Genomic DNA, 108504 nt, shown 5'->3' with positions numbered 1-108504 from the left:
CGTCGACCACCACGACCGCGACCTCCACCTCACCCTCCGCGCCACCGGGGACGCGCCGGCCACCTTCACGGTCCGGCCGCTCGGATACGTGGACGAGGCCGACCTCGCCGACTGGACCCGCACGGTCACGGTCAAGCCGGGGCGGACCCGTACCGTCGTGCACTCCGCCGCCGACGCGCACGGCTGGTACGACCTGGAGGTCACCGGCCCGGACGGCTTCCGCCGCCGGCTCATGGGCCACATCGAGAACGGCCGGGCGAGCGTCTCCGGCTGAGCCGTGCCCACGGGTGAGCGGGCGGAGGGCCGGGCCCGGAGTCCGGCCTTCCGCCCACCTGTGTGAGGATCGACACGAAAGGGGCAAATGATCTCCCCGGGCTGCCAGAGTTGGCCCCACACAGGTCATGCGTTCTTCTCCACGGGCCGTTCCCGCTGAAGATCACGAACCACCCAGGGAGCACGTCCTTTGGCAGCCATCGCCCGGTGGTGCATCCGGCACCGCCTCGTCGCCGTTCTCCTGTGGCTCTTCGTTCTTGCCGGGGCCGGGACGGCGGCCGCCTTCGCGGGCAGTGCCTACTCCCACGACTACGAGGTCCCCGGCACCGAGTCGGGCCGGGCGACCGCCCTGCTGGAACGGGGTTTCCAGGGCCTCGGCGGCGACACCGACACCATCGTCTGGCACACCGACCGGGGCAGCGTCCGCGCCGACGCCGTCGCCCAGCACGTGTCCGGCATGCTCGACCGCGTCGCCGCGCTCCCCGGCGTCGCGGAGGTGACCTCCCCCTACGGGCCCGACGCGGGCCCCGGCCGGATCAGCGAGGACGGGCGCACCGCGTACGCCACCGTCACCTTCCACGCCCAGGCCGACGACATCCCCGCCGCCCAGGCCCAGGCCCTCGTCTCCACGGCACAGGCCGCCCGCGCCGACGGGCTCCAGGTCGAACTCGGCGGCAGCGCCGTGGCCCTCACCGAAGCCCCCGGGGGGCACATCGCCGAAGCCGTCGGCGTCGCCGTCGCGGCCGTCGTCCTGCTCCTCGCCTTCGGCTCCCTCGCCGCCGCCGCGCTGCCCATCGCCACCGCCCTCGTCAGCGTCGGCATCGCCGCCTCCGGCATCGCGCTCCTCGGCCACGTCATGACCGTCGCCGACTTCGCCCCCATGCTCGGCATGCTCGTCGGCCTCGGCGTCGGCATCGACTACGCCCTCTTCATCGTCACCCGGCACCGCAGGGGCCTCAAACGCGGTCTGTCCGTGGCGGAGGCCGCCGAGACCGCCGTCGCCACCACCGGCCGCGCCGTCGTCTTCGCCGGGGCCACCGTCTGCATCGCCCTGCTCGGCATGCTGATCCTGCGGCTCGGTTTCCTCGACGGCGTCGCCCTCGCGGCCTCCCTGACCGTCGCCCTCACCGTCGCCGCCTCCGTCACCCTGCTCCCCGCCCTCCTCTCCTTCACCGGCATGCGCGCCCTCTCCCGGCGCGAGCGGCGCGCCCTCGACGAGCACGGTCCGCAGCCCGAACTCCCGACCGGCTTCGCCGCCCGCTGGTCCGCCTTCGTCGAGCGCCACCCCAAGGTCCTCGGCGCCGTCGCCCTGGCCGTCATGGGCGTCCTCGCGCTGCCCACCCTCTCGCTCCACCTCGGCACCTCCGACCAGGGCAACAACCCCGCCGCCTCCACCACACGCAAGGCGTACGACCTGCTCGCCGAAGGCTTCGGGCCGGGCGTCAACGGGCCGCTCACCCTCGTCGCCGGTCTCGACGGCGCCGACGACCGGGTCGCCCTCGACCAGCTCCCCGCCGCCCTCACCGCCACCCGGGGGGTCGCGTCGGTCTCCCCGGTCACGTACAACGGCCCCGGCGACACCGCCGTCCTCACCGTGGTCCCCGACTCCCCGCCGCAGTCGCAGGCCACCAGCGACCTGGTCGACCGGCTCCGCCAGGACGTGCTCCCCACGGCCGGGGCCGGCACCTCCCTGGAGGTGCACGTCGGCGGCCTCACCGCCTCCTACGACGACTTCGCCGAGCTCATCGTCGGCAAGCTGCCCCTCTTCGTCGGCGCCGTCGTCGCCCTCGGCTGCCTCCTCCTCCTGCTGGCCTTCCGCTCGATCGGCATCCCGCTCAAGGCCGCCGCCATGAACGTGGCCGCCGTCGCCGCCGCCTTCGGCATCGTCGTCGCGATCTTCCAGTGGGGCTGGGGGAGCGAGGCCCTGGGCCTCGGCAGCGCCGGGCCGATCGAACCGTTCCTGCCCGTGATCATGGTCAGTGTCCTGTTCGGCCTCTCCATGGACTACCAGGTCTTCCTGGTCAGCCGGATGTACGAGGAGTGGCTGGAGACCGGTGACAACCGGCGGGCGGTCCGGGTCGGCCTCGCCGAGACCAGCCGGGTGATCAACTCCGCCGCGGTCATCATGATCGCGGTCTTCCTCGCCTTCGTCCTCTCCGGGGACCGGGTGATCGCCATGTTCGGCATCGCGCTCGCGGCGGCCGTCGCCCTCGACGCCTTCGTCCTGCGGACCCTGCTCGTCCCGGCGCTCATGCACCTGCTCGGCGGCGCCAACTGGTGGCTGCCCCGCGGGCTCGACCGCGTCCTGCCCCGGATCAGCATCGAACCTCCCGAGTGCCGGGCCGCCGGCGGCGCGCGTGCGAAGATCGCCACGCAGCGCACGACGGTCCCGACGACGGAGGAGAAAGACGATGTTCGCGATATCGCTGGGTGACGACGGCGCCGAACTCAGGCCGCTGGAGCCCTGGCAGGCCGAGGAGTTCCTCGCCCACGTGGACCGGGGCCGCGAGTTCGTCGGACGGCACATCGTCCTCCCCGACGTGGTGCACGACCTCGACTCCGCCCGCGCCTTCCTCCGCTCGTACGCCGAGAAGGCCGCCGCCGACACCGGACGGATCTACGGCATCTGGGCCGACGGCACCCTCGTCGGAGGCGTCCTCTTCCGCACCATGGACGTCGCGGGCGGCACCGCCGAGGCCGGCTGCTGGCTGGAGCCCTCCGCCGCCGGCCGGGGCCTCGTCACCCGGGCCTGCCGGGTCATCATCGACTGGGCCGTGGAGCAGCGCGGCATCCACCGCGTCGAGTGGCTCGCCTCCGCCGAGAACGGCGCCAGCATCGCCGTCGCCCGCCGCCTCGGCATGACCAAGGAGGGCGTCCTGCGCGAGAAGTACCCGCACCGCGGCACCCGCGCCGACACCGAGGTCTGGGCCGTCCTCGCCCCCGAATGGCGCGCCGCGCGGACGGCGGGGGCCTGAGCCCGGAGGCGTACGGGCAGCCGCGGCGGGCGTACGGGCGCACCCGTGCGGGTCCGCTCCCCGGTCCTGAGGCCCCCGGGTCCGCCGTCTAAGGCACCCCCCGGCTCCGCCTAAGGCCCCCCGTGCCCGCCGGATGCGGCACTCTCCCGATGTGCCGGTGCCCCCTGGGACAGGAGAGTGGTGGCGTCGCCCCGAGCGACACCACCACCGGAACCAGGGAGCACCCGATGTACGCCTACGAACTGCACCGCACCCGGCACGCCGAGCTCGTCCGGGAAGCCGCCGCCCAGCGGCTCGCCCACGAGGCCGCCGCCGCCACGCGCGGGGGCCGGCGCCTCTTCGGCCGGCGGCCCGGAGGCCACGGGCCCGGAGGGCGGGTGAGCGACGGCGACCGTGCCCGCTTCACCCGGGCCGCGTGACCCGTATGAGGGAGGAAGCGGGCGGCTGTGCGATGCTCGGCGCCGTGGAGACCAGGTCCGTCAGCCCCGTCTTCGTCGGCCGCGCCGGCGAACTCACCGCCCTCACCGAGGCGCTGTCCCGCGCGACCGCGGGAGAGCCCCAGGCGCTGCTCGTCGCCGGCGAGGCGGGCGTCGGCAAGACCCGCCTCATCGAGGAGTTCCTCGGCACGGCCCGCGACCGCGGCGCGGTCGTCGCCGTCGGCGGCTGCGTCGAACTCGGCGCCGACGGCCTCCCCTTCGCCCCCTTCTCCACCGCCCTGCGCGCGCTCCGCCGCCGGCTCCCCGACGAACTCACCGCCGCCGCCGACGGCCAGGAGGGCGAACTCGCCCGGCTGCTCCCCGAACTCGGCGACCCCGGCGGCCACGAACCCTCCGACGAGGACTCCACCGCCCGCCTCTTCGAGCTGACCGTACGGCTCCTGGAACGGCTCGCCACCGACCGCACCCTGGTGCTCGTCCTGGAGGACCTCCACTGGGCCGACGCCTCCACCCGGCACCTGCTCACCTACCTCCTGCGCACCCTCCACCGCGGCCGTGTCGTCGTCGTCGCCAGCTACCGCGCCGACGACATCCACCGCCGCCACCCGCTGCGCCCCCTCCTCGCCGAACTCGACCGGCTCCGCACCCTCCGCCGCATCGAACTCGCCCGTTTCACCCGCGCCGAGGTGCACCGCCAGCTCACCGGCATCCTCGCCGCCGAACCCGACCCCGCCCTCGTCGACGAGGTCTACGACCGCTCCGACGGCAACGCCTTCTTCGTCGAGGAACTCGTCGTCTCCCACACGTCCGGCTGCGCCCCGGGACAGCTCAGCGACTCCCTGCGCGACCTCCTGCTCGTCCGGGTCGAGATGCTCCCCGAGGACGCCCAGCGGGTCGTCAGGATCGTCGCGGAGGGCGGCTCCACCGTCGAACACGGGCTGATCGCCGCCGTCGCCGGACTCACCGAGGACACGCTCATCGAGGCCCTGCGGGCCGCCGTCGGCGCCAACATCCTCCAGCCCGTCCCCGACGGCGACGGCTACCGCTTCCGCCACTCCCTCGTCCGCGAGGCCGTCAGCGACGACCTCCTGCCCGGGGAACGCTCCCGCCTCAACCGCCGCTACGCCGAAGCCCTGGAGGCCGACCCCGCGCTCGTCCGCGCCGACGAACGGGCCACCCGCCTCGCCACGTACTGGTACCACGCCCACGACCCCGCCAAGGCGCTCCCGGCCGTCCTCCGGGCCGCCGTCGAGACCCGCAAGCGCCACGCCTACGCCGAACAGCTCCGGCTCCTCGAACGCGCCATGGAACTCTGGGACGAGGTCCCCGGCGAGGTGCGCGCCTCCCTGCGGCCCGTGGACTGCGCCGACTCCTACCCGCCCCTCGCCCGCTGCGCGCAGGACCCCGACGCCCGCGACCCCGCGACCGCGCCCCTGCGCCACCTCGACCTGTTCGCGGAGGCCGCCGTCGCCGCCCGGCTCAGCGGGCAGCGCGAACGCGCCCTGAAGATCGGCCGGACCGCGCTGCGGCTCCTGGAGAGCGGGGAGGAGCACGACCCGCTGCGCGCCGCCTGGTTCTGGACCGAGCGGGCCCGCCTCCAGTCCAACCTCGGCCGGGGCGACGGCGCCGAGGAGATCGCCCGCGCCCAGCACCTCGTCAAGGGCCTGCCGCCGTCCGCCGTCCACGCCGTCGTCCTCGTCGCCGCCGCCGGCTGGGGCATGCTCCGCGCCCCCGGCCCCGAGGCCCTCGCCGCCGCCGAACGGGCCGTCGAGTACGCCCGGCTCGTCCGCGCCGAGGCCATCGAACTCAGCGCCCGCCTCACCCTCGGCACCATCCGGGTCGCGGCCGGCGACCGCGAGGCCGGACTCGCCGAGATGGAGGAGGTCCGGGCCCGCACCACCCGGCTCGGCCACTTCCAGGAGGCCGCCCGCGCCCACATCAACATCAGCTCCGCCCTGGAGGGCCTCGGCCGCTCACGCGAGGCCGTCGGCGTCGCCGACGCGGGCATCGAACTCGCCCGCTCGCGCGGCCTCGTGGACAGCGCCGCCTGGATCCGCGGCAACAAGGCCGAGTCCCTGTTCTCCCTCGGCCACTGGGACGAGGCCCGCACCGAGTCGGAGCTCCTCCTCTCCTCGGCCACCAGCTCCAAGCCCCGCGGCTCCGCCCTCCTCAGCCTCGCGCAGCTGGCCGCCGCCCGTGGCGAGGCCCCCACCGCCGCCGCCCGGCTCGCCGAGGCCCGCGCCGTCCTCGGCACCCGGGACCCCATCCCGCAGTACACCGTGCGGGTGGCCCAGGTCGCGATCGCCGTCGCCGCCGCCGAGGGACGCCTCGCGGACGTACGCGCCGAACTCGCCGCCGCGGCCGAGACGGGCTTCCCGCCCGGCAGCCACCACTACGGCTGGCCGCTCGTCCTCACCGCCGTCGTCGCCGAGGCCGACAGCCGGGGGCTGCCCGCCGCCGAGGAGGGCCGCGCGGAGGCGCTCGCCACCGTCCGCCGCTGCGTCCGGGCCCTCGCCACCCCCGCACCCGTCTGGGCGGCCCACGCGCAACGGGTCTCCGAGGAACTCGCCCGCGCCGAGGGCCGCGAGTCGGCCGCCCGCTGGGCCGAGGTCGTCGCCGCCTTCACCCCCCTCGAACGCCCCCACCAGCTCGCCCGCTCCCGCCACCGCCTCGCCGACGCCCTGCTCGCCGAGGGGGGACGCCGCGAGGAGGCCGCCGCCCTGCTGCGGGAGGCCCACGCCACCGCCGTGGCGCTCGGCGCCCGCCCGTTCCGCGAGGACATCGAACTCCTCGCGGCCCGGGCCCGCCTCACCCTGGTCACCGAGCAGCGGCCCGCGGCCCCGGCCGGGACCGGAGAGGACGCCTTCGGTCTCACCCCGCGCGAGCGGGAGGTCCTGCGCCTGGTCGCCGCCGGACGCACCAACCGCCAGATCGCCCAGGAACTCTTCATCTCACCCAAGACGGCCAGCGTCCACGTCTCCCACATCCTCGCCAAGCTCGGCGTCGGCGGCCGGGGCGAGGCGGCCGCCCTCGTCCACCGGCTCCACCTCATCGACGCCCGCCCCTGACACCCGTCTCGTCACCCGGCCCGAGGCCAGGTCCATCGGCCCGCGCGCCGGATCCGCGCCCTCCACGCCCTCCCGGGTCGGCGCCGGCCGCCGCTGCTCGTCCTCCGCGCGCTCGCGCCCCGGCGCGAACACTCCTGGCCGAACACGGCCACCACCCCTCAGCCGACCTCCAGGCGGAGGATCCTGTCGTCACCCGGCTCCGGCGTGCCGCGGGTGTCGGTCTCGCTGGTGACCAGCCACAGCCGGCCGTCACCCCCGGCGAGCACCGTCCGCAGCCGCCCGTACTCGCCCGACAGGAACGCCCGGGGCCCGCCCGCGGCTCCCGCCCCCGCCACCGGGACCCGCCACAGCCGCTCGCCCCGCAGCCCCGCCATCCAGACCGCGCCCCGCGCGAACGCGATCCCGCTCGGCGAGGCCTCCGCCGTCGGCCACTGGGCGACCGGGTCGGTGAACCCCGCCCGCCCGGCCCGCCCCTCCACCTCGGGCCAGCCGTAGTTCCGCCCCGCCTCGATCCGGTTCAGCTCGTCCCACGTGTTCTGCCCGAACTCCGCCGCCCACAGCCGGCCCGCGTCGTCCCAGGCCAGCCCCTGCACGTTGCGGTGCCCGTACGAATAGACCACCGAGCCCGGGAAGGGGTTGCCGGGCGCGGGCCTCCCCTCCGGCGTCATCCGCAGGATCTTCCCGCCCAGCGAGTCCCGGTCCTGGGCGAGCCCCGTCTCACCCGTCTCACCCGTCCCCGCGTACAGCATCCCGTCCGGGCCGAACGCGATCCGCCCGCCGTTGTGCACCACGCCCTTGGGAATCCCGGTCAGCACCGGCTCGGGCGCGCCGAGCCGGTCCCCGGCCCCGCCCCCGTACCGCATGCGCACGACGCGGTTGTCCGAGGCCGCCGTCAGGTACGCGTACACCCAGCCGTCCCGCACCGCGAGCCCCATGAGCCCGCCCTCACCGCCCGGTACGACCCCCGGCACCTCGCCGAGCACCGTCTTCGCGCCCGTCCGGGCGTCGACCCGCGTCACGGTCCGCTCGTCACGCGAGGAGACGAGCAGATCGCCGCCGGGCAGCGCGGCGAGCCCCCACGGCGACCTGAGCCCCTCCGTGAGCGTGCCCGCCACCGTCACCCGGCCGGAGGGCCCCGGCGAGGAGCCGGAGGGCGCGGGGGAGGAGCCGGTGGCGGTCGCGGAGGACGAGGCGGCCGGCGGGGACGGTGGCGGCGCCGTGCCCGTCCCCGTGCCCCCACCGCCCGAGGAGCAGCCCGCCACCAGCACGAGGACGGCGGCGCCCCAGAGGGCCTTCACAACAGCAGGACGGCTCATGGCGCGGTCCCCTTCGACGAGTCGGGCGGCATCCCTGCTCCCTTGATACACCGCTCGTCCCCGGCCGGTTCCCGATCTGCGGCGCGCGCCGCTCTCAGTCCCAGGACCCCCGGGGCGGCGGCAGCGCGTCGATCTCCGCCAGGTCCCGGGCCGTCAGCCGCAGCCCGGCCGCACGCGCGTTCTCCACCGCCCACCGCTCCCGCTTGGTCCCCGGCACCGGCACCACGTGCGGCCCCTGGCCCAGCACCCAGGCGAGGGCGACCTGCGCCGGTGTGACGCCCTCCCCGTGCCGCGCGGCCACCCGCCGCAGCCCGGCCACCAGCGGCTGGTTCGCCGCCATCATCTCGGCGGTGAACCGGGGGTGGCGGGCCCGCGGGTCGTCCGGCTCGAAGCCGCCGCCCGGCGTCAGCGTCCCGGTCAGGAACCCGCTCCCCAGCGGCATCGCCGCGAGAAAGCCGACGCCGCGCGCCCCGCACCACGGCAGCAGCCGCTCCAGCGCCTCCGGTGACCACACCGACAGCTCCGCCTCCACGGCCGCCACCGGGAAGACCTGCTGCACCCGCTCCAGCTGCCGGATCGTTCCCTCGTACGGATCCGCCGTCCCACCGCGCCGCGCCGGCCGCGCGCCGACCGCGCACAGGCCCAGGGCCCGCACCTTGCCCGCCGCCACCAGCTCGGCCATGGCGCCCCAGGTCTCCTCGACGGGCACTTCCGGATCCGCCCGGTGCAGCTGATAGAGGTCGATCACATCGGTCTGCAGCCGCCGCAGCGACGCGTCGCAGGCCCGGCGCACGTACCCCGGGCGGCCGTTGGCCACCACATGCTGGTCACCGACCAGCAGCCCGCACTTCGTCGACACGAAGACGTCCGCCCGCCGCTCCTTCAACACCCGCCCCACCAGCAGCTCGTTGGTGAACGGCCCGTACATGTCGGCGGTGTCGAGCAGGGACACCCCGGCGTCGAGCGCCGCGTGCACGGTCCGCAGCGAGCGGTCCCCCCGCTGCTGCGACCGGCTGTACCCCCAGCTCATCGGCATGCACCCCAGGCCGACCGCCCCCACGTCGAGCGCCGTCGCCCCGATAGTCCTGCGCTCCACCTGCCGGTACCCCTCCCTGTGCCGTCCCCCAAACTAACCAATGCGGCACGGGATTCTTCGCATAGCCTCCCGGTCATGACATGCGAACCGACCACCGCCGACGTGTGGCTTCCGATTCCCGCGGACGAGATCGACGGGCTCCCCGAGCCGGGAGCGTCGGGACTGAACTACCGTTTCTGGGACGGCGGACCCGACTTCCCGGCCGACCCGGCGCACTGCGCCTTCTACGTCGTCCCCTACATGAAGGGGTCGGAGATCGCCGTCCGGCCGCTGGCCGCGATGACCTCGCTCCGGGCGGTGCAGACGCTTTCCGCGGGCATCGACCACGTCACCCCCGGCCTCGGCTCGCTGCCGCCCGGTGTCTCCCTGTGCAACGCCAAGGGGGTCCACGAGGCCAGTACGGCCGAGCTCACCCTCGCCCTGATCCTCGCCTCCCTGCGCGGCATCCCCGGTTTCGTCCGCGGCCAGGACGCCGAGGAGTGGCGGGCCGGCTTCTACCCGGCGCTCGCCGACAGGTCGGTCCTCGTCGTGGGGTACGGGTCGATCGGCGCGGCCATCGAGGACCGGCTCGCACCGTTCGAATGCGCCCGGGTGGTGCGCGTCGCGCGCTCGGCGCGCACCACCGCGCGCGGGGCGGTGCACCCGTTCACGGAGCTGCCCGCGCTGCTCCCCGAGGCCGATGTGGTCGTGCTCTCCACTCCGCTCACGCCCGGGACCCGGCACCTCGTGGACGCGGACTTCCTCTCCCGGATGAAGGACGGCGCCCTGCTGGTCAACGTGGCCCGCGGCCCGGTGGTGGACACGTCCGCCCTGCTCAAGGAGGTCGAGACGGGGCGGATCACGGCCGCGCTCGACGTCACCGACCCCGAGCCGCTGCCGGCCGGACACCCCCTGTGGCACGCGCCGGGCGTCCTGATCAGCCCCCATGTGGGAGGTTCCACCTCGGCGTTCATGCCGCGCGCCAAGCGGCTGATCGCCGGGCAGCTGCGACGGTTCACGGCGGGGGAGGAGCTGGCGAACGTCCTGCTGACGACCTGAGGTCCGGCGCGGGTCCCCGTCCTGCCTGTTCGGGGCCGCGCCGGGACCGTGCGCGCCCCCGGCGCGCGCCCCTCACAAGCCCCCAGTCAGTCACGCAGAGTGCTCTTGCCCTGTCCCTGAGTGACGGTCTGGTGTATCGTCCCGGAAAGGGGGGACTGCGTCGAGTACGAGCTGACGCCGGGGAGTGACGTGACGGGACATCAGATTCCGAGGGGGGCGACGGGTGACGTACGGCCGAGGGACCGACGGTCCGGCGCGGCGACGCCGCAGGCTGCGACCCTTCCACCACGCGCTGCCGGGCTCGCGCACACCGTGCCGGACCAGCCCGCCTCCCACCCCGGGGAACACCTCCCCGGTCCGCCGCCCTTCGCCGCCGGCCTCACCACCGGCACCGCGGCTCCCGCTCTCCCGCCCCCCGGACCGGCCGCCGGCGCGGCCCCAGGGGCAGACCCCGGGCGGGCACCGGAGCCGGGCACGGAACGCGGCTCCGGGGCACGCGCCGCAGGGGCCCCGCCCGTCCTCGGGGCGGCGCCTGCCCCCGGCCCCGGCGCGGCCCTCGTGCCGGTGCCCGGGCCGGCCCTGCGGCCGCCGCCCGTCGGCGCCGTACCCGAACCGGACGCACCCCGCGATGCCGGCGGCCACGCTCCCGGCACCGGCACAGGCACCGGCACCTCACCCGGTCCCGACGCGCCGCCGCGGGCCGGCGGCCACGCGCCCGGTGGTGGTGAGGAGCCGCCCGTGTACCCGCATCACCGGTCCGGCCGCGGCGCACGGGTGCCGGGGGCCCCGGTGAGCGCGCCCGGGGCGCTCGTCGGGCGCGGGGCGGCCGGTGGTGACCACGGCCCGGGCCGCCCGGCGCACGGCGACGCGGGAACCGCCCCGCCGGACCACACGCACCTTCCCCGGGGCGGCCACGCGCGCCCCGGACGCCCCCACCCCGGGCCGCCGCCCGCGCACTCCCGGTCCGGCCCGTGGCGCCCCCTGCCGGGCGCGGGGCACCCGGAGCCGGGCCGCCCGGTGAGGGGCGGGCTCGTCGCCCAGGTCACCCTCGGTCTCGTGTGCGCCGCCTACACCACCGGCGCCGCACTCGGCTGGGGCTCCCGCCGACTCGCCTACTTCATGGGCGACTTCGGCCTGAGCGCCGCCGCGCTCGCCGCCGCCGTCTCCTGCTTCCTCTACGCCCGCGGCCACCGGGGCGGCTCCCGCCCCGCCTGGCTCCTCTTCGCCTTCTCCTCCCTCATGGCCGCCTCCGGCAACGCCGTCTGGGGGTGGTACGAGGTCGTCCTCGGCCAGGAGGTCCCCGAGTCCTCCGTCGCCGACCTCTTCTTCCTCCTCTTCGCCCCACCCGCCATCGTGGGCCTCCTCGTCCTCGCCAAGAAGCCCGTCACCCGGGCCGGCTGGGTCTGCCTCGGGCTCGACGCCTGGCTCATCGGCGGCTCGCTGCTGACCCTCTCCTGGAGCCTCGCCCTCGCGCACACGGCCCACTTCCAGGGCGAGTCGGTGGCGCAGGCCGCGCTGTCCCTGGCGTACCCGCTGCTCGACATCGCCCTCGTCAGCATGGTCCTGGCCCTGCACTTCCGCCGCTCGCAGGCCAACCGCTCGGCGACCAACACGGCCATCGCGGCCCTCGCCCTGACCGTCCTGTGCGACGCGATGTTCACCTCGCCCCTGCTCCGCGAGAACTACGCCTCCGGCCAGCTGCTCGACGCCGGCTGGTTCGCCGGCTCCCTGCTGCTCGCCTACGCCCCCTGGGGCGTGCGCCGCCTCCCGGACGGCGGGGCCGCCGCGCGCGGCCAGCGGCTCCAGAGCCGGCCCGTCGCGGGCTCGCTCGCCGCCCTGACGCCGTACCTCGCCGCCGCCGTCTGCACCCTCGGCATCCTGTACAACGTGGTCGAAGGACGCCGGGTGGACCGCGTCGTCGTCCTCACCGGCTGCACGGTCGTGCTCGCCCTCGTCGTACGGCAGGGCATCATGCTCCTCGACAACGTCGCCCTCACCCAGGAACTGGCCCACAAGGAGAACCACTTCCGGTCCCTCGTGCAGGGCTCCAGCGACGTCATCATGATCGCCGCCCCGAGCGGCGTCCTCCGGTACGTCAGCCCCGCCGCCTCCGGGGTGTACGGGCGGGACGCCGAGGAACTCATCGGCACCGAACTCGCCGCGCTGATCCACCCCGAGGACCTCGGCGGCGTCGTCCACGAGGTGCGGCGCTTCCTCGCCGCCTCCCCGGCGGAGGAGCCCACCACCCGGATCGAGTGCCGCTTCCGCTCCGGCCGCGGCGACTGGCTCAACGTCGAGTCCACCGTCAACCGCCACTCGGGCGGCCTGATCTTCAACAGCCGGGACGTCACCGAACGCGTGCGCCTCCAGGCCCAGTTGCAGCACAACGCCGAGCACGACCCGCTCACCGACCTGCCCAACCGGGCCCTGTTCACCCGGCGGGTCCGGCAGGCGCTCGGCGGCCGCCGCTCCTCCGACCCCGGCACCGCCGTCCTCTTCATCGACCTCGACGGCTTCAAGGCGGTCAACGACCGTCTCGGCCACCAGGCCGGGGACGACCTCCTCGTGCAGGCCGCCCGCCGCCTCCAGGAGTCCGTACGGGCCGGGGACACCGCCGCCCGCCTCGGCGGCGACGAGTTCGCCGCCCTCATCCTCGGCGACGGCACCCGCGACCGGGACGCCCGCGAGAGCCAGGTCCACGAGATCGCCGACCGGCTCCGGCTCACCCTCTCCCAGCCGTACCGCGTCGGCGGCGGCGACGAGGTGCGGGTCGCCGCCTCCATCGGCGTGGCCTTCGCCGAGCCCGGCCTGAGCGCCGGGGACCTCCTGCGCAACGCCGACCTCGCCATGTACCGCGCCAAGGCCGGCGGCAAGGACCGCGTGGAGCTGTACCGGCCGCACATGCAGGCCGAGGTCGTCCGCAGGTCCGAACTGGCCGCCCGGCTGCGCACCGCGCTCGACGACGGCGAGTTCGCGCTGCTCCACCAGCCGGTCGTGGACCTCGCCACCGGCCGGATCGCCGCCGTCAGCGCCCAGGCGCGCTGGCGCTCCTCCCAGGGCATCCTCTTCACGCCCGCCGAGTACCTCCGGGTCACCGACGACGGTGCGCGCACCGCCGAGCTCGGCCGCTGGCTCCTGGAGGAGGCCGTGGAGCAGGCCGCCGAGCGGGCGGGAATCGGCCACCGTACGCCCGTCTCCATCCGGCTCTCCGCGAGCCGCCTCCTCGACCGCTCGCTGCCCCTGGGATCCGTCGAGTCCCTGCTCACCCGGCACGGGCTGCCCTCCGGTTCGCTGATCATCGAACTGGGCGACAGCGACCCCGGCGTCCCGCTCGACGAGCTGGAACAGCGGCTCGTCACCCTGCGCCGCCTCGGCGTGCGGATCGCGCTCGACGGATTCGGCAGCGGACATGTGGCGATCAACGCCCTCCGGAGGCTTCCCGTCGACATACTGAAACTGGACCGGGGCCTCGTCGAGGGCGTGGTCGAGTCCGCCCGGCTGCGCAAGATCACCGGCGGTGTGCTCCGCATCGCCCGCGACCTCGGGCTGCAGACCGTCGCCGAGGGCGTCGACGCGCCGGAGCAGGTCCTGGCCCTGCGGGCCATGGGCTGCACCCACGCCCAGGGCACGGCCTTCGCGGGCCCGCTGGACGAGTACCGGCTGCGCCGGGCGCTCGTCCGGGGCGAGTACCCACTGCCCGGAACGGTCACGGTTCCTGTCGGAAACCGTCCCCCGATCCGCTCAAATAATGAGACGCCTGTCCCACCCACTTGACAGTGACGAGGGCTGAGCGGGAGGGTCAGTGCCATGCGCACCCGAATTCTCGTACTTGGACAGCGCGTCGGCTGAGGCAGGCCCGGACGTAGGCCCGCCTGAAACGCACCCGACGCGCTCCCCTCGCTTGCCTCCCGGCACGAGGGGTTTTTTGTTGCACCGGCTCACGCCGAAGTCGACGCGAAACCCCGCAAAACACCTCGCACAAACCCTCTGCTTCGAGAAGAGATGCTGATGACCGAGCAGGCCACCGGGCACCATCCGCAGCCGCGGCCCCGTAGCGGCGGCCAGACCGCCTCCACCGTCGAGCACGTCACGGGTGCGCAGTCCCTCATCCGTTCTCTCGAGGAAGTGGGCGCCGACACCGTCTTCGGCATCCCCGGCGGCGCGATCCTCCCGGCCTACGACCCGATGATGGACTCGCAGCGGGTGCGCCACATCCTGGTCCGCCACGAGCAGGGCGCCGGCCACGCGGCCACCGGTTACGCCCAGGCCACCGGCAAGGTCGGCGTCTGCATGGCGACCTCCGGCCCCGGCGCGACCAACCTGGTCACGCCCATCGCCGACGCCCACATGGACTCCGTCCCGCTGGTGGCGATCACCGGCCAGGTCGCCTCCAAGGCCATCGGCACGGACGCCTTCCAGGAGGCGGACATCTGCGGCATCACCATGCCGATCACCAAGCACAACTTCCTGGTCACCAAGGCCGAGGACATCCCGCGGACCATCGCCGAGGCCTTCCACATCGCCTCCACCGGCCGCCCCGGCCCGGTCCTGGTCGACATCGCCAAGGACGCCCTCCAGGCGAAGACCACGTTCAGCTGGCCGCCGCAGACCGACCTGCCCGGCTACCGCCCGGTGACCAAGCCGCACGCCAAGCAGATCCGCGAGGCCGCCAAGCTGATCACCGCTGCCAAGCGGCCCGTTCTGTACGTCGGCGGCGGCGTGATCAAGTCCGGCGCCACCACCGAGCTGAAGGTCCTCGCCGAGCTCACCGGCGCCCCCGTCACCACCACCCTGATGGCCCTCGGCGCCTTCCCCGACAGCCACCCGCTGCACGTCGGCATGCCGGGCATGCACGGCGCGGTCACGGCCGTCACCGCGCTCCAGAAGGCCGACCTGATCGTCGCCCTCGGCGCCCGCTTCGACGACCGCGTCACCGGCAAGCTCGACAGCTTCGCCCCGTACGCCAAGATCGTCCACGCGGACATCGACCCTGCCGAGATCGGCAAGAACCGCGCCGCCGACGTCCCGATCGTCGGTGACGCCCGCGAGGTCATCGCCGACCTGGTCCAGGCCGTCCAGGCCGAGTACAGCGAGGGCAACAAGGGCGACTACACCGCCTGGTGGAGCGACCTCAACCGCTGGCGCGAGACGTACCCGCTCGGCTACGACCTGCCGGAGGACGGCAGCCTCTCCCCGCAGCAGGTCATCCAGCGCATCGGCAAGCTCGCCCCCGAGGGCACGATCTTCGCCGCCGGCGTCGGCCAGCACCAGATGTGGGCCGCCCACTTCATCGACTACGAGCAGCCCGCCACCTGGCTCAACTCCGGCGGCGCCGGAACCATGGGCTACGCGGTCCCCGCCGCCATGGGCGCCAAGGCCGGCATGCCCGAGCGCACGGTCTGGGCGATCGACGGCGACGGCTGCTTCCAGATGACCAATCAGGAGCTCACCACCTGCGCCCTGAACAACATCCCGATCAAGGTCGCCATCATCAACAACGGCGCCCTCGGGATGGTCCGCCAGTGGCAGACCCTCTTCTACAACCAGCGTTACTCCAACACCGTCCTGCACTCCGGCCCCGAGGACGTCAACCCCGAGGCCAAGGGCACCCGCGTCCCGGACTTCGTCAAGCTGTCCGAGGCCATGGGCTGTGTCGCCCTGCGCTGCGAGGACCCCGCCGACCTGGACAAGGTCATCGAAGAGGCCAACGCCATCAACGACCGTCCGGTCGTGATCGACTTCATCGTCCACGAGGACGCCCAGGTCTGGCCGATGGTCGCCGCCGGCACCTCGAACGACGAGGTCATGGCCGCCCGGGGCGTCCGCCCCGACTTCGGCGACGGCGAAGACGACTGACCCCGGCAGAGCGAGAAGGAAGAGACCCACCCATGTCCACCAAGCACACGCTCTCCGTCCTCGTCGAGAACACGCCCGGCATCCTCGCCCGGATCGCCGCCCTGTTCTCCCGTCGCGGCTTCAACATCGACTCGCTCGCCGTCGGCGTCACCGAGCACCCCGACATCTCCCGCATCACCATCGTGGTCAATGTCGCGGACCTGCCGCTCGAGCAGGTGACCAAGCAGCTCAACAAGCTGGTCAACGTCCTGAAGATCGTCGAACTCGAGCCCAGCGCCGCGATCCAGCGCGAGCTCGTCCTGGTGAAGGTCCGCGCCGACAACGAGACCCGCTCCCAGATCGTCGAGATCGTCCAGCTGTTCCGCGCCAAGACCGTGGACGTCTCGCCCGAGGCGGTCACCATCGAGGCCACCGGTTCGAGTGACAAGCTCGACGCGATGCTGAAGATGCTGGAGCAGTTCGGCATCAAGGAGCTCGTGCAGTCCGGCACGATCGCCATAGGGCGGGGCGCCCGGTCCATCACGGACCGGTCCCTGCGGGCCCTCGACCGCAGCGCCTGACCGTTCCGCCTGACGAGACCCGAAGACTTCCCTTCCCCCTCCCGCCGTACGGTGGGACGCAACACCAGCACACCAAGGAGAATCCCAGTGGCCGAGCTGTTCTACGACGACGACGCCGACCTGTCCATCATCCAGGGCCGCAAGGTCGCGGTGATCGGTTACGGCAGCCAGGGCCACGCCCACGCGCTGTCGCTCCGTGACTCGGGTGTCGACGTCCGCGTCGGTCTGCACGAGGGCTCCAAGTCCAAGGCCAAGGCCGAGGAGCAGGGCCTGCGCGTGGTCACCCCGGCCGAGGCCGCCGCCGAGGCCGACCTGATCATGATCCTGATCCCGGACCCGATCCAGGCCCAGGTCTACGAGGAGTCGATCGCCCCGAACCTGAAGGACGGCGACGCCCTCTTCTTCGCCCACGGCTTCAACGTCCGCTTCGGCTTCATCAAGCCCCCGGCCGGCGTCGACGTCGCCCTGGTCGCCCCGAAGGGCCCGGGCCACCTGGTCCGCCGCCAGTACGAGGAGGGCCGCGGCGTCCCCGCGATCGCCGCCGTCGAGCAGGACGCCACCGGCAACGCCTTCGCGCTGGCCCTGTCGTACGCCAAGGCGATCGGCGGCACCCGCGCCGGCGTCATCAAGACGACCTTCACCGAGGAGACCGAGACCGACCTCTTCGGCGAGCAGGCCGTCCTCTGCGGTGGTGCCAGCGCCCTGGTGAAGGCCGGCTTCGAGACCCTCGTCGAGGCGGGCTACCAGCCCGAGATCGCGTACTTCGAGTGCCTGCACGAGCTGAAGCTCATCGTGGACCTCATGTACGAGGGCGGCCTGGAGAAGATGCGCTGGTCCGTCTCCGAGACCGCCGAGTGGGGCGACTACATCACCGGCCCGCGCGTCATCACCGACGCCACCAAGGCCGAGATGAAGAAGGTCCTCGCGGAGATCCAGGACGGCACCTTCGCCAAGAACTGGATGGACGAGTACCACGGCGGTCTGAAGAAGTACAACGAGTACAAGACCCAGGACGAGAAGCACCTCCTGGAGACCACCGGCAAGGAGCTGCGCAAGCTCATGAGCTGGGTGAACGACGAGGAGGCGTAAGCCTTCCGGGTGGGGGCCGGACACACCGTCCGGCCCCCACCCGCATGCTTGGACACCCCGTCCAACCACGGACGGGTGATCCTTCCACGGAGGCGTACGAGCGGCGCCGACGCACCACTACACTGCTCAACAAGATACGCGTCAGGCCCACAGCGTCGTGCGCTTTCACGCGGCAAGCCCCTCCACCGCCTGCGGCCGTCGGGACGGCCGTCACCCCCGGAGCGCCGGCGCGCACGGGAGGGATCCCCAGACCTGTGAGGACTCACGTGAGCTCGAAACCCGTCGTACTCATCGCTGAAGAGCTGTCGCCCGCCACCGTCGACGCGCTGGGCCCGGACTTCGAGATCCGGCACTGCAACGGTGCGGACCGCGCCGAGCTGCTGCCCGCCATCGCCGACGTGGACGCGATCCTGATCCGCTCCGCGACCAAGGTCGACGCCGAGGCCATCGCCGCCGCGAACAAGCTGCGCGTCGTCGCCCGCGCGGGCGTCGGTCTGGACAACGTCGACGTGTCCGCCGCCACCAAGGCCGGCGTGATGGTCGTGAACGCCCCGACCTCCAACATCGTCACCGCCGCCGAGCTCGCGTGCGGTCTGCTCGTCGCCACCGCGCGCAACATCCCGCAGGCCAACACCGCGCTGAAGAACGGCGAGTGGAAGCGCTCGAAGTACACCGGCGTCGAGCTGAGCGAGAAGACCCTCGGCGTCGTCGGCCTCGGCCGCATCGGCGTGCTGGTCGCCCAGCGCATGTCCGCGTTCGGCATGAAGATCGTCGCGTACGACCCCTACGTGCAGCCGGCCCGCGCCGCCCAGATGGGGGTGAAGCTGCTGGCCCTGGACGAGCTCCTGGAGGTCGCCGACTTCATCACCGTCCACCTGCCGAAGACCCCGGAGACCCTCGGTCTCATCGGTGACGAGGCACTGCGCAAGGTCAAGCCGTCCGTCCGCATCGTCAACGCCGCCCGCGGCGGGATCGTGGACGAGGCCGCGCTCTACTCGGCCATCAAGGAGGGCCGGGTCGCCGGCGCGGGCCTCGACGTGTACGCGAAGGAGCCCTGCACGGACTCCCCGCTGTTCGAGCTCGACCAGGTGGTCTGCACCCCGCACCTCGGCGCCTCCACCGACGAGGCCCAGGAGAAGGCCGGCATCGCCGTCGCCCGCTCGGTGCGCCTGGCGCTCGCGGGCGAGCTGGTCCCGGACGCGGTCAACGTCCAGGGCGGTGTCATCGCCGAGGACGTGAAGCCCGGGCTGCCGCTGGCCGAGAAGCTCGGCCGGATCTTCACCGCCCTCGCGGGCGAGGTCGCGGCCCGGCTCGACGTCGAGGTCTACGGCGAGATCACCCAGCACGACGTCAAGGTGCTCGAACTCTCCGCGCTCAAGGGCGTGTTCGAGGACGTGGTCGACGAGACCGTCTCGTACGTCAACGCCCCGCTGTTCGCGCAGGAGCGCGGCGTCGAGGTCCGTCTGACGACCAGCTCGGAGTCCCCCGACCACCGCAACATGGTCACCGTGCGCGGCACGCTCGCCGGCGGCGAGGAGGTCGCGGTCTCCGGCACCCTGGCCGGCCCCAAGCACCTCCAGAAGATCGTCGCGATCGGTGACTACGACGTCGACCTGGCGCTCGCCGACCACATGGCCGTGCTGCGCTACGAGGACCGCCCGGGTGTCGTCGGCACCGTCGGCCGCATCCTCGGCGAGGCCGGTCTCAACATCGCCGGCATGCAGGTCTCCCGTACGGAGGAGGGCGGCGAGGCGCTCGTCGTCCTCACCGTGGACGACACGGTCCCGGCGGCGGTGCTCTCCGAGATCGCCGCGGAGATCGGCGCCACCTCGGCCCGCTCGGTCAACCTGACCTGACCTCCGCCCGTCCCGTACCCGGTGGGCCGGACATCCCTCGTACCGAGGATGTCCGGCCGCCGGGTACGGCGCTGTCCGGGCCCGGACGCGTACGCCGTCCGCTCGGCGCGTGCCGGCGGTGACCGTGGGGGCCTGGTGGCGGACGGTCCGTCAGAGCCGCGCCGCCTTCAGTGCCATGTGCAGCAGCAGCCGGTCCTCGCCGGCGTCCAGGTCGAGGCCGGTGAGCTGTTCGACGCGGGAGAGGCGGTAGTAGAGGGTCTGGCGGTGGATGCCGAGGGCACTCGCCGTGCGGCCCGCCTGGCCCGCGTGGTCGAGGAACACCTCGGCGGTGCGGGCCAGTTCGGCGTGCGCCGGGGCGAGCAGGGTGCGGACCGCCGGGTCGGGCCCGGCCGCGGGGAGGGCGGTGAGCATCCGGTACGGGCCGATGGCGGCCCACTCCGCGAGCGGGCCCAGGTGCGGCTGGGCGGTCGCGGCGCGGGCGGCCGAGGCGGCCTCGCGCCAGGACACGTCGAGCTCCGAGAGCCCGCGCCGGGGCGGGGCGATGCCGGCGACGCCCCCGCCGGCCGTACCGCGCAGCCGTCCGGCCGCGGCCGTGGCGGGCGCCAGGTTGTCGGCGGACCGCAGCCGCACGAGCACGGCGAGCGCACGGGCCGCACCGCCCCCGGGCGCGGTGGTCCCCGGGGCGTACGGGCCGGCATCCCCGCCGTAGGGGCCGCCGCCGGTTCCGGTCGCCGCGCCCGGGGAGCGGGCACCCGTCGCACGCGGGCCCCGGGCCGGGCCCGCCGGGGGAGTCCACGGCACCGTGCACAGGGCGGCCGCGCCCGGCACCGTACGGGGGGACGGGGAGTCCTCGCCCGCCCAGGGGGCCACGCACAGCAGGGCGTGCAGACCCTCCGCGTCCGGGCCCAGCGCGGTCCGCAGGGCGCCGAGCGCCATGTCGTACTGCCAGCCGCGCTCCGCCGTCAGCGCGGCCCGCAGCTCGCGCGAGAGGTCGGCCCCGGCGCGCTCCTCGTCGGCGAGCAGCTCGCCGATCCGGGCGGCCACGTCCATCGCCGCGCTCAGCTGCGCGTGCGAGGGGCCGGGCTCGGCGTCGAGCAGCCAGACGTAGCCGAGGACGACCCCCCGGTGGCGTACGGGCAGACAGACGCGGCCCCGGAAGACACCCGCGTCCGGCGCGGCCGGGATGCGGACCGGGCCGGTCGCCCGGGTGATGCCGAAGCCCTCGAACCAGGCGCGGACGGCCGGGGTGGACTTCCGGGTCAGGATCGACCGGGTGCGGACGGGGTCCATGGCGCTGTCGTCGTCGCTGTCGTGGGCCCCGAAGGCGATCAGGCCGAAATCGCGGTTCTCCAGGGTCGCGGGGGCGCCCAGCAGCGCCGAGATCTCGTCCACCAGCTCCTGGTAATCGCCCTTCACGGGCCCATTCTCGCACCCGGCACGGCCTCTTTCAGACAGATGTCTGAGAGCCGGGCCACGGATGCGTGACAGGTGTAGATGGCGGACGATCGGAGCGATCCTTAGGTTTCACGGTGGTTACCCGTGCTGTTCCCGGTTCGTTCCCTTGATCCGGGTACGGCCCCGCTTCGATTTCCGCCCTCTGGAGGTGCCCCGTGCTGGGTCCCGTGATCCTCGCCGCGTCGCGCAGCGACAAGATGCGCCGTTTCGTGTCGGCCGCGCCCGGGACCAAGCAGGTCGTGGCACGCTTCATCGCCGGCGAGACGGTCGACGACGTCGTCCCGATCGTGCGGGACCTGAGCGAGCGCGGTCTGGAGGTCACCCTCGACGTCGTCGGTGAGGACATCACGGCCGTCGAGCAGTCCTACGCCGCCCGCGACGCCTACCTGGAGCTGATCGGCCGGCTGGGGGAGCTGGGCCTCGGCGAGCGCGCCGAGATGTCCGTCAAGCTGTCGATGTTCGGGCAGTCGCTGGAGAACGGCCACGAGCTGGCGCTCGCCAACGTCCGGCCGGTCGTCGAGGCCGCCGCGGAGATCGGCACCACCGTCACCCTGGACGCCGAGGACCACACCACCCTCGACTCGATGTTCGCCATCCACGAGGAGCTGCGGAAGGACTTCCCGCAGACCGGCTGCGTCATCCAGGCGTACCTCTTCCGCACCGAGGAGGACGCCCGGCGCCTGGCCGCGAACGGCTCCCGCGTGCGGATCGTGAAGGGCGCCTACAAGGAGCCCGCCTCCGTCGCCCTCCAGGACAAGGCGGAGATCGACAAGGCCTACGTGCGGATCATGAAGATCCTGATGGAGGGCGAGGGCTACCCGATGATCGGGTCCCACGACCCCCGCCTCGTCTCCATCGGCCAGGAGCTGGCCCGCCGCGCCGGGCGCAAGCCGGACGAGTACGAGTTCCAGATGCTGTACGGCATCCGGACCGAGGAGCAGAACCGGCTCGCCGCCGAGGGGCACCGCATGCGGGTCTACACCGCCTACGGCACCGACTGGTACGGATACTTCATGCGCCGCCTGGCGGAGAAGCCGGCCAACCTCCTCTTCTTCGTCCGCTCCATCCTCACCAAGGGCTGAGCCCCCACCCTCCGAAGGAGTATCGAGACTCATGGACGCTGTGACCCAGGTCCCCACTCCGGTCAACGAGCCGGTGCACGGCTACGCCCCCGGTTCGCCCGAGCGCGCCCGCCTGGAGGCCAAGCTCAAGGAGCTGGCCGACAACCCGCGCGAGCTGCCGATGACCATCGGCGGCGTCAAGCGCATGGGCGGCGGTGACGAGTTCAAGGTCGTGCAGCCGCACAACCACAAGTCCGTCATCGGCACCTTCCGCGCCGCCACGCAGGCGGACGCCCAGGACGCCATCGACGCCGCCCTGGCCGCCGCCCCGGCCTGGCGCGCCATGTCCTTCGACGACCGCGCCGCGATCATCCTGCGCGCCGCCGAGCTGCTCGCCGGCCCGTGGCGCGAGACGCTGGCCGCCTCCACCATGCTCGGCCAGTCGAAGACCGCCCAGCAGGCCGAGATCGACACCCCGTGCGAGCTCGTCGACTTCTGGCGCTTCAACGTGGCCTACGCCCGCCAGATCCTGGCCGAGCAGCCGCCGGCCAACTCCCCGGGCGTGTGGAACCGGCTCGACCACCGCCCGCTGGAGGGCTTCGTCTACGCGATCACGCCGTTCAACTTCACGGCCATCGCGGGCAACCTGCCCACCGCCCCCGCCCTCATGGGCAACGTGGTGGTCTGGAAGCCGTCCCCGACGCAGACCCACTCCGCCGTGCTCCTCATGGAGCTCCTGGAGGAGGCCGGCCTGCCGAAGGGCGTCATCAACCTGGTGACCGGCGACGGCATCGCCGTCTCCGAGGTGGCCCTGAACCACCGCGACCTCGCCGGCATCCACTTCACCGGCTCGACCAAGACCTTCCAGCACCTGTGGAAGACGGTCGGCAACAACATCGAGAAGTACCGCTCGTACCCGCGGATCGTCGGCGAGACCGGCGGCAAGGACTTCGTCGTCGCGCACCCCAGCGCCGACCGCGCCGTGCTGAAGACGGCGCTGACCCGCGGCTCCTTCGAGTTCCAGGGCCAGAAGTGTTCCGCGTCCTCGCGGGCGTACATCCCGGCCTCGATCTGGAACGACGGGTTCAAGGAGGAGTTCGCGGCCGAGGTCGACGGCATCAAGATGGGTGACGTCACCGATCTGTCGAACTTCATCGGCGCCGTGATCGACGAGCGCTCCTTCGCCAAGAACAAGGCCGCGATCGACCGCGCCCAGGCCGACCCGAGCTGCACGATCGTCGCGGGCGGCACCTACGACGACTCGGAGGGCTGGTTCGTCCGCCCGACCGTCATCGAGTGCACCGACCCGGAGAACGAGGTCTTCAAGGCCGAGTACTTCGGCCCGATCCTCGCGGTGCACGTGTACGACGACAGCTCCCCCGAGAAGTACGACGAGATGCTGACCCAGATGGAGTCGGTCTCGGACTACGCGCTCACCGGTGCGGTCATCTCCAACGACCGCGCGGCGGCCGCGTACACGATGGAGAAGCTCCGCTTCGCCGCGGGCAACTTCTACATCAACGACAAGTCGACCGGCGCCGTCGTCGGCCAGCAGCCCTTCGGCGGCGGCCGGGCCTCCGGCACCAACGACAAGGCCGGCGCCCCGCAGAACCTGATGCGCTGGACGCTGACCCGCGCCATCAAGGAGACGCTGGTCCCGCCGACCGAGTACGGCTACCCGCACATGGGCTGACGCCCGCCGGCCGCGTGAGCGGCCCCTGACCACCGCCCCCCTCCTGGACCCCCAAACCAGGACGGGGGCGGTTCTCGTGCGGTGGGCTTACGCTGCTGGGAGGGGGCCGGCGCGGCGAGGAGGAACGGCATGCCTGGTTCGACGACTCTCGGTCCCGGGCACGGGGTCGACGCGATCGACCATCCGGACGCGCAGCGGCTGGCGTCCGTGATGCGGGAGCTGTACGGCCTGCTTACCTCGACGGGGCCGGACAGGATGACGGACGCGCAGGTCGCGGCGGTGAGCGGCGGCGTCGCACAGGACCGTGCGGAGTTCACGGCCTGGGTGGAGCGCGTGGTCGGCCGGCTGGAGGAGGCTACGGCCTGACGACCCGGCGCTCCAGGAAATCGTCGATCAGTCCGGCGATCAGCGGTGCGTGGGTCTCCAGGGCGAAGTGGCCGGTGGGCACGAGGTGGATCTCCGCGTCGGGGAGGTCGCGGCGGAAGGCCTCGGCGCCGGCCGGGACGAAGACCTCGTCGCCCTCGCCCCAGACGGCGAGGAGCGGCACCCGGGAGGTCCGGAAGTACTCGTGGAAGGCCGGGTACAGCGCGAAGTTGGAGCCGTAGTCGGCGATCAGGTCGAGCTGGACGGCGTCCTGGCCCTCGCGGGCCATGAGGGCCGCGTCGTGGTGCCAGGCGTCGGGGCTGAGCAGCTCGCGGTACGCGTCGGGGACGCCGGTCTCGTACTGCCACCGGATCCCTTCGAGGGAGCGGATGGCCCGGACGGGCGCCTCGGTTTCGGGCGTGCGGTCGGCGAGGAGCGCGAGGACCGGCGCCCAGGCCTCCGCGCCGAGCCCCTCCTCGTACGCGTTGCCGTTCTGGGTGACGATCGCCGTGACCCGCTCGGGGTGGGCGAGGGCGAGACGCAGGCCGATGGGCGCGCCGTAGTCCTGGACGTACAGCGCGAACCGGTCCAGCCCCAGGGCCTCGGTGAACTCGGACGTCAGGGCGGCCAGCTCGGCGAAGGTGTACGGGAACGCGTCGGCGGCGGGTGCGTCGCTCCGGCCGAAGCCCAGGTGGTCCGGGGCGATCAGCCGGTAGCGGTGGGCGAGCCGGGGGATCAGGTCGCGGAACATGTGCGAGCTGGTGGGGAAGCCGTGCAGGAGCAGCAGGACGGGGCCGTCCGCCGGTCCGGCCTCGCGGTAGTGGAGCGCGTGGCCCCGGACGGTGACGGTGCGGTGGCGCGTGGGCAGGACGGACGTCACGACTAACCCCTCAAGGCTTGTTCGGTGGTTGCAGGTTGATTCGATCAGGTGCGTCTCTAACCTGTCAACGCGTGGTGAGTGGTTAATTCGGGAGTTAATTCGGGAGGGGTGAGGGTGCTGTGTGGAAGGGTGGCCGCATGACCGTGACGACCGCGCCCACCCACGAGCTCGGGGCGGCCCGGCTCGCCGCCGTCCGCGCGCTGCTCGACACCGCCTTCGACGGCGACTTCTCCGACGACGACTGGGACCACACCCTGGGCGGCGTCCACGCCTGGATCGAGGACGAGCACGGCCTCGCCGCGCACGGCGCCGTCGTCCAGCGGCGCGCGCTGCACCGCGGACGCTCGTACCGCGTCGGTTACGTCGAAGGGGTCGCCGTCCGGGCCGACCGCAGGCGGCAGGGGCTCGGCGGGGCCGTGATGGACGCCCTGGAGCGGGTGATCGACGGGGCGTACGTCTTCGGGGCGCTGGGCGCCTCCGACGACGGCGCCGCGCTCTACCGGGCGCGCGGCTGGCAGGTCTGGCCGGGCCCTCTCGAAGCCCTCGGCCCGGCCGGCGTCGTCCGTCTCGCCGAGGAGGAGGGCTTCGTCTTCCTCCGCCCCGCCGGGGCCCGCCCCCTGCCCGACGCGGCCGCCCCCTTGATCTTCGACTGGCGGGACGGCGACGTGATGTGAGGGCGGACCCGGGCGCGCCGGCGGCCCGCGATCACCTCGCGGCGGTACGCCCAGCGCCGGGCGGCGAACTCGGCGGCGGGCCCGAACTCCTCCTCGGGTTCCGTGCCGGTCCCGGCGAGGGGAGGAACGCAACCTGGGCAGCCGTGCCGCAGGCGGCCGTCCGGGGGTGCACCGGCCCCGCGCCGCCGCGCCGTCTCAGATAGTAGGAAGTCCGAGTAATTGTGGAGACAGATGCGGGACCCTGCCCTAGCTTTGTAGGAGCCGAACGTCTCGCTTCATCAAGCGAATGGCGGCCGAGAGCGCGACGCCCTGCGCAGGCAACCCCTGCGGCGGCGCTCCCCGCCCCTGACGGCACCCTCGATCACCCCTGATCTCCTGCTCCGCGGAGCCGGATCACCACTGATCTCAAGGAGTCGATCCCTCATGGCCGCTCAGACCGCCCGCCGCGTCCGCCACTCCGCCGCCCGCACCAGTGACGAGGCCCGCCAGAACGCCGCCGCCGCCCTCCAGCGCGCCCTCGACCGCCGCGACAACGGCGGCTCCTCCGGTCGCTGATCCCGCGCCGTCCCCCGGATCGCGCAGCCCGTCCGCACGCACGCCGACCGTTGGGCGTTCGTCCACATGGTGGACGAGGCGTGTCAGACGATGGGACGAAGAGTAGGGTGCCGACATGTCTCACAGCATCGATCTCGCAGTCATTCCCGGCGACGGCATCGGCCAGGAGGTCGTGGCCCAGGGCCTCAAGGTCCTCGCTGCCGTGCTTCCCCAGGACGTGAAGCTGGAGACGCGGGAGTACGACTTCGGCGCCAAGCGCTACCACGCCACCGGTGAGACCCTCACCGACGCCGACCTCGACTCCCTCAAGCGGCACGACGCCATCCTGCTCGGCGCGATCGGCGACCCGTCGGTCCCCTCCGGAGTCCTGGAGCGGGGCTTCCTCCTGAAGCTCCGCTTCGCCTTCGACCACCACGTGAACCTGCGTCCCTCGAAGCTGCTCCCCGGCGTCGCGACCCCGCTCGCCGGCCAGCCCGAGATCGACTTCGTCGTGGTCCGGGAGGGCACCGAGGGCCCGTACACGGGCAACGGCGGCACCATCCGCAAGGGCACCCCCCACGAGGTCGCCACCGAGGTCTCGGTCAACACCGCCTTCGGGGTGGAGCGCGTGGTCCGCGACGCCTTCGCCCGCGCCCAGGCCCGCCCGCGCAAGAAGCTGACGCTGGTCCACAAGAACAACGTGCTGACCTTCGCCGGTCACCTGTGGACGAGCGTCTTCGAGAAGGTCGCCCGGGAGTACCCCGAGGTGACCACCGACTACCTGCACGTCGACGCCGCGACGATCTTCCTCGTCGCCGATCCGGCCCGCTTCGACGTGATCGTCACCGACAACCTCTTCGGCGACATCATCACCGACCTCGCCGCGGCCGTCTCCGGCGGCATCGGCGTCGCCGCCTCGGGCAACATCAACCCGAGCGGTGAGTACCCGTCCATGTTCGAGCCGGTCCACGGTTCCGCCCCGGACATCGCGGGTCAGGGCAAGGCCGACCCCACGGCCACCGTCCTCTCCGTGGCCCTGCTCCTGCGCCACCTCGGCCACGAGGCCGAGGCCGCCCGGATCGAGCAGGCCGTCGCCGCCGACCTCACCGAGCGTGGGGACACCGTTCGCACCACGGACGAGATCGGCGACGCGCTCGCCGCGCGAGTAGCGAGCTGACCCGCGCGCCACTGACACCTCTCAGCAGCCGCCGGGTCGCACACGCACCCGGCGGCTGTTTCCTGTGCGGTCGCGGGGTGCCACCATCGAACCCCGGACCGCGTTCACCCGTTTTCGCGCACCGGCACCCACGAGCGATAATCGAACGTGGGGCCGCGGAATGAGGGAAAGCTCGGACGTCCTAGGAGTACTCCTGGCAGTACCCGCCTAGCGGCGTGAGCGCGGTCCGTCACACACAACCGGTGAAGGACACGCACTCATGACGACGATCGAGCTCAAGCCCTCCTCCAGCCCGCTGTCCGACGCGGAGCGGGAGGCGATCCTGGCCAATCCGGGATTCGGCCGCCACTTCACCGACCACATGGTCACCATCCGGTGGACCGAGGGCCGGGGCTGGCACGACGGCCAGCTCGTCCCGTACGGCCCGCTCTCCCTCGACCCCGCCACGAACGTCCTGCACTACGCGCAGGAGATCTTCGAGGGCCTGAAGGCCTACCGCCGCCCCGACGGCACGGTCGCCAGCTTCCGCCCCGACGCCAACGCCCGCCGCTTCCAGGCCTCCGCCCGCCGCCTGGCCATGCCGGAGCTTCCGGTCGAGACCTTCGTCGCGGCCTGCGACGCGCTGGTCCAGCAGGACAAGGCGTGGGTTCCGGCGCACGGCGGCGAGGCCTCGCTCTACCTGCGCCCGTTCATGATCGCCACCGAGGTCGGGCTCGGCGTCCGCCCCGCCAACGAGTACCTCTTCGTCGTCATCGCCTCCCCGGCCGGCCCGTACTTCCCCGGCGGCGTGAAGCCCGTCTCCATCTGGCTCTCGGAGAACCGCGTCCGCGCCGTCCCCGGCGGCGTCGGCGACGCCAAGACCGGCGGCAACTACGCGGCCTCCCTGCTCGCGCAGGCCGAGGCGGCGGCGAAGGGCTGTGACCAGGTCGCCTACCTCGACGCGGTCGAGCACAAGTGGGTCGAGGAGCTCGGCGGCATGAACCTGTACTTCGTGTACGGGAACAAGATCGTCACGCCCGCCCTGACCGGTTCGCTCCTCGCCGGCATCACCCGCGACTCGCTGCTCTCCCTCGCGGCGGACCTCGGGTACGAGGCCGAGGAGGGGCGCGTCTCCATCGACCAGTGGCAGGCCGACACCGCGAACGGCACCCTCACCGAGGTCTTCGCCTGCGGCACCGCCGCCGTCATCACCCCGGTCGGTACGGTCAAGGCCGAGCGGGGCGAGTGGCAGCACTCGGGCGGCGAGCCCGGTGAGGTCACCATGAAGCTGCGCCAGGCGCTCCTGTCCATCCAGACCGGCGCGTCCGAGGACGTCCACGGCTGGATGCACCAGCTCGGCTAGGGTCTTTCTTTCGGATCAGGCCGGATCAGGGAGCGGCGTCTGGTGCGTGCGTTCGCAAGGCGGAGGAGGGAGTCCATGCGGTGGGGGTACCTCCCGTGCCCGGAGGGCTACGGGGGAATCGGCGACCGACGACAACGCGGCGAGCGGGCGTGCCAGGCGACGCGAGCCCGGCAAGATCCGAAAGACAGGCCCTAGGGGGTGTCCGGAAAGTCATGGGAGCCAGAGCCGCAGGCAGGCGAGGGTGACCATGGCCTGGAAGTGGACGGCTCGCTTGTCGTAGCGGGTGGCCAGGGCTCGGTTTTGCTTGAGCCGGCTGAAGCAGCGCTCGACCACGTTGCGCCGCCGGTAGGCGGCTCGGTCCAGGCGGCAGCGAGTCTCGCCGCGGCGGATGCGTCCGTTGACCTGGTCGATCCGCTCCGGGATGGTGCAGGCGATGCCTCGTCGCCGCAGGTAGGCGCGGATCTTGCGGGCCGAGTAGCCCTTGTCCGCGACCACGCGCCGGGGCCGGGTCCGGGGCCTTCCCGGCCCCGGCCGGGCGATGCGGATCCGGTCCATGACCGGCTCGAACTGGGTGCAGTCGTTGACGTTGCCGCCGGTCAGGGTGAAGGCGAGGGGCCGGCCCTGGCCGTCGCAGGCGAGGTGGATCTTGCTGGTCAGCCCGCCGCGCGACCGGCCGAGCGCATCCCCTTCCCAGGTCCCCCTTTTCGGGCCCCGGCCGCGTGCTGGTGGGCCCGCACCGTGGTTGAGTCGACGCAGACGATGCTCCAGTCGACCTCGCCGACGGCGTCGGAATGCTGCTGGACATGCGCCAGCAGCCGGTCCCAGGTGCCGTCCGCGGACCAGTGCCGGAAGCGTTCGTAGACCGTCTTCCACGGCCCGTAGCGTTCGGGCAGGTCACGCCAGGCAGCCCCGGTGGACAGCTTCCACAGGATCCCGTTGACCACCTGCCGCCGGTCCCGCACGGGCCGGCCCATCCGGCCCGGCGCCAGCAACGGGGCGATCAACGCCCACGACTCATCGGTTAGTTCATGTCGACGCACCACGAACGGAGCAACGAGCGATCGACTTTACGGACACGACCTAGGACTCCCGGGGTCCGTCAGGACCCCGCTCCGTCGCGCGCCACGGGGACGGCCCCGGGGGCGGCCTCCGGTCGCCCCTCCCGTCCCCGGGCCGTGAGCGTTCCACCGGCGGGCGCGTGCCCGTCCGCGAGCGCGTCCTCCTGCTGGGGCGGGTTCTCGCCCGCGTGCCCGTGCCCGTGCCCGTCCGCGAGCGCGTCCCCCGCGGCGGTCCGGCCCGGCGTGAGGATCGCGTACAGCGCCCCGCCCACCGCCCCCGACAGGACGAAGCTGCAGTCGATCCCGCCCGTCAGGGCGAGCAGCGGCCCCTCGTACAGGGGGGTCGACACCGCAGCGAGGCCCACTCCGGCGCCGATCGCCCAGGAGGCCGTGGCGCGCGGGTGCCAGCCCGCCGAGAACCAGTACCGGCCGCCGCGCGCCCGCCGGTTGTGGACCTGGAGCGCCTCCGGGTCGTACGTCCCCGCGCACCGGACGTGCCCGATCAGGGTGATCACCGCCCACGGGGTGCCGATCGCCGTGAGGAGCAGGACGAAGGAGGTCATCGCCGTCTGCGCGTCCGAGGTGAAGTGGCCGAGGAAGACGAAGGCGGTCGCCACCCCGGCCACCACGAGCGTCGCCCGCGCCCGGGTCGCCCTCGGCAGGATGGCGTCCAGATCCAGGCCCATGGAGTACAGCATCAGGCCGGCGTTGCCGACGGACCCGGCCGTGGCCGCGAGCAGCAGCGGTACGAGGTACCAGGCGGGGGACGCGGCGACCAGCGGCCCCGCGTAGTCCAGGCCGCCGCGCGCCGCGAGCGCCGTGAACGTACCGAACAGCTGGGGGACCAGCAGGCCCGCGAGCAGCCCGAGACAGGTGGCGCCGAGGACGGCGCGCCCGCTGTGCCGGGCCGGTGAGACGTAGCGCGTGTAGTCACCGAGCAGGGTGATGAAGGCGACCGGGCCGCTGAGGCCGGCGGCCACCGCGGAGAGCAGCCAGGTCGGCCAGAACGAGCCCAGCAGGTACGGGGTGTCCGGCACCGGCCCGGTCGTGAAGTCCCCGGCGTACGCGGCGAGTCCGAGGGCCAGGAGCAGGGTCATCCCGACGGCGAGCGCCTTGCTCAGGCGGAGCAGCAGCCGGTACCCGTACACCGCGGCGACCGCCGTGCCGGCGGCGAGCAGGGCGTAGGCCACCGCGTGCGTGACACCGCCCGTGGGCAGGCCGGCGAGCCGGGCGAGCGTCCCGACCATGACGTCGCCGCCGATCCACAGGGTCAGGGCCGTGTAGCCGAGCGAGAGCAGCAGGCCGACCACCGATCCGACGAGCCGCCCGCGCACGCCGAAGAAGGCGCCGGAGGAGGTGGACAGGTTGGTGGCGGTGCGCAGGGAGATCAGGGCGAGCGGTGCGGTGACCGCCACGCCGGCGAGCGTCCCGGCGATCACCGAGGTGACCGAGGCCCACAGGCCCAGGCCGAAGGAGACCGGGAGCCAGCCGAAGACGATCACCCCCAGGCAGAGGTTGGACCCGAGGAGGAGCGACACCAGATCCCGGGGGCCGCTGGTGCGTTCGGCCTCGGGGACGGTGTCGACTCCGCGCTGTTCTATCGGCATGGGGGCTCCCTGTGTCGGGGCGGTGCGTACCGGATTTTGAGCGCTGCTCAATGTGCCGCTCAATGTGACCCACGCCTGTTGCCGCCGTCAATGCTTGGAACCGGGCGTCTCAGCATTTAGAGTGTCGCTCAAACAGGAGGTGTTACGGACGTGCGACTGACCCCCACGGAACGCGACCGGCTGCTGCTCTTCGGCGCCGCCGAGCTCGCCAGGGCCCGCCGGGCCCGCGGCCTGAGGCTCAATGTCCCCGAGGCGACCGCGCTCATCGCGGACACCGTCTGCGAGGCGGCCCGCGACGGCAAGCGACTCGCCGAGGCCATCCAGGCGGCCCGCTCCGTCCTCGGTCCCGAGGACGTCCTGCCCGGCGTCGCCGACGTGGTCACCGAGGTCCACGTGGAGGCCGTCTTCGACGACGGCTCCCGCCTCGCGGTCGTCACCGACCCGATCGGCGGGGGAGGCCTCGGCGACGGGGCACCCGGCGCGCTGCTCCCCGGCCCCGAGCGCCCCGAGGCCGAGCCCGCCGTCACGCTGACCGTACGGAACACCGCGACCGTCCCCGTCAGCGTCACCTCCCACTTCCACTTCTTCGAGGCCAACCCGCGCCTCGACTTCGACCGGGCCGCCGCCTACGGCATGCGGCTCGCGATCCCGGCCGGCGCCTCCTTCCGCTTCGACCCGGGCGGCGAGGCCGAGGTCGGACTCCGGCCCATCGGCGGCGCCCGCGTCGCCATCGGCTTCGCGGGCCTGGTCGACGGCCCGCTGGACGCGCCCGGCGCCAAGGAAGAGGCCCTCCGCCGCGCGGCGGCCTGCGGCTACCTGGGGACCGGATCCCCGAAGGAGGAGGACTGATGGACCCCTACGAGTACGCCTCCGTGCACGGCCCCCGCGCCGGCGACCGCGTCGTCCTCGGCGACTCCGGCCTCGTCGTCCGGGTCGAGTCCGACTCCCAGAAGCCCGGTGAGGAGTTCCTCGCCGGCTTCGGCAAGACCGCCCGCGACGGCCTCCACCTGAAGGCCGCCGCCGTCCGCGACACCTGCGACGTCGTCATCAGCAACGTCCTGCTCATGGACGCCGTCCAGGGCATCCGCAAGGTGTCCATCGGCATCCGCGAGGGCCGCATCCACGCCATCGGCCGGGCCGGCAATCCCGACACCCTCGACGGCGTCGACGTCGTCGTCGGCACCGGCACCTCCATCGTCTCCGGCGAGGGCCTCATCGCCACCGCCGGAGCCGTCGACACCCACGTCCACCTGCTCTCCCCGCGGATCATGGAGGCCTCGCTCGCCAGCGGCGTCACCACGATCATCGGCCAGGAGTTCGGCCCCGTCTGGGGCGTCGGCGTCAACTCCCCCTGGGCCCTGCGCCACGCCTTCAACGCCTTCGACGCCTGGCCCGTCAACATCGGCTTCCTCGCCCGCGGCTCCTCCTCCGACCCCGCCCCCCTCGTGGAGGCCCTCGCCGAGGGCGGCGCCTCCGGCTTCAAGGTCCACGAGGACATGGGCGCCCACACCCGCGCGCTCGACACCGCGCTGCGGGTCGCCGAGGAGCACGACGTCCAGGTCGCCCTGCACTCGGACGGCCTCAACGAGTGCCTGTCGGTCGAGGACACCCTGCGCGTCCTGGACGGCCGCACCATCCACGCCTTCCACATCGAGGGCTGCGGCGGCGGACACGTGCCGAACGTCCTCAAGATGGCGGGCGTCCCCAACGTCATCGGCTCCTCCACCAACCCGACGCTGCCCTTCGGCCGCGACGCGGTCGCCGAGCACTACGGGATGATCGTCTCCGTCCACGACCTCAAGACCGACCTGCCCGGCGACGCCGCCATGGCCCGCGACCGTATCCGGGCCGGCACGATGGGCGCGGAGGACGTCCTGCACGACCTCGGCGCGATCGGCATCACGTCGTCGGACGCGCAGGGCATGGGAAGGGCCGGCGAGACCGTACGCCGGACCTTCGCCATGGCCGGGAAGATGAAGGCCGAGCTCGGCCCGATGGAGGGCGACGGCGCGCACGACGACAACGCGCGCGTGCTCCGCTACCTCGCCAAGCTCACCATCAACCCGGCGATCGCCCACGGCCTCGCCCACGAGATCGGCTCCGTCGAGATCGGCAAGCTCGCCGACATCGTGCTGTGGCGGCCCGAGTTCTTCGGCGCCAAACCGCAGCTCGTGCTGAAGGCCGGCTTCCCGGCGTGGGGGGTCGTGGGCGATCCGAACGCCGCCACCGACACCTGCGAACCGCTCGTCCTCGGGCCCCTGTTCGGCGGCCACGGCGCGACGGCCGCCGACCTCTCCGTCGCCTTCGTCGCCCAGGCCGCCGTCGACCTCGGCGCCGACCGCATGCCGACCCGCCGCCGCCGCGTGGCCGTGCGCGGCACCCGCGGCATCGGCCCGGCCGACCTGCTCCTGAACTCCCGCATCGGCGACGTCCAGGTCGACGACCGCACCGGTCTCGTCTCCCTCGACGGCTCCCCGATCCGCTCCGAGGCGGCCGAGTCCGTCTCCCTCAACCGCCTCTACTTCCTCTGAGCCCGCTAGGACCCGTGACCATGACGTACCGCATGCCCGCCGAGTGGACCCCGCACGAGCGGACCTGGATGGCCTGGCCCAGCCCCAACCCCACCTTCACCGGGGACGACGAGCTGGCCGAGGCGCGCGCCGCCTGGGCCTCCGTCGCCCGGGCCGTACGCCGCTTCGAACCGGTGACCATGGTGGTCGCCCCCGGCGACGGCGAGTCGGCACGCGCCCTCCTGGGCCCGGACGTGGAGCTGCTGGAGCGCGAACTCGACGACGCCTGGATGCGCGACATCGGCCCCACCTTCGTCACCGACGGCAGCGAACTCGCCGCCGTGGACTGGGTGTTCAACGGCTGGGGCGCCCAGGACTGGGCCCGCTGGGAGCACGACTCCAAGATCGCCCGGCATGTGGCGGACGCGGCCGGCGTCCCCGTCCTGACCTCCCCGCTCGTCAACGAGGGCGGCGCCATCCACGTCGACGGCGAGGGCACCGTCCTCCTCACCGACACCGTCCAGCTGGGCTCCGGCCGCAACCCCGAGTGGACCCGCGAGCAGGTCGAGGCCGAGATCCACGCCAAGCTCGGCACCACCAAGGCGATCTGGCTCCCGCACGGTCTCACCGGCGACTACGGCCTCTACGGCACCCAGGGCCACGTCGACATCGTCGCCGCCTTCGCCCGCCCCGGCACGGTCCTCGTCCACAGCCAGCAGAACCCGAACCACCCCGACTACGAGCGCTCCCGGATGTACGTGAACATCCTGCGCGCCCAGACCGACGCCCAGGGCCGCCCCCTGGAGGTCGTCGAGGTGCCCGCCCCCACCGTCCTGAAGGACGAGGAGGGCGACTGGGTCGACTACTCCTACATCAATCACTACCTCTGCAACGGCGGCGTCGTCCTCTGCGCCTTCGACGACCCGCACGACGAGCTCGCCGCGGAGATCTTCCGCCGCCTCTTCCCCGAGCGCGAGGTCGTCCTCGTCGACGCCCGCCCGATCTTCGCGGGCGGGGGAGGCATCCACTGCATCACGCAGCAGCAGCCGCGGGTCTGACCGCTACCTGCCTGTCCAGCGCTTTCACCTGCGAGTATGTGCGCGCGGGGTAGCGGGTCTTTGCGGGAGTTAGTGGGAGCGAGCGGGACTTTCCCATGATCGTCTCCCATTTGTCTCCCACTACTCCCACAGGTGCTGCAGTGGCGACAGGGGAGCGAAGTACCGAAGCCGGAGCCGCGCACCTTGGGGGTGGAAAATGCGGCTCCGGCTTCGGCATGTTGTCCAACGAATGCGTCGCGCCGAAGCGCGCGGTGGGGTTCACTCGTCGGTGTGGTTACCCGCCACGGCTTGACGGGTAACCGGGCGGGGTCGCCTCATGCTCGCGAGCGGGGACAGGCGAGTTCGGGGCGACCCCGATCGGCTACCCAGGACCTGAACCTGGACGCCGAACTCTCCCTCTTCAGTTACGCGAGGCGTTGGCTATCGGCCAAGAGAGGCTGGATATATCTAGCCGCCACGGTACCTCTTACTGTGCGACGTCACTCCATGATCGTCGCCAGGAGAACCATGTCAGCCGACGCGCGCTACCGACGCATCGCCGCTGACATCCGCGCCCGTATCGAGGCCGGCGAGTGGGTGCCAGGAGAACCGTTGCCTTCCCGGCAGCTGATGGCCGTCGAGTACGGCGTCCACGAGCAGACCGTCCGCCTGGCCTACGTGCTCCTCCGGCGGACTGGAATTCTCGAAGGGGAGAGGCGCCGCAACGTCTACGTGGCGCACCCTCCTGCTATGCGCACCCTCGCGGACCCCGATGCCCCATGGCCCTACGGCGCCGAGACCACCGACAGGACGCCCTGCAAGGCCACCGCAGAGCTCGCGGCACGGCTGGCGGTCGATGAGGGAGCCCGCCTGCGGCGGGAGGTCGTCGAGTGCATGGATCCAGGAGGCCGGTCCGCCATGCTTATCACCTCGTGGTGGCGCCCACCGCGCCGTCGGCATGCGTCGTTCGTCGTGGAGGTGGGCGTCGGGCCCGCGGCTGAGGACGAGGCACGTTCGCTCGGCCTGCTCGTGGACACGATGGTGTACCGGCTGGTGCGGACGCGTCTGGACGAGGCCGGGCGGCCTGTGGAAACCGCTGATCTCGTCCTCCCTATGGATCGGTGGCTGATCCGCTTAAGCGGTACGGCGTAGCGCCGTCTGACCTCAGGGGTGCAGTGCGCGACGCACCTGTCGAGCATGCCCCATCTGGCATATGCAGGGAACGAGTGTACGAAAAACCTTCAACATTCTGTGCATACCTACAGCGTCTTTGTCACGTTCCGCGATTCTCTGGGGTGAGTGTCAGTCCCGCCCCATAGACTCGCCTTCATGTCCGAGAGCCCTGACTGCACCGTCCAGGTCGCCGATCCCGCCGTCATCAACTGCCGGATCCGTGCCCTGCTGCTCGGCGGCGAGCTCTCTCCCGCGGGCCTTGAGGAGTACGGTCGGCTGCTGCTGGAGTGGGAGGCGGCGGTACGGGTCGAGCAGGAGCTCGCGGCCTGACCCCAGGAACGACGAAACCGCCCCCTCCGCCCGAAGAAGGCAGAGGGGGCGGCGTGCGTCAGGCGGCCGGCAGCACCTTCCCGCCGATCAGGGTCACGATCCAGTCGAGGCCCTTCGGGGTGAAAAAGGTCTGCTCAACCCAAGCTCCGTTGGGCGCCTGGACCAACTTGACCTTGGCCCGGCCGTTCTGGACATGCACCTCGTAGGGGATGCGCGGGTTCTGCACCTGGAGGAAGTGGATGCGCTTCTCCCGCAGCAGGGCCATGAACTTCGTGCGCCCCAGGCCTCCCGTGATCTCCGTGAGGGCCTTGGCGGCGGTGCCCATGTCGATGAGCCCGTCAGCGTCACAGAAGGCATCCCACTTGCTCGCCTTCGGCGCCGCGATGGCCAGCTCCTTCTTCGTGGTGACCAGCTCTCGTGCGGCCTCGACGTACTTCTCGGCCAGGGCGAGGATGCCCTCGGCGCTGGTCACATCCGGCTCGGCCGGCTTCGTAAGCTCCGCCTCGCGCGTTCTCACTGCGAAGTACGTCTTGGCAGAGGCGACCTCGGGCTTGCGGCCGTCACCGGCGAGGGCGACGTGGTACGCCCCGAAGCGGGTGAGCCTGTAGTCGTCGACCTCCTGCTTGCCCCAGCGGCCTCCGGTGATCACTTTGCGGCTACCCGCAAAGTGATCACGCTGGTCAATGCCGCTCGCCTCCACGGCCTGCTGGGCCCGCTGGACAACATCGCTGAACTGGCGCCACTGCTCGTAACCCATCAGCTGCTTCTGTACGTGCGGCCTTGGTTGAATCGATCCTTCGATACCAAGGCGGACATGACGAAACCGCCCCTCCCACGCCGCAGCGCAGGAGGGGCGTCCGGTTCACACGCCGGTCCGGTTGTACTCCTTCACCAGCTCGTGCGGCTCCGGCGGGCTGTCCACCGGATCGCGCGCCCACCGGTACAGATCATCGACCGTCGAGGAGAACGCCCTCACCAGGGACTCCAGCCGGAAGACGCGGCCCCTCAGCTGGCCGTTCTCCTCGTCCACCCTCCTCACGGTCGCCTCCAGAACGGCAAGGTTCGCCGCCTGTTGCGCCGGCGCCGCGTTCGCCCGGGCCGCCGCCTCCGTCGCCGCCGCCGTGGCGCGCGCTGCCTTCAGCGTGGCGCGGGCCACGAACCAGCCGCCGCCGCCCAGGAGGCTCCCCGCCGCGGTCACGATGGCGACCCACTCACCTACGGTCATGCGCCCTCGCTCCTCCGGGCCCGGCGCGGCACTGGGGGGACCGAGTACTCGGGCACCGTGCTGGCCCACATGATGACCCCGACGTGCGAGGTCAGATACCAGATGGCGACCCACAGGCCGCGTGAGTAGTCGCCGGTGATGACGCCGGTCAGGTAGGCGACGGCCCACACCGTGGGGGGTATGAGCGCCGCGTAGAAGCCGTACCGGTCACGGCCGATGCGGAGGAACGCCGACACCAGGGTGGCCAGGCCGCAGATGATCCACAGCCACGCCCAGTGCCGCAGTCCGCACATGCTCGTGAGGAGCTGGAGGCCGTCACCGGCTGGGGGGTCGAAGAGAAAGCTGGCGCCCCAGCACGTCTTCCCCATCCCGAGGATCAGCAGGAACACCCCGCGCCGGCCCAGGTGGCGCCGGATCCGTCGCAGTAATACCGTCCTCACCTACGCCCCAGACAGCGGGCGGTTGGTCGGGGTCGGGCTGACCTGGCCGCGGGTGACGAGGGCGAGGACGGCGAGGACGACGGCGTTGAGACCGCCGACCGTCTCCGGTGCCACGTCGAAGCCGTAGGCGGCGAGCAGCGCGACGCCCGCGGCGACGAGGCCGGTGAACGCCGACGGCGCGATCGGTCGGGTCATGGCGGCCGTCACGGCTGCGAGGGTGGCGGATATGACGGCGACGATCGCGCCCGCCTGCTCGCCGGTCAGGCCCACGTTGAAGGTGACCAGCAGCGACAGGCCGGCGGAGAGCGTGGAGACGATGAGAGCGGGCTCGCGCCCGAAGATGGACTTCATGGTGGGGTCCGTTCTGGTCAGGAGGTAGCAGGGCCGGTGACGTTGACGTCGACCCGGACGACGGCCTCGGCGATGGCCTTCTCGACGGCGTCCACGACGGCGTCCGTGTCGACGTCGCGGCCGATCTGGGCGGCGAGCGCCTTGATGGCGGCGGTCTGGCCGGTGACCTGCGCGTGGAGGCTGTTGAGGATGGCCCAGGCGTCGGACTTGCCCTTGCCGCGGTACTGCCAGCCCATGTAGGGCAGCAGGGCGTCATGGAGTTCGGCGAGCTGGCGGGCCTGCGTGGGGGTCATGTCGTCCTCCTCGGGGACGGGCTTCGGGGTGGTGGGGTTTGTGCCGAGCCGAGCGGCGACCTTGTCGCGCATCCACGGCATGCCGAACCCCCTGGGGTCGGACTTGTCGTCGGACCACTCCAGATGGCCGATGACCGAGCGGTGCGTCCAGCCGTGGGCCCGGCATACGGCCGCGGAGGCCCGCGCGATCGCGTCGAGCTGCTCCGGGGGCCACGGGTCCTTGCCGTCGCCGAGGTTCTCGCACTCGAAGCCGTAGAAGGCCCGGTTGCCGTCGGCGCCGTCGGCGTTGCCCACGTTCGGGGCGGGCGGTCGCGTCTCGTACGACTCGTCCTTGACGGCCTGGAGCACGTCCGGGTCGCCGCCGCCGGCGTGGTTGGTGCGGCCGTAGCCGACGAGGTGGATGGTGCCGTCCTTGGCGATGACGCCGTGGCACAGCGGGCCTGGGAGTCCGGCGTATCCGTCGCGGCAGATTCGGACCGTCGCGGTGGTGCCCTTGGTGACGGTGTGGTGGATCTGCAGACCGTGCACGGGGCCCCAGGGCCGGCTGGAGGAGGTGCGGGTGTGGGTGCGCCAGCCGGGGTGCTCGACGACTCGGCAGCCCTCGGCCCGGAGCGCGGCGAGGAACTGGTCCGGGGATAGTGGTGTGGCCAACGGGGGCCTCCAGAGATGACGGTGCCCCGGGCTGTGGCGGCTCCGGGGCGGGGTGGGTGGGGCGAAGGTCAGCTGATGGCGATGTTCGCCCAGCGGGACTTCGTGTCGCGGACGGCGCAGTGCGGGTACATGCCGCCGCGGTACGTCGAGTCCGTGACCGTCAGCGCGTTCGGCGCCGCGATGTTGGTGCGGGTCACGATGATCTGCGTGGCGGTGACCTGCACGCGCAGGTGCTGGGTGGTGCCGGGGGTGATCGCGGCGGTAGCGGCGGTGCCGATGTTCGACGCCACGCCGTTGGTCACCTTAAACAGGTCCAGGGTCCCGTTCGTACGGACCAGCAGGCTGTACCCGTTGGGGTTCGCCGCGCCGCCGCCCTGGTCGTCGTACGCCCTGTCCCCGACCATGAGCAGGATCTGCGCGCTCGCGGTGGCGTAGTCGGAGACGTCGATGACGAAGTCGGTGTCCAGCGTGAACGTGGTCGGGAGCGGGCCGAGGTAGCCCTGCATGACCGAGGCGTAGCCCAGGTTGGTGGCGATCTCCGGGATGACGGTGCCGGAGGCGTCCAGGCCCCACCACGACGGCGACCCGGGCGTGAAAAACCCCCTGTAGTCGGCGAGGTCAGGCACCGTCTGCATGCCGTGCAGGAACGTCCCCGCCGAGAAATTGTCGCTCGCGCGAATGGCCGAGGTGCCGCGCACGTACCACGGGTCATCGCTGACGACCGCCCACACCGACCCGTCGGTGGGCAGCGCGGCGTAGTGCGCGCGCCGGTTGACGGTGTAGACGACGACGCGGAGCCCGGCGGCGGCAGCGGCCTGGATCGTGGCGGTGCTGGCCTGGGAGTGGTCGACACCGAGGTAGCCGGTGCCGGCGGCCAGCAGCCCGGCGTAGGTTTGCCCGGACAGGACCCCATCGGCGTCCAGGAGCAGCGTGGGGATCCCGGCCGCGCGGGCGGCGGCGAGCTCGGTCTCGGTCCAGGCCATGATGCAGACGGACTGCTCCAGCTCCTGGCGCAGGATCTCGGCGACCGCTGCCGCGCCGGAGCCGGAGTTGTTGCAGTGGACGATGATCGGGATCGTGTTACCGAGGTCGGCGAGGACGTCGGAGAACAGCGGGATGCGCAGGTCCGAGGGCCAGGTGTTCGCGAACCAGGTGCCGGCGTCGATCCGGCCCCGGAGCGCGGCTGGGATGGTCAGGTTCGCCGTGCTCCCGCTGAGGTTCGAGGTGCGGTCGACGGTGGTGTCGTGCATGACCATCAGACCGCCGTCGACCGTCTTGTACACGTCGATCTCGATTGCGTCCACGCCGAGCGCCACCGCCGTGCGCATCGACTCGCGGGTGTTCTCCGGGGCGAGGAGCGCGGCGCCGCGGTGTCCGATCCAGCGGGGTGCGGTCTGCGACTCCAGCGCCGCCCACGGCGACACGGTGCCCGCCGACGACCGGCCCCAGAACACGGCCTGCCCCGCGCCTCGGATCAGGGTGTCCCCGGCCTGCCCGCCGGGCGGGTAGGGCACGTACGAGTCGGACAGGTCAGGCAGCTGGTCCTGCGGCACGTGGCCGGCGCCGTCCAGGGTGGCGGTGCCGCCGGGCTCCCCGCGGGTGGAGGCGAGGATGCCGTAGGTCTCGACCTGGGTGCGTGCGATGCGGTCGGTCTCGGTGGGGTGGATCGCCCAGCGGATGCCGCCGCCGGTGTCCCACCACAGGGTGGCGGTCACCTCGTCGGGGCCCTGGAACGCGATGCGTCCGCGGGTGTCGGTGACGACGTTTCCGCCGGTGGGGGTGCCGTCGAGGTTGAGGATGTCGGTGACCTGGCTGCCGCCGGCCCGGGCGGTCCACACGGTGCCGGAGCGGCCGGCCTGGACGTCGCCGTCGGTGTCGGTGACCACGGCTCCGCCGTCGGAGCCGTACTGGTAGCGCATGCAGGGTCTCCTTAGGCGAGGGGGATGCGGACGCCGTTGAGGCTGATCCAGCCCGTGTTGCGGCCGACGTAGGTCAACTGCCGGTTGGTGGCGACGTAGAGGCGGCCGGTGACGATGTCGCTGAGCCACTGGGTGGCGATGGGGTAATCCCCGCCGATCGGGGTCCCGAAAGAGCTGGGGATCGTGCCGACCACGGAGTTGCCGGTGATGTCGGTGCTGGGCGTCGACCGCTGCACACCACCCCGCAGGACGATGAAGTTCCCGCCGTCCAGAGCGGCCTGAGGCGTGGTGCCGAAGGTGGTGTAGGCGCTCTCCAGCGTGAGGTCGGTCCATGACAGGGCGGACCACAGGGTGCGCCAGGCCGTGGCGGTGCGGATGGTGACCGCTCCGGGGTTGTCGAGCCAGGCGACCATGCCCGGGGTGGGCGCGGGAATCTCGGCGTTCCGGGCGGCTGCGTCGGCGAACCGCATGGTGACCCGGGTGCTGGCCCAGACAGCGAGTGCCTGCAGGTCCGCGGGGACGTTGTCGGAGTCGGGGCCCGCCGGGAAGGGCGCGCCGCCGATCGGGGTGGTGGGCACAAGGCCTCCTAGCTGGTGGTGAAGCGGCCTTGAACGACGTAGCCGCCGCGGACGGGGATCACGAACACGACATCGCCGACAGCTCGGTCGGCGTATGCCTCGATGCATGCGGCGGGGACGGCCGCTCCGTTGATGAGGATGTCGACGGTCCCATCGGCGTTGACCGTGGCGACTTCGGCGCTGCCCGCGGTGGGGTTGGAGGCGAGCGGCAGGATGGCGTCGATCAGGGACATCAGGTGCTCCCGTCGTCGGGCCTCGTGGAGCGGGTGTCGCAGGACATGGCGCCGCTCGATGAGAGGCTGATCTTGTCGATGATGTGCAGGGACGGGGCTTGGCCTTGGGGGGCGAGGAGGACGACGTCGCCGGGCTCCAGCGCCGGGTTCGGCACGGCCGTGAACGCCAAACCCTCGGTGAGGCCGAGGGAGTTGGAGAGGAGGGATCGGGCGGCGGCGTCAGCCTGGCCGGTGGTGCGCAGCAAGGGGCTGGAGTAGTGCCGCACCCGGCGGCCGAACGGGCCGGTGGCCCGGGTCGGCGAGGTGGCGACGAGGTCCTGCACGATGACCGGGCCCACCGGCCGGGCACCGTTGGAGGCGTCCCCGACCGCGACGACCGTGTTGTAGACGCCGGCCGTGGAGGTGGAGGTGCGGGCGGTGACGAGCACCCCGCGGGTACCGGAGTCGACCGTCCACACCGGCGGATCGGACAGGGTCGGCACGGGCCCGATGACGAAACGGCCCCTGCCGTCCGCCCACACCTCCACGCCGAGCGCGCGGGCGATCGAGGCGTCGTCGCCGTCGATGGCGGACCAGCGGTCCTTCTCCCAGGTGGTGCGGCTGATGGGTGCGTCGCGGGTGGTGCGGCGTACGACGACGGCGCCCGGCACGGATTCGAGGAGCAGCTGCTCGATCAGGTCCAGCCCGCTGCTGTTCGCTTCGGTGCGGGGGCGCAGGAACGCGTCGTCGGCGACGACCTTCTCCCGGCCGTAGCCCTGTAGGGCGATCCCGCCGCCGGGTCGCTCGGCGTCCTCGGCGTCCAGCCTGAAGAAGCCCTGGGGGATGAGTTCGGCTGTGCCGTCGAGGTAGTCGAGGCCGACGTCGAGCTGGAGGTAGCCGCCCTGCACGGTCACTCCGGTCAGCCCGCGCGGTGTCTCCGGGGCCAGGGTGACCGCGCAGGTGCGGCGTACCTGGGCGGTCCGGTCGGCGGTGACCGACCAGGACAGCAGGCGGGCGGGGAACGGGTCGCCCTGCGGCGGATGGATCGTCGCGCGGGCGGCCGGCCGGGCAGCGCCGCGCAGGGCGGCGTCCCAGCGGGCGGAGACAGGCCACACCCTGTGCTCACCCCCCGGTGGTCACGTCGTAGTAGCTCTGGCCGGTCGATGTCCGGTCCGCGTACGTCGGCCACAGTGCGGCCGAGTCGTCGTAGGAGCGGCCCGGAACTCTCAGCCGGGCATCGACCGTCGCCGGGCGGTCGACTCCGGTGACCGTGACCTCCCAGGTGCGGTGAGGGTCGTAGGCGGGCCCCGGCATGGACTCGGTGATTTTCCCCGGGACCCAGTAGGCGTCCGGGCGGCCGTACTCGCCCCGGGTCTGCGCCAGGAGCGTCGTCCCGGACTGCAGGAGCGCCAGGAGCTGCTCGCGCTCGGCCAGGGTCGCCGTCTCGAGCGTGACGGTGGACGTGGCCAGCGACCAGGAGTCCACCCGCATCACCGGCGACGCAGCGGACAGGACATCGAACCGTTCCTGGCGCTCGGCGTACTCCATCGTCGGCCATGCCAGGACTACCACCCGCATGGACAGTGCCGGGTCGACCAGGCTCTTGAGCCACACGTCGCGCGGGGCGGCCGGCTCCGGCGGGGTGACCGCCGCCCCGTCCGACCGCGCGCCGACCGTGCCGTCCCAGCCGACCGGGTAGGCGTACCAGGACGACGACACCCCCAGCGGGGCCTCGTGGTCGTAGGCGACCGCCATGCCGCCCGGCGCCCAGGCGAGGTCACCGCCGCGGACCGGGACCTCCACGGCGTCGGCCCCGGCCCGGACGAACCGCACGCGGGCGACGTCCGGGTCGGAGGCGTAGTCGGCGATCAGGTAGACCCCGGCCCAGGTGTCGTCCCGCCGGACGGTGAGGATCCCGTCCGGCGAGACCGACTCCACCGGCGGGTCCGGCGGGATGTCGCCCGAGGTGATGATGATCGGCACGTCACGTTCTCCTTCCGGCCGCCGCCTGCATGACGAGGGCCTGGTCGTGCTGGGCGACGACCGTTCCGGCCTCGCTCTGGACGTAGGCGCGCAAGGTCGGGCCGTCCTGGACGACGAGGGTGAGCGCGTCCCCGGGCCGCAGGCCGCCGCTGTCCTGCCCGGCCATCCGGGTAAGGGCGTTGGCCTGCGACGTGGTGAACACCGGCTCGGGGGCGCCGGTGCCGTTGTAGGCCAGGTTGAAGCCGGGCTGGAGGTAGCCGCCGCTGTCGTACGACGCGGCCGGCATGAAGCCGTACACGTCGGTGAACAGCGGGTCCATGTAGCTGCGGGCGCGCGGGCCGACGACGACTCCGTCACCGCCGCGCGATTCGACGTTGACACCGCCGATGGTGCCCGCGGTGTGGCCGACGCCCGCGTTGGTGATGCCGATCATGAACGGTGACTTGCCGTTCAGGACCCATCCGGGCGGGGCGGTCTTGCCGCTGAACGCGCCGGTCGCCCACCGGCGGTGGGGGTTCTCGCCGCGGATGACGGACTCGATCGCCGACATGAACCCGGAGCAGTCCCAGCTGGGGTTGCCGTTGCCGCCCCACTGGTAGGGCAGCCCGTTCTGCGTCCGCGCCCAGTTCAGGGCCTTCTGCACACGGGGGCCGCCCACGCCGCCCGCGCCCCGCTTGTCCGCCTCCTTCGAGTAGCCGAAGATCGAATCGATCATCTTCGCCGGTACCCGGCGCAGCATCCGCCCCAGGTTGGTGTCGGCGCCCGGGAACTGGGAGAGCAGCGGGTCGACGACACCGTTGAGGCCGGCGCGCGCCGACTGTTCCATGGTGTCGGCCAGCCAGCTGGCGCCCTCCTTGATGCCGTTCCATACGACGCTGCCCGCGCCGGCGACCTTGTCGCCGATCCACCCGAAGATGCCGCCGTCGGCGTACTTCAGGGTGCGGTCGGTCTGCATGGGGGCGCTGCCGCCGAGCGCGGGGGCCAGGGCCTGCTTCACCCCTGCGAGACCGCGGGTGCGGGCGACCTGGTTCATCGTGTTGACGAACCCGGCGCCGACCGCGCGGGTGAACTCGGGCCGCATGATGGCCTCGCCGCCGGACAGCTCCAGACCGCCGCCGGTCGGGGAGACGAACTGGTGGACGTCCCGGCCCGGGGTGTAGCCGGGCAGGACACCACCGGTGGCCCAGCCCTCGGTCTTCATCGGCTTGATCTCCGGGGCACCGAACGCCTGCGCGATCTTGTTCCAGGTGGGAACGATGCCCGCGTTGTAGATCTTGTCGATGATGAACCGGACGGGCTTCTTCGCGATGTCCTGGACCTTGGTCCAGGCCTTCTCGATGAAGTTTTTCGCGTCATCGAAGGACTGGCCGACCTTGTCGACGCCCTTCTTCACGCTGTCGAACGCCGGCTTCAGGGCCTTGTCCCACAGCCAGGCACCCTTGTCACCGATCCAGGTGAAGACGGGGGAGGCGTACTTGTCCCACAGCTCCTTCACCTTGGCGCCGACCAGACCCGCGCCGACCTTGATGAAGTCCCACGCCGGTTTGATCTTGTCGTTCCACAGCCACGAGGCCTTGTCGCCGATCCACTGGAAGACGGGCCGGACGTAGGTGTTCCACAGCTCCGAGATCTTCGCCCCGACCATCCCGGCCCCGACCTTGATGAAGTCCCAGGCGGGCTTGATCTTCTTCTCCCAGAGCCACGCCGCCTTGTCGCCGATCCACTGGAACACCGGCTGGAAGATCGTCGTCCACAGCCAGGTACCGATCACGCCGAGCGCCTTGAACGCGATGACCAGCGGCGCGATCAGCAGCGTCAGCACAGCGGTGGCGAGGATCCTCGCCGCGAGGCTGATCCCGTCGAACGCCGGCTTCAGGATGGTCTGCCACAGCCACACCGCGGCCGTGCCGATGGCCTGGAGTGCGGCTACGATCCCGTCGAAGGCGGGCTTGAGGATGCTGTTCCAGATGAACCCGATGGTCTGCTGGATCCCCTCCCATGCGCCCTGGACGATGTTCCGGAACGTCTCGCTGTTCTGGTAGGCGTAGATCAGCGCGACGACCAGCGCCATGACCGCGGTCACGATCAGCCCGATCGGGTTCGCGCGCAGCGCCGCGTTCAGCGCCGCCGTGTTCCCGGTCAGGATCGCGGTGGCGACAGCGGCTGCCGTGACCGCGAACTTCCAGATGCCCAGCGCGATCGCCGCCAGCTTCGCGCCGATCGCGATCGACGCGAACGCCACACCAGCGACGGTGAGAACCTCGACCGGGATCGCCGAGATCCCGGTCGACAACGCGTTGATGAATGACGCCGCCGTACCCGCCAGCGGCGCGAGCGCCATCCCCAGGTCGAACAGGGCCCGGAACAGGTTGCCGAGGAGCTGGGCCACCAGCGGCCCCTGCTGGGCGCTGTAGGCGAGGAACCGCTCGAAGGCCGGCGAACCCTTGAGGGAGGTGCCCCAGGTGGCGAACCGCTCCGTGATGGTCTGCATCCTGGTGGAGATGCCGTCCATGTGCGGGAAGAAGGCCTGGATGACGCCGGCCATGCCCTTGAAGACGTTGCCGAACGCGATCCCCAGGCCCTCTATCGCCGGGCGCACCGAGCCGGTGAAGTCGGCCTTGAACTCGCGCCACCACGGCGACTTGAACCCGCGCGACGCCCGGTCCTGCAGGGTGCCGATCGCCGCCGCCGCGGCCTTCACGATCGGAGTCAGGCCCGGAAGGGCGTTCTTCACCCCCTCCAGCGCCCGGGTGAACAGCGGCATCACGGCGGGCTGCAGCGCCTGCGACCAGGACGTGAACGCGCTCCTCAGCGAGACGAACGCGTCATAGGTCGCCCGTGCCGACGGCGACAGCTTCGCCAGCTCCTTCTCGAACTTGGTCTGTGCGATCGCGGCCTGGTCGATGGTTCCGACCGCGGCCGACGCCGCCGACTGCTGCGCGGAGGCGATCTGCCGCTGCGCCGAGGCGATCGAGTCCGCCGCCGACTGCTGCACCGCCACCAGACTCTCCTGCGCGCGGGCCACGGCCCGGGCCCCGTCCTCCTGGACCCGGGTGACGTTGCGCTGCGCCTCGGCGACCTTCTCCTGAGCCTCGGCGATGTCCTGCTGCGACGTCACCTGCTGGCGCGCCGCCTCCGTCCGCGCCTTCTGCAGGGCCTCCTGCTGCTCGACGATGCCGCGGTCCGCCTCCCGGACCCGCTCCTGCGCCTGCCGGACCGTGTCCGAACCCTCGACACCGGCCTTGTCCGCGGCCGCCTTCTCCTCCGCGAGGCCCTTCGTCTCGGCCTGCTGCTGCCGCAGCCGCTCCACGGCCTGGTCGTAGGCGAGCTGAGCACGCTCCTGCTCCAGCAGCGTCGCCTTGGAGCCCTTCTTCTGCACCTCGTACAGCCGTACCCGGGCCTCCTGCACGGCCAGAGCCGCGTCCCGCTCGGCCAGTTGCGCTTCCGTGAGGCGGTCCCCGAGCTCCGCGAGCTCCGCTGCCGCGTCCTTGCGGGCCTGCGTGAGATCCTGCTGCGCCTGCCGGGCGGTGCGCTGAGCGTCCGCGAGAGACTCCTCGGCCCGCTCCACTGCCTCCGCAGCGGCCTGCTGCCGGTCCGCCGCCTGCTGCACGGCGTCCGCCAAGTCCTGCTTCGCGGTCTTGACCTGCCGCGCGGCCCGCTCGTTCGCCTCGGCGGCCTCCCTGGCCGCGTCCTCGACCGCCTGCTCGGCCTGCGCGATCTGCCGGGCCGCGTTGCGGTGCGCCGAGGCGAGCGCCTGCTGCGCGCCGGCCAGCTGCAGCGCCGACGACGCCCCGCGCGACGAGGCCTGCCCGCCGCGTAGCGCCGACGTCGTCGCCGCGTCCTGCGCCGCCTTCTGTGCCTTCAGCGCGTTGGCGATGCCCATGATGCCCGGCGCCGCTACCAGACCGACCGCGCCGACGCCCACCGCCGCCGCCGCACCCGCGGCCGCGATCGCGCCCAGCCCGGCGGCCACCAGCGGCAGCACCGGTAGGATCGCCGGCCCGAACGCGGCGGCGGCCGTCACCAGCATCCCGAACGAGCGAACCGAGGCGTCCGCCCGCACGGTGACCTCGCGGCCGTCGACCGCGTCGATCTGCGCGCGCAGCGCCGCCAGCTCGGCGACCGCCGCCGCCGTGTTCGCGCGGACCGCGACATCGGGGCTGGACGCGCCGAGGCGCTGCAGGTCCCGCTCCACGGTCTCGATCTGCTGCCGGGCCGCCGCCGCATCGACGTCGATCCCGACCCGCTGCGTCGACAGCCGCTCCAGCTGGGACCTAAGCGCCCGGATGTCGGAGTCGGCCTCGGAGGTGTCCGCGCCGATCACGATGTCCGGCAGGCTCCGCACCGCCGCCTCGACCCGGGTACGGAACGAGGCCCCGAACGCGCCGCCCGCATCGTTGCCCTGCTGGGCAGCGGCCGGGCGCGCGGCACGGCCCCCCTGGTTCACACCGTTGCGGACAGAGTCCCGCATGGCGGAGGTGAGCTGGGAGGCGATCTGCTGTCCGATCTGCCGGCCGATCTGGACGCCGACGCTGCCCACCTGCCGCTGCATGGCCGGCCCGAAGGACCGGCCGGCGGCGTCCCCCGCGCTCTCACCCGCACGGGTCGCGGCCGGGACGAGTGCGGAACGCAGCTGGGTGTAGATGCCGCGGGTGTTCGGGATGACATCGACCTCGACGGAGCCGACCTGGATCGCCATGGAAGGACCCCCTCCCCGCGCGTCAGGCCGCGCCTCCGTTGATGAGCTGGAACAGCCGCTCGGCCGCCTGCTCCGACATGGGTTCGCGCTGCTTGCGCGTGGTCACTCCGGGACGGGGCAGCGGCTCCGGGCGCCGCGGGCGGCGGCCCTTGCCGTCGGAGTTGGTGACGGCGAGGATGTACTGGATCTCCTGCAGCGCGTCGGTGATCCCGGCCAGGAGCTGCTCGGCCAACGACCATCGGCCTTCCTCGGGCCGGCCGTTCTTCCTCTGCCGCTCGTACTCCTCGGGTGACAGTGCGTTGCGCAGGGCCGTCATGGTCGACGACTCCGGCGGCAGGTGCTGGATCAGGACCCGCAGCTGCCGCCAGGTCATCGACCCGCGGTGCAGGTCGAGGAGATCACGCTGGTAGTAGCGCCACAGATCGGCCTCTACCGCTTCCGCGTGCTCCTCGAGGACGCCGGCCGTCCACTGGACTTTCCCACCGACTCGCCGCTGCTCGCGCTGACGTCCTCGATGAAGGTGTTGAGGTCGTCGTTGGTCGGGTCGAGCTCCAGGTAGAGCTCGTAGGAGGCGGGGCTCAGGACGGCTTCGAGGAAGGCGTCCATGTCGCCGATGCGGAGCTTGCGCATGGCGGACTGCCGCCATGCGCCAGCCGGGACGACCTCCACGTCCGTCTCGCCGAGGGCGACGGTGATGTAGTGGCCGGACGCCTCGATCTCCTGGGCGTCGGCGGGGGTGACTTCGGTGCGTGCGGTCATGGCGCGGGCCTCCTCGAAACTGCGCGGCGCGGGCACAAGATGGGGTGTGGGGTGAAGGACGGGCGGGCCGGGCCCGCGCCAACGGTGAAGTGGCCCACCCGTCCGGCTCATCAGGACAGCGGATCCGCAGGCGTGACCGGGATCTTGTCGGCGTGGTAGACGGTGTTGCCGGACGCGTCCGGGTAGGTGGTGATCGTCCACTCGAACCCGGACATCGAGTCCTGCTTGTACTCGACGTCACCGCGCTCGGAGATCTCGCCGTCGGGGACGTAGAAGCCGCGGTAGTTCTCGCCGTCGATGACGAGGAACCAGAACGCCCTCCTGTCCGGGACCGGGCTGGCGGTCTCGGCGAAGCGGGTGATGCCCTGCCCGTCCGGGGTGAAGTCGGCCTCGTCGATGCGGTACTGCAGGCTCATGACCGACTTGCGGGAGGTCTCCCACACGGTCAGGCCGAACGTCCTCACCGACTGAGTGATCTGGGTGCGGAACGGGCTGGTGAGGCCCCACGGGGTGAACTGCTGGGACTCCTCGTCCCAGCCGTTGGTCAGACCGTCCTCGGAGATCGCGCCCAGCGCGGCCCACGGGGATGCCGGCTGGACGAGGGGGGAGGTGGGTGCCGCCGTGCCGACCGGCGCGACCCAGGCGCCGCCGTTGGCGCCGACCATGGTGAGGTCCGCGGCGCGGGTGATGTTGACCATGGAGTTTCTCCTGACATGGAAGTGGCCCGCGCTCGGGCGGGTGGAAGGGGCGGCGCGGGCCCGCGGCCGGTCAGGCCGGGTGGCTGTAGATCTGGTAGGTGGCCCCGACACGGCGCAGGGCCGTGTTCTCGTAAGGGCGGACGGCGGGCGGCGGCGACGACGTGACCCGCCCGAAGACGGCCGTGCCGGTGTGGGTGCCGGGCAGCTCGGTCAGGAGCCAGCCCCGGATCTGCGCGGCCAGGGCGGTCGCGGCGCCCCGGGTGGAGTGGTAGACGTCGATGTCCACCAGGGCCCGGTCCAGGCGGAATCCGTCATCGCCGCCGGCCGGGAGCCGCTGCACTTGCACGGTGGGCAGCTCCTCCAGCAGCCGGTTGTCCAGCTCGTCCCGGACGATTACGCCAGGCCCCGTCTTGGCCTGAAGCCACTGGATCAGCTCCAACTCGATGTCGACACTGCCGACCGCGGCCATCAGCGGCCCCCCGCCTGCGCGGCCCGCAGCAGGACATGGTGCGCGGGCACCCGCTCGGTGCCGTACTCGACATGCGCCCCGTGCGGGGCGGTGTTGCCCACGACGGCGATCGCCCGGTCCCGGCGCCGGCCGCCACGCCGGACCGGCTGCACGAAGAAGCTGCTCTTGTACAGGCCGCGGTGCGGGTCCCCCGGGCCGCCGACCGGGGCGATGGACTCGGCGACGTTCTTGATGACCTCGCCGCGGCGCACCATCTCGGCGAGCATCATGTCGCTGCGCAGCAGCTGCCCGACTCCGCGCCGGGACATTCTGAACCGTGCGGCCACGAGGCGCTCCTTCCTTCAGCCGGTGACGCGGTCGGCGGCGAACTGCACCGGGCCTGGGGTGCCGGTGAACACGTTCCGGCCCCAGTCGCCGGGCTCGCCGGTGATCTCACACAGCACGCCGCGGATACGGACCTGGTCGGTGGTGGTCCAGTCGGTGCCGGGCGGGGCGTACACGGTCCAGCCGACGATGACCGTGTCCCGGCCCTGCTGCTCGTCCCCGCCCACGGGCGGGGTCGACTGCCGGGGCGTGACCACGCACCCGGCGATCGTGGTCTCGATGAGCGGTCCGGGTATCGGCTGGCCGCGCGCATCGCGCCCCGGGGACGGGCCCCGGCGCAGCCTGACGACTTCCTCGCCGAACGGGTACGGGCCGGGCATCAGTACCACCGCCCCCAGCCCGGCTCGTAAGGCTCGCCCGGGGCGGAGGGCCCGTCGGCGGGCCAGGTCGGCGCCGGTGTGGCGCCCGCGGGGGTCGGGTCGACTGTGAACGCCCCACCGCGCCCGGCCAGCGCCTTCAGCGCCGCCTTGTCCGACTTCGTGAGGTACAGGCCTCCCGACCCGGCCGGCCGTTGCACCGTCTGCGGGCCGATCGTCTCGTAGGTGACCTGCTGCGGATTGACGTAGGCCCGGCCGGCGACCGACAGCACCACCGCGGTGGCCTGCTCGGGCAGCGGCTTGACCACCGACTCCGCCAGCGCGACCGCCTGCCCGATGAGCAGGTCGGCCCGCGCGCCCTGAATCTCGGCGAGCCCGAGGTAGAGCGCCAGTTCCTCGGCCGTGGGAGGGACGAACACCATGCGGATCCCCTCCTCACGGGGCCAGGGCCTCCACGGCCTTACACCAGGCCGCCAGGTCGGGCGCCGGGTCCAGTTCCGCCGACCGGTCCTTCGCCCGCTTCGACGCCAGCCGGTACGTCGCCGGGTCGGACAGCAGCTTGCGCAGGACCGCCTCGTAGCCGTCGACGTCGGACCGGTCGACGAAGATCCCGCCCTCGCCGAGGGACTCGCACAGCCCGGGGGTGGGGTGTGCGACGACCGGGATGCCGGAGGCGAGCGCCTCCACTCCTGCCCGGCCCCACGACTCGTAGGCGGACGGCATCAGCAGCACCCGGGTCCGGGCGTACACCTGCTCGCGCATCTCGTGGCCGCACAGGTGCGGCACAACTTCGACGTTCGGCAGGTCCGGGACGATCTGCTCGCCGTAGGCGCCGGTCACCGCGAGAAAGTCGACATCCGGCATGCGGCGGGCGAGCTTGTGGAAGATCTCCCCGCCCTTCTCCGCGTTGAGGTTGACCAGCGTCACCCGGTCACCGGGCTTCGTCCGGTAGTCCTCGGCGTACACCGGTGGCCGCACCACGATCTCGGCCGCGGGCCGGACAGCCCTGGGGTACTCGGCGAAGAACAGCTCCGCCTCCCGGGCCATCCACTGCGAGTTGTAGACCGCGAGCGCGGTGTCCCCGGCCGCCATCTGCCGGAACGACTGCGGGAAGGTGTTGTGGGCGATCACCGCCAGCGGCTTACCGTGCCCCCGCCCGAGCGCCCCGGCCGAAGGGACGTTCTCCAGGTGGGAGACGACCACATCGGCCTGCCGCAGCGCGGCGCCCGCGTCCAGCCGGGCCTCCAGCGGAACCACCTGGACGCCGTCAAGGTCGTAGGCCTCCCGGTCGCCGGTGTACCGCGACAGCCACACCTGCACGTGATGCCCGCGCTCGACCAGGGCCCGCAGCATGCTGTGGGCCATCCACTCAGCGCCGGCGTTGTGGCGCGGCGGGTAGCCGTGCAGCCGGGCGACGATCCGCATCGGCGCCCGGCCACCCTCCACGCCCGGCATCAGGAAGCGCCGCCCGCACCGACGTACTTCACGAACGCCTCCGCATCGCCCAGGACGAACCCGAAGTACGCCTCCACCAGAAGCAGCACCAGGTTCTCCTGGAACGCGGAGTGGACGGTGCCGTCCTCGTCGACATAGGTGGCCTCGGTAGACGTCTTGATGGTGATGTCCATGCCGACGCCGTAGGCGCACTGCGACCAGTCGCCGCCGATGGCCCGCAGGCCGGAGTCAGCCGAGGTGGACTGGCGCCGGTACTTCCCGGAGATGCCCGACCCGTAGGCCAGCGGCTCACCGAGGAGAGTGCCCGCGCCGGCCGCGCCGCTGCCCGGCTCCGTGGAGTCCACGAAGATCGGACGCCCGGAGGTGTCGGTGGCCAGGAGGAGCTGCGGCTTGAGGCGCTTGTCGGCGACGAACCCGTTGAAATCCCAGTCGTCCTCAGTGACGTCGGCCATGCCCTTGACGAGGTCGGCGTAGATGCCGCCCTTGGACTGGGCGGCCGTGCCCAGGGTGACGCTCTTGGTCGTCATCGCCAGGTAGTCGGAGAACGGGCCGGTGGCGCCCTTCATGGTCTTACCGTGGATGGCCGCGGTGTCGAAGGCGCGGGCGATCGCGGTGGGCAGGTCCTGCGCGAGCTGCTGGTAGAGGCCGGCCGCGTTGGTGCGGGCGACCTCTTCCGAGACCGCCACGAGGGTGGCGACCTTCTTGCCCTGCATGGTCTTCACGCCGATGCCGCCCGAGGAGATCGGCTTGCGGCCGCCCTCGGAGACCCAGTCGGCCGTCGGAACGTCGAGCGGGACGGGGATCTCGGTGTTGGCGGTCATGGCCAGCGGCACGCGACGCGCCAGCCGCATCACGGTCGACTGCTCGGTGGCCTTCGCGAAGATCGGACCGGAGATCGTCTTCGGGAGCAGGGAGTTGGGGATACCGGACAGAGTGACCGGCGGGGTTGCGGGCATGTTCTACCTCGTCTCAGCGCCTGTCGAGCAGGCCATTCAGGAAGCCGGCGAACTCGGCCTCAGGGGTGTTGGGGGTTCGGTTGCCGTTGCCTGACGAGCCCTGTGTGCGGTCCGGGCGCGGCGAGCGCGGCCCAGCCTCGGGCTTGGCCCAGTGGGGCTTGCGCTGCAGGAGCTCGTCGAGGTCCGCCTTGATGGCCTCGGCGTCGATGACGCCGTCCTCGTCCACGTAGGCGGTGAGGTCCAGCGCGCCGGCGGCGTCCTCCGGGTCGGCGAAGGTCCGTGCGGCGAGCGCCTCGACCTTCGCGGCGACCGCGGCCCGGGCCGCCTTCGCGGTGCGCTCCTGAGCGGCGGTCAACTGCTCGGCGAGCCGCTGCTGCTCCGTCTTCTGCGCGTCCTCCAGCTCCTGCGCCTTGCGGGCGAGGGGCTCCAGCTCCTTCAGGCGCTTGCGCAGGTTCTCCGCCTCAGAGTTCTTCTTCCGCAGCGCGGCCTCGGCCCGCTTCCGGTCGAAGGGCTCCTCCTCGGTGCCGTCCACCTCCGGGGCGGCCTCCGACTCCAGCGGCTGCTCGGCGAGCTGCTCGGTCTGCTCGGTCTCTTCAGGCATGGCGAGTTCGCCCTCCAGGGGCTGAGAAGGGCCGCCTCCAGGGCAGCCGTGGGGATTTACAGGGCGGGCAGGTGCCCGTGTTCGGCGAGAGCGCGCCGGAACCGGCGCAGCTGGTCGCCCGAGTGGGGCGCCGCGAACTCGCGGTAGAGCCGCTCCCACTCGCGTGCGTGGTCGGACAGCTCGAACCGCTGCCCTCGGAACACCGGGACCACACCGCAGTGGCAGTTGTCGTGGGCCCGGAAGTCGGCGGTGTCCTGCTTGAAGACGGCGCCGCGGATGGCGAGCATCTTGCAGAACGAGCAGGCGCCCAGGGCCGCCGAGCGGGCCCAGGCGGTGGCCTGCCGGTCCTGCCGGACGGCCTCCCGCACGGTGTCGCGGCCCTGGTCGGCCACGAGCTTCTGCGCGACCGCCTCGGCCTTCTTCTCCGCCTGCGTCAGGCGGACGTCCATCGGCTGCCGCTGGGCCGGGGTCGTGGCCGGATCGTCCGGATCCCGCGGCCACAAGTCCTTCGCCGCCCACCGCAGACTGCTCTCGACCCGCTCCTGCGGCGGCGGGGCGGCCAGCGGCACCGTGAACCGGCCGGTCACCCGGGCGGCGATCCGCTCGGCCTCGTAGTAGTCCGCGGCCAGCGCGGACGACGCCGCCCCGTACTGGTCAACCAGCGCCCGGACCGCGGCGATCCAGTCCGGGACCGTGGCCCCGAGCCGGGACGGGATGATGATGCGCCGCAGGCCCCGCATGTCGCGCGCCACCAGCCGGGTCAGCGCCCGCTGGGCCTGCCGCTGCCGGACCACGGCAGGCCCGCCGTCAGAGACCCTCGTCGCCATCGTTCAGCTCCGGTTCCGGATCGGTGGTCTCCTCGCCGCCCGCGGCAACCAGCGACGCCAGCATGCGGCGGCCCTGCGCCCGGCGCCGCTCGACCGCCACCCGGCGCCGCTGGTCCTCGGTCAGGCCCGCCATCTCCAGCGCGACCTCCGAGTCGGCGGGCAGCATGCCGGCACCGACCAGCTTCACGGCCGCGTCGGTCTGGGCCGCGAGCGTCGGCGTCGCCGGGTTCCGCCACACCGTCTCAATCCGGCGCGACGGGTCCGGCGCCTCACCGTCCCGGATCCACAGCGCGAGCCGCATCACCGCCCGGTGCGCTGCCCCGAACCGGCGGATCCGGCGTTCGGCCTTCTTTACCAGGGCGCCCTCGGCCGACCGGATCGCATCCGCCGAGGCCGGGTTGTCGCTGGTGTAGCCGAGCATGTGCGGCGGCACCGACAGTTGCGAGGACATGATCCGCGCGTACAGGTCGATGATCTTCGTCTGCCCGGACGGGTCATGGGCCGTGAACGCGCCCACCTGCGGCACGTTGCCGTCCTCGTCCCGCTCCAGCGCCAGGACCCGGCCGATGTACGTCTCCCAGGCCGACTTCGCGTTGCCCTCGGCATCCTGGAACGCCGACTCCGACGCCCCGAGGATGTACCGCGCGGGCGCGCCGAAGAACTCCGCCGCCACCTCGATACCCATCAACCGCCGGCACGCCGCGTCCGTGATGGACATGACCTCCGGGGTGATCTCCGACCGGCCGACGCGGTCCCCGGTCCGCTGCCGGTTCGCCAGCCGCACCACCGTCACCACACCGAGGCGGTGCATGTCCCGGTCGAGGACCTCCCACCCGCTCGCCGTCTGCTTCGCATGGATCGTCTGGTCCGGCAGGTACAGCGTCACCAGCCGCTCGTCCGGCTCGAGCCCGAAATCGAAGCGGTCCTGGCACTCCCGCAGGGCGTACCGCGGCTTCCGCAGCCGGGCATCCCACGACAGGGTCATATCCAGCGGCGACTCGTAGGTGATGATCGGCGGCGCGTCATCGTCGTCCGCCGACCCCACCGTCACGTACTCGCGGCCGTAGGTCAGAGCGTCCAGATGCGCGAGACTCGACTCGTCGTACAGATCGTTCGCCTCGGCGATCTCCTCCAGCTCCGAGGCATCCGAACCGTCCGCCCACCGAAACGCCTCCAGGTCCAGACGCTGCTCCAACGCCTCCACACCGATCCGCGGCCACCCGATGACCGTGTGCAGGCCCTTGAGCTGCGGCGGGATGGAGATGCCGAGGTCACGGATGATCTGCTCGCCGTTGAAGTAGGCATCCAGCAGCTGCAGCCGAGTCCGCTGCGCCAGCAGATCCGTCTGCAGCACAGTCAGAACCTGAAGTTCGTCGTCGGACAGCCCCAGCAGGGGCAGGGTGGGGATCGTCACCGCAGCACCACCACCCTTCCCTTGCCGCGCGCCGTGGAGCGCTTCGCCCACGTCGGGCTGTTCAGGACCATGCGCCGCAGCATCCGCGCCCCGATCGCGCACACCGCCAGGTCGACCTTCCGGGCGCTCTCGCGGTGCTCCTTGCCGATCGTGTAACCCCACCGGTTCGTACGGCGGCGCGCGTTGCCGATGTGCCGCCGCAGCTCCCGGCTCCCGTCGTGCGACAACTGCCGCTCCAGCACGTCCCGGTAGAACCGGTCCACGGCCTCGGTGAAAACCTGCTGATTCCGGGAGTCGCGCATGTCCCACAGGACCGCGTGCGCCCGCGGGCCGGACGTCACGGCCTTCAGCTTCAACCGCTTGCCGTACCGCTGGGCCCAGGAGTCGATGTAGCCGTCCCAGTACCGTTCGCCGTCCGCGTCGTCCTGTCCGGCGCCGGGGTCCGCGAAGAACGCCAGAGGCTTGTAGCGCGCGAAGATCTGCTCGACCACGCCGTCCACCTCCTCGCGGGGCACCCGCCACGGCCGGTCCTCGGGCCAGCCCGCCGGCCGCTGCCACACACCGAGCTGCACGACGTGCCCGTCGGACAGGCGGCAGCCGACCAGGCCGGTCGCGTCGTCACTCTTGGAGCCGTCGAAGAACAGGGCGATCTCGTCGCCGTCCGCGAGGGAGATGCCCTCGTGCGGACAGGCGTCCCACTCGTACGGCGCGAGGTAGGCGTCCTCGGCCGCCGTGATCTGGTTAAACCAGAACCGCCGGGACCGCGAGGGCGGGTTGCGGACGTCGAGGATCGACGCCTTCAGCCGCTCGATGTCCAGCCACACCGAGTCACCCCGGACCGCCTTCAGCGTCGGCTCGATCCACTCCTCCGTCAGCAGGGCCTCCGGCGGCGCCTCGAGCGAGTCGTAGAACAGGCCCGTATCCGCCGCCCGGCCGGCCTGCGCCGCCTCGTACGCCTCCCTCGTCCGCTCCGCCACCGAGTCCTCGCCCGGCTCGTAGGCGTTGGTGTTCGCCAGCGTCCGGGACTGCCCGTCCGCGCTCTTGGTGGCGTTACGCTCGATGACCGCGGCCATCTCGTGCCCCTGGTTCGACTCCACCCAGTGGTGCGTCTCGCCTAGGTTCACGGCGGTCGGCCGGCCGCCCTCCAGGCCGCGCGGCGAGCTCGTCACCGCTTCGATCCGGGCCCGGCCCTTGTCGGCGTAGATGATCTCCTTGCCGAGGTCGATCCGGTACTCCTCGATCGCCCGCGGCGTGAAGATGCTCGGGAACAGCGTCATCGTGTTCCGGGTCTGGTCCTGCGACACCGCCGCGATCTGCACCCAGGCCGCCGGATGCTGCACCCCGAGCGGCTGCCCGGGCGGGACACCCCACTCGTTGCCCTCATCGGCGACCTCACCGAACCGGCACGGCCCGACGAACTCGAACGCCGACCAAGTGGCCACGAGCGGATCCTTGCCCCAGCCCTTCAACCTCTGAATCACGCCGTCCCGCCACAGGAACCGGTTCGTCACCGGGTCCATGGCGTACCACCACAACGTCAGCCGCGCCTGCTCGGCGGTGTAACGCCACGGAGCGCCGACGTAGTGCTGCAGGTACGTGGCGGTCCACGCCAGCGCGTGCCACCCCAGGGTGTACTCCGGCAGCAGGAACCGCCCGTCCGGGCCGCGCTTCCACGTCGGCCCGAGCGTGAACGGAGTGACGACCTCGGGGACCTCTCCCTCAGCCACCGATCGAAGCGCGGTAGTCGGCGATGGCCGTCACGGACGCCGGCGCCTGCACGGCGACCGGGCGCCGCTGCAGCTCGATCCGAGCCCGCCGCCGGTCCCCCTCGGTCGTCAGCAGGCTGCCCATGACCGAGTTCAGCGCGGCAACCAGCTGGCCGTTCGGCGCCTTGTCCGAGTTCAGCAGCCGCGACATCAGCTCAGCGGCATACCGGGCCGTCGCCCAGTCGGACGCCTCATAGAACTGGGCCTGCCCGGAGTCCTGCAGGGACAGGTACCAGTCGGTGGCGATCAAGTGCCACTCGGGATCGGGGTCGGGCAGTGCCGGCACGACGGCTGCGCCGGCCGGGGCCTTCACGTGCGAGTGCTTCTCCTGCTTCGACCGGTGCCCCATGCGTTCCTCGGAACGCTTCGGGATCGGGCCTCGAGCGCCCATGACGACCTCCAGGGTCTGGTGCGGGTAGGCGCGGCCTCCAGGGCCACTCATGACGGCCCGCTCAGACCTCCAGGGGTCCTCAGCGAGCTTCGGCGGGGCGCTGCGGGCGCCTTGGAAACCCGGGCGGGATGTCAGGTGCTATACGGCCCCGATCGGGGAGATGGGCGGGGAGGGGGGTATCCCCCCACCCCTGCGGCGGCCGGGGCCGGCCGGGCGGGCTGGGTGGTCAGGTGGTCTCGTGGGTCCAGTGATGGGCCCAGAGGTCGGTGTAGTCGGGGTCGACGACGAGCTGGAGGACGTGGTCACGGCTGGTGGTGCTGCGCGTCTCCAGGGTGATCGGTACTGCGGTGCCGCAGTCCGGGCAGTGGACGTGCACTGTGGTGGCTGCTGCCACTGTTCCCCCTTGCCTGCGTGTCGTGCCTGCTCACCGTGTGCCTGGTGGCTGCCTCGTCCCTGGTCCCCTCGGGTGCGTGTGCTCGTCGGCCTTCGCGGTCGGCTCGTTCGCTTCTCGCGTTGGCCTGCGCGTCAGGGACCTGACGCTGCCGGCCGTCTCTCCTCCCGCGCGGGCGGGGGCGCAGGGGAGCCGCTGGCTACGCCTGCTGTGCGGGCTGCTGCTCCAGGTCGTGGTCTTGGTCTGGGTCGATGCGTCTGATGTAGGCGCCTTGCCCGGCTGGGATGGCGAGGCACACACCACCCTGGTCGGTGAACAGGGCCCAGCCGTTGTCGAAGGTGAGCTTGAGGTCGCTGTCCTCGATGAGGATGTCTTCACGCCGTTGTTCGACTGGGTGCTGGATGAGGTATGCGGGCATGGTCACCGCCTGCCGGGGTGGGGCTCGGAGGGGCGGGTGCGTCCGGGCCGGGGGTTGGCACGCTGGGCGGCGTTGCCTTCGCGGCTGGACTTCTGATCATGGCAGGGGCCGCAAACTCCCTGGAGTTGCGACGGCCGGTCATCATCAGTTTTGGGCTTGATGTGGTCACAGTGGGTGGCTGGGCGAACTGAGCACAGTACGCAAGTGACATCCCTGGCTAGCACCTCGGCGCGGATAGCAGCCCAGTTCCGGGGAAGTCTGGCTCGCCTGTCTGACCCGCGCCATCCACCTGACATGTCCGCCCCCCTACGAAGCCTCTTCCAGGGAGGCGGAAGCCAACAGATGCGGTCAACGGGCGTCCGAGAGTGGGTCAACTCCACCAAGACATTGGCGAGTTCGGCTCACTCCTCGGGGCTGCGTTCGGTGTCGCTGTTGAGGGCCCATCCGCTGAAGCCGGCGCGTTGCCCGCCGGGTGTGCTGGCGACCACTGCGGCGTAGAGCCGGGTGGCGGTGTCTTCGGCGCGCGGGAGGGGGTCGCCGCTACTGCCGGTGATCTCGACGGTGACCTCGCGTACCCCGTCGCTGATCTTCACGGTGGCGTCAGGCACGGGGAGTCCCGGCGTCGTCGTGATCGCCTCGGTACTTGGCGAGAGCTTCGTGGACGCGGGTTTCGCTGCTGTCGTTGGAGTCCGACCATTCGACGGCTCGCCACACGTCGGTGAGGCGACGGAGTCGGGCTTCGGCGCGGGTTTCCCACAGGCGGAGCAGGAGGAGGAGTTCTTCGGTTTCGCGGGCGGCGTCTTGGGCGTAGCCGAGCCCGGCGAGCCGCTTGGCCATCTCATCGAGGTCGTGTCGCTTGGACAGGAGGTCTTCGAGGTCGAGGGCGGCGCACAGGTAGTTGTAGCTACCGCCACTCACTGCTGTTTCTGCCTGTCGTCGAGTGCTCGGAGGGTGGCGCACTGGTCGTAGAGGACGGGTGGGCTGTCGGTGGTCTGGCCGGGGAAGTCGTAGTCGGAGCATTCCCAGCAGATGACCTGTCCTCGATGCTCGACCGGCCGGTGCAGGTTATTGACCCGTTCGATGGCTTTAGCCAGTGTGCCCCGCTGCTTGCGCAGTCCGGAGGCGGCGTTGTGGATGTCGTCCCAGTCGCGGAGTCGGTCCACGCCGAGGGCGTCGGTCAAACTTGCTCTGCGCTCCAGTTCGATGGCGTAGCGCTTCTCCATGAACGCCTTGAGCTTTTCCTCGGCCTGGATTGCCCGCTCGTCGGCTCGCTGCGGCTCGGCTTGTTCCTCGGCTTCGCCGTCGCGGAGGTAGACGCTGGTGTCGTTGGCGGGGATGTCGATGGTGTCTTCGAAGACGAGGACGGCGCGGGCCCCGATCCGCTCCAGGAGGTCGTCGGGGGTGCCGAGGTCGCGACGGAGTGCGTCGAAGCCAGTCTCGTCGGTGGGCATCTGGTCGATGACGAGGATGAACGGGGGCCGGTCGTCGTTGACGCCTTCGGGGAGTTCGAGGATCTGCAGACGGGCCATGGCGCGGGCTCCTGGGGTCAGAAGGGGTAGCGTTCGACGGTGAGTTCCGTTCCGTCTTCAGTGCGTTCGACAGCAGTGACAGTGCCGTGAGAAAGGACGTGGTGGCCGTCCTTATCGGTGATCAGTACTGCGTGCCCGATGAGCGGATCGGCAGTGGGTTCGGCCCGCCACGTGCACCCGCAGGTTCGGCCGTAGATGAGCAGCCGGCCGCAGTTCTTGGGGCACCGGAGTGCCTCGTATGCGGGGTTGCCGAGCCGGTAGCTTTTGGGAAGGTCAGCCATGTCGTGGGCACCTCCGCGGGCTTGTTGTTCTGCGGGTACGGCGAAGGCCCGACCGGGTGGCGGCCGGGGCTTATGCGGCGTGGGCTGTTGGGGCGGGGGCCAGGATGCCGCCGACTTGGGTTACTTCTCCGGTCCACTCGTCGCGTTGTGCGGGGGTGAATTCGTGGACGTCGTAGCGGACTCGTCCTCGGCCGGCGCCGTAGCGGGTGACGCGGCCTTCGGCTCCCCATCGGCGGATGGTGGATGCTGGCCGGCCGGTGTAGTAGGCGATGGTTTCGTCGTCTACGAGGGCGGGGGGCATGGTCACCTCCGCGGGAACGCGAAAGGCCGCCCATCACAGGCGGCCTTCGGGAGTCACAAAGTGTCCAGCGAAGCACACCTTACGCTCAGACCTAGGGTCGTTGCAAGCTTCAACTTTCGGACGGGGAGCCAGTCGTTTCCGTCAGGGGCTGTGGACGGTCACGGCTGCCACGTGTCCTGGTAATCAGGGTGCCCAGCGTAGGGCAGGGCGAGAAGGCGGAGCGTGGCGCAGGGGTACCTCTGCGGGCTGCTGCCTCCGAGGACCGGGTAGCCCCACTGAGGGGTGATGCAGGTGCCGCACGAGCCGTCGTTCACGTCGTGGTGCTCGTCAACCAGGCGCCGCTTGGCGTCGACCTCGGCCCGGAACCGGTCGGCACCCATGAGCACCGTGGTCCCTTGCTGCGTACTGATGGCGTGGGCGCGGGCGCGAATGGGGTTCCGGGCTTCACCGAGGGATCGGGCGTCTTCGTCGAGGCGGGCGCGGAGGAACTGCACGAGGTCGTCCATGCGCTCCATCATCCCTGCGTCGGATAGCAGTCCGGGAAGGCGTGGAACACGCAGTTCGGCTCCACGCCATCCTCATCCTCAAAGGCGTACCCGGCAGCGATGAGAGCGTTCTGCAACCGGTAGGCCAGTCGGCGAGCCTCGTTCCACTGGTCGTACTTGTCCTGGCTGGTGAACTTAGCGGTGACGGTGACCCGGGCCGCATCGTTGTAGACGGGCGACGGCTCGACGAAGAAGCCGGTGCTTTCGAAGTACCGAATCGGCTCCGCAGCAGCTTCGTAGCCCGCTGCGGCGAGGTCGGCGCGGGTGCGGTCGGCGATGCTCATGCCGTCCATCATCCCTTCTTCGGCGCCTTTCACTGGATGTCCTTGAGCGCCTGCTGGAGTGCACGTTCGGCGTTGCGGAGGGCTCGGGTCCGGTGGTGGCCGCGGCTGGCGTGTGCGTCGGTGAGGTGGTCGGTGGCGGTGTCGAGGTGGTTGGCCATCTGCTGCTGCTGGCCGGTCCGGTGGAGGATCTCGGCGGCGTCCCCCACGAGGTGGATGAGGTCGCGTTCGGTGGTGACGGGCTTCATGCCGCGGCCGGGGTGGATGAGGGCGGCGAGTCGGGCCTTGTACTTGTCGGCGAGCTTGTCGAAGGTCATTGGGCTCCTGTCAGTGGGTGGTGGCGGCGCGGAGGAGGTGGAGGACTTCGTCGAGGGTTCGACCACGGCGGTCGTTCCAGCGGTGGTAGGGCTCGGTGATGCCGCGGGCGGTGAGGACGGCTTGGATGCGGGCGCCGGCATCGCGGGCGGTGTGTTCGTCGCCGTAGCCGAGTCGGTAGAGGACGGCTTGGGCGCCGAGGATGCAGCGGCGGCCGGTGCGGGAGCGGAGGGCGCCACGGTGCCAGCCGTATTGCTGGATGACGAGCATGGTGAGTTCGAGGTGTTGGGTGACGGTGATGGGGCGGCCGGCGCCGTGGAGGCGGCGGGCGGGCGTGATGGCGAGGGCCCAGTCGGGGAGGATGCGCCACAGCCGGTGGGGGACGGTGAGCTCGGGCGTTGCGACCGGGGGTTCGTTGGTGGGGGTGTGGAGGGCTTCGGCGACGAGCTGGGCCGTGGTCTTCGTGACGAGCGGGTGCGCGGTACGGGGGACGTGGGCGGCGAGGTACCGCTCGATGTCGGCGATGAGGGCGGTGGCGTCGACCGCGGTGTCGGGTCGGAGGGCGGGGGTGGCGGTCGCGGCCATGTCGCGGTTCTCCTTCGGGGTGTTGGGGTGGGGCCGGGCGCCTGCTGTGGGGCGCCCGGCTGACGGGGGAGGGGTCAGCGGCGAGAGAGGAATCGCTGACGACGCGCCTGGGCCCCGGTGAACTCCTGGGTGACGCCGGCTTCGAAGTCGGCGAAGTCGCCGTAGGCGTCGCTGCGGACGGGGGCGGCACGGTTGGGCATTCCTGCCGGGCGCTGGCCGAACACCTCGCGTGCGCTGGCGAGGAGCTGGGTGAGGCTCGTCTTGGCGCCGGTGGTGGGGCACTGAACCATTCGCACGCCGGGTTCGAAGGCGAGCTCTTTGATGACGACCCACTCGGAATAGGTCTGGCCGCGGTCGGTGTGGGTGTTGATGACGTACAGGTGGGTGTCGGGCTTGGCGTCGCGGCAGAGGGCCTTCTTGTCGCCGCGGGTGGCCTTGTAGCTGTACTTCATGTCGGGGTCCTTTCGGTGGGTGGCTGGGTGGTGATGGCGCCGCAGCGCGCGAGGAGTTGGTGGAGGGGGATGCGGGGGCCGGTGTCGGGTGGGTGGCCGACGGGGGTGAGGAGGGGGCTTTTGGTGAGGGCTGCGGTGTCGCTGGTGACGATCCATTCGCGGGTGTGGCCGTCGTGGTCGGCGTAGAGGTGGTCGCCGGGCTGGATGGTCTGGGTGAGGGCGGTGTAGTCGGCTCGGGTGGGGTGGTAGGTGGTGCGGGGGCTGTCCGTTGTGGGCTCCTTCCAGATCGGGATGTTCTTCGCATATGGGGTGTGACGGGGCCTGGTGCGGCCCGTGACGTTGCAGGTCAGGGCGTTGCGGGTGGGTGTGACGGGGGTGTGACGCGTCACGGCCTGAATGGGGTTGTCACGGCCCCGTCACGGGGGGCGTCACGGCCGTGACCTGCGGCGTCACACCCGCCAGATGCCACTGGAGGGGTTATTCGGCGGCGAGGGAGGTGATCGTGGAGAGGTAGTAGCCGCGGCCCCCGCGCCACTGCTTGGTCTTCATGTCGGCGTCGGGGTTGATCTGTGCGGCCTGCTTGCGCAGGGCGTCCTGGAAGCGGGTCATGGCCTTTGCCTGGTCCTCGTCGTCCTGGGGTGCCCAGGTCTCGGAGGCGGAGGAGACGTACTCGTAGATCTCCTCGCTGGTCATCCGCTCGGGGTCGCCGGCGGCGGTGAACGCGAGCCGGGCGAGTTCGACGGCCTCGGGGAGGGCGGTGGTCGGCTTGACGGTGTGGAGGTCGTCGAAGGTGACGCCGGCGGTCTGCAGGGAGATGTCGTCGATCCACGGGCGGCCGGCGGCGGCTCGGGCGGCGGCGCGCTCCTTGCCCTGCTCGCGGGTCATGGCGATGACTTTGTGGATGAGGGGGTCGGCGGAGCCGCCGCCCATGATGTAGGCCTTGCCGGCGTCGGCGGGGTCTTCGCCCTGGGCGGGGTGGAGGCGGTCGGGCCGCCAGCCGTTGGCGCCTGCTCCGGCGCCGAGGACCTGCACGATGTCCTGGTGCCGGGACGGGCCGACGATCTTCAGGGCGATGCTGTCGGCGATGGCGGCTCCGATGGAGTCCTTGGTGGCTTCCTGGGCGGCGAGGCCGATCTGGACGCGGGCCTTGCGGCCGACGCGGAGGATGGCGACGACGAGCGCTTTCGCCTTCTGGGAGAGCTGCGGGTACTCGTCAATGAGGGCGATGATCGCGGGGTATTCGCGGGACGGGATCCAGTTGTCGTCCATGCCGAGCTTGCCGAGCAGTGTGGCCCGGGCCTTCGCGATCTTCAGCAGTTTCTCCAGGACGGCCTCGATGATGTGCATCTGGTCGGCACCGACGACCCGCACTCCTACGGCGTCGGCGAGGGGTTCGAGGCCGTTGCCGCCGGGGTCGAGGTCGATGACGACCGTGTCCTCGCAGGCGGTGAGGACGTCACCGATGGACCGCATGGTCACGGACTTACCGCCGCCGCTGGAGGCGATGACGATCCAGTGCAGGCCCAGGAAGCTGATCTCGGTCGGCTGACCGTCCATCCGCAGCGCGAGCAGGGCTCGGTCCCGCAGGCGGAGGCTGTTCGGGGCCCGGTCCGGCAGCGCAGGCATCTTGACGAACGGGTCGCCTTCGACGAGGCGGAGGGTGGCGCGGGCCCTGCTGGTGCGCAGCGGCTGACAGAGCAGGCCGTCGACGGGCAGGTCGAGCGGGGTCTCCAGGTCGCCGGCCTTGGCGATGAGGTCGGCGGGGGTGCCCTTCTTGAGGCGGACGTTGATCTCCCAGCCCCAGTCGTAGCGGCGGCCGGCTTCAACTTCGGCGACCGCGATGCCTTCGGAGACGAGGGCGCGGCGGACGCATTCGGCGGCTTCGGTGCGGGTGGTGGCGTCGGCGATGGGGAACGGTTCGCCGTCAGCGGCCAGGATTTCGATGCGGCCAGGGTCGTCTTCGGCGGCGACGGCGGCGGGCTGGCCGCGCCAGGCTCCGTAGGCGACGGCTGCGATGCCGAGGACGATGCTGGTCCATACGCCTCCGGTGGTGATGGCGGTGCCGCTGGCGAGTCCGGTGGTGCCGACCCAGGCGCCGGTCTTGGCGCTGTAGACGAGCCGGTGGTGGGTGTAGGCCTCGCGGAGCTGTTTGACGGTGCGCTTGGCGGTCTGTTCCGCGGCGGCGTCGCCCTTGGCGGCTGCGATGTTGGCGCGGGCGGTGCGGATCATCTGGGGGTAGTCGTCGCGCCAGCCGTCGGCCCAGCGGGCGGCGAGACGGCCGTAGCCGCGGGCCGCCCAACCGAGGTACAGCCAGTTGTCGGTGGCGTGGCGCCGGGCGCGCTGGGCCCGCTCGGCGGCGGACATGGCCCACTCGGGCCGGGTGGTGACGACAGCGCCCTGGTGCTCGACGACCGTGCCCTCGACGGGGGCGGTGGCGTTGTCCTTGACGAGGGTGAGCGCCGGCCGCTCGACGGGCTGCTGCGCATGCGGTGCGGTGGTCACGACTGGGCCTCCTTGCTGGCGGCGCGAGCGGTGATAGAGGCCTGCTTACGGGCGGCCGAAACGTACTTCTGGGTGTCGCCGACCCGGCGCACCGGGGGCTTGCGCGCGGGGCCTCGCTGGGCACGGGGCATTTGGTTCCCATGCTGCATCGATGTGGCCTTGACGGGGGTGTTGCCGGGGGCTTCGGAGCGGGCGGCGAGGACGCGTCGGGCGGCGGCGTTGCGGCCGCGGATGATGTCGACGGACTCGGACGGGTCGGTGCCTTCGATGTCGTTGTACGCGCGCTTCCAGACGGCTTCGGTCACGGTCGTCTCGCCGAGGGAGGCAGCCAGCTTCACGGCGTGCTCCCACACCTTGGGGAAGTGCTCCGCCCTCTGTGCGGCGAGGGTGCGCGCCCGCTCCTCGGCCGCCTTCTGCTCGGCCTGCTTCTGGGCGGCGGCCTTCTTGTCGGCGGCGGCCTGCTCGGCTGCCTTCCTGCTGGCGGCCTTAGCCTCCGCCCGCCGCTGCCGCCAGGTGAGGCGCCCGTCCCGGCGGACGATGCGGCCGTGCTCGTGAAGGTCCCACATGCCGGGTCCGGCGATCGACGCGAGGGCGGTTCCGAACGCGGTCGCCTCGTCGAACGCGTCGAGGCCGTGGACGATGTTGATGGTGGCGGCGGCCAGGGCGCCGGCCCAAGCGACGAGCCGATAGTGCCAGTGCGGGCGGCCAGCGGTGACGGCGGCTGCGGCGCCGATGAGCGCGACGAGAGCGATGACCTCGATGAACACTGGCGCGACGATCAGGTACTTGGCGTCCGGCTCGTAGAACGCGGCCATCTGTACCGGGAGGGCCACGGCGGCGCACAGGGCGTAGAAGCCCTTCGCGGTCCACCGCCACCGGTTGGTGGCACTCTCGACGGCCTGCTGCGACTCGGCTTCCGCCTTCTTCGCGGCGGCGGCCTGTTCGCGGGCTTCGGCCGCGGCGCGCTCCTCGGCTTCCTTCTTGCGGTTCGCCTCGGCGATCTTGGCGAGCTCGGTGGCCTTCTCCCGCTCCAGGCGGAGGGCGGCGCGCTCGTTCGCGATCCGCATGCGCTCGGCGTCCTCGGCGGCCTTGAGGCGGATGGCCTCTGCTTCAGCCTCCGCCTTGAGGCGGCGCTCCTCCAGCTCGGCAGCGGTGCGGGCGCGGATCGCTTCGGCTTCGGCGTCGGCGATGCCGGCCCTCGCCCACGATTCTGCGTGCGAGGTCTCGGGCAGCGCGTGCCCGTTGACCTTGTCGATGGGCGTGATGCTCACGGTGATCGCTTCCTTCCTGGTCAGGTGGTGTTCACGCGCTGCGGCGGGATGGTGGCGGTCTTGGTGGAGTGGGCGATTCGCTGTTCGTCGAGGAGCCCGTCGAAGGCGACTGCGGCGGCGGCGAGGCCGACGAGCATGAGGCGGACGAGGAACGGGGCGTCCAGTCCGGCGAGCCAGGCGAGGCCGGCGAAGATGAGGAAGACGCGGGCCCTGGTGAGGCCGATCAGCCAGCCGATGCTCACCGGACCGCTCCCGCCAGTGCGGGCCACAGGCGGTCATCGCGGCCCCATACGGGGTCGTAGATGTGGATGGTGGTGCCGTGCTCGCGCAGTTCGCGGCGGGCCCGGTGGCCGACGCCTCGCCAGATGTGGTGGATGTCGTTGCGGCGCCACCGCCAGCCGCCGAACGTGGTGAACGGCTGGCCGTCCTGCTCGGTGATGACGTGCTGCTGCTTTGGCCAGCCGCGGACCACCGTGAAGCCCTGGTTCTGGAGGGCGAGCAGTCGGTCGAGGAGCGGGCTGTGGTCGTGGACGATGCCGTCGACGGATGCCCGCTGCCGGTAGCCGTCGCCGGTCTCTCCGGGCTGGGAGTTGATGGTGACGAACCCGGCGTTGTTGGCGGCGATCAGGGTCGGGACGAGGTGCCGGGCGCCGTTCGTCTCCTCCTGGCCGAACGGGCCGTCGTACCCGGGCCAGGACGGGACTCGGCCTTCCAGCCAGCCGGCCATGTTCTGCCCGAGGTCGGCGATGGTGCGGGCGTCACGCCACGCGCTGCCCATCAGGACTCCTCGGTGGTGTGGTCGACGGATGCGGCGAGGATCTGCAGGGCGACCCACTGGCTGTGTTCGCCGGCGCCGTTGGCCAGCTGGTCGGCGAGGGTCTGGTCTCCGGCGGCGAGCCGACGGCCCGCTTCGTCGATCTCTTCGGGGCTGGGCACTCGGACCGGCTCGGACGTCGGGGCGGGCTTGCGGCGGTTGAACAGGCCCATGACGGGCTCCTTCGGTGGGGTCGGCGGTGGTCAGGCGGCGGCGGGCTGGTTGAGGCCGGCGAGCTCGTCGCGGAGCCGCGGCCCGTCCGGGGTGGAGGCGTCGATCTGGTCGGCCAGGTACTCGGCGGCGAATCGGCCCAGCAGGTCGTTGGTGCGGACAGCGGTCAGGAAGTCGGCGACCACAGAGGCGCGGACACCGGCCTCGATCTCGGCGAGCTGCTGCTCGGACGGGCCATCGGACGGAATCAGGGCGAACGCGGGCATGGCGAGTCTCCTTGTGGCGGTGTGGGGTGGTCGGGTGGAGTGCCCCGGGCCGGATCCGATCCGGCAGCGTCACGCCGGGTCCGGGGCTGGGGTTCAGGCCTTGGAACGCTCGGCGATCTGGTCGATGCGGGACTCGGGGATGCTGATCGTGTAGTCACCGAAGTGCAGGACCACGTAGTCGGCCTCGTGGTCGAAGCGGTCGAGGGTCTCGGTGCCGGCGCCGAGCGCGGCGAGGAGCGGGACGGCATCAGCGCGCTGCCCCTCGCGGTAGGTGTCTCCGAGCGTGGTGGTGATGGCGAATCCGGGCATGGCGAATCTCCTCATGGCAGATGCGCGGGAAGGGATGGGTGCCGGGGCCGGCGGGCGGGGGATGGACTGCCGGCCCCGGCGGCTAGAGGGGGCGGCGGAGTGGCGTCTACCGGCCGCAGCAGGATGCGTAACCGCAGTGGAACGGCTTCTTCTTCATGCGGTTGTTCCGGAACTTCAACACCTTCTCCGCCAGCAACATGTCGCCGTAGTCGTCGATGTTCATGGCGAACCTCTCGAGGTGCCCGTCGCACATCTTGTCGAGGTTGAGGGTCTCGCCCCACGGAGAACGGATGGTCGGCATGGTTGCTCCTTTGTTGAGTGAACGGTGGTTGCGCACCGGGCCGTCGGCGGACGTAGGACAGCTGTGGGCCCGGAGTGAAGGGGGCTGGGCTACAGGCCCAGCAGGTGGTACGGGAACGGCTTGCGCTGCTTCTTCACGGACCAGAAGCCGACCTCGCACCAGGTGAAGGTGAACTCGGCGATCCCGAGGTCCATCAGCACGAGGGCCCGGTGGTGGCCGTCCGCGAGCCGGACGCCGAACCCGTCGTCGTCGACTTCGAGGTCGACCGGCTCGCGCTGCCCGGCCTTGCGGATCGAGGCGGCCAGTTCGGCGAGCGTCTTCCGGTCCTCGCTGTGGCGGTCGAACTCGCGGCGGACGTGACCCCACGTCGGCCACGACCCGGGCCGGATCTGCTGGTCGTTGAGGAGTCGGGTCGGCAGGGTGCCGGTGTAGAGGGCCATCACCGGCCGCCGGTGGAGCGCTTGTTGACCTCGGCGAGCTTCTTCGACAGCTCCTCCCGCTCCTCGTCCGTCAGCGGCGTGGCGGCCGTGCGACGGGCAGGGGAGCGGCGAACGTACGAGGCGGCCTCGTGGGCGGCGATGTCGGCCGCGGACATGTCCAGCATCGCGATCACCGAGCCGGGGTGGCGGGCGCCTCAGGCGCGGCCGGGCGAGGGCGGACGATAACCAGCGGGCCACGACCCGTCTTCTTCCCGACCAGGACCAGCCGGCGGCCCGGCGCCGCGGCCTTCACCGGGCACCGCCGAACGTGTGGACGTCCAGCGCGGACATCGGCAGCAGGTCCGCGCCGAGGAGCTGGCCAACCAGTCGGCGGGCCATCGTGTCGCGGAACCGGGCGCTACGCGCCTTCGGCAGGACGACCTGGATGGAGCCCTTCGGTGACCGCAGGGCGACCCCCTCGAAAGCCTCCAGCTCTGACGGCGCGTCCATGATCTCTGCGTTCGCTTCAGCCAGCAGCTCCGGCAGCGGGGCCGAGAGCAGGCGGGCGAAAGTGCTGGACTCTGCGTTAGGCGGAAGCATCACGCCACCTCCCGTACAACGATCCGCTCGCGGAGGAACTTGGCGAGGGACTCCTCTGAAACGCGGTAGCTCGGGCGGGTTCCGGTGCTGATGTCGATCGCCTCGATGCGGCCGGCGCGGATGAGTTCGCGGACGTAGTTCGAGGTGGCGCCGATGCGGGCGCCGGCTTGCCCGGTGGTCATGTAGCCGCTCGGTGGGGCGGCAGGCATAGGTGTCACTAGGTGCTCCCCGTGGAGGTCGACTGGGGCTGACACCTAGATAGAACCAGATTGCTATGGAGCAATCAAGCTGCTCTGAAGCAATTAGAGGGATTCGAGCCAACGAAAAGGCCCCCACCGTCGCGCGGTGGGGGCCTAAGGTGCAGGTCAGGACGGAAAGTCGTACCGGAGCAGGTAGCGGGAAGCGTCCAGAATCATGCGGTTCACTTCCACCACCCTGCCGGTCGCGTCGTATGCGTATCGAACCAGCTCCACGACAGGGGTTGATCCCGCCAGCTGCAGGTCATCCATCTCGGAGGCCGAGGGCATGCGACACCGCAGATCCTCGCGGAATCGCATCGGCTTGAACCCAGCCTCTGCTAGGCGTGCGTACACGCCACCCGGGCCCGTGTCCACCTGAGTGATCCTCGTGCCATGCGCCAGGTCGTCGGGGATGTAGGACGCCGAACGAAGGACCGGCACACCGTCAACGAGGTAGCGTCGCGATCGCCGCCACACGAGATCGGACTCACTCAGGCCCAGCACCTGGACGATCTCCGGGCCCGCCGGCAGGTGCTCGATCTGTACGCCGTCGGCGACGAGCTCTCGGTCGTCGATATCCACGCCCCAGATGGAGTTCCCTTCCCCCCACTGATCCGCCGAGAGGCGCTTGAGGGCGTTGCGGACGATTGGGCGCCAGCTGCGGACGTACCACCCTGATCCCACGCGGGACTCCACGAGGCCCTCATCGCGCAGAGCGCCAAGGGCGGCGCGGACCGTCCCTGGCGAGGCTGTGTACTCGTTCACCAGGGCGCGTTCCGTGGGCAGCCTGGCGCCAGGCGGGAACTCTCCCTCCTCGATGCGCCGACGTAGGCCGTCGGCAATCTCTCGGTACCGCAGCGGCGCGCCGGGCTTACGTGGCACATGACCTCCTTCGGGGTGAATTTATCTAGAGCAACGCTACCTGCTCCTATCAGAACAGACGCGCTACCCATCGTCCCGGATCCGGAGGGACTGCTGATCACCGCCGCCTGGCCGTCCTGCCCCAGTCGCCCACCACCTGTCCGGTGGCAGGCTTCATGCCCCCTCGACTCTCGCTGTACGAACCTCGTACAGTCCAGGGTGTACGAGGTTCGTACACCACTCGGGAGGAACGCCATGGAAATGACCAGCCAGCCAACCGGAGACGGAGGCCGCACCATCGGCCTCAAGCTCACCGCCATCGAAACCGAAATGCTCGGCAGCGACGCCGACGCCCTCATGGCCGCGCTCGGCCGAGCCCTGTGGGCCGCCGCCGACCTGCGCATGGGTAAGAGTCGCGCCGAATGGTGGCCGGTCCTCACCGACGTGTCACAGCTGATGCGGCAGCTGGGCGGAGTGCAGGACGCGGCACTGCGCCAAATGCCCGACGCGAGCCACGCCGAGATCGCCACGTCCCTGGGCCTGTCCCGCACGACGGTCGCGTCCCGCCGCCAGAAGGGCACCCTGCCGCCGGCCGAACCGACCGAGTGGGAGGGCTGGGTACGCACCGGCACCTACCCGCACGAGAACTGACTGCGGGGGCCGTTCACTGCCAGGCGCACGGCCCCCGCTCTCCCTGAACCGTCACCAGACCAGAGAGGTTCCATCATGCACGAGTCCGCTGCTGTATTCGCTGCCGTGTTCATCGCCCTGTGGGTCGGCCACGCCGTGGGTGATCATTGGGTGCAGTCATCCTGCCAGGCCGCGTCGAAGGGGCTGCCGGGTTGGGCGGGCCGTCTGGCGTGCGGCCGGCACGTGGCCGGCCTGACGGCAACGAAAGGTGTCGCGCTGGCCCCGGTCGTCCTGCTGCTGGATCTGCCGCTGTCGGCGGCGGGGCTGACGCTGGGGCTGGGGGTGGATGCGGTGTCGCACTACTGGGCTGATCGGCGGACGACGCTGCAGAAGCTGGCACGGGTGTGCGGAAAGGCGGAGTTCTACAGCCTGGGAACGCCGGGGCATGCGGCGCATCCGGTGACGGCTGAGGGCCGGTATGCGCCGACGCTGGGGACGGGAGCGTATGCGCTTGACCAGAGCTGGCATGTGGCGTGGCTGGGGGTGGCGGCACTGCTCATCGCTGCCGTTTGAACTTGCGCGCAAGCCCGCCACCTGTCCGGTGGCGGGCTTCGTCGCGCCCTGGCCCGGACGGGTGACTGTTAGCGCAGGTCGGCGCCGTGACTGGCTTCCGTAATTCGAACAGGCGTATGTTTCTGGTGTGGCTGAGACGAACGACTTCCCCGACGATCTGAAGCGCGCCCAGGCGGACCTGCACCGGGCCTGCGCCGAGTATCAGGAGCTGTGCCAGACGCTGCCGTGGTCGGTCGAGCCTCTTCCCGGGTGGCCGGGCACCGCCCACCCCCACACCGGCGAGGTGACGGGCGGGCGTGAGCCGTCGCCCGGCTACACCCCCGAGCAGATCGTGGAGGAGCAGCGGCTGCGTCTCATGTGCCGGGACCTGTCCGAGGCCGTCGTCACGCACCCGTACTGGGACGGGCTGGAGCGCGGGCCCGAGCTGGTGGCCGCCCGGATGGCGCTGAAGTCCCACCCGGATGTCCTGGCCGCGGCCGGGGAGGCGCCGGCCGCCGCGGCGGCCTGAGAGTGGTGGCCGTGATGGACCTGTCGATCCCGGAGCGGCTGGAGAAGCACCGGACCGTGTTGGCGTGGCTGAGGCACCAGACCGCGGCCACCGAACGCGCGATACGGGACCTGGAGCAGCAGGAAGAAGACGAGCGGCGCCGCTGGGAGGCCGCCCGCCGGGAGCGGTCGTGGACTGTCACCGCGTCCCGGGCCGTGGAGGGGCATCCGGTGCTCCACCGGGGAAACTGCGGCCTGGCCCGGCACGGCTTCGGGGATCTCCTCGACGCGGAGAGGGTCATGGCGGCGGTGGAGGAGTACCCGGATCTGGAGATGTGCGAGGTGTGCGCCCCGTGGGGCAGCCTCGGCATCGACAAGCCGCCCGCCCGGCCGGCGGCCGGGGAGCTCGACTTCCCCTAGGCGGACTTCCGGCGCCGCGGCGCCGTCTTCTTGTCGGCCGCCTTCTTCTTCGTCGGGGCCTTCTTGCTCGCCTTCTTCGCGGTGGTCTTCTTCGCCGGGGCGGGCATCTCGTGCACGGTCGCCTCACCCCCGCCGGCCGGGGCCTCGCCGCGGCGTTGCTTCGCCTCGGCGACGGACGCCTCCAGCGCGGCCATGAGGTCGATGACCGGCGCGTGAGCCGGTTCGGCCTCGACGGGGTGGGGGGCGCGGTGTTCGGCCCGGGCGGCAATCAGCTCGTGCAGGGCCTCGGTGTAGTGGTCGGTGGTGTCCAGGTCGGCCAGGTGCTCGGTGCTGAGCGTGTCCATCAGGGCGAGGGCGCCGTGGATCTCCTGCTCGGTGACCTCGGTGGCGGGCGGGGCGAGCTCGGCGGGGGAGCGGATCTCATCCGCCCAGTGCAGCCCGGACAGCAGCAGCGCGTCGCCGAGGGGGCGGAGGAGGCCGAGGCGCTCGCGGCCGCGCAGGGCGAACTTCGCCACCGCGACCTTCTCGCTCCGCTTGAACGCCTCGCGGAGCAGCGTGTACGGCTTCGCGGCGACCGGCCCGTCGGCCGTGAGGTAGTACGAGCCGGCGCCGAACTGCCGCGTGTCGACCTCGGACCGGTCGATGAACGCCACGATCTCGATCGCCTTCGCCGTCGGCAGCGGCATGCCCGCGAGATCGGCGTCGGTGATCGGGATGACGTTGTCCTTGGAGATCTCGTAGCCCTTGCCGATCTCGTCCTCGCCCAGCTCCTGGCCGTCGACCTCACAGACCTTCCGGTAGCGGATGCGGCCGCCGTCCTCCAGGTGCACCTGGCGCAGCGAGACGTCATGCGATTCGGTCGCGGCCACGAGCTTGATCGGTACCGTGACCAGGCCGAACGACACGGCGCCGGTCCACAGCGGGCGGGGCATCCGTACCTCCCAGGGCCCCCCTGCGGGCGGATTCCCAGGTTAGGCAGACGCCGCCCGTGATCGCACCATCCGGGAGCCGAAAGGGGTGCTCTGTTCGATGGGTGGCGAGCGTCAACCGAGGTAGCTGACCTGCAGCACGGTCACGGTCTTCAGGGTGTCGCCGATGAGGAGTACGGCGAAGGCGTCGTCGGTGACGAGGGTGCGGATGACGCCGTCGTCTTCGCCGTAGGGCTGGGTGGCAGCGAGGGGGTTCTCGCATGCGGCGGCGAGGGCGAGTGTGAGGGTTTCGCTGGGGCCGTGCGGCATCGCTTCGTGGACGGCTTCGGCTGCCGGGTCGTACTTGAGCCGGTACTGCAAGGCGGTGGTCCTTGATTTCCGGGCACCCGCGTGGGTGCGGCGAAATCACTGGGCAGCAACAGTGACCCTTCCGCGACACAGGGTAGCGGGTTGCCGACTGTCGGATGAACCGACGAGGTCAGGCGGCTCCGCTGGCCTGGGAGCGATCGGCGATGGCCTGCGTTCTGGCTGTGGCGTCGACCCAGGGGCCGGGGGGTTCTTCGCCGCAGGCGTCGTAGGCGGCGAGTTGCCGGCCTCTCTCGGCGGCGGCGATCGTGTCCTTCGCGATGCGCTCCCACTTGGCGAAGACGGTGAGGAGCTGGTGGGCAGGTGCCCGGTTGATCTCGCTGAGGAAGCGCTTGGTGAGAGTGGGGTTCCCGAGAGCTCCGGAGATCCGTTCGATCGTCCACGGTTCGCTGCTCATCCAGGCCCTCCGGTGGCATCACCAATCGTGTTTCCACCGTAGCGCAAAACGTTAGCGTTCTTACGATCCGGGTTAACGGTGAACGCTAACGGTTCGGGTTAACGATCGACGCTAACGGTCAAGGCTGTGTGACCGAGCCCGTGTCCTGGATCGTCGCCGGCCGGTTGTCTGGTTGTGGAGACTTCTGAGCCTGTGACCGGCGACTATCCGGATGCGCCCCGCCTGCCGCTGCTGACCTTGGAAGAGGCGCGGGCGGCCATTCGGCACCTGTTCCTGCTGGAACAGCTCGACCTCTCTCCGCGGGGTGCGGCGGCGGGCCAGCTCGCGTCGGACCTGGCCCGCCGACTGCCCGGCGAGTAGTCACCGCGCCCGTTCGATGGCTCGGCAGTCGATGGCGTCGGCTTCCTGTGCGAGGACGACGGCGATGTCGGCGAGCGTGTATTCGGGGTCGCCGACGAGGTTCTGACAGCAGGTGGCTATGGCCCGAAGGAAGAGGCTAACGGCGGCGGCCGGAATGTAGGCGTGGCCATCAGGATCGATGGCGAGGGATCGTCGAGCTGGCCGGCGGGGTGTTCATGCTGCGGCCCGGCGTTCGGCGAGCGGGAGCCGGAGAACGTCGCTGTGTCCGTAGCCGGTGCCGCAGTTCGGGCAGGTGACGCCGCGGGTGTCGAGGGTGATGCGCAGGGTCTGCTGGCAGGGGCAGGTGACGGCGATCCGGCGGGGCGGGGTCTCGCCGGTGGTGACGCGGGCGAGGGTGCGGTGCGCGGACAGCACCTCGTCGGCGAATTCATCGACGGCGGGATGGTGGGTGACGGCCCAGCCAAGGTTGTAGCGGAGGGTGCGGCAGGCACCCGCGACGCGTTCCTGGAGGGTGTTCGTTTCGGCGAGCTCGGCGTGCCCGTAGAACTCCCAGTCCCGCACCCACCCTTGGAGGACTCCAAGGATGGGCCCTTTCTCCATCTGGAGGTCGAGGATGTCGAGCCGCAGCGGGACGGGCGCGGCCTTGCTGCCGGAGACGGCCGGCGCGGTACCAGCGCCGCGCTGGAGCTGGGTGCCGAGCTGCTTGTAGAGCCCGGGGATTTCGGTGAGCGCGCGGGCCGCATGAGTCTCGCAGCGCTCACACAGGTACCTGCCGGCCTCGTGGTCGCGGAGGTCGCGTCGGCAGCGGAGGCAGGTGTCGAGGTCGTTCACGGCGGGCTCCGTTCGGGGCGGTGCGGGTGGGTCATGGGTCTGGTTCGCGGGACGGGGCGCCTCGCTGGCGTTCTTGGGGCTCAAGTCCCAGGAGTGCCCCGGAAGCCTGCGAGGCGCTTAGGCGGGCGCTCAGGCCCCCTCTCGGGCCCGTTCTGTTCCGCCCGCGAGTAACGGTGGGGTATGGGTGCCCCACTCGCGGCGGCAACGGCCCAGACGGGCAGGTGGCTGACGCCTCGTAGCGCGCTGCGGGCGACCAGGCGGTGAACTGCCGTGAGATCTGCGGCCGTCTCACTGCGGGACTGGCGGGTGTAGGCCCTGAGCCGGTGTATCAGCGACGCCTTATCGGCGGTAAGGGCGGCTTCACTCGCGCTCAGCGCCGCGATGCCGGCGCGGAGCCGGTCGGCTTCGGCCTGTGTGAGGCCGCCGCCGTACTCGGCCCGGTCGGCGAGGTTCAGCAGCTGGTCGACGGTCGGCTTGCTCACGGTGGCTCCTGCGGTGGGGGCCGCCCCGGGTGGTCGGGGCGGCCGGCGGGTGGTCAGGTGGCGGGGGCCCAGTCGTAGAGCCGGCCGCGGGAGTCGCGGCGGGCGGTGAGCCTGGCCTGGGGGAGTTGGCCGACGCTGACGCCGAGCGCTACGGCGATGTCGGCTGCGCGGTACCGCTCGATGCCGGTGGGGGTGGTGATCTCCGCGTCGTCACCGCGGAGGCCCTGGACGGTGACGGGGATGCGGCCGGTCACAGTCCCTCCAGGACGTTGTTGATGGGGCGGAGGTGGGGGATGTCGCGGCGGGCGGGGGACCGTCCGTGGTCGGCGAGGGGGAACGCTCGGGCCTCGTGGAGGTCGAGGAACGCCTGCTCGTCAGAGTCGAGCGGCTCGGGCTCGGGCTGGGTCATCGCCAGTCCTTCCAGAAGCGGTAGAGGGCGTGGCAGCCACCGAGGATGCTGAGCGCGATCCAGATGGCGGCCAGCCACGCGAGGACGGTGAGGGCTGTGGTCACGACGTCTCCTGGGTGTAGGCGTTCTGCAGCATGCGGATGGGTGTCCAGCGGCCCCGACCGCGCGGCTGGCCCGTGGTGGGGTCGAGCACGGCGATCCGAACGCCGAAGTCGTTGATGTCGGTGACGAGGACGCGGAGGCCGGTGGTGTACCGGGATCGCCAGATGCTGTCGACGGTCGGTTCGGGCTGGGTCACGGTGTCTCCAGGACGTAGCCGGTGCGGCGGGACGTGCCGGTTTTGGTGGTCGGGCTGGCGTGAAGCTGGCGGATCAGAGGCGGATTGAGGAGCGTCCATCCGCCGTCGACGGAGACGGCGCTGACCCTCTCGGCGCCGACGGAGGTGATGCGGATGCGGAAGTCCTCGTAGCCGGGCTTGCAGGACCGGTAGATCTGGCCGGGTTCGGGCTGGGTCATCGGGTGGCTGCTTTCGTGAGTCGGCGTTCGCACGCCGGGCAGGTGACGGTGGTGGTGTCGGGGAGCCAGCGGAGACGGTCGTCCGCGTCGTCGAGCCAGGTCAGGCAGGCTGTGTTGTGGCCGCCGGCGAGGATGGGCCTGGCGGCGTGGACGGTCTTCTCGCCCTGGTACTGGACGCGCTGCGGGTGGGCGGGTGTGGGCATCAGCGGGCCTCCCCGGCAGCGCGGCGGTGGTTGCGTGCGGCGACGGCCCGGACGGCGAGCCGTTTCCCGCACAGGGCGAGGATCTTCTCTGCCCAGCCGAGGGTGAGCGGGGCCCGGCCGGTGAGCATCTGGCTCATGTACTTCGCCGACAGGCCGAGGCGTCGGGCGGCTTCGGCCTGGCTGATGCCCTTGTCGTGGAGGGTGGTGCGGACGATGACGCGGAGGTCGTCGGTGGCGGTGGGCTGGGTCATCGGGTCTCGTCCTCCACGGTGTCGGCTGCGGCCAGGGTCTCGGCGGCCTGCTCCTCGGGGGTGAGGGGGCGGCCGTACTGCGGCACCCAGGTGCCGGGCTCCACGTCCTCCACGGTCCAGGTGGTCGTCTCCCGCACGAGGCGGTGATCGTTGTTGGGGAACTGCTTGCGGCGCCGGGCGAGGCAGGCGAGGGCCTGGTCGCGGTCAGCGAGGTCGTAGTGGGTGCTGCTCATGAGCCAGCCGGCGGCGCCGCGCCGCTGGACGATCAGGGTGATGTCGGCCAGGTGGGCCTCGTCGGCGGGTGCTGCGGCCGGCTGCCCGACCACGGGGGCGGCCGTCTCGGCGCGGGCGGCGGTGCGGTACAGCTCGGTCAGCCCGTCGGAGAGGGCGTCCGCGAGCGAGTCGGCCATGGTCTCGGCGTCCAGTTCGTCGCGGGGGACGCGGTCGAGGAAGAGCTGCAGGACGTGCTGCATCGCCTTCCGGGCGTCCTCGATGCCTTCCTCGGGGGTGGGGACGGCCTCGATGTCGGCCTGTCCGGTGGCCTGCCGGGCGGCGGGGGCAGGCTGTCCAGCCTCGGCCCGGATGCCCGCGAAGAGTTCCTCCAGCCGGTCGAGGACGACGTACACGGCGACGCCCCGGCTGGTGCGGATCATGACGGCCTGTTCGGCGTTCGGCCGGCCGGGGCGGAGGGTGACGGCCTCGGCGGTCAGGCTGCTGTCGGAGTCGGAGTGCGAGAAGCGGTACATGGTGGGTCTCCGGGGTGTGGGGGCCGCCCGGGCGAGGGACGGCCCCGAGGCGGGCGATCAGGCGGCGTTGATCTGGCGTGCGACCGCGAGGGCAGCGGACCAGGCGTTGTGATCCCGGTCGTTCATGGGCCCGTCAACCGGTCCGGTGGCGAAGCCCCCGCAGTCGGCGATCTCGTCTGCGGTCCTCTCCAGCAGCAGGGCCACGCCGAGGCCGACCGCCGGGGAGGCGAAGGCAGCGAGATAGTCATCGACCTGCTCGCGGTGTGCTGCCCAGGTCTCGATGAGGACGGTGGGCTGCTCGTGGTTGTCGACGACGACGCGGGACTTACTGCCGAGGGTGTGGCCGACTTCCCAGCGGGTGCGGTCCCCATCGTGGGCGGCGGCGGTGGCGAGGGCGCGCAGTCTGTCGACGGCGGTGCGGATCTCGGCGAGGGCGGTGTCGGTCATGGGGTGTGGCTCCTGTCGGGCGTGGACGGATCAGGCGGAGGCGTGGTCTGGGCAGAGGTCGCGGCCGTCACGACGGCGGCGCCACCCCTGCTCGCGGAGGAAGGCCCGCAGCGCGCGGTGGTGCGGCATGTGAACGGGCGCTCCGCGCTCGCGGTCGCACTGCTCGCCGTCGGCGTCGCGGTAGTCGCAGCGGATGACCGGGATGACGCCAGCGGTCATGGGTTGCTCCTGGGGTGGGTAGGGTCGGGGGGCCCTCCCCGCTCGATGTCCGCGAGCGGGGAGGGCATCTGCGTGATCAGGCGGCGGGCAGGTGGACGTCGACTACCGGGCGCGGGCCCGGAACCTCCACGGCCGGCGTGCACTGCGGCGATCGGCCAGACCGGCAAACCTGGACGACCAGGTCGATCTGCTCCTGGTTCTTCTCGTCGAACCAGCGTTCGCGCTGCTCGTGGCTGGTGCGGCTGTCGATGATGCGGGTCCGGTACGAGACGGACTTGCCGGTCGGCCACTCGCCCGGGTTGCGGCAGTCGTAGTGGTTCTCTCGCCAGTTGAAGGCCATCTGCCGGTGGGTGGGGCACAGGTCACGCGGGATGGGCGTGTTCAGCATCGGGTGCTCCATGGGCTTGCGGTGGGACCGGGTCAGGCCATGAGGAGGGTGACGGGCAGAGCGCCGGGCGTCCCCTCCACGACCGGGCGCCCGAACCAGAGGTAGTCCGGCTCGTCGGGCGCGCTGAACAGAATCCACTCCGTCCGGATGCCGCCGATCCAGTCCTCAATGTCGGCCTGCGGGTCGTCGGCGAGGTTGTGAAGGCCGCACTGCACGCGGGCGTGCCGGTTGAACGCGGCGAGCGCGCGGCGGGGGGTGTGGTGGCCGAGGGCGAGCATGTTGCCCTCCTCGCCGAAGTAGGCGACAGGGATGCCGAAGTACGTGCCCTCCATCTCGGGGTCGGTGAGGGGCTTCACGGACGGTGTGGTGGGGTCGGTCACGGTGTCTCCTGGGGTGTGATGGTCCAGCCGCTGGAGGCGCATTCGCTGCAGGGCGGCGGGGTGGGGCCGGTCGCGGCAGTGCCGCAGGGCCAGGCCCCGGGGCGGGGGATGTGGTAGCAGGGGGCATCGGCGTCCGATGACGTCCGCTGCTTCGGTGGCCGGCCGGTGAGCGACTTGATGTAGTCGATCAGGTCACCCTGTTCCCGCAGCGCAGCGATGTCGTCCTTGTCGGTACTCATGTGAGGGCCATGTCTACGAAGCGGGCGTAGTGCCCCTGGAAGGCGACGGTGATCGTGGCGGTCGGCCCGTTGCGATGCTTGGCCACGATCAGGTCAGCTTCCCCGGCGCGCGGAGACTCCCTGTCGTAGGCGTCCTCGCGATGCAGGAGGATCACGACGTCGGCGTCCTGCTCGAGAGACCCGGACTCTCGAAGGTCGGACACCATGGGCCGCTTGTCCTGCCGCTGCTCGGGTCCACGGTTCAACTGCGACAGGGCCACGATCGGGACCTGCAGGTCCATGGCGAGGGTCTTGAGGCCGCGGCTGATCCGGGACACTTCCTGCTGCCGGTTGTCGTTGGAGCCCGTCGATTCGCCGCCCATGAGCTGCAGGTAGTCGATGACGACGAGGCCCAGTCCCTGGCGTCGCTGGATGCGTCGGCAATGAGAGCGGATCTTGGCGAGGGTGATGCCGGTGTCGGCGACGATGTGCAGGGGCGAGGCCTGCATGTCCTTGCCGGCGTTGATGAGCCGGGCGACTGCCGCGTCGTCGACGGGCCCCTTGTGCTTCATCCAGTGGAGCGGATAGCGGGCCTGGGCGGACAGGAACCGCTTCTCGAGTTCTTTACGCCCCATCTCGAGTGAGAAAACGAGGGTGGGGATGTTGTTCCGGATCGCCGTGTGGCGGGCGAAGTCACCGCCGAGGACGGACTTGCCCATGGCGGGGCGGGCTGCGATGAGGATGACCTGGCCGGGCTGGAGTCCGCCGGTGAGGTCGTCGAGGTCGGTGAAGCCGGTGGTGAGGCCTTCCTTGGGCCCGTTCTGGCGGATGTCGACGACCTCGGCGACGGTGTCCATGATGTCGACTCCGACGGACAGGTCGTCGGTTCCGGGGTCGGTGAGGCCGGCGAGGCCTTCGAGGGTGTCGAAGGCGTTCTGGACGATCTCGTCGGGCGCGTGCTCGCGGCCGTAAACACTCCGGGTCATCCCGGTAGCGGCTTCGAGTACCTGCCGCAGGGCGGCCTTCTCGCGAACGATTTCGGCGTGCGTCTCGGCCTGGGCGGCGGTGGGGACGGCGTTGACGAGTTCGAACAGGTAGTGCCTGCCGCCGCAGCGCCTGAGTTCCCCGTCCTTCTCCAGGCGGTTGCCGAGAGCGATGGGGTCGTGCGCCTCGCCGTTGGTGTGAAGGTCGACGAGCGTTTCGTAGATCGTCTCGTGGATGGTGCGGTAGAAGTGCGCGGGCTTGAGGATCTCAATCACCTCTTCGGCGGCCCGAGCGGAGATGATCATCGAGCCGAGGACGGCTTTTTCTGCGTCTAGGTCGAACGGCGGCGGGGGCGGGCCGGTCCTGTCATCGACGGGCGGCTCGTCGTAGTCGAGGGTCATGCGGCGGACCTCCTGTAGTCGGTTCCGGTGAACTTGACTGCTGTAGAGCCGCCGTCGGCGAAGCGCGACATGGTGCGGGCGCCGAGCGGCTCAAGGGTGAGCAGGTTCGTGGAGATGAGGGTGGGGAGCTGGTTCTGCCAGCGGGCGTCGATGAGCTGGGCGATGGCGTCGACGGTCCAGGGGTAGAGCTGGCTGGCACCGAGGTCGTCGAGGGCGAGGAGTGGGGCCTCGGCCCAGGTGCGGAGCCGGTCGTGGTCTACGGGCCGGTCTGCGGCGAGCTTGAAGTCGAAGTCGCTGACGATGTAGTAGCGCTGCTGCCAGCCGCGACGGATGAGGAGTTCGCCGATCTTCCAGAGGTGCCAGGTCTTGCCGGTGCCGGGTTCACCGAGGAGCAGCAGTGAGGCGGTGGCGCCGTCGAGGTAGTTGTCGACCCACTGGCGGACTTCGCTTCGGATGTCCCCTTCCGCGGTGAATGCCTTGGGCCGACGGGAGATGTAGCGGTCGAGGGTCTGGCTGCGGATCTCTGCTCGGGCGTCGGCCTGTTCGGCGTCGTGCCGTCGGCGCCGGTCTTCGGGTGTGGTCATCAGAAGGGATTCGCTTTCTCGTAGTCCTCTGCGGTGGGCGCGGGGGCTGCGGCGCCGGTGGCGGGGTGGGGGCGGTAGGTGCCGGCTCCACCGGGGATGGCGCGGAGGTTCGGCTTGCCGGAGGGCTCGGGGGCGTGCTTGTCGAGGTAGCGCCGGTCGCGGAGCCAGTTGTCGGACTGCTTGATGAACCGGAACTCCTCGCCGGCGACTTCTCGGGCGTAGGCGGCAGCGGCCTGGGTGATGTGGGAGGCGTCGACACCGTTGAGTACGGCTGCGGTCCAGAGCTCTCGGGTCTTGTCCTGGTTCTTGCTCTTGGGGTGGAGAAGCCAGAAGTTGCCGAACTCCTGCTTCTCGGCGTCGGTGAGAGTTCGCGCCGCAGGCGAAGGTGAAGCGGTGGCTCCCCCTGCCGTAGATGCTTCTTCTTCTTGAGGGGAGTGAGGGGGTGAGGAGTAGGGGGGAGCCCCGGCTCCTTCAGAAGGAGCCCCTGCTCCTTCTGAAGGAGCCCCTGCTCCCCCTTCTGGGGGTTGAGGGGTAGCCCCTGCTCCCCCATGAGGGAGCCCCTGCTCCCCCTTAGAGGGAGCCCCTGCTCCCCCTTCGATAGTGAACAGGGGGACCTTGAAGGTCATCCGAACGCCGGGAATGGCGAAGAGGGTGCGACCGTCCCGCCCCTCGCCGATCGGGACACGGAACTCCCAGCCGGCTTCCGACAGACGCTTGAGGGCGTTGCGGACGACGTCCGTGCTTCCGGCGCCCGTCCAAACGGCGAGGGTCTCGAGCTTCACGATCGACTCGCGGGTTCTGTCGTTGGCGTCATCGGCGATCTCCAGGGCGACCGCACGCTGCAGACCCTTGATGCCCGGTCCCAATGCCTCGCGGAGATCGCGGCGAAGCTGGTAGCCCATGAAGGTCTTCTCTCTGACTGGTGGTGGTCTAGGCGGCGGTCTGCTCGGGGTGGCGGAGCATCGCCTGGTAGAGGTGGTTGCGGCTGATGCCAAGGCGGAGAGCGGCGGTCTCGTAGGTCTCGCCCCAGTCCAGGAGCTCCCGGGCGTTCTCGGCGACGGCGGCCGCGCGGTTGGACGCCTGGGCCCGTGCGTGCGCCAGGAGCCTGGACCGCTCCGGCAGGCTGACGTGCTTGATGTTGGCGAGCCACGCGGCGTGGGCGTCGGCACAGGGAGGGCAAACGGGGATGTTCTCGAGGCGGTGGCTCCACCAGCCCCGGTCCGTCCCGCAGTACCCGGTCCAGTCGGGGATGGCGTTCGGGTCGTCGATGGTGTCGGGATCCCAGGCCGACGGCGGCGCGTAGGAGAGCTTGGCCGCGTTGCGGCGAGTCCGGGCCGCTACCCAGGGGGTAACACCGTGGGCTTCGGCCGGCTGCTCGGAGACCCGGTTGTACAAGTCGCGGACGGCGCGGGCGGTGCGGGCGGTGACCCTCTCCTTGGTGCGCAGTTTCTCGACGGCCTGGACGCTGATGTGGTTGACGTGCTGATGGATGGAGCGGCGAGGCCAACCGATGAGGGCCAGGGCCTGGACGCGGCGGCGGGTTCCGGTGCCGTCGATGACGGCGCCGTCGTCGTAGTCGTCGAGGACGGGCCAGTAGGCGAGGATGGCCTCCGCGTTCTCGGGGCGGATCTTCGCGGCGGGCGGGTAAGGCTTTTTGCCGTAGATGAGGTGGTCGATGGTGCCGATGTTGACGCCGGTGTGCTTGACGATGCTGGCGATGCTCATGCCGGTGGCGCGGATGGCTTCGACGTGGGCGCGGGCGGGTTGGGCGTCGACGAAGGGCTGCCACTGGCCGTAGGCGATGAGGCGCCGGCGGAGGCGGGCCCGGCGGGCTTGGGCGGCGCGCAGGGCCTGGAGGCTGGTCATCGGTTGTTCTCCTTCCGGTTCGGCTGGGGTGCGGGGAGGTTCCAGATGGCTTCGCAGGTGCGGCGGTTGTGGGCGTTCTGCCAGCGTTCGAGGTCGATGAGGATCCAGCGGGCGGCGATCTCCCGTTGCCGGCGGTCGGAGCGGCTCATGCGGCGGGCTGCTGTCGTGCGGCGGCCCGGGCAGCGGCTATGGCCCGGCCGCGGGCGGTGAGTTCCCAGACGAAGATGCGGTGGCCGCGGGTGGAATCGAGGGTCGAGGGGACGGTCTGGCCGGTGGCACGGATGATGCCGCCGCCGTGGAGGCTGCTGATGGCGGCGCCGAGGTAGCCGTGGCCGAGCTCGGGCAGCACATCTCGAACGTCGTTGGCAGAAAACTCGGCGTGTCGGGTGCCGAAGTGGAGAACCGCCTGCTCGACGAGGAACCGGTCCCACGACGACTGGTCGGCGAAGGTCTCCAGGCGGATGTCGGCGGTCGCGGCGGCGAGACGCTCGGCGGCGGTGAGGCGGCGGGCCATGACGTGTCCTTCCGGTCGGGGAGCTGGGTGTCAGTCGACGAGTTCGCCGTCGATGGGCTCGTCGTCCTCGTCGGGGTCGATCTCGTTCAGCGGGGCGGCCGGCGCGTCGAGCCGCTCGAGGACGCCGGTGCGCTTCTCGGCGGAGGTGGGCACCCACTTGCCGAGGCGGCGGGCGGCGGTCTTCAGCCACATCGCTTCCTCGTCGGTGCGCCAGGGGCTGTAGTCGGTATCAGCGCCGTCGGACTTGGCCTTGGCGCGGGCGATGTGATCGCGGTTGAGGACGACGACCTTGCTGATCGCGCCGCCCTGCATGACGGCGTAGGCGTAGGCGCCGACGAGCCTGCCGCGGTCGCCGAACCAGTCGACCTTGTGGTGGGGCTGCTTCATTGCGCCGGGCCAGCGGGGCGGCCGGTCGTCGTCGAGGGCGCCGGGGGTCCAGACGAATTCGTCGTTGGCGCGGACGACCTCGACGACGACGGACTGGGCGGCGCCGGCGTTGTAGATGAGTTCGACGATGCCCTGGTAGCCGACGATGCCCTGGACTTCGAGCTGGCCCCGGCGCTTGATGGGCCGGAGGTAGAACTGTTCGGTGCCGGGTTCCAGGCCGAGGCGGGCGGCGGTCATGAGGGCGCTCATGAGGCTGCCAGGGTTGTTCTGTGCGGCGGCGGCGAGCTTCTCGTTCTGCCGGAGTACGCCGACGGCGAGGCGGGCGAAGGTGTCCACACGGACGTGACTGGCGGCGACAACGGCGAGCTCGGGCTTGTACTGCTCGATGAGGTTCGCCGGCGACTGTTCCTGGCGGGCGATCTCGTTGCCGATCTGGCTCATGCGCTGGTGCTCCTGTAGGGCTGGAGGGCGAGGGTGGTGCCGTCGGCGTTGACCGCGCGGTAGGCGATGCGGCGTCCTTCGCAGACGGCCCGGTAGCCGTTTCCGATGAGGTCGAGGACTTCGCTGCGGACGGCGGCGAGCTGAGCCTCGGCCGCGTGGTGCTGCTCGTAGGCCTGGTCCCACCGGCAGACGGTCCCGAAGGGGATCTCGACGTCTCGGTCCTCGCGACCGTCGGGCTGGACGCGGATGGTCTGGTAGGTGGCGTCAGCACCGTCGATGGGGGGCCGGTTGCCGCGACGTACGTCGTCGAGGAACCGCTCGGCCGCCTCGCGGAGGATCTGGGCGTCAGCCTCGTCGTACGCGATGGTGTACTCGCGGTAGTCGTGGCCGGAGACCAGGAGCGCGATGTGTGTGGTGCGGTAGCCAGTGACGTCCATCTGCCACTGGACCTGGCAGCGGTAGTAGACGGGGATCTCGTCGCTGCCCGTCGGGCCCCAGCCTTCGCCGAACGGGCTGGTCTTGACCTCGACGAGGCAGTCGTCGCCGATGCGGTCAGGGGTGGCGCGCTGCCAGTCACGGTCACGGTGCCGCCACGTGCCGGTCTCGTGGAGGGCCATGCCATGCTCGTCGGCGAACTTGCGGGCGACGGCGTCCTCGAGACGGTTGCCCCACTCGACGGCCGGGTCGGGCTGGAACGGCGGGGTCGGCAGGCCGGCCTTCTTGTGCCAGAGGCTGAAGCGGGACTGCCACGGGGACAGGCCGACGACAGCGGAGATCTCGGTGGCGGTGATGCACAGCCCGGCACGAGCCTGCTCCCACTCGGGGGTGCCGGGGCTGTACTGGCCGAGGAGCACCCCGGTCGGCGGCTGGGCGGTGATCACGCGACCACCTCGCTGAACGCGTCGTAGGCCAGCTCGTCGCGCTCATCGACGATCGTCGCGTTGCTGTGGCAGCGGCAGCAGAGCTGGGCTTCAGTGAACTCGTACCAGCCGGTCGGCATCCAGGAGAAGGTGAAGAGGGGGCGGAGCTGTCGGCAGCCCTGGCAGCGGCCTTCGGTAGGTGTAGACATCAGACGGCTGCCTTCTTGGTGAAGGAGCAAGGGCCGCAGTTTTCGACACCGCAGTCGACGCCGTGAGCGTGCTCGGTGGCCTGGGTCCACGCGTAGCCGAAGTGCAGGACGACGGCGTGCAGCGGGATTGCGTGTTCTCCGTCGCGGAGGCGGAGTTCGGCGAAGGCGGCGTTGTGTTCGGCAGCGAACTGCAGGGCGTCGTCGAGGCTGGCCTGGGGGTGGATGTCGTCCATGCCGAGGATCCAGACGGACCACTCGTGGTCCTCGTAGCCGACGCGGGTTCGTTCCTGCCCGAAGAGATGGGTGCGATTGCCGTTGTCCATGAAGGGGCTCCTGAGGGTGTGAGGTACCGGGGGCCCGCCCTGATTCGGGGCAGGGCGGGCCCCCGGGGTGGCGCGGAGCCGGGGGGAGGCTCGACGCGCCGGTCTATGGGTGGTGGCTTGTCCCGGCGGCCGGCCGGTTGTGTGGCACGGCCAGCCGCCGGGCGGTCACGCGGCGGGCTGGGTGGTGATGGGGAGGAGCATCTGCGCCTGGTAGCTGGCCGACACCTCGGGGAACTCGTGCTTGTCGACGAGGTGGTCGGTCATGTCCTCGGCCGCCGCCGGCAGGGTCCGGACGTTGATGTGGTGCGTGCAGTTGGGCGCCGGACAGCGCAGGTAGGCAGTCACGCCGCGGTCCTCTGCTCGCCGGGGTGGGTCTGGTTCCGAACCCGCTTCCACGGGGGCTTGCCGCTACCGGGGCACGGCTCGGACCAGTCCCGGCCCCGCCATCGGTGGCGGCCCATCAGGCCGTCGACGGTCATGACCCGGTCCTGCATGCAGTGCTTGCACCAGCCGCGGGGGCGGGGCGGTTCGGGGACGGCCGGGTAGACGATGCGGTACGTCGGGTGGTCGCACGTGATCCGCGTCTCGCCGTCGATCCGGAAGGCGAGGTAGGGGCCGCGGGTGCCGACGATCGTGGCCGGCCGACCGTCGTACTCGATGCGCATCCTGTGCCGGGCGGGCACGTCGTAGGTGCGGCGGATCCACTCCATCGTGCTGGTCACTCGTCCTCACCGGCCTTCGTCTCGTCGTAGCGGGCGATGCCCCACAAGATCGCCCGGAGGCACCAGAGGAACTGCGGCGTGGGCTCGGTCAGGTCCCACTCGAAGATGTCGTGGAAGCGGAAGTCTCCGAAGCTGAAGGAGTCCAGGGCCTCGCGCGCTGCTTCCTCAGTGCCGAAGGAGAAGCCCTCCAGCAGCTCCTCGCGGACAGCCGCCGTCAGCTTTGAGTCGGCGCCGTAGGTCTTGAGCTCCTCGACGACCTGACGGCGGAACGCATCCGACGAGAAGCGGGTGACGGCCTCGCCGCCGCGGACCTTCTGCGCCCAGTACGACGGATTGAAGCCGTTGCCGCGGAAGTACGGCAGCATGTCTTCGGCCAGGCTGAGCATGTACGTGGTCTGCTGCGAGAACGCGTGGTCGCTGACGTCGCCGCGGATAACCAGGCTCCCGGGCCAGGTGACGATCTCGAACCAGTAGAAGCTGTGATCCGGGGCCTTGAAGCGCAGGTGCCGGTGCACACCCTGGTCGAGGATGATCTCCAGCTCGTGCTCGGCGACGTCCTCGGCAAACCGAGCGGCGGCCTTGTCGCTCATCGGGTGCCTCCGGTGTAGTCGCGGCCGGCGAGGTCGGGGTCGATGTCGAGGAAGGCGTGCCACTGGTCCCAGTGGGCGCCGTCGGGGTCGGGGCAGGCGGTGCGGGCGTGGGCGCGGATGTCGGCGATCTGCTGCTCAAGGTCAGCGAGCGGCACGTCCAGACGCTCGATGTCGGCGGCGCTCATCGGGCACCACCCCTCTGCTGCGGGACGGAGGTGAGTGGGTTGCCGTCCGTGATGGGCGTGGCCGCGTCCTCAGCGGGCCAGGCGACTGGCAGTCCGAGGAGCTGCGAGAGTTGACGGCGAGCCTCGGCGTGGCCGTTCCAGCGCCAGTAGTCGCGGTCGTTGCTCGGCGAGCAGTTGTTGATGTTGTCGACGTACTCGGCTCGGGCGGCGCAGAACTTGGCGACCTTCTCGGTGTCGGCCTCCAGCTCGGCGATCCGGTCCCGCTGCAGCCGCAGCGCCTCGGCCGTCTCTGGCGACTGAAGCAGGCCCGCCGCTTCCAACGCCGCCGCGATCCCCGACGCTGACGGGTCCCTACCGACCAGCGCCGCGAGGATCACACCCTCCGCCGCCTTCACACGCTTCGCGCTCATGCGGCACGCTCCCAGCCGGTGACGATCAGGTTCGGGTGGTGGGCGGCCAGCTGCTTGTTCGCGGCAGCCAGGCGGGCCAGCTCGAACTCGCGGTCCGCGCGGTCCTCGTCCGAAGCGAGCGGCCGGTACCGGCGGATCTCACGGACAGCGTCCTCCGCGTCCATCACGGCCTGGCGGACCGACTCCGGCAGAGAGTCCACTACCAGCTCGACGATCCGCGGAGTCAGAGGGACGGGCACCGACTCGGGGTGCGTCTGATTGAATCGAGGCATGGGAAGCCCCTTTCTTCGTCATGGTTGAGGGGTGGTACCTAGGGCCGGCCGTCGGGCTACGACCTCCGGCGGCGGCCCGCATACCGCGCTACGCGGCGAGAGGGGCGACAGACGGCTTCGAGGCCGTGCGTCGCGTCGCGGCCCGCTTCTTGCTGCGGGGGCGTCCGGTGCGAGTGTTGGGCGCGTTGCGATGCCGGTCGAGGATCTCGGCGAGCTGGCTCTCGGTGAACCGCAGCTGCCCGTTGATCCGGGTGTGGGGGAACGGGTCGTGCTCCCGGTTGACGCCGTCTCGGAGGAATCGCTGGCCGGCCAGGGACTCCGGCTTCTTCGGGTCGGCGAGTCCGAGCGCGATGGCCGCCTGCTTGATGTCGTAGACGCGCTCCAGCGTCTTCGGCGCGGTCCGGCGGGTGGTCATGTCACCTCTTCTTTCGTCGTGTTGTCTCGCTGCAGCAGGCGGGTGTCGTCCGCCTCTATGCCGAGGCTCTTTCGGAGCCGGGCGTAGGAGTCCGGTCTCATGCGGGTGCGGTAGCCGGTTTCGAGGTGGTTGAGGTGTGACCGGCTTATGCCGGCCTGCTTCGCCGCCTCGTCCGTTCCCAGACCTGCGTGCATGCGGGCCTTGCGGATTTCCGCCCCGTTCACCTCGTAGGTGGGAGGGGGTTGTTCCATGGCTAGAAGCTAGCGGGAGATAGCGGGTCTCGTCTAGCAGGAGTTAGCGGGAGTTTGCCGCGAGGTAGTGGCGTCGGCCGCTCCGTCCGCCCGTCAAACCCGGTCACGCTTGGTCGCGCAGCCGTCACTTCTAGCCTCTCTTGGCCCTGCTCCTGGCTGCTCCTAGCTGGTCCTGTCAAGATGGACCCATGGCAGCCCTCGACCTTCACCGCCTCGCGGAGTACGTCAGACTCCGCCGGACAGACCTCGGCCTAGGCGTCGAACCCGCCGCCCGGGCCGCCGGCATCAGCAAGGACACCTGGAAACGCGTCGAGAACGGGTTGGTGGTCCGCGACACCAAGTACACAGAGATCGAGAGAGTGCTCCGCTGGGCCCCCGGCGGGTGCATGACGGTCGCCCGCGGGGGAGAGCCCCTCATCAGCGCGCCGTCCGACGCCGACCCGGACGTGCGCATCACCGAGATCCCGCCCAGCGAGCTCGAGCGCGCCCTCGGGGACGCCGTCCGCAGCGCGGTCATCGCCACGAGGGGGGATCTCACGGGGGACGACATCCTGAAGCTCAACGCCAAGCTCATGGAGGAACTGCGCCAGCGCGGCATCCTTCAGGACTGAAACTCGGCCAAACGGAGTACAACCTTTTCGAGCCATCAAGTTTTCATTGAAAGTCGTCCTAGATTCTTGGCTCTAACTGGCCACAGTTAGCGGCATCCATGGCAGAGTCGAAGGACCTTGGGGGTTCCCCGCAGTACCCGGAAGGGGGGAACTCGGTATGCGCAGAAGTCTGCTCGTCGCCGATCTTGACCCGACGTTCGAAGGCTGGGCCGGCATAGCCGATGGGAAGATGATCTGTGTAGCGCCACCCGGCGTCCTGAAGGACGCCGACCGGCAGCGGAGCATGCGCGCTGTCGTCAGGCGTAGTGGTGGGGACTGCGCCACGTGCAGGGGCTGCGAGTTGGGCCTCGGCGCGTAGCGGTAGCAGTCAGATGTTGCGGCATCCGGCGACGGGGACATCGCCGGGTCGCCGCGACCCGGGACGAGGGACGAGCGCGATGCCGTGGATCGAGTGGCGCGGGAACAGCTGCCGCGTGCGGTGGGAGACCGGAAAGGTCGACCCGGTCACGGGCCGGAAGATCTACGAGAGCAAGTCCAGCACCGAGTGGACCGAGCAGGAGGCCTACGACTACGGCCTCGACCGCGAGAGCGACATCCGTAACCACCGGCACGTCGCCAGGGCCGACGGCCGCATCACCTTCGAGGCGTGGTCCCAGCTGTGGCTGCAGACGTTGGAGCTCGACCCCAGCAGTGTGTACAGCTACCAGAAGTTTCTTCGGGCGCAGCTCATCCCGGAGTGGGGCCCCACGCCTCTCAATGAGATCACGACGCTGCGCTACCAGACGTGGATGAGGCGGATCAAATCCACCTACTCCGCGAACTATGCGCGCAGTCTGCGCATCCTCTTCGGCATGATCATGGATGACGCCGTCACCCACAGGCCTCCTCTCATCCCCATGACCCCGGTGCCCCCGCACAAGAAACGTCGCGGGCGCTACGTCCGGCCGGAACGGGAGGAGAAGACGGAGGTGCCGACGGCGGACCTTCACCTGCTCGCGGAGAACGCTCGGCAGGTCTGGGGGTTCACCGGGTATGTCTTCATGCTCACGAAGGCGTACACGGGCATGCGGCTGGGGGAGATGTTCGGCCTCCGCCGGGAGTTCGTCGGCCCGAACTGGCCCGAGTGCGAGACGGACCCAAAGGTCCGCGAGCGGGCGCTTGAACGCTACTGCGGCAAGAAGCCCATGCCCGTGATCAGAGTTCAGTGGCAGCACAAGTACGTGAAGGACCCCGACCGCCCGGACGAGAAGGGGGTGCCGACGCTGGCCCTGCCGAAGTACGCGAGCGTCAGGACCCTGGTGATCCCGCCCTTCCTCGCTGACCTCCACCGCGAGCTCCTGGCGAGCCACGACTCGGAGTGGCTGTTCCCGGCGATGGACGGCGGCCCTCTGCTGACCACCGACTTCAACACGTACTACTGGAAGCCGGTTCGAGACGGTTCTGACGCGCGGGTCGGCCGCTACGCCCGCCCTGCCCTGCCGGCGGTTCCGTCCTTCACGAAGAAGCGCATCCATCTGCTGCGCCATGCCCATGGGCCGCACCTCGAGGAGGACGGTGTCGCGGACCTGGCCATCGAGGAGCGCTTGGGCCACGTTGTTCAGGGCGTCCGCGGCGTCTACCGACACGTCACGCCCGAGATGGAGCGGAAGGTCGTGGACGTGTTGCAGAGGCGCTGGGAAAGGGAACAATCCTGATGGGAGGTGGCAGATGTTGGCCGCTATCTCCCATGCGTCTCCCATTGAGGGAGTGCGAGGCTCTTGCCGCCCAGCTCAGGAGCACGGGGGAGTTCAATCCGGGGCGATCCACTGCATCACGCAGCAGCAGCCGCGGGTCTGACCGGCGTCGGGGGGTGAGGTACAACGTACGGGTGAGTGAGAGCAGCAACCCGCCCCACCCCCGACGCCGCAACCAGGCGGCTCCGCCACGGGAGGACGTGCTCGCCGCGGCCATGGACACCATCGCCGCGCGCGGGCTCGACGGCCTGACCATGGCCGGGCTCGGGCGGCAGGTGGGGATGAGCAGCGGGCACCTCCTCTACTACTTCCGCACCAAGGACGAACTGCTCCTGCGGACCCTGGAGTGGAGCGAGGGGCGGCTCGGCGCCGAGCGCAGCGCCCTGCTCTCCGGGCCGGGCACCGCCCGCGAACGGCTCGACGGATACGTGGACGTGTACGTGCCCGACGGCCCGCGCGACCCCCACTGGACCCTCTGGCTGGAGGTCTGGAACCGCTCGCAGAACGCAGACGAGGACGCCCGTGCCCGCCAGGCCGCCATCGAGGGGGCCTGGCACCGGGACCTCGTCGCGATCCTCGCCGAGGGCGTCTCGCGCGGGGAGTTCCGGCCGGTCGACCCCGACCGCTTCGCCACCCGGATGCGGGCCCTCCTGGACGGCTTCAGCGTGCACGTCGCCGTCGGGCTCCCCGGTACGGGCAGAGACCACGTCATCGGCCACGTACGGGAGTTCATCGAGCAGGACCTGCTGCCGCGACCGTGACGCACGCGCGCACTCCCGGTCGTCGTCCCTGTCGCCCCTGTTGCCCTGTGACGCCGGGCGGCGGGCCGGGCCGTGGGAGCCGTAGCCGCCCACCGGGCCCGAGACGTACCGGAGCCGCGCCGCCCCTCCCCGTACCGCCCCGGTCGGTCGCGGGCGTCCTGCCCGCATGGTGAGACCCGCGTCCCGCACGGCGCCGCCCTGTGGCAGACTTCCGGCGTGCTTGCTACCACGATGATTATCGGCAGCAGCGCGCCGGTCCGCAGTGACCACTGACCCGCGGTTCGACCCCCGCGGCGGTGGACACCGTGCCCCAGACCCGCGCGCAGACCTCTCGCACCCGCGAGGGGTTTTTTCGTTTTCCGGCCCCACCCACGCCGGAGGCGGACGGCGCGTGAGAATGGGGGCAAGTGGAGCCATCCCTTCCGGAGCCACGTCCGACAGGAGCCATCACAGTCATGACCACGGAGAACGCCGAGAGCCCGCGGCGCCTCGACGACAGCTTCCATGTCTTCGACACCACGCTGCGCGACGGCGCGCAGCGCGAGGGCATCAACCTCACCGTCGCCGACAAGCTCACCATCGCGCGGCACCTCGACGAGTTCGGCGTGGGTTTCATCGAGGGCGGCTGGCCCGGCGCCAACCCGCGTGACACGGAGTTCTTCGCCCGTGCCCGCCAAGAGATCACCTTCCACAACGCCCAGCTCGTCGCCTTCGGCGCCACCCGCAGGGCCGGCGGCACCGCCGCCGAGGATCCGCAGGTCAAGGCGCTGTTGGACTCCGGCGCTCCGGTGATCACCCTGGTCGCGAAGTCGCACGACCGGCACGTCGAGCTCGCCCTGCGGACCACCCTGGACGAGAACCTGGAGATGGTCCGCGACACCGTCTCGTACCTGCGCTCCCAGGGCCGCCGGGTCTTCGTCGACTGCGAGCACTTCTTCGACGGCTACAAGGCGAACCCCGGCTACGCCAAGGCCGTCGTCTCGGCCGCCCACGAGGCCGGCGCCGACGTCGTCGTCCTCTGCGACACCAACGGCGGCATGCTGCCCGCCCAGATCCAGGCCGTCGTCGCCACCGTCCTCGCCGACACCGGCGCCCGCCTCGGCATCCACGCCCAGGACGACACCGGCTGCGCCGTCGCCAACACCCTCGCCGCCGTCGACGCCGGCGCCACCCACGTCCAGTGCACGGCCAACGGCTACGGCGAGCGGGTCGGCAACGCCAACCTCTTCCCCGTCGTCGCCGCCCTGGAGCTGAAGTACGGCAAGCGGGTCCTCCCTGAGGGCGCCCTCGCCGAGATGACCCGGATCTCGCACGCCATCGCCGAGGTCGTCAACCTCACCCCCTCCACCCACCAGCCGTACGTCGGCGTCTCCGCCTTCGCGCACAAGGCCGGCCTGCACGCCTCCGCCATCAAGGTCGATCCCGACCTCTACCAGCACATCGACCCCGAGCTGGTCGGCAACACCATGCGGATGCTGGTCTCCGACATGGCGGGCCGCGCCTCCATCGAGCTCAAGGGCAAGGAACTCGGCGTCGACCTCGGCGGTGACCGCGCCCTCGTCGCCCGGGTCGTCGAGCGGGTCAAGGAGCGGGAGCTCCAGGGCTACACGTACGAGGCCGCCGACGCCTCCTTCGAGCTGCTGCTGCGCGAGGAGGCCGAGGGCCGGGCCAGGCGCTACTTCCGTACGGAGTCCTGGCGGGCGATCGTCGAGGACCGCCCCGACGGCACCCACGCCAACGAGGCCACCGTCAAGCTGTGGGCCAAGGGCGAGCGGATCGTCGCGACCGCCGAGGGCAACGGCCCGGTCAACGCGCTCGACCGCGCCATGCGGGTCGCCCTGGAGCGGATCTACCCGCAGCTCGCCAAGTTCGAGCTGACCGACTACAAGGTCCGCATCCTGGAGGGCCGGCACGGCACCGAGTCCACCACCCGGGTCCTGGTCACCACCACCGACGGCAACGCCGAGTGGTCCACCGTCGGCGTCGGCGAGAACGTGATCGCCGCCTCCTGGCAGGCCCTGGAGGACGCCTTCACCTACGGACTGCTCCGGGCAGGGATCAACCCCGCCGAATAGTCACTTCGCCCACCTATGTCCTGTTCGATGCTGTTCGGGTAGCGTCGAATCATGAGGACCAGGCCGCTCACCGCCCTGTCGGCCCTCGCCGGGCTGATACTGCTCCTGCTCCTGGCCCTGGCCCCCTCCACGGGCGCCAGGGCCACGGGCATCCCCGACGTGGCCGCCGCCCTGAGACAGGGCCCGGTCTACGTCGACCCGGGCGCCGCCGACCAGCTCTCCCGGGCCGAGGCCGACGCGCTCGCGCGGAAGATCGAGAACGCCGACAAGCCCGTCTTCGTCGCGGTCCTGCCCGCCGACGACCGGTTCCCACCCGAACGGCTGCTCCAGGACCTGCGCACCCGCACCGGGGTCACCGGCCTCTACGCCGTCCGCCTCGGTGACGGCTTCGACGCGGGCGCCGACCGCTCGGTGATGTCCCGTGACGCGGTACGGAACCTCGTCAGCTCCGTCCGGACCCCCGGCGTCGACGCCGCCACCGAACTGAACGCCTTCGTCGACCTGGCCCTGCCGACCGTGCGCGGCTCCGCCCCCGCGAGCTGGGACGCGGCCGGTACGGACGGCGGCGTCCCGGTCGGCGGGCTCGTCACCCTCGGCGCGGTCGCCGTGGCGGGCGGAGCCGGCGCCTACGCGGTCGTGCGCCGCAACCGGCGCCGCAAGGAGGCCGAGGAACGCGCCGCCCTCGACCGCCTCCGGGTCGTCGTCGACGAGGACATCACCGCCTTCGGCGAGGAACTCGACCGCCTCGACTTCCACCCCGCCGAGCCCGGCGCCGACGACGCCATGCGCGGCGACTACGAGCGCGCCCTCGACGCGTACGAGAAGGCCAAGTCCCTCATGGCCTCCGCGACGCACCCCCACGACGTCCGCGCCGTCACCGAGGCCCTGGAGGACGGCCGCTTCTCCCTCGCGGTCCTGGCCGCCCGCCGCGCCTCCCGCCCGCTCCCCGAACGCCGCGCCCCCTGCTTCTTCGACCCCCGCCACGGCCCCTCCACCGAGGACCGCACCTGGACCCCGGCGTCCGGCACCCCCCGCCAGGTCCCGGTCTGCGCCGCCGACGCGACCCGCCTCGACGACGGCCTCGCCCCCCTCGCCCGCACGGTCGACACCGACACCGGCCGCCGCCCCTACTGGGAGGCCGGCCCCGCCTACGGCCCCTGGGCCGGCGGCTACTTCGGCGGCGGCATCCTCCCCGGCCTCCTCATGGGCACCATGCTCGGCTCGATGCTCACCACCCCCGCCTACGCCCAGGAGTACGGCGGTTCCGACTTCGAGGGCGGCGACTTCTCCGGCGCCGACTTCTCCTCCTCCGACTTCGGCGGAGGCGGTGACTTCGGCGGCGGAGGCGACTTCGGCGGGGGCGGCGGCTTCGACGGCGGCGGAGGTTTCTGAGCGGGCGGACAGCTCGCGCACCGCCGGGCGACGGCCTCGGTCGAGTGCCGCTGTCGATACGGAGTGCCGTGCCGGGAACGCTGGATCTCCCCACGGACAGCCCCGCCGGACGGGAAGAGAACGGCCTTCTTGATCGTTCCAGGGAGCGACCACGACAGCAGAACGAGGGGGAAACGTGATGAGCCGCGTCCAGGGCACGGTGGCACCCGGATTCGAGTCGGTGCGGGAGGTGTTCGCCGGGATCGCCGCGGAGGAGGCCCGGGACGGCGGGGCCCAGCTCGCCGTCCATCTCGACGGCCGGCTGGTCGTCGACCTCTGGGGCGGTGACGGCGTCGAGGGGGACTCGCTGCTGGCCCTCTACTCCTCCTCGAAGGGCGCCATGGCGCTCGTCACCGCTCTGCTCGTCCAGGAGGGCGCGCTCGACCTCGATCGCGAAGTGGCGTTCTGGTGGCCGGAGTTCGCCGCCGCGGGCAAGGAGTCCGTGACCCTGCGCCAGCTCCTCGCCCACCGGTCCGGGGCGATCGGCGTCGAGGACGGTTTCACGGCGGAGGAGCTCGCCGACGACCGGCGGATCGCGGCCCGGCTCGCGGGTCACCGCCCCTACTGGAAGCCGGACTCGGGGCACGGCTACCACGGTCTGACGGTCGGCGCCCTGGTCGGTGAGGTGGTCCGCCGGGCCGTCGGCCGCAGCGTCCAGGAGCTGTTCGAGGAGCGGGTCCGGGCCCCGTACGGGCTCGACTACTACCTCGGCCTCCCCGAGGAGCTCGAACCGCGCTTCCGTCCGGCCCTGCCCCTGGTGCCGAGCCCCGCCGAGGCGGCCGTGCTCGCCGCGGGACCGGCCGGTCCGGCCGGCCTCATGGGGATCGCGTTCAACCAGCACGCCGAGCCGCCGTTCGACGCGGTCGCCTACGGAAACTCCCGTACGGTACGGGCCCTGGGGCCGCTCTCCGGTGGCGGTGTCGGTACGGCGCGCGGCCTGTCCCGGATGTACGCGGCCCTCGCGGGCGAGCTCGACGGCCGCCCGCCGCTCCTCGCTCCCGCCACCCTCGCGGAGGTCGCCCGGATCCACTCCCGGGGCACCGACCTCGTCACGGGCTCCGAGAACGCCTTCGGGCTCGGCTTCGTCCCGCTGGCCACCCGCTACCCCTCCCTGAGCCCGGCCGCCATCGGCCACAGCGGCGCCCCCGGCTCCCAGGCCTTCGCGGATCCGGCCACCGGGCTCGCGTACAGCTACGCCCGCCGCCGCTTCGCCTTCGCCGGGGGTCCCGGCGCACCGGAGAACGACCGTCTCGTCCCGGCCGTGGTCGAGGCGGCGGCCCGGGTCAGGGCGGGTGCCTGAGCCGAACCGGCTGCGGGCGGCGTTCGCCGGAGGACTCCGTCACCGGGGCCCGGCCGAGCGCCGAACGCCGAGCGCCCGCCGTCCGCTGCTGCGGAGGGCGGGCGCGCTCGTGGTGCCGCCGGGGGAGTGCCCGGCGCGTACGGGGACCTGGGGCCGGGGGCCCGGAGGTCAGCCGGCGTTCTTGATCGCGGAGATGTCGAAGGTCAGCTTCACCTTGTCGCTGACCATCACTCCACCCGTCTCCAGGGCGGCGTTCCAGGTCAGGCCCCAGTCGGAGCGCAGGATCTCGGCCGAGCCCTCGAAGCCGACGCGCTCGTTGCCGTAGACGTCGGTGGCCGCGCCGTTGAACTCCAGGTCGATGGAGAGCGGACGGGTGACGTCCTTGATGGTCAGGTCGCCGATGACACGGTACTTGTCCCCGCCGAGCTGCGCGGCCTCGGTGGAGCGGAAGGTCATCAGCGGGAAGCGCTCGGCGTCGAAGAAGTCCTCGCCCCGCAGGTGGGCGTCGCGGTCCGCGATGCCGGTGTCGACGGAGGCGATCCGGACGTCGATGCGCGCGGTGGAGGCGGCCGGGTCGGTGCCGTCCAGTCGCAGCGTGCCCTCGTGGTCGGCGAAGGTGCCGCGCACGTTGGTGACCATCGCGTGGCGCACGGTGAAGCCGATGCTGCTGTGGGCCGGGTCGACGGTGTACTCGCCGGTCAGGGCGGCGAGGGCGGGGTCGACGGGGAGGTCGGCGACGGCGACGGCGGACTCGTTGTTCTTGCGGCTGAAGAGACCCATGACTGCTCCTTGGTCGGTCCCGCGGGGGAGCGGGGCGAAGTGGTGTTGTTGAAGCTTCAACGAGAACGACTGTAGACCCATTCCGTTCAACATTCAACATCTTCGGGGGATGTTCACCCGGACGGCTCCGACCCGTCCCCACAACGGCACCCACGCCCTCTGGCGGACGCGCGTAGAACTGCGGCACCATCTCCCTGCGCGACCCGAGCACCACCTGCACCACCGTCCGTCCCGTCGTCACGGTCACCCGCAGGAGGAAACCCCTCGTGAAGCTCCGCTCCGTCCTCACCGCCCTCGCCCTGGTCCTGGGCGCCCTCTTCGCCCCCGGCTTCGGCGCCCTCTCCACCGCCACCGACGCCCACGCGGTCACCAAGATCAGCCACTCCACCGCGACCTCGATGTTCCGTGAGGTCGGCATCACCTGGTCGTCCTCCGGCAACTGTTCGGATCGCTACAACTCCACCTGCACGTCCTTCGAGCAGCTCAACCTCGCCAGCGCCCAGGGCGCCCAGACCCTCAAGCGGGCCAGCGGCTGCGCCCTCAACATCACGGGCGGCACGGAGACCGGGCACTCGAGCGGCACGTACTCCCACTGGAACGGCTACAAGCTCGACTACAGCAAGTACACGTGCATCGGGAACTACATCAAGAACACCTTCACCTACATCGGCGTACGCGGTGACGGCGCCCCGCAGTGGAAGTCCGGCTCGGGCAACATCTACGCCGACGAGGGCAACCACTGGGACGTCACGTACTACAACTGCGGCGGCTGCTGAGCGACTTGGACTAACCGCAGAGGGTTGTTGGACTGGAGGGGCCGCCGGAGCGTGATCTCGTTGACGGTGGTCCGTCACCCGGGCCAACTGGTGCGCATGTCGCTCCCACACCCTCCCGCCGGGGCACGGCGGCCGCGCACGGCGTGTGCGCTGGCCGTCGCCGCCTCCGCCGTGCTCGGCCTGACCGGCCCCGCCCACGCCGGCCCCCCGACCGCCGCCGCGGCTCCCGCACCTCCCGCGCCCGCCGTCGGCGCACCCCACACCCCCGCCGCGACCCCCGTCATCACCTCCGACCAGCTGTCCGTCGCCGTCGCCGGTGACTTCCCCCGCGTCCTGTCGTACACCGACCGGGCCACCGGCGCCCGACTCCTCGGCAGTACGGCCCCGGTCACCCACGTCGTCCTCAACGGCACCGCCCACACCGTGCGGACCACCGGCGCCCCCGTCCTCACCCCCGGCTCCGCCGCCTACGCCCTCGCCTTCCCGGAGCTGCCCGGCGTGGAGATCGACGCCGTCCTGAGCGTCACCGGCCGGGCCACCACCTTCCGGATCACCGCCGTCCGCGACACCGAGGCCTTCCGGGTCGGCACCGTCGACATCCCCGGACACGACCTGGTCTCCGTCGGCTCCTCCGAGCCCGGGGCGGCCACCGCCTTCACCCGGCTCGACCCGGACTCCACCCGTACCGCCGACGTCTTCGCCCCGGTCACCGCCGCCACCCCGGCCGACCCCGCCCCCGTCGGGGCGACCTACGCCCTGGTCAACACCGCCTCCCTCGCCGCCGCGATCGAGTCCAACTCCAGCTACGACAAGCCCTCCGGGCCCAGCGCCCGCGACGGCGCCCGCTTCTGGCACCAGGCCCGTACCACCGGCACCGAGACCCGCGTCGGCGTCCGGTCCGGCCAGTGGACCTACCGGGGAGCCGGGGCCCCCGCCCCCGAGAGCGGCGCGAACCTGCCCTGGGCCAAGGTCGTCGTCACCCCCGACGCCAACGCCGACGGCGCCACCGACTGGCAGGACGCGGCCATCGCCTTCCGTACGATCGGGATCAAGGCCCCGGGCAGCGAGAAGACCCCCGGCCGGGTCGTCGCCCACATCCCGTTCAACTTCGCCTCCCAGGCCACCCACCCCTTCCTGCGCACCCTGGACGACGTCAAGCGGATCTCGCTCGCCACCGACGGACTGGGCCAGTTCGCCCTGCTCAAGGGGTACGGCTCCGAAGGCCACGACTCGGCCCACCCCGACTACGGCGGCAACTACAACAAGCGCGCCGGCGGCCTCGCCGACCTCAACACCCTCCTGAAGCAGGGCAGGAAGTGGGGGGCGGACTTCGGGGTCCACGTCAACGCCACCGAGTCGTACCCGGAGGCGAAGAACTTCAGCGAGACCCTCGTCGACAAGACGAAGCCCGGCTGGAACTGGCTCAACCAGAGCTACTACATCGACCAGCGCCGGGACCTCACCAGCGGCGACCTCGCCCGCCGCTTCCAGCAGCTCCGCGACGAGACCGACCCCAACCTGTCGACGCTCTACATCGACGTCTACTACACCCACGGCTGGATCGCCGACAAGACGGTCCAGACCGTGCAGGCCCAGGGCTGGAACGTCGCCACCGAGTGGTCCGACAAGTTCGAGCGGGCCTCCCTCTGGTCCCACTGGGCCAACGACCTCGACTACGGCGGCGCCACCAACAAGGGCCTCAACTCGCGCATCATCCGCTTCATCCGCAACGGCGAGAAGGACGTCTGGAACGACCACCCGGTCCTCGGCCAGACCGCCCTCGTCGACTTCGAGGGCTGGACCGGCGAGACCGACTGGAACGCCTTCACCGCCAACATCTGGCAGCGCAACCTGCCCGCCAAATACCTCCAGCAGCAGAAGATCACCCGCTGGAACGGCAACGACCTCACCTTCACCGGCGGCGTGCGCGGCACCGTGGAGAACGGCCGCCGCACCTTCCACGAGAACGGCCGCAAGGTGCTCGACGGCGACGCCTACCTGCTCCCGTGGGCCGGCGGCACCAAGCTCTACCACTACAACAAGGCCGGTGGCCGGACGAGTTGGGCCGTCCCGCGTACCTCCGCCTACACCGTCCACAAGCTCACCGACAACGGCCGGGTGCGGACCGCCACCGTCCGTCCGGTGAACGGCCGCGTCACCCTCGACGCCGAACCCGGCCAGGCGTACGTCCTCCACCGGACCGCGCCCGCCACCCCCGACCCGCGCTGGGGCGAGGGCACCCCCGTCCGCGACCCGGGCTTCAACGACGCCGGGCTCACCGCGTGGACCACCACCGGCACCGTCACCCGCGACACCGACACCCAGGGCCGCAACAGCGTCCGGCTCACCGGCTCCGCGACCGCCGCCGTCCGCCAGCACCTCACCGGCCTCACCCCGGGCGCCCGCTACACCGCCTCCGCCCTCATCGAGGTCGAACCCGGCAGGACCCGCCCGACCACCCTGTCCGCCGGCGGCCGCTCCGTGACCGTCGCCCGCTCCGTCCTCCAGGACCGCGTCGCCGCCTCCGACTGGAACGGCACCCGTTTCCAGCGCGCCAAGGTCACCTTCACCGCCCCCGCCACCGGCGCCACGACCCTCGCCGTCGAGGCCGCGCCCGGCACCGGCACCGTCCGCGCCGACGACGTGCGGATCGTCGCCAACGACCCCGCGACCAAGGCCGGGGCGGCCGTGTACGAGGACTTCGAGGCCGTCGACCAGGGCTGGGGCCCCTTCCTCAAGGGCGACGCCGGCGGGACGACGGACCCGCGCACCCACATCGCCCAGCTCCACGCCCCGTACACCCAGGCCGGCTGGAACGGGAAGCGGATCGACGACGTCCTCGCCGGCGCCGAGTCGCTCAAGTCCCACGACGAGAACACCGGCCTCGTCTACCGCACCGCGCCCTGGACCGTCCCGCTGAGGGACGGGCACGCCTACCGCGTCGAGTACGCCTACCAGTCGAGCCACGCCGGCGCCTACGAGTGGGTCACCGGTTACGACCGGGCCGACGGCACCGCCGTGGAGAGCCGCCGCACACCCCTCGGGGAGCAGCGCACCACCGGACGCTTCCAGGAGACCGTCACCGCCGGCTGCGGCGACACCTGGGTGGGCCTGCGCAAACGCGCGGACGCCCCCGACGGCGCCGACTTCGTCCTCGACGGCTTCACCGTCACCGACCTCGGCCCGGCTCCCGCCCGCGCCGCCTGCGGCACGCTCTCCCTCGCCGCCCCCGCCGGCCTGGCGCCCGGCCGCCCCAACCAGGTGACCGTCACCTACGCCAACGACGAGACCGCGGCCGTCGACGGCGCGCGGGCCCGGCTCACGCTGCCCGGGGGCTGGACCGCCGAACCCGCCGACACCGTCACCCTGGGCCCCGTCCCCGCGGGCGGCCGGACCACCGCCACCTGGCAGGTGACGCCTCCGGCGGACGCCGCCCACGGGACGTACCCGGTCGGCGCCGAACTCACCTACGCCCTCGGGGGAGCGGAGCGCACGCTCACCGCCGCCGCCTCCGTCCGCACCCTGCCGCCCCCGCCCACCACCGACACCTGGGCGAGCGACCTCGACTGGGTCTCGGCCACCAACGGCTGGGGGCCCGTCGAACGGGACCTGTCCAACGGCGGGACCGGCGCGGGCGACGGCACCCCGCTGCGGATCGGGGGAGTGACCTACGCCAAGGGCCTGGGCACCCACGCCCCCGCCACCGTCCGCTACCACCTGGGGGGCCGCTGCACCTCCTTCACCGCCGAGGTGGGGGTGGACGACGCCCAGGCCACGCGGGGAACCGTGCGGTTCTCGGTCCGGGCCGACGGCACCGAGAAGGTGACGTCGCCGGTCCTGCGGGCCACCGACTCCGCCTGGTCGCTCACCGCCGACGTCACGGGGGCCACCTCCGTCGACCTGGTGGCCGGTGACGGGGGAGACGGCAACGGCAACGACCACGCCGACTGGGGGAACGCCCGCTTCCACTGCGCAGGCTGAACGCCCACGGCCGCCGGGGACCGGTCTTCCCCGGCGGCCGTGCCCGACCCGTCCGGACCGGGCCGGCCGGACCCCGTGCCCACCGGACCCCACCCCACCCCCGGGAGGCTCCCGTGTCCCCGTCCCCCTCCTCGCCGCTGCCCCGCCGCGCCCTCCTCGCCGGTACGGCCGCCGCCACCGCCGCCCTCGCCCTCCCGCTCCCGGCCGCCCGGGCGACCGGGGCACCGGCCGGCGGCGGCGACACCCTCCCCGCCGCGTTCGAAGCGCTGCGGCTGCGCTGGCTCGACCTCCAGCTCGGCACCGGCTACGACCCCGCCGCCGAGCCCTACGCCTCCCGGCTCGCCGAGACCGGGACCCTGACCCGCGCCTTCCGCGCCGCCCTGGCCCCCACCCCCCGCTCCCTCTGGCCCGACGCCCCCTTCGACCCGCCCGCAGGCATCTCGCAGAGCTACGGCCGGCTGTGGACCATGACCCAGGCGTACGTCCAGCCGGGCACCGGCCTGACCGGCGACCCGGGCCTCCTCGCCGACGTCCTGCGCGGCCTCGACCACCTCTCCGCCACCGTCTACCGCGCGGGCGCCCCCCGCCCCGGCAACTGGTGGGAGTGGCAGATCGGCAGCCCGCGCCTGCTCATGGACATCGTCGCCGCCCTCCACCCGCACCTCGGCGCCGAGCGGATCGACGCCGCCTGCGCCGCCGTCGACCACTTCGTCCCCGACTCCGCCCTCACCCGCTACACCGGCACCTCCACCGGCGCCAACCGCGTCGACCTCTGCCGCTCGGTCGCCCTGCGCGGTGTCCTCGGCGCGCGCCCGGACAGGATCGCCCTCGCCCGGGACGCCCTCTCGCCCGTCTTCCCGTACGTCACCGAGGGCGACGGGCTCCACGCCGACGGCTCCTTCGTCCAGCACACCTGGGTCGCCTACACCGGCACCTACGGCCAGGTGATGCTGGACGGCCTCGGCCGCCTCTTCTCCCTGCTCGCAGGCTCCCCCTGGGCCGTCACCGACCCGAACCGGCAGATCGTCCTCGACAGCGTGGAGAAGGCCTACGCGCCCCTCCTCCTGGACGGCCTGATGATGGACAGCGTCAACGGGCGGGCCGTCAGCCGCGGCCTGCTCAGGAACGACGACCGCCAAGTGATGCGCTCCGACCACTTCCACGGCCAGGGCGTCATCGCCGCCATCGCCCTCCTCGCCGGCGCCGCCTCCCCGGCCGAGCGCGACCGGTGGCACGCGCGCGTGAAGGGCTGGATCCGGCGCGACACCGTCTCCCCGGTCCTCACCGCCCGCCAGTTCCCGGTGGCCGACCTCGCCCGGCTGCACGCCGTCGCCGCCTCGCCGGTCCCCGCCGCCCCCGAACCCACCGGCCACCGCCTCTTCGCCGCCATGGACCGGGCCGTCCACCGCCGCCCGGGCTGGGCCGCGAACATCGCCATGGCCTCCCGGCGGATCGCGTACTACGAGTGCGGAAACGGCGAGAACCCGCGCGGCTGGCACACCGGCGCCGGGATGCTCTCCTGGTGGACCCCGGACCACGGCGACCAGTACACCGACTGGTTCTGGCCCACCGTCGACCCGTACCGCCTGCCCGGCACCACCGTCTCCACCCGGCGCCTGCCCGACCGGGCCGGCGGGGAGTGGGGCGCGGCCAGGCCGGACGTGCGGTGGGTCGGCGGCGTCACCGACGGTACGTACGCGGCGATCGGCCAGCACCTCAAGGGCCTCGGCTCCACCCTGGAGGCCCGCACGTCCTGGTTCTGCGCCGCCGACGCGATCATCTGCCTCGGCGCCGGGATCACCGCCGCCGACGGGGTGCCCGTCGAGACGGTCGTCGACAACCGCCTCCTCGGTGAGAGCGGCACCGCCGCCCTGACCACCGGCGAGCGCTGGGCCCACCTGGAGGGGCACGGCGGCTGGGTGCTGCCCGGGGGCACCGGCGCGCTGCGCACCCTGCGGGAGGACCGCACCGGCGCCTGGAGCGACATCAACAGCGCCGGCTCCCCCGAGCGCCGCACCCGCCGCTTCCAGACGCTCTGGCTGGACCACGGCCCGGACCCCACCGGAGCGGACTACGCCTATCTGCTGATGCCGGGCGCCTCGCGGCGGTCGGTCGCCGCACGCGCGGCCGACCCGGACTGGCTGCACGTTCTCCACAACGGCCCGGGTGTCCAGGCGGTCGCCGTCCCCTCCCTCGGCCTGACCGCCGCGAACTTCTGGGAGGCCGGTACGGTGGGTCCCCTCACGGTCACCGCGCCCGCGAGCGTCCTCGTCCGGCGCCGCCGCTCCGTCCTCGATCTCCGTCTCGCCGAACCGCCCCGCACCGGGCAGCCCCTGGACGTCCTGTGGAACCGGCCCGTCCGCCGGGTGCTCGCCCACGATCCCTCCGTGGAGGTTCTCGCCACCGGCCGCGCGCTGCGTCTGCGGGTCACCCCCGGTACGGCGTGCGTGACCCACCGTTGCGAGGTGCTCGTCTAGCCTTTTGTGAGACCCCTACAATCACAAGGGGTGCTGAGCTGTTGACTCGGCATGGTCGGGTGCGGGTTCTGTCCGGCTCCACCAGGATTCGACACGGAGGACTGTACGGAGTGGACGGCGGGGTTTTCTTGGTCGGCTTCGTAGGGTCGGTACATGACCGTTGTCGACCAGATCCCGAGCGAGCCCGCTGACGCCCGTGGCCGAGTGGCCGAGCTGCACGTCCTGCGCGAGCAGGCGATGCGGGGCCCGAGCGAGCGCGCGACCGAGGCCCAGCACGCCAAGGGCAAGCTGACCGCACGTGAGCGCATCGAGCTGCTGCTCGACCCTGGTTCCTTCAACGAGGTCGAGCAGCTGCGCCGCCACCGAGCCCAGGGCTTCGGCCTGGAGGCGAAGAAGCCCTACACCGACGGTGTCATCACCGGCTGGGGCACGGTGGAGGGCCGGACCGTCTTCGTCTACGCGCACGACTTCCGCATCTTCGGCGGCGCCCTGGGCGAGGCCCACGCCACCAAGATCCACAAGATCATGGACATGGCCATCGCGGCCGGTGCCCCGCTGGTCTCCCTGAACGACGGGGCCGGCGCCCGCATCCAGGAGGGCGTCTCCGCCCTCGCCGGCTACGGCGGCATCTTCCAGCGCAACACCAAGGCCTCCGGCGTCATCCCGCAGATCTCCGTGATGCTCGGCCCCTGCGCCGGCGGCGCCGCCTACAGCCCCGCCCTCACGGACTTCGTCTTCATGGTCCGCGAGACCTCGCAGATGTTCATCACCGGACCGGACGTCGTGAAGGCGGTCACCGGCGAGGAGATCAGCCAGAACGGCCTCGGCGGCGCCGACGTGCACGCCGAGACCTCCGGCGTCGCGCACTTCGCGTACGACGACGAGGAGACCTGCATCGCCGAGGTGCGCTACCTCCTGTCGATGCTCCCGCAGAACAACCGCGAGAACCCGCCGGCCGTCGCCTCCGAGGACCCGGCGGACCGCCGCTCCGACGTCCTGCTCGACCTGGTGCCCGCCGACGGCAACCGCCCGTACGACATGCACAAGGTCATCGAGGAGCTCGTCGACGACGGCGACTACCTGGAGATCCACGAGCGCTGGGCGCGCAACATCATCTGCGCCCTCGCCCGCCTGGACGGCCAGGTCGTCGGCATCGTCGCCAACCAGCCCCAGTCGCTGGCCGGCGTCCTCGACATCGAGGCCTCCGAGAAGGCCGCCCGCTTCGTGCAGATGTGCGACGCCTTCAACATCCCGATCATCACTCTTCTGGACGTACCCGGCTTCCTTCCGGGCGTCGACCAGGAGCACGGTGGAATCATCCGGCACGGCGCGAAGCTGCTCTACGCCTACTGCAACGCGACCGTGCCCCGGATCTCGCTGATCCTGCGCAAGGCCTACGGCGGCGCTTACATCGTGATGGACTCCCAGTCCATCGGCGCCGACCTGACGTACGCCTGGCCCACCAACGAAATCGCGGTCATGGGCGCCGAGGGCGCCGCCAACGTGATCTTCCGCAAGCAGATCGCGGAGGCCGAGGACCCCGAGGCCATGCGCGCCCGCATGGTCAAGGAGTACAAGGCCGAGCTCATGCACCCGTACTACGCGGCGGAGCGCGGTCTGGTCGACGACGTCATCGACCCCTCCGAGACCCGCCAGGTGCTCGTGCGCTCCCTCGCGATGCTCCGCACCAAGCACGCCGACCTGCCGTCCCGCAAGCACGGCAACCCGCCTCAGTAAGAGGAGACCCCCGAAGTGACCACACCCGCCACAGCCAGCCTTCTCCGCGTCGAGAAGGGCCACGCCGACCCCGAGGAGCTGGCCGCCCTCACCGCGGTCCTCCTCGCCCGCGCCTCCGCCCAGCCCGCCGGGGACACCGCCCCGTACGGCCGCTCCACGGCCGGCTGGCGCCGCCTGGAGCGCCAGTCCGGCTTCCGGCCCTCCCACTCCTGGCAGGGCTGAGCCCGCCGCCCGAAGGCCCCCGTCCCGCCCGGGACGGGGGCCTTCGGCGTTCCGGGCCCGCCGGCCGCGTGAGCGGGCCCGCCGGACCACACGAAAGGCCCCCCGCCCCGGAAGGGGGCGGGGGGCCTTCGCGTGTCCGGCGACCCGTCGGGACGGTTACCGCAGCCGGGCCATGAGGGCGTGCTCGACGAGGGTGATGAGCGCGCTCTTGGCGTCGGCCCGGTGGCGGGCGTCGGTGGTGATGATGGGGGTGTCGGG

At 71.6% G+C, this 108504-nt stretch carries 132 protein-coding genes and 1 pseudogene (1 of these 133 only partly in view); 39 read left to right on the top strand and 94 right to left on the bottom strand.

Annotated features, from left to right (window positions below; translation table 11 throughout):
- The 5 genes from ABTY40_RS21320 to ABTY40_RS21300 form a co-directional block, all read left to right on the top strand.
- On the top strand, positions 1 to 274 hold the final stretch of the coding sequence (locus tag ABTY40_RS21320) for a phosphocholine-specific phospholipase C (protein WP_352060984.1). 1826 nt of this gene lie to the left of the window's left edge; only the last 274 of its 2100 coding nucleotides appear in the window; its start codon lies off the left edge, out of view; its stop codon occupies positions 272 to 274.
- Positions 275 to 463: 189 nt separating this feature from the next.
- Positions 464 to 2707, top strand: a complete 2244-nt coding sequence (locus tag ABTY40_RS21315) for an MMPL family transporter (protein ID WP_352060983.1) — start codon at positions 464 to 466, stop codon at positions 2705 to 2707.
- Positions 2685 to 3248 carry a GNAT family N-acetyltransferase gene (locus ABTY40_RS21310; RefSeq protein ID WP_352060982.1) on the top strand — a complete coding sequence of 188 codons (564 nt, stop codon included), beginning with the start codon at positions 2685 to 2687 and terminating at the stop codon, positions 3246 to 3248. Before ABTY40_RS21315 ends, ABTY40_RS21310 begins: the two co-directional genes overlap by 23 nt.
- A 227-nt stretch (positions 3249 to 3475) precedes the next feature.
- Positions 3476 to 3667 (top strand): hypothetical protein, encoded by a 192-nt coding sequence (locus tag ABTY40_RS21305; RefSeq protein ID WP_352060981.1) that lies wholly within the window; start codon positions 3476 to 3478, stop codon positions 3665 to 3667.
- 5 nt (positions 3668 to 3672) lie between these two features.
- On the top strand, positions 3673 to 6753 hold the full coding sequence (locus ABTY40_RS21300) for a helix-turn-helix transcriptional regulator (protein WP_352061014.1): 3081 nt from the start codon (positions 3673 to 3675) through the stop codon (positions 6751 to 6753).
- On the opposite strand, the gene ABTY40_RS21295 is transcribed toward ABTY40_RS21300, so the two are convergent.
- The 3 genes from ABTY40_RS21295 to ABTY40_RS21285 form a co-directional block, all read right to left on the bottom strand.
- Complete coding sequence (locus ABTY40_RS21295) at positions 6637 to 6885, bottom strand: DUF6191 domain-containing protein (protein ID WP_352060980.1); 249 nt, start codon at positions 6883 to 6885, stop codon at positions 6637 to 6639. The genes ABTY40_RS21300 and ABTY40_RS21295 overlap by 117 nt on opposite strands.
- A gap of 26 nt (positions 6886 to 6911) precedes the next feature.
- Positions 6912 to 8069: a PQQ-dependent sugar dehydrogenase gene (locus ABTY40_RS21290; RefSeq protein WP_352060979.1), complete on the bottom strand. Its 1158-nt coding sequence runs from the start codon at positions 8067 to 8069 to the stop codon at positions 6912 to 6914.
- A gap of 94 nt (positions 8070 to 8163) precedes the next feature.
- Entirely contained in the window at positions 8164 to 9165 is a 1002-nt protein-coding gene (locus ABTY40_RS21285; RefSeq protein WP_352060978.1) for an aldo/keto reductase, read from the bottom strand.
- Between the two features lie 75 nt (positions 9166 to 9240).
- On the opposite strand from ABTY40_RS21285, the gene ABTY40_RS21280 reads away from it, so the two are divergent.
- The 6 genes from ABTY40_RS21280 (at position 9241) to serA (ending at position 19564) form a co-directional block, all read left to right on the top strand.
- The gene (locus tag ABTY40_RS21280) at positions 9241 to 10203 is read left to right on the top strand and encodes a 2-hydroxyacid dehydrogenase (RefSeq protein WP_352060977.1); all 963 of its coding nucleotides are present in this window, start codon (positions 9241 to 9243) and stop codon (positions 10201 to 10203) included.
- Positions 10204 to 11220: 1017 nt separating this feature from the next.
- Entirely contained in the window at positions 11221 to 13977 is a 2757-nt protein-coding gene (locus ABTY40_RS21275) for a putative bifunctional diguanylate cyclase/phosphodiesterase (RefSeq protein WP_352060976.1), read from the top strand.
- A gap of 228 nt (positions 13978 to 14205) precedes the next feature.
- Positions 14206 to 16059 carry an acetolactate synthase large subunit gene (locus ABTY40_RS21270; RefSeq protein ID WP_352060975.1) on the top strand — a complete coding sequence of 618 codons (1854 nt, stop codon included), beginning with the start codon at positions 14206 to 14208 and terminating at the stop codon, positions 16057 to 16059.
- A gap of 32 nt (positions 16060 to 16091) precedes the next feature.
- On the top strand, positions 16092 to 16619 hold the full coding sequence (ilvN, locus tag ABTY40_RS21265; protein WP_345285659.1) for an acetolactate synthase small subunit: 528 nt from the start codon (positions 16092 to 16094) through the stop codon (positions 16617 to 16619).
- 87 nt (positions 16620 to 16706) lie between these two features.
- Complete coding sequence (ilvC, locus tag ABTY40_RS21260) at positions 16707 to 17708, top strand: ketol-acid reductoisomerase (protein WP_345285657.1); 1002 nt, start codon at positions 16707 to 16709, stop codon at positions 17706 to 17708.
- A gap of 266 nt (positions 17709 to 17974) precedes the next feature.
- A complete protein-coding gene (gene serA, locus ABTY40_RS21255; RefSeq protein ID WP_352060974.1) occupies positions 17975 to 19564 on the top strand; it encodes a phosphoglycerate dehydrogenase in 1590 nt (529 codons plus the stop codon).
- A gap of 150 nt (positions 19565 to 19714) precedes the next feature.
- Here the strand turns inward: serA and ABTY40_RS21250 are convergent, their stop codons facing one another.
- On the bottom strand, positions 19715 to 20980 hold the full coding sequence (locus ABTY40_RS21250) for a PucR family transcriptional regulator (RefSeq protein ID WP_352060973.1): 1266 nt from the start codon (positions 20978 to 20980) through the stop codon (positions 19715 to 19717).
- Positions 20981 to 21174: 194 nt separating this feature from the next.
- On the opposite strand from ABTY40_RS21250, the gene ABTY40_RS21245 reads away from it, so the two are divergent.
- The 3 genes from ABTY40_RS21245 to ABTY40_RS21235 all read left to right on the top strand — a co-directional run bounded on the left by ABTY40_RS21245 (position 21175) and on the right by ABTY40_RS21235 (position 24139).
- Entirely contained in the window at positions 21175 to 22101 is a 927-nt protein-coding gene (locus ABTY40_RS21245; RefSeq protein ID WP_352060972.1) for a proline dehydrogenase family protein, read from the top strand.
- A gap of 31 nt (positions 22102 to 22132) precedes the next feature.
- A complete protein-coding gene (gene pruA, locus ABTY40_RS21240; protein ID WP_352060971.1) occupies positions 22133 to 23773 on the top strand; it encodes an L-glutamate gamma-semialdehyde dehydrogenase in 1641 nt (546 codons plus the stop codon).
- Between the two features lie 129 nt (positions 23774 to 23902).
- Complete coding sequence (locus tag ABTY40_RS21235) at positions 23903 to 24139, top strand: hypothetical protein (RefSeq protein WP_352060970.1); 237 nt, start codon at positions 23903 to 23905, stop codon at positions 24137 to 24139.
- On the opposite strand, the gene ABTY40_RS21230 is transcribed toward ABTY40_RS21235, so the two are convergent.
- Positions 24129 to 25016, bottom strand: coding sequence for an alpha/beta fold hydrolase (locus tag ABTY40_RS21230; protein ID WP_352060969.1), 888 nt, complete (start codon positions 25014 to 25016; stop codon positions 24129 to 24131). The two genes, ABTY40_RS21235 and ABTY40_RS21230, sit on opposite strands and share 11 nt — an antisense overlap.
- Positions 25017 to 25153: 137 nt before the next feature.
- Between ABTY40_RS21230 and ABTY40_RS21225 the strand changes: the two genes are divergently transcribed.
- From ABTY40_RS21225 to ABTY40_RS21210, 4 genes are all read left to right on the top strand, one after another.
- Positions 25154 to 25690, top strand: a complete 537-nt coding sequence (locus ABTY40_RS21225; RefSeq protein WP_352060968.1) for a GNAT family N-acetyltransferase — start codon at positions 25154 to 25156, stop codon at positions 25688 to 25690.
- 423 nt (positions 25691 to 26113) lie between these two features.
- Positions 26114 to 26245 (top strand): hypothetical protein, encoded by a 132-nt coding sequence (locus ABTY40_RS21220; RefSeq protein WP_352060967.1) that lies wholly within the window; start codon positions 26114 to 26116, stop codon positions 26243 to 26245.
- A gap of 115 nt (positions 26246 to 26360) precedes the next feature.
- Complete coding sequence (locus tag ABTY40_RS21215; RefSeq protein ID WP_352060966.1) at positions 26361 to 27401, top strand: 3-isopropylmalate dehydrogenase; 1041 nt, start codon at positions 26361 to 26363, stop codon at positions 27399 to 27401.
- Between the two features lie 259 nt (positions 27402 to 27660).
- A complete protein-coding gene (locus ABTY40_RS21210; RefSeq protein ID WP_345285635.1) occupies positions 27661 to 28743 on the top strand; it encodes a branched-chain amino acid aminotransferase in 1083 nt (360 codons plus the stop codon).
- 210 nt (positions 28744 to 28953) lie between these two features.
- On the opposite strand, the gene ABTY40_RS21205 is transcribed toward ABTY40_RS21210, so the two are convergent.
- Both ABTY40_RS21205 and ABTY40_RS21200 read right to left on the bottom strand, forming a co-directional pair.
- Positions 28954 to 29786 (bottom strand): IS5 family transposase gene (locus tag ABTY40_RS21205; protein ID WP_502990636.1). Its coding sequence is split into 2 segments (ribosomal slippage): positions 28954 to 29444 and positions 29444 to 29786, totalling 834 coding nucleotides; the frame shifts between segments, so codons are not numbered across the junction.
- Positions 29787 to 29842: 56 nt separating this feature from the next.
- A complete protein-coding gene (locus tag ABTY40_RS21200; RefSeq protein ID WP_352060965.1) occupies positions 29843 to 31408 on the bottom strand; it encodes a cytosine permease in 1566 nt (521 codons plus the stop codon).
- A 150-nt stretch (positions 31409 to 31558) separates the two neighbouring features.
- On the opposite strand from ABTY40_RS21200, the gene ureA reads away from it, so the two are divergent.
- From ureA to ABTY40_RS21175, 5 genes are all read left to right on the top strand, one after another.
- On the top strand, positions 31559 to 32257 hold the full coding sequence (gene ureA / locus ABTY40_RS21195; protein WP_352060964.1) for an urease subunit gamma: 699 nt from the start codon (positions 31559 to 31561) through the stop codon (positions 32255 to 32257).
- Positions 32257 to 33939, top strand: a complete 1683-nt coding sequence (locus ABTY40_RS21190) for an urease subunit alpha (protein ID WP_352060963.1) — start codon at positions 32257 to 32259, stop codon at positions 33937 to 33939. The genes ureA and ABTY40_RS21190 overlap by 1 nt, the downstream gene beginning before the upstream one ends.
- 20 nt (positions 33940 to 33959) lie before the next feature.
- A complete protein-coding gene (locus ABTY40_RS21185; protein WP_352060962.1) occupies positions 33960 to 34976 on the top strand; it encodes an agmatine deiminase family protein in 1017 nt (338 codons plus the stop codon).
- Between the two features lie 486 nt (positions 34977 to 35462).
- A complete protein-coding gene (locus ABTY40_RS21180) occupies positions 35463 to 36107 on the top strand; it encodes a GntR family transcriptional regulator (RefSeq protein ID WP_352060961.1) in 645 nt (214 codons plus the stop codon).
- Between the two features lie 177 nt (positions 36108 to 36284).
- On the top strand, positions 36285 to 36458 hold the full coding sequence (locus ABTY40_RS21175; protein WP_352060960.1) for a hypothetical protein: 174 nt from the start codon (positions 36285 to 36287) through the stop codon (positions 36456 to 36458).
- A gap of 58 nt (positions 36459 to 36516) precedes the next feature.
- Here the strand turns inward: ABTY40_RS21175 and ABTY40_RS21170 are convergent, their stop codons facing one another.
- From ABTY40_RS21170 to ABTY40_RS20925, 50 genes are all read right to left on the bottom strand, one after another.
- Entirely contained in the window at positions 36517 to 37215 is a 699-nt protein-coding gene (locus tag ABTY40_RS21170) for a phage antirepressor KilAC domain-containing protein (protein WP_352060959.1), read from the bottom strand.
- Positions 37216 to 37320: 105 nt separating this feature from the next.
- Entirely contained in the window at positions 37321 to 37683 is a 363-nt protein-coding gene (locus tag ABTY40_RS21165; protein WP_352060958.1) for a hypothetical protein, read from the bottom strand.
- Complete coding sequence (locus ABTY40_RS21160; RefSeq protein WP_352060957.1) at positions 37680 to 38123, bottom strand: hypothetical protein; 444 nt, start codon at positions 38121 to 38123, stop codon at positions 37680 to 37682. Before ABTY40_RS21160 ends, ABTY40_RS21165 begins: the two co-directional genes overlap by 4 nt.
- Positions 38124 to 38474, bottom strand: a complete 351-nt coding sequence (locus ABTY40_RS21155) for a hypothetical protein (protein ID WP_352060956.1) — start codon at positions 38472 to 38474, stop codon at positions 38124 to 38126.
- A 17-nt stretch (positions 38475 to 38491) separates the two neighbouring features.
- Entirely contained in the window at positions 38492 to 39418 is a 927-nt protein-coding gene (locus tag ABTY40_RS21150; RefSeq protein WP_352060955.1) for an N-acetylmuramoyl-L-alanine amidase, read from the bottom strand.
- Positions 39419 to 39486: 68 nt separating this feature from the next.
- Positions 39487 to 41337, bottom strand: a complete 1851-nt coding sequence (locus ABTY40_RS21145; protein WP_352060954.1) for a glycerophosphodiester phosphodiesterase — start codon at positions 41335 to 41337, stop codon at positions 39487 to 39489.
- An 11-nt stretch (positions 41338 to 41348) separates the two neighbouring features.
- Complete coding sequence (locus ABTY40_RS21140; RefSeq protein WP_352060953.1) at positions 41349 to 41915, bottom strand: hypothetical protein; 567 nt, start codon at positions 41913 to 41915, stop codon at positions 41349 to 41351.
- Between the two features lie 8 nt (positions 41916 to 41923).
- On the bottom strand, positions 41924 to 42148 hold the full coding sequence (locus ABTY40_RS21135; protein WP_352060952.1) for a hypothetical protein: 225 nt from the start codon (positions 42146 to 42148) through the stop codon (positions 41924 to 41926).
- A complete protein-coding gene (locus ABTY40_RS21130; RefSeq protein WP_352060951.1) occupies positions 42148 to 43242 on the bottom strand; it encodes a DUF5047 domain-containing protein in 1095 nt (364 codons plus the stop codon). Before ABTY40_RS21130 ends, ABTY40_RS21135 begins: the two co-directional genes overlap by 1 nt.
- A 7-nt stretch (positions 43243 to 43249) precedes the next feature.
- Positions 43250 to 44110: a hypothetical protein gene (locus ABTY40_RS21125; RefSeq protein ID WP_352060950.1), complete on the bottom strand. Its 861-nt coding sequence runs from the start codon at positions 44108 to 44110 to the stop codon at positions 43250 to 43252.
- Between the two features lies 1 nt (position 44111).
- Positions 44112 to 48809 (bottom strand): hypothetical protein, encoded by a 4698-nt coding sequence (locus ABTY40_RS21120; RefSeq protein WP_352060949.1) that lies wholly within the window; start codon positions 48807 to 48809, stop codon positions 44112 to 44114.
- Positions 48810 to 48831: 22 nt separating this feature from the next.
- Positions 48832 to 49182 (bottom strand): hypothetical protein, encoded by a 351-nt coding sequence (locus ABTY40_RS21115; protein ID WP_352060948.1) that lies wholly within the window; start codon positions 49180 to 49182, stop codon positions 48832 to 48834.
- A 56-nt stretch (positions 49183 to 49238) separates the two neighbouring features.
- Complete coding sequence (locus ABTY40_RS21110; RefSeq protein WP_352060947.1) at positions 49239 to 49568, bottom strand: hypothetical protein; 330 nt, start codon at positions 49566 to 49568, stop codon at positions 49239 to 49241.
- A gap of 110 nt (positions 49569 to 49678) precedes the next feature.
- Positions 49679 to 50266, bottom strand: coding sequence for a phage tail tube protein (locus tag ABTY40_RS21105; RefSeq protein ID WP_352060946.1), 588 nt, complete (start codon positions 50264 to 50266; stop codon positions 49679 to 49681).
- Positions 50267 to 50336: 70 nt separating this feature from the next.
- A complete protein-coding gene (locus ABTY40_RS21100) occupies positions 50337 to 50735 on the bottom strand; it encodes a hypothetical protein (protein ID WP_352060945.1) in 399 nt (132 codons plus the stop codon).
- A complete protein-coding gene (locus ABTY40_RS21095; RefSeq protein ID WP_352060944.1) occupies positions 50735 to 51061 on the bottom strand; it encodes an HK97 gp10 family phage protein in 327 nt (108 codons plus the stop codon). Before ABTY40_RS21095 ends, ABTY40_RS21100 begins: the two co-directional genes overlap by 1 nt.
- A gap of 15 nt (positions 51062 to 51076) precedes the next feature.
- Entirely contained in the window at positions 51077 to 51439 is a 363-nt protein-coding gene (locus tag ABTY40_RS21090; RefSeq protein ID WP_352060943.1) for a hypothetical protein, read from the bottom strand.
- A complete protein-coding gene (locus ABTY40_RS21085) occupies positions 51439 to 51858 on the bottom strand; it encodes a hypothetical protein (RefSeq protein ID WP_352060942.1) in 420 nt (139 codons plus the stop codon). The genes ABTY40_RS21090 and ABTY40_RS21085 overlap by 1 nt, the downstream gene beginning before the upstream one ends.
- A gap of 13 nt (positions 51859 to 51871) precedes the next feature.
- On the bottom strand, positions 51872 to 52861 hold the full coding sequence (locus tag ABTY40_RS21080; RefSeq protein WP_352060941.1) for a glycosyltransferase family 4 protein: 990 nt from the start codon (positions 52859 to 52861) through the stop codon (positions 51872 to 51874).
- Positions 52862 to 52890: 29 nt separating this feature from the next.
- Complete coding sequence (locus ABTY40_RS21075; protein ID WP_352060940.1) at positions 52891 to 53847, bottom strand: phage major capsid protein; 957 nt, start codon at positions 53845 to 53847, stop codon at positions 52891 to 52893.
- Positions 53848 to 53860: 13 nt separating this feature from the next.
- A complete protein-coding gene (locus tag ABTY40_RS21070; protein ID WP_352060939.1) occupies positions 53861 to 54448 on the bottom strand; it encodes a hypothetical protein in 588 nt (195 codons plus the stop codon).
- A gap of 56 nt (positions 54449 to 54504) precedes the next feature.
- The gene (locus ABTY40_RS21065) at positions 54505 to 55275 is read right to left on the bottom strand and encodes a VG15 protein (RefSeq protein WP_352060938.1); all 771 of its coding nucleotides are present in this window, start codon (positions 55273 to 55275) and stop codon (positions 54505 to 54507) included.
- Positions 55256 to 56689, bottom strand: coding sequence for a phage portal protein (locus tag ABTY40_RS21060; protein WP_352060937.1), 1434 nt, complete (start codon positions 56687 to 56689; stop codon positions 55256 to 55258). The genes ABTY40_RS21065 and ABTY40_RS21060 overlap by 20 nt, the downstream gene beginning before the upstream one ends.
- Complete coding sequence (locus ABTY40_RS21055; protein ID WP_352060936.1) at positions 56686 to 58416, bottom strand: terminase large subunit domain-containing protein; 1731 nt, start codon at positions 58414 to 58416, stop codon at positions 56686 to 56688. Before ABTY40_RS21055 ends, ABTY40_RS21060 begins: the two co-directional genes overlap by 4 nt.
- A complete protein-coding gene (locus ABTY40_RS21050) occupies positions 58409 to 58846 on the bottom strand; it encodes a phage terminase small subunit (RefSeq protein WP_352060935.1) in 438 nt (145 codons plus the stop codon). Before ABTY40_RS21050 ends, ABTY40_RS21055 begins: the two co-directional genes overlap by 8 nt.
- Before the next feature lie 226 nt (positions 58847 to 59072).
- On the bottom strand, positions 59073 to 59240 hold the full coding sequence (locus tag ABTY40_RS21045; RefSeq protein WP_352060934.1) for a hypothetical protein: 168 nt from the start codon (positions 59238 to 59240) through the stop codon (positions 59073 to 59075).
- A gap of 196 nt (positions 59241 to 59436) precedes the next feature.
- The gene (locus ABTY40_RS21040; RefSeq protein WP_352060933.1) at positions 59437 to 59655 is read right to left on the bottom strand and encodes a hypothetical protein; all 219 of its coding nucleotides are present in this window, start codon (positions 59653 to 59655) and stop codon (positions 59437 to 59439) included.
- Positions 59656 to 60056: 401 nt separating this feature from the next.
- Positions 60057 to 60263, bottom strand: a complete 207-nt coding sequence (locus tag ABTY40_RS21035) for a hypothetical protein (protein ID WP_352060932.1) — start codon at positions 60261 to 60263, stop codon at positions 60057 to 60059.
- Positions 60256 to 60573, bottom strand: a complete 318-nt coding sequence (locus ABTY40_RS21030; protein WP_352060931.1) for a hypothetical protein — start codon at positions 60571 to 60573, stop codon at positions 60256 to 60258. The genes ABTY40_RS21035 and ABTY40_RS21030 overlap by 8 nt, the downstream gene beginning before the upstream one ends.
- Positions 60570 to 61184 carry a hypothetical protein gene (locus ABTY40_RS21025; RefSeq protein WP_352060930.1) on the bottom strand — a complete coding sequence of 205 codons (615 nt, stop codon included), beginning with the start codon at positions 61182 to 61184 and terminating at the stop codon, positions 60570 to 60572. Before ABTY40_RS21025 ends, ABTY40_RS21030 begins: the two co-directional genes overlap by 4 nt.
- 17 nt (positions 61185 to 61201) lie before the next feature.
- Positions 61202 to 61465: a hypothetical protein gene (locus ABTY40_RS21020; RefSeq protein WP_352060929.1), complete on the bottom strand. Its 264-nt coding sequence runs from the start codon at positions 61463 to 61465 to the stop codon at positions 61202 to 61204.
- Between the two features lie 459 nt (positions 61466 to 61924).
- On the bottom strand, positions 61925 to 62272 hold the full coding sequence (locus tag ABTY40_RS21015; RefSeq protein WP_352060928.1) for a DUF6221 family protein: 348 nt from the start codon (positions 62270 to 62272) through the stop codon (positions 61925 to 61927).
- Between the two features lie 8 nt (positions 62273 to 62280).
- Positions 62281 to 62595 carry a hypothetical protein gene (locus ABTY40_RS21010; RefSeq protein ID WP_352060927.1) on the bottom strand — a complete coding sequence of 105 codons (315 nt, stop codon included), beginning with the start codon at positions 62593 to 62595 and terminating at the stop codon, positions 62281 to 62283.
- A 29-nt stretch (positions 62596 to 62624) separates the two neighbouring features.
- Entirely contained in the window at positions 62625 to 62909 is a 285-nt protein-coding gene (locus ABTY40_RS21005) for a hypothetical protein (RefSeq protein WP_352060926.1), read from the bottom strand.
- A 10-nt stretch (positions 62910 to 62919) separates the two neighbouring features.
- Complete coding sequence (locus tag ABTY40_RS21000) at positions 62920 to 63492, bottom strand: DUF6197 family protein (protein ID WP_352060925.1); 573 nt, start codon at positions 63490 to 63492, stop codon at positions 62920 to 62922.
- A gap of 74 nt (positions 63493 to 63566) precedes the next feature.
- Complete coding sequence (locus tag ABTY40_RS20995) at positions 63567 to 63944, bottom strand: hypothetical protein (RefSeq protein WP_352060924.1); 378 nt, start codon at positions 63942 to 63944, stop codon at positions 63567 to 63569.
- On the bottom strand, positions 63941 to 64333 hold the full coding sequence (locus ABTY40_RS20990) for a hypothetical protein (RefSeq protein ID WP_352060923.1): 393 nt from the start codon (positions 64331 to 64333) through the stop codon (positions 63941 to 63943). The genes ABTY40_RS20995 and ABTY40_RS20990 overlap by 4 nt, the downstream gene beginning before the upstream one ends.
- A gap of 88 nt (positions 64334 to 64421) precedes the next feature.
- Entirely contained in the window at positions 64422 to 66446 is a 2025-nt protein-coding gene (locus ABTY40_RS20985; protein ID WP_352060922.1) for a hypothetical protein, read from the bottom strand.
- A complete protein-coding gene (locus ABTY40_RS20980; RefSeq protein WP_352060921.1) occupies positions 66443 to 67717 on the bottom strand; it encodes an SPFH domain-containing protein in 1275 nt (424 codons plus the stop codon). The genes ABTY40_RS20985 and ABTY40_RS20980 overlap by 4 nt, the downstream gene beginning before the upstream one ends.
- Positions 67718 to 67737: 20 nt before the next feature.
- Positions 67738 to 67959, bottom strand: coding sequence for a hypothetical protein (locus tag ABTY40_RS20975; protein ID WP_352060920.1), 222 nt, complete (start codon positions 67957 to 67959; stop codon positions 67738 to 67740).
- Positions 67956 to 68495 carry a DUF6919 domain-containing protein gene (locus tag ABTY40_RS20970; RefSeq protein ID WP_352060919.1) on the bottom strand — a complete coding sequence of 180 codons (540 nt, stop codon included), beginning with the start codon at positions 68493 to 68495 and terminating at the stop codon, positions 67956 to 67958. The genes ABTY40_RS20975 and ABTY40_RS20970 overlap by 4 nt, the downstream gene beginning before the upstream one ends.
- Positions 68495 to 68704, bottom strand: coding sequence for a hypothetical protein (locus ABTY40_RS20965; protein ID WP_352060918.1), 210 nt, complete (start codon positions 68702 to 68704; stop codon positions 68495 to 68497). Before ABTY40_RS20965 ends, ABTY40_RS20970 begins: the two co-directional genes overlap by 1 nt.
- Before the next feature lie 30 nt (positions 68705 to 68734).
- On the bottom strand, positions 68735 to 68968 hold the full coding sequence (locus tag ABTY40_RS20960) for a hypothetical protein (protein WP_352060917.1): 234 nt from the start codon (positions 68966 to 68968) through the stop codon (positions 68735 to 68737).
- Between the two features lie 93 nt (positions 68969 to 69061).
- Positions 69062 to 69277 carry a hypothetical protein gene (locus ABTY40_RS20955; RefSeq protein WP_352060916.1) on the bottom strand — a complete coding sequence of 72 codons (216 nt, stop codon included), beginning with the start codon at positions 69275 to 69277 and terminating at the stop codon, positions 69062 to 69064.
- Between the two features lie 106 nt (positions 69278 to 69383).
- Positions 69384 to 69578 carry a hypothetical protein gene (locus ABTY40_RS20950; RefSeq protein ID WP_352060915.1) on the bottom strand — a complete coding sequence of 65 codons (195 nt, stop codon included), beginning with the start codon at positions 69576 to 69578 and terminating at the stop codon, positions 69384 to 69386.
- An 89-nt stretch (positions 69579 to 69667) separates the two neighbouring features.
- Complete coding sequence (locus ABTY40_RS20945) at positions 69668 to 70018, bottom strand: ParB N-terminal domain-containing protein (protein WP_352060914.1); 351 nt, start codon at positions 70016 to 70018, stop codon at positions 69668 to 69670.
- Positions 70018 to 70182: a hypothetical protein gene (locus ABTY40_RS20940; protein ID WP_352060913.1), complete on the bottom strand. Its 165-nt coding sequence runs from the start codon at positions 70180 to 70182 to the stop codon at positions 70018 to 70020. The genes ABTY40_RS20945 and ABTY40_RS20940 overlap by 1 nt, the downstream gene beginning before the upstream one ends.
- A 124-nt stretch (positions 70183 to 70306) precedes the next feature.
- On the bottom strand, positions 70307 to 70597 hold the full coding sequence (locus tag ABTY40_RS20935; protein ID WP_352060912.1) for a hypothetical protein: 291 nt from the start codon (positions 70595 to 70597) through the stop codon (positions 70307 to 70309).
- Complete coding sequence (locus tag ABTY40_RS20930) at positions 70597 to 70779, bottom strand: hypothetical protein (RefSeq protein ID WP_352060911.1); 183 nt, start codon at positions 70777 to 70779, stop codon at positions 70597 to 70599. The genes ABTY40_RS20935 and ABTY40_RS20930 overlap by 1 nt, the downstream gene beginning before the upstream one ends.
- Positions 70780 to 70962: 183 nt before the next feature.
- Positions 70963 to 71718, bottom strand: coding sequence for a GntR family transcriptional regulator (locus ABTY40_RS20925; RefSeq protein WP_352060910.1), 756 nt, complete (start codon positions 71716 to 71718; stop codon positions 70963 to 70965).
- A gap of 240 nt (positions 71719 to 71958) precedes the next feature.
- On the opposite strand from ABTY40_RS20925, the gene ABTY40_RS20920 reads away from it, so the two are divergent.
- The 4 genes from ABTY40_RS20920 to ABTY40_RS20905 all read left to right on the top strand — a co-directional run bounded on the left by ABTY40_RS20920 (position 71959) and on the right by ABTY40_RS20905 (position 73806).
- On the top strand, positions 71959 to 72348 hold the full coding sequence (locus ABTY40_RS20920) for an Lrp/AsnC family transcriptional regulator (protein ID WP_352060909.1): 390 nt from the start codon (positions 71959 to 71961) through the stop codon (positions 72346 to 72348).
- Positions 72349 to 72423: 75 nt separating this feature from the next.
- Positions 72424 to 72900 carry a transcriptional regulator gene (locus ABTY40_RS20915; protein WP_352060908.1) on the top strand — a complete coding sequence of 159 codons (477 nt, stop codon included), beginning with the start codon at positions 72424 to 72426 and terminating at the stop codon, positions 72898 to 72900.
- A 127-nt stretch (positions 72901 to 73027) separates the two neighbouring features.
- Complete coding sequence (locus ABTY40_RS20910) at positions 73028 to 73408, top strand: DUF8825 domain-containing protein (RefSeq protein ID WP_352060907.1); 381 nt, start codon at positions 73028 to 73030, stop codon at positions 73406 to 73408.
- 14 nt (positions 73409 to 73422) lie between these two features.
- Complete coding sequence (locus tag ABTY40_RS20905; protein WP_352060906.1) at positions 73423 to 73806, top strand: DUF6233 domain-containing protein; 384 nt, start codon at positions 73423 to 73425, stop codon at positions 73804 to 73806.
- Here the strand turns inward: ABTY40_RS20905 and ku are convergent.
- The 3 genes from ku to ABTY40_RS20890 form a co-directional block, all read right to left on the bottom strand.
- The gene (ku, locus tag ABTY40_RS20900; protein WP_352060905.1) at positions 73803 to 74738 is read right to left on the bottom strand and encodes a non-homologous end joining protein Ku; all 936 of its coding nucleotides are present in this window, start codon (positions 74736 to 74738) and stop codon (positions 73803 to 73805) included. The two genes, ABTY40_RS20905 and ku, sit on opposite strands and share 4 nt — an antisense overlap.
- A 111-nt stretch (positions 74739 to 74849) precedes the next feature.
- Positions 74850 to 75095 carry a hypothetical protein gene (locus ABTY40_RS20895; protein ID WP_352060904.1) on the bottom strand — a complete coding sequence of 82 codons (246 nt, stop codon included), beginning with the start codon at positions 75093 to 75095 and terminating at the stop codon, positions 74850 to 74852.
- Between the two features lie 118 nt (positions 75096 to 75213).
- Positions 75214 to 75498, bottom strand: a complete 285-nt coding sequence (locus ABTY40_RS20890; protein ID WP_352060903.1) for a hypothetical protein — start codon at positions 75496 to 75498, stop codon at positions 75214 to 75216.
- Positions 75499 to 75690: 192 nt separating this feature from the next.
- Between ABTY40_RS20890 and ABTY40_RS20885 the strand changes: the two genes are divergently transcribed.
- Complete coding sequence (locus tag ABTY40_RS20885; RefSeq protein ID WP_352060902.1) at positions 75691 to 75858, top strand: hypothetical protein; 168 nt, start codon at positions 75691 to 75693, stop codon at positions 75856 to 75858.
- A 213-nt stretch (positions 75859 to 76071) separates the two neighbouring features.
- On the opposite strand, the gene ABTY40_RS20880 is transcribed toward ABTY40_RS20885, so the two are convergent.
- The 32 genes from ABTY40_RS20880 to ABTY40_RS20725 form a co-directional block, all read right to left on the bottom strand.
- Positions 76072 to 76689, bottom strand: coding sequence for a hypothetical protein (locus ABTY40_RS20880; RefSeq protein ID WP_352060901.1), 618 nt, complete (start codon positions 76687 to 76689; stop codon positions 76072 to 76074).
- A gap of 80 nt (positions 76690 to 76769) precedes the next feature.
- A complete protein-coding gene (locus tag ABTY40_RS20875; protein ID WP_352060900.1) occupies positions 76770 to 77171 on the bottom strand; it encodes a hypothetical protein in 402 nt (133 codons plus the stop codon).
- Between the two features lie 53 nt (positions 77172 to 77224).
- The gene (locus ABTY40_RS20870; RefSeq protein WP_352060899.1) at positions 77225 to 77425 is read right to left on the bottom strand and encodes a hypothetical protein; all 201 of its coding nucleotides are present in this window, start codon (positions 77423 to 77425) and stop codon (positions 77225 to 77227) included.
- Positions 77422 to 77580: a hypothetical protein gene (locus ABTY40_RS20865; RefSeq protein WP_352060898.1), complete on the bottom strand. Its 159-nt coding sequence runs from the start codon at positions 77578 to 77580 to the stop codon at positions 77422 to 77424. Before ABTY40_RS20865 ends, ABTY40_RS20870 begins: the two co-directional genes overlap by 4 nt.
- 100 nt (positions 77581 to 77680) lie before the next feature.
- Positions 77681 to 77878, bottom strand: a complete 198-nt coding sequence (locus tag ABTY40_RS20860) for a hypothetical protein (RefSeq protein ID WP_352060897.1) — start codon at positions 77876 to 77878, stop codon at positions 77681 to 77683.
- A complete protein-coding gene (locus ABTY40_RS20855) occupies positions 77875 to 78096 on the bottom strand; it encodes a hypothetical protein (RefSeq protein WP_352060896.1) in 222 nt (73 codons plus the stop codon). The genes ABTY40_RS20860 and ABTY40_RS20855 overlap by 4 nt, the downstream gene beginning before the upstream one ends.
- Entirely contained in the window at positions 78093 to 78299 is a 207-nt protein-coding gene (locus ABTY40_RS20850; protein ID WP_352060895.1) for a hypothetical protein, read from the bottom strand. Before ABTY40_RS20850 ends, ABTY40_RS20855 begins: the two co-directional genes overlap by 4 nt.
- Positions 78299 to 78550, bottom strand: coding sequence for a helix-turn-helix domain-containing protein (locus tag ABTY40_RS20845; protein ID WP_352060894.1), 252 nt, complete (start codon positions 78548 to 78550; stop codon positions 78299 to 78301). Before ABTY40_RS20845 ends, ABTY40_RS20850 begins: the two co-directional genes overlap by 1 nt.
- Complete coding sequence (locus ABTY40_RS20840) at positions 78547 to 79296, bottom strand: hypothetical protein (RefSeq protein WP_352060893.1); 750 nt, start codon at positions 79294 to 79296, stop codon at positions 78547 to 78549. Before ABTY40_RS20840 ends, ABTY40_RS20845 begins: the two co-directional genes overlap by 4 nt.
- Before the next feature lie 57 nt (positions 79297 to 79353).
- A complete protein-coding gene (locus ABTY40_RS20835; protein WP_352060892.1) occupies positions 79354 to 79743 on the bottom strand; it encodes a hypothetical protein in 390 nt (129 codons plus the stop codon).
- A 30-nt stretch (positions 79744 to 79773) separates the two neighbouring features.
- A complete protein-coding gene (locus ABTY40_RS20830; protein ID WP_352060891.1) occupies positions 79774 to 79962 on the bottom strand; it encodes a hypothetical protein in 189 nt (62 codons plus the stop codon).
- Positions 79963 to 80038: 76 nt separating this feature from the next.
- Positions 80039 to 80350 carry a hypothetical protein gene (locus ABTY40_RS20825; RefSeq protein ID WP_352060890.1) on the bottom strand — a complete coding sequence of 104 codons (312 nt, stop codon included), beginning with the start codon at positions 80348 to 80350 and terminating at the stop codon, positions 80039 to 80041.
- Positions 80351 to 80382: 32 nt separating this feature from the next.
- Complete coding sequence (locus ABTY40_RS20820) at positions 80383 to 80730, bottom strand: hypothetical protein (RefSeq protein ID WP_352060889.1); 348 nt, start codon at positions 80728 to 80730, stop codon at positions 80383 to 80385.
- Positions 80727 to 80969, bottom strand: coding sequence for a hypothetical protein (locus tag ABTY40_RS20815; RefSeq protein WP_352060888.1), 243 nt, complete (start codon positions 80967 to 80969; stop codon positions 80727 to 80729). The genes ABTY40_RS20820 and ABTY40_RS20815 overlap by 4 nt, the downstream gene beginning before the upstream one ends.
- Complete coding sequence (gene dnaB / locus ABTY40_RS20810; protein ID WP_352060887.1) at positions 80966 to 82333, bottom strand: replicative DNA helicase; 1368 nt, start codon at positions 82331 to 82333, stop codon at positions 80966 to 80968. Before dnaB ends, ABTY40_RS20815 begins: the two co-directional genes overlap by 4 nt.
- Positions 82330 to 82917 carry an ATP-binding protein gene (locus tag ABTY40_RS20805; protein ID WP_352060886.1) on the bottom strand — a complete coding sequence of 196 codons (588 nt, stop codon included), beginning with the start codon at positions 82915 to 82917 and terminating at the stop codon, positions 82330 to 82332. Before ABTY40_RS20805 ends, dnaB begins: the two co-directional genes overlap by 4 nt.
- Entirely contained in the window at positions 82917 to 83819 is a 903-nt protein-coding gene (locus ABTY40_RS20800; protein WP_352060885.1) for a hypothetical protein, read from the bottom strand. Before ABTY40_RS20800 ends, ABTY40_RS20805 begins: the two co-directional genes overlap by 1 nt.
- A gap of 28 nt (positions 83820 to 83847) precedes the next feature.
- Positions 83848 to 84783 carry a hypothetical protein gene (locus ABTY40_RS20795; RefSeq protein ID WP_352060884.1) on the bottom strand — a complete coding sequence of 312 codons (936 nt, stop codon included), beginning with the start codon at positions 84781 to 84783 and terminating at the stop codon, positions 83848 to 83850.
- The gene (locus tag ABTY40_RS20790) at positions 84780 to 84932 is read right to left on the bottom strand and encodes a hypothetical protein (RefSeq protein ID WP_352060883.1); all 153 of its coding nucleotides are present in this window, start codon (positions 84930 to 84932) and stop codon (positions 84780 to 84782) included. The genes ABTY40_RS20795 and ABTY40_RS20790 overlap by 4 nt, the downstream gene beginning before the upstream one ends.
- Positions 84929 to 85297 carry a hypothetical protein gene (locus ABTY40_RS20785; protein ID WP_352060882.1) on the bottom strand — a complete coding sequence of 123 codons (369 nt, stop codon included), beginning with the start codon at positions 85295 to 85297 and terminating at the stop codon, positions 84929 to 84931. The genes ABTY40_RS20790 and ABTY40_RS20785 overlap by 4 nt, the downstream gene beginning before the upstream one ends.
- Before the next feature lie 30 nt (positions 85298 to 85327).
- Positions 85328 to 86125: a recombinase RecT gene (locus tag ABTY40_RS20780; protein WP_352060881.1), complete on the bottom strand. Its 798-nt coding sequence runs from the start codon at positions 86123 to 86125 to the stop codon at positions 85328 to 85330.
- The gene (locus ABTY40_RS20775) at positions 86122 to 87006 is read right to left on the bottom strand and encodes a YqaJ viral recombinase family nuclease (RefSeq protein WP_352060880.1); all 885 of its coding nucleotides are present in this window, start codon (positions 87004 to 87006) and stop codon (positions 86122 to 86124) included. Before ABTY40_RS20775 ends, ABTY40_RS20780 begins: the two co-directional genes overlap by 4 nt.
- Entirely contained in the window at positions 87003 to 87194 is a 192-nt protein-coding gene (locus ABTY40_RS20770) for a hypothetical protein (protein ID WP_352060879.1), read from the bottom strand. Before ABTY40_RS20770 ends, ABTY40_RS20775 begins: the two co-directional genes overlap by 4 nt.
- Positions 87194 to 87517, bottom strand: a complete 324-nt coding sequence (locus ABTY40_RS20765; RefSeq protein ID WP_352060878.1) for a hypothetical protein — start codon at positions 87515 to 87517, stop codon at positions 87194 to 87196. The genes ABTY40_RS20770 and ABTY40_RS20765 overlap by 1 nt, the downstream gene beginning before the upstream one ends.
- 165 nt (positions 87518 to 87682) lie before the next feature.
- Positions 87683 to 87862: a hypothetical protein gene (locus ABTY40_RS20760; RefSeq protein WP_352060877.1), complete on the bottom strand. Its 180-nt coding sequence runs from the start codon at positions 87860 to 87862 to the stop codon at positions 87683 to 87685.
- Complete coding sequence (locus ABTY40_RS20755) at positions 87859 to 88239, bottom strand: hypothetical protein (protein ID WP_352060876.1); 381 nt, start codon at positions 88237 to 88239, stop codon at positions 87859 to 87861. Before ABTY40_RS20755 ends, ABTY40_RS20760 begins: the two co-directional genes overlap by 4 nt.
- On the bottom strand, positions 88236 to 88829 hold the full coding sequence (locus ABTY40_RS20750) for a hypothetical protein (RefSeq protein ID WP_352060875.1): 594 nt from the start codon (positions 88827 to 88829) through the stop codon (positions 88236 to 88238). Before ABTY40_RS20750 ends, ABTY40_RS20755 begins: the two co-directional genes overlap by 4 nt.
- Positions 88826 to 89014, bottom strand: a complete 189-nt coding sequence (locus ABTY40_RS20745) for a hypothetical protein (protein ID WP_352060874.1) — start codon at positions 89012 to 89014, stop codon at positions 88826 to 88828. Before ABTY40_RS20745 ends, ABTY40_RS20750 begins: the two co-directional genes overlap by 4 nt.
- Positions 89011 to 89424 carry a hypothetical protein gene (locus tag ABTY40_RS20740; RefSeq protein ID WP_352060873.1) on the bottom strand — a complete coding sequence of 138 codons (414 nt, stop codon included), beginning with the start codon at positions 89422 to 89424 and terminating at the stop codon, positions 89011 to 89013. The genes ABTY40_RS20745 and ABTY40_RS20740 overlap by 4 nt, the downstream gene beginning before the upstream one ends.
- Positions 89421 to 89696, bottom strand: a complete 276-nt coding sequence (locus ABTY40_RS20735; RefSeq protein ID WP_352060872.1) for a hypothetical protein — start codon at positions 89694 to 89696, stop codon at positions 89421 to 89423. Before ABTY40_RS20735 ends, ABTY40_RS20740 begins: the two co-directional genes overlap by 4 nt.
- A gap of 88 nt (positions 89697 to 89784) precedes the next feature.
- Positions 89785 to 90111, bottom strand: a complete 327-nt coding sequence (locus tag ABTY40_RS20730) for a hypothetical protein (protein WP_352060871.1) — start codon at positions 90109 to 90111, stop codon at positions 89785 to 89787.
- Complete coding sequence (locus ABTY40_RS20725) at positions 90108 to 90362, bottom strand: helix-turn-helix domain-containing protein (protein ID WP_352060870.1); 255 nt, start codon at positions 90360 to 90362, stop codon at positions 90108 to 90110. Before ABTY40_RS20725 ends, ABTY40_RS20730 begins: the two co-directional genes overlap by 4 nt.
- Before the next feature lie 188 nt (positions 90363 to 90550).
- On the opposite strand from ABTY40_RS20725, the gene ABTY40_RS20720 reads away from it, so the two are divergent.
- The 6 genes from ABTY40_RS20720 (at position 90551) to ABTY40_RS20695 (ending at position 98273) form a co-directional block, all read left to right on the top strand.
- Positions 90551 to 90973, top strand: coding sequence for a helix-turn-helix domain-containing protein (locus tag ABTY40_RS20720; RefSeq protein ID WP_352060869.1), 423 nt, complete (start codon positions 90551 to 90553; stop codon positions 90971 to 90973).
- A 437-nt stretch (positions 90974 to 91410) separates the two neighbouring features.
- Positions 91411 to 92667: a tyrosine-type recombinase/integrase gene (locus ABTY40_RS20715; RefSeq protein WP_352060868.1), complete on the top strand. Its 1257-nt coding sequence runs from the start codon at positions 91411 to 91413 to the stop codon at positions 92665 to 92667.
- 254 nt (positions 92668 to 92921) lie between these two features.
- On the top strand, positions 92922 to 93467 hold the full coding sequence (locus ABTY40_RS20710) for a TetR/AcrR family transcriptional regulator (RefSeq protein WP_352061012.1): 546 nt from the start codon (positions 92922 to 92924) through the stop codon (positions 93465 to 93467).
- 455 nt (positions 93468 to 93922) lie between these two features.
- Positions 93923 to 95542 carry a citramalate synthase gene (gene cimA, locus ABTY40_RS20705; protein ID WP_352060867.1) on the top strand — a complete coding sequence of 540 codons (1620 nt, stop codon included), beginning with the start codon at positions 93923 to 93925 and terminating at the stop codon, positions 95540 to 95542.
- A gap of 51 nt (positions 95543 to 95593) precedes the next feature.
- Entirely contained in the window at positions 95594 to 96934 is a 1341-nt protein-coding gene (locus ABTY40_RS20700; protein ID WP_352060866.1) for a hypothetical protein, read from the top strand.
- A 178-nt stretch (positions 96935 to 97112) separates the two neighbouring features.
- The gene (locus ABTY40_RS20695) at positions 97113 to 98273 is read left to right on the top strand and encodes a serine hydrolase domain-containing protein (RefSeq protein ID WP_352060865.1); all 1161 of its coding nucleotides are present in this window, start codon (positions 97113 to 97115) and stop codon (positions 98271 to 98273) included.
- A gap of 168 nt (positions 98274 to 98441) precedes the next feature.
- Here ABTY40_RS20695 and ABTY40_RS20690 read toward each other — a convergent pair whose 3' ends face one another.
- Positions 98442 to 99053: a YceI family protein gene (locus tag ABTY40_RS20690; protein WP_352060864.1), complete on the bottom strand. Its 612-nt coding sequence runs from the start codon at positions 99051 to 99053 to the stop codon at positions 98442 to 98444.
- Between the two features lie 266 nt (positions 99054 to 99319).
- On the opposite strand from ABTY40_RS20690, the gene ABTY40_RS20685 reads away from it, so the two are divergent.
- The 5 genes from ABTY40_RS20685 (at position 99320) to ABTY40_RS20665 (ending at position 108246) form a co-directional block, all read left to right on the top strand.
- Positions 99320 to 99829, top strand: coding sequence for a hypothetical protein (locus tag ABTY40_RS20685; protein WP_352060863.1), 510 nt, complete (start codon positions 99320 to 99322; stop codon positions 99827 to 99829).
- A gap of 96 nt (positions 99830 to 99925) precedes the next feature.
- The gene (locus ABTY40_RS20680) at positions 99926 to 103810 is read left to right on the top strand and encodes an endo-alpha-N-acetylgalactosaminidase family protein (RefSeq protein WP_352060862.1); all 3885 of its coding nucleotides are present in this window, start codon (positions 99926 to 99928) and stop codon (positions 103808 to 103810) included.
- 113 nt (positions 103811 to 103923) lie between these two features.
- Complete coding sequence (locus tag ABTY40_RS20675; RefSeq protein ID WP_352060861.1) at positions 103924 to 106287, top strand: polysaccharide lyase 8 family protein; 2364 nt, start codon at positions 103924 to 103926, stop codon at positions 106285 to 106287.
- Between the two features lie 153 nt (positions 106288 to 106440).
- Entirely contained in the window at positions 106441 to 108024 is a 1584-nt protein-coding gene (locus tag ABTY40_RS20670) for an acyl-CoA carboxylase subunit beta (RefSeq protein ID WP_345285603.1), read from the top strand.
- A 15-nt stretch (positions 108025 to 108039) separates the two neighbouring features.
- Positions 108040 to 108246: an acyl-CoA carboxylase epsilon subunit gene (locus ABTY40_RS20665; protein WP_309052472.1), complete on the top strand. Its 207-nt coding sequence runs from the start codon at positions 108040 to 108042 to the stop codon at positions 108244 to 108246.
- Positions 108247 to 108402: 156 nt separating this feature from the next.
- On the opposite strand, the pseudogene ABTY40_RS20660 reads toward ABTY40_RS20665, so the two are convergent.
- Positions 108403 to 108504 (bottom strand): annotated as a pseudogene (locus tag ABTY40_RS20660) (ATP-binding protein); the annotation flags it as partial.

The organism is Streptomyces sp. NPDC126503, from assembly GCF_040302405.1.
Taxonomy (GTDB): Bacteria; Actinomycetota; Actinomycetes; order Streptomycetales; family Streptomycetaceae; genus Streptomyces; species Streptomyces gulbargensis.
Note: the sequence above shows the minus strand (reverse complement) of the source record. Positions and strands in the feature narration are given on the sequence as shown.

Coding starts and splice junctions, on each gene's coding strand:
- ABTY40_RS21310 (WP_352060982.1), top strand. CDS start 2,685: ATGTTCGCGATATCGCTGGGTGACGACGGCGCCGAACTCAGGCCGCTG.
- ABTY40_RS21305 (WP_352060981.1), top strand. CDS start 3,476: ATGTACGCCTACGAACTGCACCGCACCCGGCACGCCGAGCTCGTCCGG.
- ABTY40_RS21300 (WP_352061014.1), top strand. CDS start 3,673: ATGAGGGAGGAAGCGGGCGGCTGTGCGATGCTCGGCGCCGTGGAGACC.
- ABTY40_RS21290 (WP_352060979.1), bottom strand. CDS start 8,069: ATGAGCCGTCCTGCTGTTGTGAAGGCCCTCTGGGGCGCCGCCGTCCTC.
- ABTY40_RS21280 (WP_352060977.1), top strand. CDS start 9,241: ATGACATGCGAACCGACCACCGCCGACGTGTGGCTTCCGATTCCCGCG.
- ABTY40_RS21270 (WP_352060975.1), top strand. CDS start 14,206: ATGCTGATGACCGAGCAGGCCACCGGGCACCATCCGCAGCCGCGGCCC.
- ilvN (WP_345285659.1), top strand. CDS start 16,092: ATGTCCACCAAGCACACGCTCTCCGTCCTCGTCGAGAACACGCCCGGC.
- pruA (WP_352060971.1), top strand. CDS start 22,133: ATGGACGCTGTGACCCAGGTCCCCACTCCGGTCAACGAGCCGGTGCAC.
- ABTY40_RS21235 (WP_352060970.1), top strand. CDS start 23,903: ATGCCTGGTTCGACGACTCTCGGTCCCGGGCACGGGGTCGACGCGATC.
- ABTY40_RS21225 (WP_352060968.1), top strand. CDS start 25,154: ATGACCGTGACGACCGCGCCCACCCACGAGCTCGGGGCGGCCCGGCTC.
- ABTY40_RS21220 (WP_352060967.1), top strand. CDS start 26,114: ATGGCCGCTCAGACCGCCCGCCGCGTCCGCCACTCCGCCGCCCGCACC.
- ABTY40_RS21215 (WP_352060966.1), top strand. CDS start 26,361: ATGTCTCACAGCATCGATCTCGCAGTCATTCCCGGCGACGGCATCGGC.
- ABTY40_RS21210 (WP_345285635.1), top strand. CDS start 27,661: ATGACGACGATCGAGCTCAAGCCCTCCTCCAGCCCGCTGTCCGACGCG.
- ABTY40_RS21200 (WP_352060965.1), bottom strand. CDS start 31,408: ATGCCGATAGAACAGCGCGGAGTCGACACCGTCCCCGAGGCCGAACGC.
- ABTY40_RS21190 (WP_352060963.1), top strand. CDS start 32,257: ATGGACCCCTACGAGTACGCCTCCGTGCACGGCCCCCGCGCCGGCGAC.
- ABTY40_RS21185 (WP_352060962.1), top strand. CDS start 33,960: ATGACGTACCGCATGCCCGCCGAGTGGACCCCGCACGAGCGGACCTGG.
- ABTY40_RS21180 (WP_352060961.1), top strand. CDS start 35,463: ATGATCGTCGCCAGGAGAACCATGTCAGCCGACGCGCGCTACCGACGC.
- ABTY40_RS21175 (WP_352060960.1), top strand. CDS start 36,285: ATGTCCGAGAGCCCTGACTGCACCGTCCAGGTCGCCGATCCCGCCGTC.
- ABTY40_RS21170 (WP_352060959.1), bottom strand. CDS start 37,215: ATGGGTTACGAGCAGTGGCGCCAGTTCAGCGATGTTGTCCAGCGGGCC.
- ABTY40_RS21165 (WP_352060958.1), bottom strand. CDS start 37,683: ATGACCGTAGGTGAGTGGGTCGCCATCGTGACCGCGGCGGGGAGCCTC.
- ABTY40_RS21155 (WP_352060956.1), bottom strand. CDS start 38,474: ATGAAGTCCATCTTCGGGCGCGAGCCCGCTCTCATCGTCTCCACGCTC.
- ABTY40_RS21145 (WP_352060954.1), bottom strand. CDS start 41,337: ATGCGCTACCAGTACGGCTCCGACGGCGGAGCCGTGGTCACCGACACC.
- ABTY40_RS21135 (WP_352060952.1), bottom strand. CDS start 42,148: ATGTCCCTGATCGACGCCATCCTGCCGCTCGCCTCCAACCCCACCGCG.
- ABTY40_RS21120 (WP_352060949.1), bottom strand. CDS start 48,809: ATGGCGATCCAGGTCGGCTCCGTCGAGGTCGATGTCATCCCGAACACC.
- ABTY40_RS21115 (WP_352060948.1), bottom strand. CDS start 49,182: ATGACCTGGCGGCAGCTGCGGGTCCTGATCCAGCACCTGCCGCCGGAG.
- ABTY40_RS21110 (WP_352060947.1), bottom strand. CDS start 49,568: ATGACCGCACGCACCGAAGTCACCCCCGCCGACGCCCAGGAGATCGAG.
- ABTY40_RS21105 (WP_352060946.1), bottom strand. CDS start 50,266: ATGGTCAACATCACCCGCGCCGCGGACCTCACCATGGTCGGCGCCAAC.
- ABTY40_RS21100 (WP_352060945.1), bottom strand. CDS start 50,735: ATGGCCGCGGTCGGCAGTGTCGACATCGAGTTGGAGCTGATCCAGTGG.
- ABTY40_RS21090 (WP_352060943.1), bottom strand. CDS start 51,439: ATGCCCGGCCCGTACCCGTTCGGCGAGGAAGTCGTCAGGCTGCGCCGG.
- ABTY40_RS21085 (WP_352060942.1), bottom strand. CDS start 51,858: ATGGTGTTCGTCCCTCCCACGGCCGAGGAACTGGCGCTCTACCTCGGG.
- ABTY40_RS21080 (WP_352060941.1), bottom strand. CDS start 52,861: ATGCGGATCGTCGCCCGGCTGCACGGCTACCCGCCGCGCCACAACGCC.
- ABTY40_RS21075 (WP_352060940.1), bottom strand. CDS start 53,847: ATGCCCGCAACCCCGCCGGTCACTCTGTCCGGTATCCCCAACTCCCTG.
- ABTY40_RS21070 (WP_352060939.1), bottom strand. CDS start 54,448: ATGCCTGAAGAGACCGAGCAGACCGAGCAGCTCGCCGAGCAGCCGCTG.
- ABTY40_RS21065 (WP_352060938.1), bottom strand. CDS start 55,275: ATGGCGACGAGGGTCTCTGACGGCGGGCCTGCCGTGGTCCGGCAGCGG.
- ABTY40_RS21050 (WP_352060935.1), bottom strand. CDS start 58,846: ATGGGCGCTCGAGGCCCGATCCCGAAGCGTTCCGAGGAACGCATGGGG.
- ABTY40_RS21040 (WP_352060933.1), bottom strand. CDS start 59,655: ATGCCCGCATACCTCATCCAGCACCCAGTCGAACAACGGCGTGAAGAC.
- ABTY40_RS21025 (WP_352060930.1), bottom strand. CDS start 61,184: ATGGCCCGTCTGCAGATCCTCGAACTCCCCGAAGGCGTCAACGACGAC.
- ABTY40_RS21020 (WP_352060929.1), bottom strand. CDS start 61,465: ATGGCTGACCTTCCCAAAAGCTACCGGCTCGGCAACCCCGCATACGAG.
- ABTY40_RS21015 (WP_352060928.1), bottom strand. CDS start 62,272: ATGGACGACCTCGTGCAGTTCCTCCGCGCCCGCCTCGACGAAGACGCC.
- ABTY40_RS21010 (WP_352060927.1), bottom strand. CDS start 62,595: ATGAGCATCGCCGACCGCACCCGCGCCGACCTCGCCGCAGCGGGCTAC.
- ABTY40_RS21005 (WP_352060926.1), bottom strand. CDS start 62,909: ATGACCTTCGACAAGCTCGCCGACAAGTACAAGGCCCGACTCGCCGCC.
- ABTY40_RS21000 (WP_352060925.1), bottom strand. CDS start 63,492: ATGGCCGCGACCGCCACCCCCGCCCTCCGACCCGACACCGCGGTCGAC.
- ABTY40_RS20995 (WP_352060924.1), bottom strand. CDS start 63,944: ATGAAGTACAGCTACAAGGCCACCCGCGGCGACAAGAAGGCCCTCTGC.
- ABTY40_RS20970 (WP_352060919.1), bottom strand. CDS start 68,495: ATGGGCAGCGCGTGGCGTGACGCCCGCACCATCGCCGACCTCGGGCAG.
- ABTY40_RS20965 (WP_352060918.1), bottom strand. CDS start 68,704: ATGGGCCTGTTCAACCGCCGCAAGCCCGCCCCGACGTCCGAGCCGGTC.
- ABTY40_RS20960 (WP_352060917.1), bottom strand. CDS start 68,968: ATGCCCGCGTTCGCCCTGATTCCGTCCGATGGCCCGTCCGAGCAGCAG.
- ABTY40_RS20955 (WP_352060916.1), bottom strand. CDS start 69,277: ATGCCCGGATTCGCCATCACCACCACGCTCGGAGACACCTACCGCGAG.
- ABTY40_RS20950 (WP_352060915.1), bottom strand. CDS start 69,578: ATGCCGACCATCCGTTCTCCGTGGGGCGAGACCCTCAACCTCGACAAG.
- ABTY40_RS20945 (WP_352060914.1), bottom strand. CDS start 70,018: ATGGCCCTCTACACCGGCACCCTGCCGACCCGACTCCTCAACGACCAG.
- ABTY40_RS20940 (WP_352060913.1), bottom strand. CDS start 70,182: ATGCTGGACATGTCCGCGGCCGACATCGCCGCCCACGAGGCCGCCTCG.
- ABTY40_RS20935 (WP_352060912.1), bottom strand. CDS start 70,597: ATGCTTCCGCCTAACGCAGAGTCCAGCACTTTCGCCCGCCTGCTCTCG.
- ABTY40_RS20930 (WP_352060911.1), bottom strand. CDS start 70,779: ATGACCACCGGGCAAGCCGGCGCCCGCATCGGCGCCACCTCGAACTAC.
- ABTY40_RS20920 (WP_352060909.1), top strand. CDS start 71,959: ATGACCAGCCAGCCAACCGGAGACGGAGGCCGCACCATCGGCCTCAAG.
- ABTY40_RS20915 (WP_352060908.1), top strand. CDS start 72,424: ATGCACGAGTCCGCTGCTGTATTCGCTGCCGTGTTCATCGCCCTGTGG.
- ABTY40_RS20905 (WP_352060906.1), top strand. CDS start 73,423: ATGGACCTGTCGATCCCGGAGCGGCTGGAGAAGCACCGGACCGTGTTG.
- ku (WP_352060905.1), bottom strand. CDS start 74,738: ATGCCCCGCCCGCTGTGGACCGGCGCCGTGTCGTTCGGCCTGGTCACG.
- ABTY40_RS20890 (WP_352060903.1), bottom strand. CDS start 75,498: ATGAGCAGCGAACCGTGGACGATCGAACGGATCTCCGGAGCTCTCGGG.
- ABTY40_RS20865 (WP_352060898.1), bottom strand. CDS start 77,580: ATGACCCAGCCCGAGCCCGAGCCGCTCGACTCTGACGAGCAGGCGTTC.
- ABTY40_RS20855 (WP_352060896.1), bottom strand. CDS start 78,096: ATGACCCAGCCCGAACCCGGCCAGATCTACCGGTCCTGCAAGCCCGGC.
- ABTY40_RS20850 (WP_352060895.1), bottom strand. CDS start 78,299: ATGCCCACACCCGCCCACCCGCAGCGCGTCCAGTACCAGGGCGAGAAG.
- ABTY40_RS20845 (WP_352060894.1), bottom strand. CDS start 78,550: ATGACCCAGCCCACCGCCACCGACGACCTCCGCGTCATCGTCCGCACC.
- ABTY40_RS20840 (WP_352060893.1), bottom strand. CDS start 79,296: ATGTACCGCTTCTCGCACTCCGACTCCGACAGCAGCCTGACCGCCGAG.
- ABTY40_RS20835 (WP_352060892.1), bottom strand. CDS start 79,743: ATGACCGACACCGCCCTCGCCGAGATCCGCACCGCCGTCGACAGACTG.
- ABTY40_RS20830 (WP_352060891.1), bottom strand. CDS start 79,962: ATGACCGCTGGCGTCATCCCGGTCATCCGCTGCGACTACCGCGACGCC.
- ABTY40_RS20825 (WP_352060890.1), bottom strand. CDS start 80,350: ATGCTGAACACGCCCATCCCGCGTGACCTGTGCCCCACCCACCGGCAG.
- ABTY40_RS20815 (WP_352060888.1), bottom strand. CDS start 80,969: ATGAGTACCGACAAGGACGACATCGCTGCGCTGCGGGAACAGGGTGAC.
- dnaB (WP_352060887.1), bottom strand. CDS start 82,333: ATGACCCTCGACTACGACGAGCCGCCCGTCGATGACAGGACCGGCCCG.
- ABTY40_RS20805 (WP_352060886.1), bottom strand. CDS start 82,917: ATGACCACACCCGAAGACCGGCGCCGACGGCACGACGCCGAACAGGCC.
- ABTY40_RS20800 (WP_352060885.1), bottom strand. CDS start 83,819: ATGGGCTACCAGCTTCGCCGCGATCTCCGCGAGGCATTGGGACCGGGC.
- ABTY40_RS20795 (WP_352060884.1), bottom strand. CDS start 84,783: ATGACCAGCCTCCAGGCCCTGCGCGCCGCCCAAGCCCGCCGGGCCCGC.
- ABTY40_RS20790 (WP_352060883.1), bottom strand. CDS start 84,932: ATGAGCCGCTCCGACCGCCGGCAACGGGAGATCGCCGCCCGCTGGATC.
- ABTY40_RS20785 (WP_352060882.1), bottom strand. CDS start 85,297: ATGGCCCGCCGCCTCACCGCCGCCGAGCGTCTCGCCGCCGCGACCGCC.
- ABTY40_RS20780 (WP_352060881.1), bottom strand. CDS start 86,125: ATGAGCCAGATCGGCAACGAGATCGCCCGCCAGGAACAGTCGCCGGCG.
- ABTY40_RS20770 (WP_352060879.1), bottom strand. CDS start 87,194: ATGTCTACACCTACCGAAGGCCGCTGCCAGGGCTGCCGACAGCTCCGC.
- ABTY40_RS20765 (WP_352060878.1), bottom strand. CDS start 87,517: ATGGACAACGGCAATCGCACCCATCTCTTCGGGCAGGAACGAACCCGC.
- ABTY40_RS20750 (WP_352060875.1), bottom strand. CDS start 88,829: ATGAGCGACAAGGCCGCCGCTCGGTTTGCCGAGGACGTCGCCGAGCAC.
- ABTY40_RS20745 (WP_352060874.1), bottom strand. CDS start 89,014: ATGAGCGCCGCCGACATCGAGCGTCTGGACGTGCCGCTCGCTGACCTT.
- ABTY40_RS20740 (WP_352060873.1), bottom strand. CDS start 89,424: ATGAGCGCGAAGCGTGTGAAGGCGGCGGAGGGTGTGATCCTCGCGGCG.
- ABTY40_RS20735 (WP_352060872.1), bottom strand. CDS start 89,696: ATGCCTCGATTCAATCAGACGCACCCCGAGTCGGTGCCCGTCCCTCTG.
- ABTY40_RS20730 (WP_352060871.1), bottom strand. CDS start 90,111: ATGACCACCCGCCGGACCGCGCCGAAGACGCTGGAGCGCGTCTACGAC.
- ABTY40_RS20725 (WP_352060870.1), bottom strand. CDS start 90,362: ATGGAACAACCCCCTCCCACCTACGAGGTGAACGGGGCGGAAATCCGC.
- ABTY40_RS20720 (WP_352060869.1), top strand. CDS start 90,551: ATGGCAGCCCTCGACCTTCACCGCCTCGCGGAGTACGTCAGACTCCGC.
- ABTY40_RS20715 (WP_352060868.1), top strand. CDS start 91,411: ATGCCGTGGATCGAGTGGCGCGGGAACAGCTGCCGCGTGCGGTGGGAG.
- ABTY40_RS20710 (WP_352061012.1), top strand. CDS start 92,922: ATGGACACCATCGCCGCGCGCGGGCTCGACGGCCTGACCATGGCCGGG.
- cimA (WP_352060867.1), top strand. CDS start 93,923: ATGACCACGGAGAACGCCGAGAGCCCGCGGCGCCTCGACGACAGCTTC.
- ABTY40_RS20700 (WP_352060866.1), top strand. CDS start 95,594: ATGAGGACCAGGCCGCTCACCGCCCTGTCGGCCCTCGCCGGGCTGATA.
- ABTY40_RS20695 (WP_352060865.1), top strand. CDS start 97,113: ATGAGCCGCGTCCAGGGCACGGTGGCACCCGGATTCGAGTCGGTGCGG.
- ABTY40_RS20690 (WP_352060864.1), bottom strand. CDS start 99,053: ATGGGTCTCTTCAGCCGCAAGAACAACGAGTCCGCCGTCGCCGTCGCC.
- ABTY40_RS20680 (WP_352060862.1), top strand. CDS start 99,926: ATGTCGCTCCCACACCCTCCCGCCGGGGCACGGCGGCCGCGCACGGCG.
- ABTY40_RS20670 (WP_345285603.1), top strand. CDS start 106,441: ATGACCGTTGTCGACCAGATCCCGAGCGAGCCCGCTGACGCCCGTGGC.